This window comes from Streptomyces sp. NPDC046939, from assembly GCF_040644575.1.
GTDB lineage: Bacteria > Actinomycetota > Actinomycetes > Streptomycetales > Streptomycetaceae > Streptomyces.
This window is the reverse complement of sequence record NZ_JBEYWV010000027.1, coordinates 1-110,328: the sequence shown is the minus strand read 5'-3', so window position 1 is coordinate 110,328 and position 110,328 is coordinate 1. Positions and strand designations below refer to the sequence as shown.

The following is a 110,328-nucleotide window of genomic DNA, read 5'->3' as shown; positions in this document are numbered from 1 at the left end:
GGCTCGGGGCGCTCCCCCGCCTGACACGGTGCCTGCCCTGGCGGGAGTCTTTGGAGGCGTTCCACGCGTCACGCGGAGCCGTCAGCGAGCGACAGTTCGCCCTGCTCGCCCTGGAACACACCTACGAGAGCAGCGACATCTGGGAGCGCACGCACCTCTCCCCCGGCCCGGCCGCACACATCCAGCTGGCCGGTACGGGCTTGTGACGCCCGTGTCCGGCGCGGCCATGGGGATCACCTATTCCCAGCACGCGAGTCAAGTCGGGGTGCATCCGCCCGGGGGTGATGGTCGTGATGGTGTATTCCGCGACGTCATTGAGGACAAAGGGGTCCTGCGCCGCAATCCGTTCGATGGTCGGACGGTCGACGTCACGTGCGATGATCACGCCACCCAGCGAAGTGGGTACGGTCTGGCCGGAGATGAGGAAGGTGCCGTCCTCGTGGTGTCGCTCCAGATAGGCGACGTGGTCGCGGACGAAAGGTTCGGCCTGCTGTTCAGAGGCCGTGTAGTGCAGAGACAGCAGATGCAGCATGCTCTTCTCCCGTTGTGCGACGATCGCGGGTGATCATGCCACCACGTACTCCCCTCCAGAAATGCGCGTCAGCGGGAGGGGCGAAGGCTTGGTGGGTGGTCGCGTGTAGCCCCGAGGGTCAGGTTCTCTGATTAAGAGTCCGGGTGAGTTCCCGGTTCGTGGCTGGACCCCTGAACCGCTGAACCCGGGCCGGGGCGTCACCGGAAGCGAGGGAGCCGTCTCCAAAGGCCGAGCGCGGCTCTGCCGCCCCGCGCAACAGGTGGCTTGGACTTCACTCTTGTCGCACCGAACGTCGTCGCCGAGTTCAGCGGTGACAGCGCTGCTGATGATGGCCATGCTCTGGCGGGGTTCTTGGCTCCTGCGGTGACGCCACGGGTGAAGGAGCGACCCTCATCTCGGGGAGTCCTGGCCCGGCGCCGGATTACGTAGCCACACCCTGTGATGTAACCGCGCTGGCGGTTACATCACCGAGAGTGGCGGCGACATCAACACGATGCACCACGAGACCGACGTCGCAGCATTCGGTGACCTGGTCCTGCACTGACCCATCGGCCGAAGCGTCCAAGGGGGCTCTCGTCCCGACGACTGTGTCGAGGGGCTGCGGCGGGTGCGAGGTTGGAGCGGACCTGAGACCTGGTGGCCTTGTCGGGCAGGGCGGCCGGGGGCAGTGGTGGCGCTCACGAGCCGGTCGGGGCCCGGCGCCTGACCGGGAACGGCCCCGCCGCACCCGGCTCCTGGACCCCGGTGACCCTGACCTTCCGCGACGGCTCGATGGGGGTGCGCGAATACGCCTCGCGGGCTCAGGCGCCTCGGGTGGGGCGGATGGCCGGCACGAACGGCAGGCGGGCCGCGTCCAGCGTGGTGCGGAAGTTGTCGATGTCGCCGTGAGCGCGTGGATGATCGGCCGCGGCAAGGGCCACGTGGTCGTCCACGCCTACCACTGACCCACCAGCTCCCCGACCGCCCGGCGCAGCTACGCGCCGGGCGGATGCGTGCCGCTGGGAAGGGGTTGGCGTCCAGGCTGGGCAAGCTGGGCAGGCAATGTTCCCGTTGCGGTGAACGCCTCGGTGAGCGGGGTGATCAGCGAGGCGAAGCGGCGGGCGCCCGCGGTGCCGATCGGCGCCCAGAGTGCGGCGCAGTGTTCGTCCGTCTCCTCCTCGATGCGCTCGCGTGCCGCACGGCCGGCGTCGGTGATCGTGCAGGTGGAGTCGATCCAGCCGCGGGCGACCAGGCGTGACGTCGCGGCGCTCCACTCCTCGTCGTTCCACTGCCGGGTCGCTCGCGCGAGAGGTGCCGGCAGGCGGCCGGTCGCGGTGTGCAGGACGAGGCAGTCGCACGGGCCGAGTCCGTTGTCGGCGAGTACGACGAGGTGAGCGTCGCCGCGCCATTCGCGCGCCACGGTGATCTGCTGCCAGAGTGCGACGAGGGGGTCCGCGGGGAGCGCGATCGAGGCGTTCGCGGCGGCCAGCACCTTGCCGGCGTAGTCGGCGCCGGCGACGACCGGGTCGATCAGCGAGCGCGCCTCGGCGAGATGGGTGTGTGTGAGGTGTACGCCGACGCGCCGCATCGCCCGGCCCGCGGCCAGGAAGCGGGCAGCCTGCCATCGCTCGGGGGGCGCGGCCTCCCAGACGCCCTCCATGGCCCGTACGGCACGTGGGCTGAAGTTGTAGAAGGCCGCGAGGGTGACCTGCCAGGGAACGGCGCCCAGCGCGGCCGACCGGAAGGCCAGGTAGGCCGGTCCGGACTCCGTCACGCCGAGCCCGGCCGCTTCCTCGGCGGTCTCGGGGACGAGGTAGATGAACAGGTGGGCGGCGCTGACGGCGTGGCTGACTTCGCGGACGGCGGTCAGGTCGATCGAGTCGTCGCCGGTACCGGCGCGGTGGGCCAGGGCGTCGGGGTGCATGGTCGTAGTGTCTTCTCCAGGGGTGCGGATCGGTCGGCGATGTCAGGCGGCTGTCTCGGCGGCGGGCGTCTCTGCGGTGGCGGTCAGCACCGCGCGCCCGAGGGTGTGACCGGCCATGGTGAAGCCGAGGACGGCCGGTGTCGCGTCGGCGGGGACGCCTATGGAGGGGACGTCGAGGGCGTGCACCACGACGAAGTAGCGGTGCGGTCCGTGTCCGGCCGGCGGTGCGGCGCCGATGTAGCGGGCCGCGCGGGCGTCGTTGGGCAACTGGTAGGCGCCTGCGGGCAGTTGCGCGCCGGCGTCCTCACCGGCGCCCTCGGCGAGTTCGGTGACGGTGGCGGGGATGTCGGCGACCGCCCAGTGCCAGAACCCTGACCCGGTGGGGGCGTCAGGGTCGTAGACGGTGACGGCATAGCTCTTGGTGCCCTCCGGCGCGCCGCTCCAGGAGAGCTGCGGAGACATGTCCTTCCCGCCGGGCAGGCCGGAGGAGAGCTGCTCGGGCGGCCAGGGCGCGCCGTCGCTGACGGTGGTGCTGGTGACGGTGAACGAAGCCGCCTGCGGGAGGCGGGCGAAGGGGTCGTTGGCAGACACAGCGGTCGCTCCTTCCGGATGAGTGGATGAGGGGCCCTCATCCACTGTGAATCGACCGTAACACGGATAATCGATTATTGGCGGAATCCTTCACGTGACCGTCTAGGATGGCCCCATGGCTCAGACGGTGGCTCAGACGGCTCCCTCATCGGCTCGGCCGGGCAAGCAGATGCTCTCCGAGCAGGTCTACGCACACCTGCGGGACGCGATCATGCGCGGGGACCGTCTCCCCGGGGCCGCCCTCAAGCCGCAGGAGCTGGCACGGGAGCAGGGCGTGAGCCTGGCCGTCGTGCGCGAAGCGCTCGTACGCCTGGTCGGCGACGGACTCGCCGACCGGCTGCCCAACCGCGGTTTCGCCGTACCGTCCTTCTCCGACCAGCGGTGGCAGGAGATCGCGGAAGCGCGTCGGACCATCGAACCGGTCGTCCTGCGCATGGCGATCGAGCGCGGCGACGTCGACTGGGAGGTTCGCGTGCGGGCCGCCCATCACCGCCTGGCGCGTACTCCGCCGTACGAGGCGCAGGAAGGCGAGTTCTACACCGCCGCCTGGGCCGAGGCGCACAGGGTCTTCCACCGCAGCCTGCTGGAGGGGTGCGGCAACCGCGCGCTGCTTGAGACCTTCGACCGGTTGTGGACCGCGAGCGAGCTGGCCCGCCGGTGGTCGGCGTACCGCAACCCCCACCGGGACGGCGCCGAGGAACACCGCAGGCTGGAAGAGGCGGCACTGGCCCGCGACGCCGAGACCGCGGCCGCGCTCCTCGTCCGGCATCTCACCCTGACCGCGTCGGCCCTGAGCGACGACAGGACCGAGCAGGCCGACTAGCGGTTGTCCGATGGGGTGTGTGGCTCCGTCCCTCATCTGTTCAGTGGGCTGTTTGCCCGGGAAGAACCGATTCGGCTGATCCCGATCGGGGGAGTGTGCGTGCGGCGGCGGAAGGCGAGGGGCATCTGTGGCTGCGACCACATGAACGTCCAGAAAGGACACCCCGTCATGTTCCTGCGTTCCCTCAGCGTCGCGGCCGGCGCCGCCCTGCTCATGATCGCCGTGCCCGGCTCGGCCACCGCCGCGGGCGGCCAGTTCCGCTACTCCTACACCACCGCTGACGGGTACGAGGCCACCGGATTCCTGACCAACCCCGCCAGCGAACAGTGCATCAACCTCGCCCCCGCCGCCTCCGAGCCCGGCGCCGCCGCGCGGGCCCCCAAGAACCACACGGACGCCACCGCCACCGTCTTCCTGGGCACCGACTGCGAGGGCGACACCTACTACACCCTGCCGCCCGGCAAGGGCGCCTCCGACCGCCTCCTCGTACGCTCCGTCGTCTTCTCCTGATCCCTCGTAGAGCTGCGGCTGTGCTGTGCCCTGGCGGGTGAGGGCGCAGGCCACCGCACAGCCTCGCGCGGGGCGGCTCCGTCAACAGTCACGGGCTCTCGCAGGTTCGGCGGTACGGCATGTCCCCGACGTAGGTGTTCCAGTGGGCGGGAGACAGGGCCCCTGCCGTGCGGCGGCACAGTGTGGTCACCGCGTGGTCCGGGTCGATGTCGAAGGTCTGGAGGAGTACGTGGGTGCCCGCCGCGCGTAGCTTGCCGCCGTCCTGGGAGAAGGCCAGGGAGACGATTCCGTCGCCGGCTGTGGGGAGGCCGGAGCCCAGTTGCTGGCGGGAGTTGACGTCCCACAGCCGGAGTGTGCCGTGCGATCCGACGGCGGCCAGGGTGGCCGCGTCGGGGGAGAACGCCAGGGCGGTGGTCTCCTCGCGTTCCCCTGGTGCGCCGTCGGTCAGGCCGCCGGAGAGCAGGCCGAGTGAGGTGTGCCGTCGGGCGTCCCACAGCGTGATGCGGCCGGAGGGGTCCGTCATGGCGATCAGTGCGCCGTCGCTGCTGAGCGCGGATACGCAGGCGCAGTCCCCTACCGGCAGGTGCCGGGTCCTGCCGGTGGCTGTGGTGATCAAGACGCCGTCGCTCGTCAGCAGGGTGCGGCCGTCGGCGGCGGCTGTTCCCACGTCGGTACTCGTCCCGGAGTCGTCCCCTTCGTCCTGCACGCGGATGGTGCGCAGTTTCTTGCCGCTGGAGGCGTTCCACACGGTGATGCCCGCCTCGTCGCCTGCCGTGCGCAGCTCGTGTCCGTCGGGCGAGAGCGCGAAGGTCATGAAGGAGCCGGGCTCAGTGGTGCGCAGCTCGGTGAGCCGGTGGTGGCGTCGGGTGTCCCAGACCGTGATGCGCTCAGAAGTGCTGAAGTCGTCCAGGCGGCCGGAGCCGTAGGCGAGACGGCTTCCGTCCGCGCTCAGCGACAGGATCGGTTCGTACAGGTCGGCGTCGTCGGCGGGTGGTGGGGTCGGAGACGGGGCGTCCGAGAGATGGCGGCCCGTGCGTGCGTCGAAGAGGCTGAGGCGGTGGATCTTCTTGTCCTGGCGCAGGACGGCCAACGTGCTGCCGTCCTGGCTGAGGACGGTCTGCCGTAGGGGGTGAGCGCGCCAGTCCGGTGTGAGTGCCGCACTCACGTCGAGCGCGTGGACGGTCTTTTTGCCGCCGGGCGCCTGCTCGACGTAGCGCAGGACGCGGGTGTGCGCATCGATCCGTAGATCCGTGGGATCGCCGCCGTCGGTCAGGAGGTGGCGGAAGACGGGAGCCTCTGGGCGGTCCAGGCGCCAGAGGAGGATGTCGGTGGAGCCACGGCTCACCGCGTACCGCCCGTCCGGCGTGAACAGGGCTTCCTGCGGCTCCACTTGTTGGAGTCGGGGCAGCTCCTTGCCGGTGGAGACGGTCAGTCTCCGCAGCCCGTAAGCGTCTTCCACGGCCAGGTAGCGACCGTCCGGGGTGAATTGCAGTCTGTCGTCCGGTGCGCAGGTGCGTCGGCCATGCCAGGCCGTGTCGGCGCGGCGGTTCGAGCGCATGTCCCACAGGACCACACCGCGTGTCGTGCACAGGGCCAGCAGTCGGTTGTCCAGGCTGACGTCGCTGCCGGCCATCGTGCTGATGTCGGGGAACGTACGGGAGAACAGTTGCCGTCCGGAGCGCAGGTCCCAGACGTCCATACGGTCGTCGGTCTGGGTGAGGAGGGCATTCCTGCTGAAGCTCTGCATGGTGGCCCCTGTGCTCACGGCACCACCGACGCTGCCTGTCGGCGTCCCGGGTCCGACCGCCCCGATGACGACTTCGTCGGTTTCGGTGAGCGGCTCGGAGGGGCCGACGGGGCGCCCCTGGTAGTGGGCGGCCCGGATGTTCCACAGGCGCTGTTGGTAGCCCGTGTCGGTGGACACGAGCAGGTAGCGTCCGTCCGCGCTGATGTCGATGTCCTCGGCTGGGGCACCGTCGGTGTGCGGCGCCTTGTAGGTGCCCGTGCGTCGGTGGGTCCGGAGATCCCAGAGCGTGACCTGTTTCTTGCCTACGTCGATCAGCGTGCGGCCGTCGGGGCTGAGTCGCAGGGTGCTCTCGGACTCCGTGGGTGGTGTGAAGGGCGGCAGTTCGTCCTGGCCCAGTGCTCCGAGCAGCGCCGAGCGGGTTTCCGGTGTGGGGCTGAGCCGCCAGGCGGCGATGCTGAGCTGGAGTGCGGTGCGCGGTTCGGAGGTGCGCAGGTCGACGGCCGCGGTGGCCGCGCGGCGGGCGGCGGCGTCGACGCGCCGGTGTTCGCTCGTCCGGTTCTGCTGCCAGGCCACGACGCCCGCGATCAGGGTGAGTACAAGGAGCAGACACGCGACGCCGGTCACGGTGCGCCGTCGTCGGCGGTCGCGGGTGCGGGCCGCCACGGCCGCGTCCAGGAACTCGCGTTCATCGGGGGTCAGGCCCATGTGGTCCGGGTCACCGAGCGCCTCCTCCGCTTCGGCCAGCCGTGCTCCGCGGTACAGCGAGCCCGCGTCCCGGTCCAGTTCGACCCAGAGGGCCGCGGCCTCGGTGAGGCGGCGCAGGACGCGCAGCCGGTGGCGGTCCTCCTCGATCCAGCCGCGCAACCGGGGCCATGCGGTGATCAGCGCCTCGTGGGCGAGGTGGACCGTGCTTCCGTCGAGGGTGATCAGGCGGGCGCGGGCGAGGCGGTCGAGTACGGCGTCGAGTTCGGGGGCGATTTCGGGGGCGAGTCCGGGGTCGGCGGGCGGGCGGTCGTCCCGCGCCGGTCCGCGTCGAGCGCCCGCGTCCGTCCGGAGCTCCGAACGGTCCACGGGGCGGCATGTGTCGGCGGTGCCGTCGCCGGGGGCGATCAGGCGGAGCATGATCCGGCGTGCCAGGGTCGCCTCGGCGTCGGTGAGCGTGGCGTACACGTCCTCCGCGGTCTGGGCGATGGCGCCGCGCACGCCGCCCGCGGCCTCGTACGCCCGCAGGGTCAGTGCTCTGCCCGAGCGCCGACGCCAGGTCTCGAGGAGTGCGTGCGAGAGCAGGGGCAGGCCGCCCGGTTCGCCGGCCACCTCGTCGAGCAACTGGGCGGTCAGGGCGCGCTCCACGGTCAGTCCCCGTACCCCGGCCGGACCGACGATGGCCCGGCGCAGGTCGTCGCGGCTCATGGGGCCGACGGGCACGCTCGCGTCGCCGATCACCCGTACCAGCTCCGGGTGTTCGAGGCAGCGGCCGTAGAAGTCGGCGCGTACGCCGAGCACCAGCCGCAGGCGGCTGCCTCGTTGTCCGGCCGTGAGCAACATGTCGATGAAGCGGGCGCGTTCGGCCGGATCCGAGCAGAGGGTGAAGACCTCCTCGAACTGGTCCACCACCACCAGCGTGTCGCCCGCGCCCTCGGCGGGGCGCAGTCGGTCCGCGTGGGTGCGGGCCGGGTGTGCGCCGGGCGTCAGGATCCGTATCGCGGCGAGGCGCAGGGCGGGTTCGGTGCGCGGAGCGGACTCGCCGCGCAAAGCGGACTCGCCGCGCAAAGCGGGCTCGCCGCGCAGAGTGGGTTCGCTCGCCTGTCTGAGGCGGGGGACCAGGCCGGCCCGCAGCAGGGACGACTTACCGCTGCCGGACGAGCCAAGGACGACCGCGCAACGGTGTTCCCGGGCCAGTTCCACAAGATCGTCGATCAGTTGGTCCCGGCCGAAGAACACGTCGGCGTCGCCCGGTTCGAATCGGGTCAGGCCCCGGTAGGGCGAGTCGGCGGAGGGCTCCTCCTCCCGTGGTACGGCCGCGACTTCGTTCGCCGCCTCCTGCCACCGTTTCTCCCATTCGGCGGGGTCCCCTCCGCATGCGGTCGCGTAGGCCAGGGTCACCGCCAAGGTGGGCAGCCGTTCTCCCGCCGCCGCCTGGGACAGCGCGGGTGGTGAGTACGACGATCTCTGTGCCATCGCTCGGTACGTCGGCCCGCCCGCCTCGGCGCGCAGCGCCCGTAACTCCGCGGCGAAACGCTGCACCGGCCCCGCGTCCGCGTCGAGCGGCTTCTCAGGACGCCCCATGTTCCTGTCCCCCTGCCAGTCACCCGGGTTGTCGTTCCCCGTTGTCGTTCCCCGTTGTCGATCGGCGCCCACGGTAGGGCGCCCCTTGGTGGGCGGCCAGACCGTTTCCGGCGCCTGCCGCCGTTGATTACCTGCACGAACGAGGGCTGCTAATCAATCCGGCGCGCGGTGAAGTCGTTGTCGAGCGGCACCGCCCGGCGCCGTTCACCGCCCGCCGTCCGTACGACGGACCGGCCGGCACACACGTGCACCACGAGACAAGACAGCGACAGGAAGGAACTCCCATGACCGAGCCCGCACAGACGCCGCCCGAGATGCCGCCCTACCCCGTGGGCGGTGCGGGGATCTTCGACGTGGACCCCGACCAGAGCGGTGTCAGCCAGAGCCCCGACGCGGTCGTGACCGGCGATGTCCAGGTGCTGACGGAAGACGTGGAGGTCTGACATGGGCAACGTACAGGGCATGCTGGCCGCCGCACGCAAGCTCCTTGGCACCGCGGAGCACCCGCCCGGCTCGAACCGCAACCTCGTCACCAAGTGGTACGGGTTCTCCGGCCCCTGGTGCGACATGGCCGTCAGTTACGCGGCCGCCCACTCCGACAACCTGTCCGCGATAGGCGGGAAGTTCGCCTACACCGTCGCCCACGCCCGCGCCTTCCAGAGCAAGGGCCGCTGGCACTACGGGATCGGTGGGATCCGCCCGGGTGACGTCGTGTTCTTCGACTGGTCGGGGTCCCGCTCCATCGGCGCCATCGACCACGTCGGCATCGTCGAGGCGGTGCACTCCAACCGTACGATCACCACGCTGGAGGGCAACACGTCCGACGCCTTCCGGCGCCGGCGGCGCAACGCGGCCTGCATCGTCGGCTACGGGCGTCCCGCCTACAAGGGCGGCAGCGCTCCGATGCCGAGCACCGACGGCATCCTGCGCAAGGGCTCCAAGGGGCAGGCCGTCAAGACGCTCCAGAAGAACCTGAACACGGTGCAGAACGCCAAGCTCACCGTGGACGGTGACTTCGGGGCCGCCACCGACAAGGCAGTGCGCGTCTTCCAGGCGGCGCACCACCTGACGGTCGACGGTGAGTACGGGCCAAAGTCGGCGGCGATGATGAAGGCGGCCCTCGCCGGTCGCAGCAAGCCGATCCGGCCGACCGCCCTCGTCGCCACCGGCGCGCTCGAGGTCGACGGCGAGTTCGGGCCGGCCACCTGCGCCGCGCTCCAGCGGACGCTGAACAGCCGGATCCAGGCCGGGCTCGATGTCGACGGGGCGTTCGGGCCGCTCACCATCAGCGCGCTCCAGCGCTATCTGAAGGTGACGCAGGACGGTGTCGTCGGCCCGAAGACGGTCACGGCTCTCCAGGCGCACCTGGGCGCGGCCACCGATGGCGAGTGGGGGCCGGACACCACCCGCCTGTTGCAGAAGGCACTGAACGGCGGCGCCTTCTAGCGCTTGCCCGGGGCGTTCGCCCAGGCACTCGCCCGGGCCGGGAGGCCGCCGCGGTCATCGCTGGCGCGGTCTTCCGGCCCGGGCACAGGTCAGTCCTGCGGCCCTCGACATCCAAGCCTCCCGACGCTCCAGGCCAGTATGGGGTTTCAGTACGGGGAACGCGCCGGGTGGGGACCAGCCCTTCGAGATCCGGTTCCGTGCCCCGGGCCGATCTGTTGTGGTCGGCCCGGATCACCAGCTATCCGCACTCCATCGAGCGCGTCCCGGGACCGGCTGCACGTGTTCGGTCCCTCCAGCAGCCACCAGCGACCTGGCCAATTGACGGGGTGCAATATCGCGTAGCCAATGGGTTGCTGTGCTGGCAGTCTTGGAGCGTGCCAGGGGGTGTAGCTCAGAGGCCAGAGCGCCGGTCTCCAAAACCGGATGCCGCAGGTTCGACTCCTGCCGCCCCTGCAACAAGCCACGATTCGCGCGGCGTAGCCGTCCGTGTCTACGCTTCACCGCGCCATGGTGCTGAAGCGCCGGAAGCAGCCGGAAGCATCGGCAGGCCTGCCGCCACGTCGGATGCCAGGCCCCCTCCTCCGGCAGCGGACCGCGGGCAGCTCCGCCCAGCCGCCCTGCGGGATCCGGGTCGCCCACCGGGGCACAGGGCCGGAGACCAAGAGGCCATGATCCGTGAAGTGGCCGCGGCGAACCTGCGATTCGCCGGGTCCCAGGCCAAAACCACGCGCTTGTAGTTGCCGTGGAGGCGGCGCTCGAACTCGGCGTAGGTGCACGGCACGCCGGAGATGCCCATCATCTCGCTCACCCGCCGCCGCCCCACCAGGGTCAAGCTCTCGGTCTCGTGTAGGTGGCGGCGCTGACGGCCGTACAGATCGATCCAGTCTCGGCCCGACAACCGTGGTTGCCAGGACGTAGGGCAAGCCCTCGCCAGCTATCCGATGGTGGCCGTGGACCGTGTCGTCGTACCGCCTCTGCCTGGCGCGTCCTCACCCCTGGTTGTTGTCGAGCAACCAGGAGATGCGCGGAACGCCGTAATCCGCAGGAACGCGATCGACGTCCCGTGGAGGTAGTCACGGGGGAACTCGTAGTGCGCGATCCACGGGTAGATCTGCTCGAAGCCCCGCTACGGATCCATGTGCCAGATGCGGCACGACCGGCTGTGACGGCCGCGGCCGGTCCCTTCCGTGGGAAGCCGTGCTGTGGAAGGGGCCCGAGTGATGGCCCGTCACGCCATCGCGGTGGTCGCTGCCTCCTGGAGCAGAAAGGCCGCGAGGGCGGCGAAGGTCACTCCGGCGATCGTGTTCACCGTGACGGCCGTGCGGCGGCCCCGGACCAGGCCCTGGCCGAGTCGGCCCGCGCACAGGCCGATGGTGCTGTCCCAGAGGAGCCCCATCACCAGGAAGATCAGTCCGAGGATGAGCAACTGGAGCCAGAGCGGGCCGTGGCCGGGGCTGGTGAAGCGGGGGAGGAACGCGGCGAAGAACAGGACGGTCTTCGGATTGAGCAGATTTGTCAGGACGGCCCGGCGCAGCACCTGGTGCTCGGGCGGCGTCCGGGGAGCGGCATCCGGCACCTCGCGGGCCGAACGGATCGTGGTCACCGCCAGCCGGCCGAGATAGAGACCGCCTGCCAGTTCCACGAGGACCAGCGCGGCCGGGGTCGAGCGCAGCAGGACGGCGAGGCCGAGTGCGGCTGCGGTGACGTGCACGACCATGCCCAGGGCCATGCCGGTGGCGGAGACCAGACCGGCCCGGGGTCCGCGCTCCAGGGCCACGGCCACGATGTACGCGGCATCGGGCCCTGGAGCGACGGTGATGACCGCAACCGCCGCCAAGTAGGCCGGCAGGAGAGTGAGGTCCAGCATGACAACCTCCGAGCCCTGAGCGACGTAACGCTTGCATGGCTTTCATCACGTTACCTACTCGGGTGGCCCGATGCAACGTGATGACGACCCTTAGCGCGTTACGATGGGGCATGGCACTCACTCTCACGGACATCCCCCTTGAGACGCTGACGCGGCTCGTCAACGGCTGGGGCACGTTGCCGCGCCAGGAGGACGGCCGGGGGCAGGACCCGCACCTGCCGGTCGCCGATGTCGCGCCCGGCCTCGGCCTGCCCGAGCACGTGAGCGCCGCGCTGACCCCTGAGTCGCTCGCCGACGCGGCGGACCGTCTGCACCCCGTCTTCGCCGCGCCGGACGCCGGGACGTGCGCGCGGGAACTGACCGGCCTGCTGTCCGCCGCCGGGGTGCGCCCCGTCGTGGAGAGCGACGACGCCGGGGCGCTCCGCGCGCTCTGGTGCGTCGACGACGCCGGGCAGGCGCTGCTCGCGGCGGCGGCGACCACCCTGCGCCGGTACCTCGCCGAGCACGGGTTCACGCGTATCGGGATCTGCACCGCCGGCCACTGTGCCGATGTCTACATCGACCAGTCGCCGGGCGGCCGTCGCCGGTTCTGCTCGGTGACCTGCCAGAACCGGACGCGCGTCGCGGCGTTCCGCAGTCGCAGAGCGGCTGCCGCCGAGGGCGCGTCCGGTTCTGGGGGCCGGGTCAGGGGCGGGTGAGCGAGGGGGCGCCGCTCCTCACCCAGCGGCGTCTCCCGCATGCGCTCTTCCCGGAAGATCTGACTCCTGCCGAACGCCTGACGGGCTGACCCGACGGACAGGCCGAGGCGTTTCGTCAGCCACCACCCATGTCGAACTGCTCCGCGTGTTCGGAATCCGCGGTCGGCCTTCTTCTACCGTTCCGGAAGAGCTTCAGGCGCGGGAGGTCGAAGCTCGGCGTTATGTCGGGGAATTCAGGTGGAGGCAGTGGAGTCGGTTGTGCGGTTGGAGAAGGCACCGGAGGATTGGTTAGGGCTGGAGATCACCCGGGAGGGTCTGCCGGGTGTGCTGCCGGTCCGAGCAAGGGGCGGCGGTCCGGGGGGAATGGGTGCCCGGACCGTTCGTGGTGTCTGTCACCTCGTCAGTTGGGCCGGATCGTCCAGGCGTGTCAGCTTGTGTGGGTTGCGTACCACGTAGATGCGTGTGATGCGGGCGTTCTCGATCTCCAGGCTCACCGCGGCCGGCTCGCCGTCGAAGTCGATGCGGCCGGCGGGGGCGCCGTTGAGCCACACGGGTGTCGTGTCGAGCGCCTCGACGAGCTGTTTCGCCCTGGCGAGCACCGGCGCCACTTCGGTGGCGCCGCGGATCGGTGCCAGCGCGGCCGCGACGATCCCGCCTCCGTCGGCGATCATGACCACGTCGGGGGACATGACGTCGAGCAGGTCCTGCAGTTTGCCGGTGCGCATCGCGGTCAGGAAAGGGTCCACGACGGCCTGTTGCTCGGTGCGGCTGACCTGCATGCGCGGTCGGCGGGCCGCCACGTGCTCGCGGGCGCGCCGCGCGATCTGCCGTACCGCGGATGCTGTCTTGCCGACGGCCGTGGCGATCTCCCCGTACGGCATGTCGAAGACCTCGCGGAGTACGAACACGGCGCGTTCGGTCGGTGCGAGCGTTTCCAGGACGGTCAGCATCGCGATGGAGACGCTTTCCGCGAGTTCGACGTCCTCCGCCACGTCGGGGCTGGTCAGCAGCGGCTCCGGGAGCCACTCCCCCACGTAGTCCTCGCGGCTGCGGGACAGTGAGCGCAGCCGGTTGAGGGACTGCCGGGTGACGGCCCGCACGAGGTAGGCCCGTGGTTCGCGCACCTCGGAGCGGTCGACGCCGGCCCAGCGCAGCCAGGTCTCCTGGAGCACGTCCTCGGCGTCGGCAGCCGAGCCGAGCATCTCGTAGGCGACCGTGAACAGCAGGTTGCGGTGGAGGACGAACGGGTCGTCGGTCATAGCGTCATGAGTCACAACTGTCACCGTGTCAGACTGCGTCGGTTGTCTGGGGGCGCTTGACGAGCGGGAGTTGGCAGGCCTCGGAGTAGCCCTGCGAGGTGATGCCGTGTGCGGTGTTGACCCGGGTGGAGAGGTTGGCGAAGCCGATGAAGACGGTCAGTTCCACCAAGCCCGCCGGGCCGAGCTGCTTGAGCAGGCTCGCCGACAGCTCGTCGGTGACGGTCGGCGGGGTGGTCGTCATCGCCTCGGCGTACTCCATGACCTCCCGCTCCAGTGGGGTGAACGCCTCGGAGTCCCGCCAGTTCGGGACCTGGCTGGCCTTGTTCAGGTCCAGGTTCTGGTTCAGCGCGGCGAAGTAGTTGATGTCCAGGCACCAACTGCATCCGACCTGCGCCGCCACCGTCATGTGCGCGAACGTCTTCAGTCCTTCGTCGACCGTGTTCCACTGGGCGGCCTTCGCCGAGAACTCCAGGTTGGAGGTGGCCACGGCCGGGTTGTTGAAGACCACCTCGACGGGCTCGGGCAGCGAACCGAACTGCGCGAGCAGCGCCTTCTTCATCTCGGCGGGGAGCTCGGCCTTGGGGATACGCGGTGTCATGGTGTTCTCCTTGTTTCAGCGGCCTCGCGGCCTGGTTGCCATGAAGACACCGTCCGGCGGGCGAGTGTGACAACCGCTTGTGCGTGGCGACGGACGTGGCCCGCCGTGGCGGCGGACGTCGCGGATGTTGTCGGTGTCGGCCGTATGACGTTGCACCGGTAGTTCTCCGACCGTTTCGGGCTGGTCAGTGCAGCTCTCGAGGAGTCGGTCGCGGCCGTCGACCAGGGCTCCCCTCGCGGGGCGATGCGGCGGACATCGCAGAGCCGCTCGGCGGCCCGGTACTCACTCTCATCGAGCGTCCTGGTGCCCCTGCGGCCTGGAGCCGCGAAGCGGTGCCCGATGAGCGCCGGCCATCCAGCTCTGTCCGTCCATGGGAGCGGCCTGAGTCTTGGGCGCGCCCGCGCGGGATGCCGTCGTGCGGGGAGATACTCGGGGCATGGCGCGGGACGAGGGAGAGGATCGGTGTGCGAACAGGAACCGGCCCGGTACTGGTGACCGACGCGGGGTCGTCGAGTCTGCGTCTGACCGTGTTCGGGGACGACGGTGAGGTCCTGAGCGAACATCACAGCGACTCTCCTCCCGGCGACAGCGCACCCGGATCGTTGAGGCAATTGCTGAGGGAAGGGCCGGCTCCCGTAGCCGTGGGGCACCGCATCGTGCATGGCGGTCCCGGGGCGGCAGGTCACGCCCTGATCGATGATGAAGAGCGGGCCCGTCTGGACCGGGTGGCAGAGCTTGCGCCCTTGCACGTTCCGCAAGCGTTGAGCGTTGTGGACGCGGCCCGGGATCTGCTGCCCGACGTTCCGCACGTGGCTTGCTTCGACACGGTGTTCCACTCCGGTCTGCCGGACGCCGCACGGGAGTACGCCGTGCCCGCCCGCTGGCGCGAGGCGTACGGACTGCGCCGCTACGGCTTCCATGGCCTGTCCTACGCCTGGGCGCTGGCCCGCACTGCCGAACTCCTCGGGCGCCGCCCGGAGCATTTGCAGATGGTGATGGTGCACCTTGGCGGCGGTTGCTCCGCCTGCGCCGTGCGCGAGGGGCGCAGTGTCGACACGACGATGGGCTTCACACCGTTGGAGGGCCTGGTGATGAGCCGTCGCAGCGGCAGCGTCGACCCGGGAGCACTGACCTGGCTGCTGCGACGGAGGGGTGTGTCGGCGGACGAGATCGAGGACGCTCTGAACCACGAGTCCGGTCTCCTCGCCCTCTCCGGCACGTCGGGCGACACGCGTGACCTGGTCCGCGGCCGGGCGGCGGGCGACCAGCGTGCCGCGCTCGCCCTCGATGTCTTCACCCATCATTGCCGTCGCGGTATCGCCGGGATGGCCGCGTCCTTGAGCCGTCTGGACGCCCTCGTCTTCACCGGTGAGATCGGTGAGGACCAGCCGGAGGTACGGGATGAGGTGTGCGCCCGGCTGTCCGTGCTCGGCCTCACGGGAGGTCTGCGGCCCGTGGTCGCGGAGCGGCCTGAGATCGTCAGCGCGCCCGACGCACGTATTCCCGTCGTGGTCGTCCCTACCGGAGAGGCTCAGCAGATCGACCTCGAGACCCGGGCTCTTCTGGCTCGGACGGTGTGAGGGGCGTCAGCCGGATCCGCGGAAGATCGTGCCGGGAGTTGTAGTCGATGAGCCGCCCGATTCACTCGTGGACGAACGTCTCCCGTTCCCGGTGGTCCGTGCCGGGCTCCAGGATGCCGTAGAGGGCGAGTTCATCGAGAAAGGTCGTGCCGTACCCGCTCGGGGGGAGGCGCACTTCGAGGGCGCGCCGCGCTTGCGGGTGGCGGCGGGGATGTCGGGCACGGAGCCGGAGGGGGCGCTCCCCCGGATCGTCCCGGGCCGTGTTCCGGTCTCCCGGGCGAGCGCCTCGTGCAGCGTGTGGGCGGGCGGCCCGTCGTCGTCGGCCTCTGGGCCACGTGGTGCGGGCCCTGCCGCATGGTCAGCCCCGCCCTCGAGCAGGTCACCCGTGACCTCCCTAGACAGATCAAGCTCGTCAAGGTCGACATCGACAAGGACCCGCGGCTCAGCCGTCGTTTCGACGTGCAGGCTGTGCCGACCCTCCTCGTCTTGGACAAGGGCGGGACGAGGTCGGTCGGCAGGCCGGAGCGGCGCCCGCGCACGCCCTGCGCTGGTGGGTCGAGAAGGCGCTGGAGACCGGGGAACCACCGCGGGAGAGTGGAGACGGAACACCGCCACGGACGGCGGGCGCTCAGCCCGTTTCCGGAAGGAGGACCCCTATGGCCGCGATTCCCGACCCCCACCTGGCGATGGTGCGCCCAGTGACCCCGCGCACCCCCGAGGGCTGCGAGGAGTGCCTCAAGGAGGGTTCCCCCTGGGTACATCTGCGTCTCTGCCTGACCTGCGGACACGTCGGCTGCTGCGACTCCTCCTTCAACAAGCACGCCCGACGGCACGCGGGGGCCGACGGTCACCCCGTCGTGCGGTCCTTTGAGCCGGGAGAGGACTGGCGCTGGTGCTTCGTCCACGAGGCCCTAGTCTGATGGACTCGACCGAGCACTAAGGGGCAGCCGGTCCCTGAGTTCCTCGTGAGCCTCAGCGGGACCGTCGAGGTCGTCGGCGATCGGGCGGGCCCGGCGAGCGGAGGGTGGCCGTGCATGGACCCGGTCGGTTCCTCGGGGAACTCGGTCTCCTCGAAGGACAGGCGGCGTTCGACACCGGCGTCTTGCGCCGGGCGGGCGAGATCCTCGCCGTACCGGTGGGGCGGCCACGCGCTCATGGCGATCCGCCTCGTGCATGAGCACCGGGGACCGGGGACCGGGGAAGGAGGCGAGACCTTGCCACCGTGGGCTCCGAGGGACAACAGCCCGTCGCCAGCGGACTCGTGTCCTCCCATCGCGCGGCGCACGGGCCGGATGCCTTCTGATTGACTCCCCTGCCCGTCCGCCCGTTGGCGTGCATGACGCGCTTGCCGTCAGTCCATCAGTCCGTCTGCCCACGTCGGCCGAGGACAAGGCGACCGACTGGCGTGGGCACCACCTCCACGTCGGTGAAGCCGCCGGCCCGCAGTTCCGCGGGCAGGTCGTCCGCGCGTACGACGGCAGGACCCCACGGCAGTCGGCGACGAGTGCGTCGAGGGCCGAGCCCAGGTCGTCCGCCGGGGCGGCGAGTAAAATGGCGTCAGTCACCGCGCCGGCAGCCTGCGTCGGTTGACGTGTCCTCGGTGCTCAGACCCACTGCTGGAGGCCCACCGTGGCCGCCAGGTCCAGTTTGCTGCGGGCGTCCGTGTCGGGGCGGGGCAGGAAGACGACGAGGCGCAGGTCCGCGGGCTGGATCGTCAGGACGCTGGTCTCGAGGGCGATCTCGCCGACCAGCGGATGCTCGACGATCTTGCGCGCGCCCTGGTGGTCGCCCACGGTCGGCTGGGCCCACAGTGACAGGAAGCGCGGGAGCCGACGCAGCTTCCTGACGAGCGCCGCCAGGGCGGGGTCCGACGGGTAACGGCTGGTGGTCGCCCGTAGATCGGAGACGAGCGAGCCCTCGAACGCGTCCCGTTCCTCCTTGGTCAGCCGCATGCGCCCGGTCCCCGTCCCGAACTGGGACAGGACGAGGTTGCGGCCGTCGTCGTCGGTGGAGGTCGGGTCGCCGAAGGTCGCCGCGAACAGCGGGTTCCAGTGCAGCAACTGCCAGGCGGCGCTGTAGACGGCCAGGGGGTTGACGGCGAGTTGCTCCATCAGCCGGTGCAGGTTCGCCGGGATCAGCAGAGGGATCCGGTCCGGTCCCCCGGCGTGGCCGGCCAGGCGCATGAGGTGCGCTTGTTCGTCGTCGGACAGTTGGAGCACGCGGGCGAGGGCCGTGCAGACCTGGGGGGAGGGGGTGAGGGAGCGGCCCTGTTCCAGGCGTTCCACGTACTCGGGGGAGATTCCGGCCAGCATCGCCAACTCGCCGCGGCGCAGGCCCGCGACGCGGCGGGGAGAGTTGTGCGGGATCCCGACGGCCTCCGGGGTCAGGCGTTCACGCCACGCCCGCAGGACTTGTCCGAGTTCGTTCATGTGCCCATGTTCCCTCACCTTCCGGCGTCTCAGGGGCTCTGAAGGTCGTACTGGTTGTACGACGAAGATCTGTGCCTTCCCGCGCGTTCCGGGCGGTCACAGGATCGACGTCATGAACACCATCGCGCAGCACTGGATCAACGGACAGTGGACCGGCTCCGGCTCGGTCCTGGAATCGATCAACCCCGCCGACGGCGCCGTCGTCGGTTCGTTCTACGACGGTGGCGAGGCGGAGGCCTCGGCCGCCGTGGACGCCGCCGCCACCGCGTTCGCGACCACCGGCTGGGCGCGGACCCCGTCGCTCCGGGCGACCGCGCTCAGCCGGCTGGCCGACGCCCTGGAGGCCCGGGTGCCCGAGGTCGCGGCCATGCTGTCCCGGGAGAACGGCAAGCTGCTGGGTGAGACCACGTGGGAGGTCAGCGGTGCGGTCGGGTGGTTGCGGTACGCGGCGGCGTCCGCGCGCACCCAGACCGCCGGGCGCGCCGCCGAGACGGGCCCCGGCCAGTACACCCACTCGGTGCCCGAGCCGCTCGGTGTCGTCGGGATCATCTCTCCCTGGAACTCCCCCGTCATGCTGACCGTACGGGCACTGGGCCCGGCGCTGGCCGCCGGCTGCACGGTCGTGGTCAAGCTCCCGGCCCAGACGGCGCTGACCAATGAGCTGTTCGCCCAAGTCCTGGCCTCGGTCCCGGAGATTCCGGCGGGCGTGGTCAGTGTCTTCACCGAGTCCGGCAACACCGGGGCCCCGTTCCTGGTCTCCTCGGACAAGGTCGACGTGATCAACTACACCGGCAGTACGCCGGTCGGGCGCCAGATCGCGGCCGCGGCCGCCCCCACCCTCAAGCGGCTCGGCCTGGAACTGGGCGGCAAGGCGCCGATGGTGGTCTTCCCCGACGCCGATCTCGACATGGTGATCCCGACCCTGGTGCAGTCGCTGGTGCTGATGAACGGTCAGTTCTGCTGCACCGGCTCCCGCGTACTGGTCCACCGGGACATCGCCGACCAGGTGCGCACGCGCCTCACCGACGCGCTCGCGCAGGTGCGGCTCGGCTCGGGCGACGACGAGAAGGCCCAGCTCGGCCCGGTGATCGACCGGGCGTCGGCCCAGCGCGTGGACGCGATCGTCGAGGAGGCCGCCTCCTACGGCACGGTGCTGCTGCGCGGCGGGGCCGTCACCGACGGTCCCCTGGCCGGCGGCGCGTTCTACCGGCCGAGCCTGATCGAGGTGGACCGCACCGACGTCCGGATCGTGCAGGAGGAAGTCTTCGGCCCTGTGCAGACCTTCGAGATCTTCGACGACGAGGACGACGCCGTGACCAAGGCCAACGCCACCATCTACGGTCTGGCCGCCTCGGTGTTCAGCTGGGACTCCATGAAGGCCCGCCGGGTCGCCCGGCGCATCCGCACCGGCACCGTGTGGATCAACACCTGGGGAGCCATCAGCGAGGACTTCGAGGAGGGCGGCGTCAAGGGCAGCGGGTACGGCTACCTGTGCGGGCCGCGAGCGATCGAGGAGTTCCAGGCGCTCAAGGTGTACGTGGAACAGGACCACACGCAGTCGCCCACTCACTGACCAGACGCCGACCTGACCCGGTGCCCGCTTGGACGACTCACCTTGGCCCGCTGACGGCACACTGGCTGCCGGGACGTCGTCCAACTGGGTTGTCGCTTAACCAACTTGGCACCACTGAACAACAGCCAGGACCAATGGGACCGGGCAGGCCAGTGCCCCCAGCAGGAGGCGGCGCGAGTCGGCGGGCATGCGCCGCACTCCCGGCGCCAGCTACCCTCCGCCGCTTCCCACAGCGCCGCCATCGCGACCAGTGTGCTGCGGTGCGGGGGCAGGTCGGGCCGGTCCATAGAGCGCGTTGTACGTGCGGGGTTGGTGTACGCGAGCTGAGTGGGTCGCTGGGAAGCAGCGTCTACTGAGCCAGCACCGTAGGCGTGCTCAGCTACCGCGGCGACCCGTACCGGATGGCCACCTCGCAATGCTGAAACCGAAATTGCGCAGTTCCCGTCTCGTCAGGCGGGGCCCAGCCGGGCGCCTCGCTCGCCTCGCCTGGACCACGCAAGGAACCGCGCCGTGTTCTCCGCCATCTTTCAACACCATGTCGGCTATCTGGCCGCCTGTGTCGTGCTCGGCCTCATGGTCGCAGCCGCAGCATGGGCCGTAGCCAATAAATGCGGAAACCCTCGTGGGCCGTGGTGGTCCGGGCTCGCCTTCACTCTCACCGGCGTGCTCGGCGTCACCTTCATGGGCGGTGGACGGGCGAGCGGCGTATGCGTTCTCAACCACCAGTTCAGCGAGCCCTTCCATACGACGCAGGGGTTATGGAACCTCGCCATGATGGTTCCCGTCGGCGCCTTTGCGCTGTTGGCCGTTCGAAGGCCGCTGCCTGTCCTCTTGGGTGTCATCGCGCTGCCCTTGGCCATCGAGATCACACAGGCCACCGTCAACGGCCTGGGACGTGTGTGTGACAGCTCCGATGCCGAGATGAACATTCTGGGCGGTCTGCTCGGCTTGGCCGTCGTCGCTGTTCTCCTCGACCGTCGCCGCCCGCTCGCCTGGCAGGCAGGCGCGAGGGGGACTCTGATCTCCTCAGTGGCCTTCCTTGTTCTCATCTCGGGTGTCGCCCGCTCGATGCTCGACTTCACAAACGTCGACGGCAGCAGTCTCAGGGCCGCGAATTCGGAGCAGGAGCGGGCTGTTGAGGCAGCCGTGGCCGAGGCGTTCGGAGATCGCTACGAGATCGGGCAACTGAATGAGCAGCCGTGCGTGGACGCTCCATGCACCAACATCATCTTCATTCTGCACAGTCGTGAGGCCGGGCACACGGACGACTTCGGCTCCGGCAGCCTGTCCTGGCCGGACAAGAAGCACCTGAACGTGCAGGTGGAGGACAGCGACCGTCCCGGTGTCATGGGATACCCGGTCGAAGGGGCGAGAGCACCCTCCAGTGAGCAGGCGGCTTCTGCTGTCGCGAAGCAGTACGCCCGAGCGAAATATCCCTGGGTATCAGGGGCCTCCACGACGGAAACCTCACCGGTGGGCGAGAAGGCCGAGCGCGGGTGGATGACGAGCTGGAGATGGACTTACAACGACATCCTCATGCCCAGGACGCTGGATGTTCAGGTGGACAGGGCGGGACGCGTGTCTCAGGTGGATGTCACCCTGGGGCCCACGCGTGCGGAGGTACGGGACGCCAAGCTGGAGTCGAGGCAGGCCGAAAAGGCTGTCACGGAGGTGGTTACAGAGCAACTCCGAGCCAACGGAACCATCGGCGCAGAATTCACCACCAAGGCCATCACCCTCAAAGCGTTCGAACGGGACGGCAAGTGGGAGCCGCATTGGCTCGTGAATGTTATGGAGTCCCCGAACGGCAAGAGTGAGGAGGCGTCGGAGCCCGCACCGGTGGAGACGTATCGCGTGAATGCTCTGACAGGGCAGGTATATGACAGTGGCGGCAAGCTGCTCAGAAGTTGACTTGTCGGCTACGAGCCGTCACCTCAGCACGAAATCCATGCCAGTGGGTGGGTGCCAAGTCGCGGGTCACCAGTCGGTCAGGTCGAGCAAGCGGGAACAGTGCGGGTCGCTGGTGTCGCCTGGCACGGTGCGTTCCACCTCCTCGATCAGGGAGGGGAGCGCCGCGAGCAGGGCAGTCGGGGCATCGGACAGTCGTACGTCGGCGGCGACCACGTCGGTGTCTCCCCCGTGGTCGACATACAGACGCATCCGGTCGGGGCTTTGAAGGAGGAAGCCGCGCAACCGCGGGTCCGGCTGTTCTTCCGTCCAGGGGTAGGTGAGGGTGCGCAGGATGGTGAAGGCGTTGTCGCTCCCTCCCGGTTCGACGGGGGGTACTTGCGCCGGATCCGCTTGGATGAGGGTCATGCCCATCACCGCACCGACACGGCTGCTGGAGAAGATCTGCGTGCCGGTGTTCAAGGCACGCACAATGCCGAGCACGTCGTTCGGGTCCACCAGTTCCTCGGATTCGTCGTCGGCGGTGGTGCTGGTGGCGGCGGGGTCCAGAGGGATTTCCCAGGCGATCAAGTCGTCCGAAGCGCTCACGTTTCTGGGGCCCGTGACGATCCGGACCGCCGCGGCAGGGCGTGGCGAGGGCAGAACGCCCCGGATGTAAGCGCCGTTGGGCAAGGGGGCGTGGATGTGGTGGAGCAGCAGGCGTGAGAGGTCCGATTGCTGCTCCGCTATGGCGTCGTATGTGGGAGTCACGCGTCAGACGATGTCACTGAGTGAGCCGGCTCGGGGACGCATTCGTCGTTGCGCCGGTCAGGTTCGGGTGCGGCGGGGTGTGCCCGTGCCGCGGCCGTTCAGGGGGAGCAGGGTCTCCAGGTGGGCGCCCTTGGTCCAGGCTCCGAGCAGGTCGCGGTGGAGGGCCACGATGTTCTGGCGCAGTGCCAGGCCCTGGGCGGCCCGGGTGAAGGTGCGGCAGGTGGTGACGAAGAGGGCGACGTCGGCGCCGTGTTCGGGGCGGGCGGTGCCGATGAATTTCTGCATGTCCTGCGAGGACACGCTGCGTTGCGGCGCGTACTTCTTGCACTGCACGACCAGCTTGCGGCCGTCGGCCAGGTAGCCGACGACGTCGGCGCCCAGGTCGCCGCTCTTGCCACTCACGACCACCCGCGTGCAGCCGTCACGCCGGCACAGGTCAGCGACGTACGTCTCGAACTCCTGCCAAGACAGTCCGTCGACCTCGGCCATCGTCAGCTCCCGTGCCCGGGCTTCTTCCTCCTGGCGCCACTTCCGGTCCGCGCCGACCGCACGCCGGTGCGCCCGCCACAGTCGCCAGCCGGCCCCGCCCAGGACGGCCGCGACCAGGACCGCGACCAAGACCGGCCATACGCTCGCCCAGTTCGCGGCTGCCCACACCATGACGGCCGCCGTCGCCGCCACGCCCCACCACAGCATCCGTTGACGTGTCCGTTGATGTGTCCGTTGACGTGTCCGCTTCCGCGGTCGCCCGCTCCGGCGTCGTGCCATCGCTCCCCCACCCCCTGTGCCCGTGCTGTGCCTGCCTTCAGGATGGCGGCTGCTCGGCGTCCAGTCTCTCGGCGGGCACTTGTTCGATGCGGGTCCAGCCCTTCCAGCCGCGCTCCTCCAGGATCTCCAGCAGCCGTGCGCCGTGCGGCGAGGACTCGACCATGGTGGAGTCCAGCAGGTCGACGAAGTGATCGTCGATGCCGTCGTCGGCGCCCACCTCGCCGGCCCGCACCGCGCGCACCAGCAAGCGTTCCATGATGTCGGCGACCTCGTTGATCCGCGGGTCGTCGGGCGGCCAGTCGAGCGCCCCGCTGAGAAGGCCGTAGAGCCGGACCATGTCGGGGTCGTCCAGCTCGTCGTGCTTCTTGGCGATCACGGAGTCGATCCAGTGCGGCACCTGGGCGGCGATCATGATCCAGGCGTCCCGCTCCATCTCGATGTACCGCTCGTCGACGCCGAGTCCGCGCAGCCGGTCGAGGTAGTCCACGACGCTCTGCGGAAGCGCCAGATGCTCTCCGGCGGCAAGCCTGGCGAGGCGGCTACGTGTGTCCTGCAGTCGTCGGATCTCGGTGCGCAGGGCCTTGTCGATCTCCTGGACGCTGCGGGCGAACTCCTCCGGGCCCGCGTCGAGGAGTTCCTGCACCCGGGCCAGTGGCACGCCGGCGTCCGCGAGGGTGCGGATCCGGATCAGTCGTACGACCGCGGCAGCGTCGTAGGTCCGGTATCCCGACCGGTCGCGCTCGGGCTCCGGCAGCAACCCGATCCGGTGGTAGTGGCGTACCGCCCGCACCGTCACCCCGGCGTGGGCCGCGAGCCGGCTGATGGTGAGCATGGTTCCAGCCTGCCTCAGGCGATCTTCCGGCGGTAGGCGGCCATCGCGAAGCCGTACGCCACGACGAGGATGCCGGCGCACCAGGCGAGGGCGGTCCAGATGTCGTCGCCGACCGGCCGCTCGGCGAACAGGGCGCGGATGGTGTTGACGATCGACGTCACCGGCTGGTGTTCGGCGAACCAGCGCACCGGGCCGGGCATCGTATCGGTGGGCACGAACGCCGAACTGACGAACGGCAGGAAGATGAGCGGGTAGGCGAACGCGCCCGCTCCCTCGACCGACGACGCGGAGAGTCCGGGGATCACGGCGAGCCAGGTCAGCGCCAGGGTGAACAGGAGCAGGATGCCCGCGACCGCCAGCCATGCGGACACTCCCGCTCCGGAGCGGAAGCCCATGAGCAGGGCGACGCCCACGACGAGCACGAGCGCGATCAGGTTGGCGACCAGGGAGGTGACGACGTGCGCCCACAGCACGCCCGAGCGGGCGATCGGCATGGACTGGAACCGCTCGAAGATCCCGCTCTTCACATCGGTGAACAGCCGGTACGCGGTGTAGGAGATGCCCGAGGCGATGGTCATGAGCAGGATGCCGGGCAGCATGTAGTTCACGTACGGGACCGGGCCGGTGTCGATGGCGCCGCCGAAGACGTAGACGAACATCAGCATCATGGCGACCGGCGTGATCGCGGTCGTGATGATGGTGTCCATGCTGCGGGTGACATGGCGCAGCGTCCGCCCGGTGAGCGCGGCGGTCTCGTCGATGAAGTACGCGGTCATCCTCGTCCCCCGGTTGTCGTCGTGCTGGTGGCCTCGCTCTTGTCGCCGCTGCCGATGACGGCGAGGTAGATCCCCTCCAGGGTCGGCTGCTTCTCCACGTACTCCACCTTGGCGGGTGGGAAGAGTCGCTTCAGCTCGGCGAGGGTGCCGTTCACGATGATCCGGCCCTGGTGGAGGATCGCGATCCGGTCGGCGAGTTGCTCGGCCTCCTCCAGGTACTGCGTGGTGAGCAGCACCGTCGTGCCGTGGCCGGTGAGTTCCCTGACCGCGTCCCACACCTCGATGCGCGCCTCGGGGTCGAGACCGGCCGTCGGCTCGTCCAGGAAGATCACGGGCGAATCGCCGATGAGGCTCATCGCGATGTCCAGCCGTCGGCGCATCCCGCCCGAGTACGTGGACACGCGCCGCGCGCCCGCCTCGCTCAGCGAGAAACGCCTGAGCAACTCGTCCGCGACGGCGCCGGGGTCCTTGACGTGGCGCAGCCGGGCGACGAGCGCGAGGTTCTCCCGGCCGCTGAGGATCTCGTCGACAGCGGCGAACTGTCCGGTGAGGCTGATGGATGCGCGCACGTTCGCGGGGTGCGTGGTGACGTCGAAGCCTCGGACGTTCGCCGTCCCCGCGTCGGCTTTCAGGAGCGTGGCGAGGATCCGTACGGTCGTGGTCTTGCCCGCTCCGTTGGAACCGAGCAGGGCGAAGATGCTGCCCGGCGCCACGTCGAAGTCCACACCGCGCAGGACGTCGAGCTTTCCGTACGACTTCTGGAGTCCTCGCACATGGATCGCCGGACCGGCGACCGATCGGGCTGTCATGGTCATCTGCCTCCTTCGCGGAGCCGTTCCGGGCGGCTGCGCGGAAGCTCCTGTCAGGAGCATGGAGGGTTGACCCGGCGTCAAGGTCAAGGGCCGTCCGACCATGGCTTCCCGATCGCCGGCCGGCCGACCGACCGTGTTCGGGGCCTCGGCACCGCAGCAGCCTCCCGAGAACCTTCCGCGTCCCTGCGGCCCCGTACTATGTGCACCGCCACAGGCACCCGTCCGACATCGAAATGTGTCCCGATACCCATAGGCACCTTCAGCTCAGTTGGTCACACTGCCAGTGGCACATGCCGGTCGAGGAGCGTCTCCCGGTGTGCGATGCCGCGAGACGTGGAGGGGCGTCCTACCCGCATGACCAAGAAGAGAATCTGGACGACGGCTGCCGCCGTCGTGGCCGGAGTCACCGGCGCGATCGTCCTGCAAGGCATCGCGGAGAGCCCGCGGGACTCCCAGGGGCCGCGCACCGGCGCCGCGCAAACCGTGTCCGGCCCGGTGCGCGCCGATGTCCGTACGACAGCGCTGACCGTCTCCGGTGACCGCGCGGATCTGCCCCGGCGCGACACCGAGCCGTTCAGCCTGGTCGGCCTGTCCTGGAGCAAGCCGGACGCCGGCCTGCCCGGCACCGTCGAGGTCCGTACCCGTACCAAGGGCGGCGCGTGGACCGGATGGAAGCCGCTGCTGACCGATGACCACGGCGCCGGCGAACCCGAGAGCCGGCGCGGCGCCACCGAGCCCGTCTGGGTCGGTCCGTCCGACGGCGTGCAGGTCCGCGTCGACGGCCACGGCTCCGCCCTGCCCGCGGGGCTGCGCCTGGAGATGGTGGACCCCGGCAACGAGACGGCGCTCCGCGCCGACCCCGTCGCCTACACCGCCGACCTGCCCGACGACGAGACCACTCCCCCGGCCGACACCACATCGGCGCCGCAGCCGGACCCCACCCTCACCACGCAGCCGGACCCCACGGTCACGACGCAGCCGTCACCCACCGACCCGCCGTCCAGCCCGGAAGCGACCACCACACCCCCTTTGCCCACCGCACCCGCCACACCCACCACACCCGCCACCCCTACGTCGCCCACAGCGCCGCCCTCGACCGCTCCCAAGCCCGCCATCGTCACCCGCGCCCAGTGGGGCGCCGACGAGTCGCTCAACAACGAGGAACCGGGCTACGGCACCGAGATCAAGGCCGTGTTCGTGCACCACACGGTCGACGCCAACGCCTACACGTGCGCCCAGTCCGCCGCGATGGTCCGAGCCATCCGCGCCTACCACATGCAGTCCAACGGCTGGAAGGACATCGGCTACAACTTCCTCGTCGACAAGTGCGGCACGATCTTCGAAGGCCGTAAGGGAGGCGTCGACCTGCCCGTCGTCGGCGCCCACAACGTCGGCTTCAACACCAACACCACCGGCATCGCCGTCCTCGGCGAATACTCCTCCGTCGACGCCTCCAGCGCCGCGAAGACCGCCGTCGCCCGCATCGCCGCCTGGAAACTGGGCCAGTACGGTCACGACCCGGCCGGCAAGGTCGACCTCGCCGCCGGCCTGGACAACGGCAAGTTCAAGCTCGGGCAGACCGCGTCCTTCTACCGGATCTCCGGCCACCGCGACGGCTACGCCACCGAGTGCCCCGGCACCAAGCTGTACGCCTCACTGCCCGCCATCCGCGCGCTGGCCGGGGGGCCGGTCGCGGGGCTCACGCTCAAGCCGTACACCGGGGCAGGCACCTCCGGCTCCACCGCCTACACGCGCGGCACCGTGACGGTGAACTGGGCCATCACCTCACCCTCGGCGTTCGTGCGCCGCTTCGAGGTCCTCGTCGACGGAAAGGTCGCCGCGACCGGCGCGCCCACGGCGACCTCCGCCCCGCTCAGCCTCACCGCCGGGACCCACACCGTCGCCGTCCGGGCCGTCCACATCTCCGGCAAGACCTCGACCACCCCGAACTCCAAGGTCGTCGCGGAGACCACGCCGCCGTCCTTCACCACCAAGCCCGCCGCCGGACTGCGCACCGGCACCGTCAGCACCACCTCCGTACCCGTGACCCTCACGTGGAAGGCCATCGACGCGGCGGCCCTGAAGGAGGTCCGCCTGACCAAGCCGTCCGCGCGGACCTACGGACCGGCGACGGCCTCCGCGCCGCTCACCGCCAAACCCGCCACCGCCACCACGTGGTCCCTGACCGCCTACGACCAGGCCGGGAACAGCGCCGCCGCGTCCACCACCGCCACCCCGGTGATCCTCCAGGAGACCGGCGCGACCCGCACCGGCACCTGGACCACCAAGAGCTCCAGCAGCTACCTCGGCGGGAAGTCCTACAGCAGCGGCACCAAGAACGCCTCCCTGTCCTGGACGTTCACCGGCCGGTCCGCGGCCTGGGTCGTCTCCCGTGCCTCCGGATCCGGTCAGGCCTACGTGTACGTCGACGGCGTCAAGGCGGCCACCGTGGACCTGAGGTCCACCGCCACCAAGTACCGCGACGTGCAATGGACCAAGACCTGGGCCGCCAGCGGCAAGCACACCGTGAAGATCGTCGTCGCGGGCACCTCCGGGCGTCCGACGGTGACCACGGACGGCCTGGTGTATCTCAAGTAGCCGCTCGGGTGGGCGGGCGCGACAGGCGTGACCGGTCAGACGTTGCCGAGGTCCGAGGAGACCCAGTGCTCCGGGCGGAGCGTGATGACGACTGCTTCACCGTGGTTGGCCTCGGCGAACTTCACGTAGCCCTCGACCTTCTCCGACGGCAGATAGCGCGAGGCCAACTCGACCAGGTGCCCGCGGGTGGCGGGGGCCGTGGAGGTCACCGGGCCCTCCACGGACACGTAGCGGACGGTCGGTTCGAGGCGGTCGACCATCAGCGTGAACCGGCCCGCCCGCGCGATCAGTTCGTGCTTGCGTGAGCCCTTGCCGGTGTGGATCCAGAGGTCGCCGCCGGGCGCGTACTGGTACCAGATCGGCACCGTCAGTGGCGCCCTTCCCTCGCCTGCGTCGACGGCCAGGGCCGCGATGTGCGGCTCGGCGAGGAATTGCTCACGCTCTTCTCGGGTGAGGGCCATGGAACTGCTCCTTCGGGGCGGATGCCACTGCGGTCGCGTCGTCAGGCACTTCGGTACAGCATTCTGCCCGAGCCGCGTTCCATCGGCTGGTCGTCGTCGAGCGTGGCACCGTTATGGGGGTCAGCAGTGCAGGAGCTCGGTTCCGCAGTCGTTCTCGTCACGGGTGTCATGGCATCCGGGAAGTCGACCGTCGCGCAACTGCTGGCCGAGCGGCTTGCGCGCTCCGTGCACCTGCGCGGCGACAGCTTTCGGCGGATGATCGTGTCCGGTCGCGAGGAGTTCACGCCGGAGCCGACCGCTGAGGCGACAGCGCAGTTGCGACTGCGCTACCAGGCATCCGCAGCGGTCGCGGACCTGTACGCACAGGCGGGGTGGACCGTCGTTCTCCAGGACGTCGTTCTCGGCGAGCACCTCGACCCCTACCTCCAGGCCGTGACGTCCCGGCCCCTCTATCTGGTCGTCCTCGCGCCCGAGCCCGAAGCGATCGCGGCACGGGAGGCCGACCGCTCCAAGAACGGCTACGGCGGTCCCTGGACCGTCGGCCTTCTCGACGACGCCCTGCGCCACGGGACTCCGCGTCGGGGGCTCTGGCTGGACACGACCCACCAGACACCCGGCCAGACCGTGGACCAGATCCTTGCCGACCTCGTCACGGCCCGAGTCGAGGACTGACCCAGCCCCTTCCCCTGAGCACGGCCGTCAACTTTCCTCGGTGGATGTCCGGCGTACTCGATCGCTTGCTTCCCTCAGCACATTCAGCCTGGCCTGGTCAGCGTTCTCCCGCACCGCCAAGGACATGCGCATGGTCACAGGATTCCCTTCGAGCGGCAGCAGAGTGACGCGGCGGGAGGACACCGTCCTGGCTGCCATCGGGTAGAGCAGGGTCCAGCCGGGCGTGCCCGCGCCGATTTCGGCGAGCGTGTCCTGGAGGTGGGTGAGGGGCGGTCCGAAGGCCGGTTCGAAGCCCGCCGCGCGGCACGCGGTGACGACGGTGTCGAAGAGCACCGCGTTCTCCTCGCGGGAGGTGAGACGCAGGGGAAGATCGGCCAGATCGGCCAGGTCGAGACGGTTGTGTGCGGCCAGCGCGTGCGAGGCGGGAAGTGCGACCATCAGCGGGTCGTCCCAGAGCGGGAGAAGTCGCAGGCCGGGTGCGTGTTCGACACCGCGTACGAACGCTGCGTCCAGGTGTCCGGCGCGCACCTGCTCCATGCGGGTACGGGCGTCGAGGGTCTGGAACTCGAAGCGGGCACCGGCGTCGTGCGTGGGCAGCGCGTCCAGGAAGTCGTCCAGTCGTGGTCCCAGCGCGGAGCTGATGCCGACGCGCAGGGTGGCCGCGCCCCGGCCGGCGAGCTGGTCGGCCTTGGAGGCGAAGGAGCCCGATGCCCGCAGCACTTCTCGGGCTTCCGGCAGCAAGGCAGCGCCCGTCTCGGTGAGGGTCACGGTGCGGCCGGAGCGGTCGAAGAGCTGAGTGCGCAGTTCCCGCTCCAGCCGTCGCACTTGCTGGCTGACGGCGGGCTGACCTATGTGGAGCCGTTCGGCCGCCCTGCCGAAGTGCAGTTCCTCGGCGACGGCGACGAAGTAGCGGATCTGTCGTAGCTCCATGAAGTCCCCCAGTGCTCTGAGCCGGCCATCCCGTCCATGATCGAACAGGCTTGGTGCGGTGGGGATCGCCGCTGGGGGTCCTCGTACGCCGGTACGCGCCGCCGGTGGGTCCTGCGGCGCGTGCCGACGTGCGACGGGGTCAGCGCTTGGCGGCCCGGGCCGTGAGCGTTTCGCCGCCGATCGACCAACTGTCGGCGCCGATCTCCTGCACGGTCACCCATACGCTCTCCGGCTTGCCACCCGTGGCCTGCGCGTACGCGTCGGTCAGGGCACGGACCAGTTCGGCCTTCTGCTCGGCAGTCTTGCCGGGGGTCTGCTGTACGTGGATGAGAGGCATGGTGTTCTCCGGTGTCCGGTGGATCTGGGTTGCATGCGCGGTGCCGCATGGGTGTCGCACGGGCCGCGCCTCTTGGCCCGGGCCGTCGTGGATCCAGTCCAGCACCGGGCCCGGCACCGTCCAAGGCGCAGTTCGAGCTGGCAACGATCACGAATCGTGATGGCGTGACGAGGTCGTGAGGCGGGGGTGAGTGGGGGCGCCCAGGGTGGGGGCGGTAGATCGTCTGCCTCGCGTCCGCGCGGGTGGGGCGGCGGCGCGCCGAGGACGTCGCGGCCATCGTCGAGGCGGGGCGGCGGCGCGGGGGCATCGCCGTGGACATCGGCCCGCTGCGCGTCGGCAACATCCTGCGCGACTCCTACCTGGGCCTGCTCCACGCCGCCCGTTGAGGGGCGGCTCCGGCTGGGCGGGGTGTCACCAGGGGACCTCTCCCTCGTCGTCGAAGAAGCGGCCCGTCGGGCCGTCGTCGCCCACGGTGGCCAGCCGGATCGCGGCGGTCGCGCCCTGCTCGGGGGTGCGTACGCCGCGGAACCCGTTGAGGTCGGTCGCCGTGAAACCGGGGCAGACCGCGTTGATCAGGATGGGGGTGTCGGCCAGCTCCTTCGCGTACTGCACGGTGACGGCGTTGAGGAACGTCTTAGACGGCGCGTAGGCGACGGCGATGGGGCCCGTCTCGGCGCCGGGCGTGGTCTGCAGCGTGAGGGAGCCGACGCTGCTGGAGACGTTCACGATCCGGGGCGACGGCGAGCGGCGCAGCAGCGGGAGAAGGGCGTTGGTGGTGCGGATGACGCCGATCACGTTGGTCTCCACGGCCGCCCGCACCCGGTCCACGTCGACCGTGCTCGGCTCCTGGGGGCCGCCGCCGGTGATCCCCGCGTTGTTGACGAGCGCGTCGAGCCGCCCGGTCCGCTCCTCCAGCGCTCGGGCCGCCGCTGTCACGCTCGCGTCGTCGGTCACGTCCAGCGGCACGCCGAACGCGTCGGCCCCGGCCGCGCGCAGCTTGGCCACGGCTGCCTCGCGCCGTTCGTCGTTCCGCGCGCCGACGCCGACCGACCAGCCGAGGGCGCCGAGCCCGGCGGCGATCTCGTAGCCGATGCCCTTGTTGGCGCCGGTCACCAGCGCGACTTTGTGGTGGGTGTTGGTGTTCGTCTCACTCATGACACCGATCCTTCTCCGCCGCCCGGCGGGGCGTCCAAGACCGTCTGGGTGGCCGCCGATACCGGCCGGGTATCGGTCCTGGCCGGCCCGGTTAGGCTGGCGGGGTGGAGACACGTGAGCTGCGGTACTTCGTCGCGGTCGCCGAGGAACTGCACTTCGGACGGGCCGCGCAGCGGCTCGGGATCGCCCAGCCCCCGCTGTCGCGGGCCATCGGCGGGCTCGAACGGCGCCTCGGCGCGCGCCTATTGGAACGCGGCAGCCGGGGTGTCTCCCTGACCGGGGCGGGAGCGGTGCTGCTGCGGGAGGCGCGGGCGGCGCTGGACGCCGTCGAGGCCGCCGAGCGGCGCACCCGCCGGGCCGCACTCGCCGCGACCGGGCGGCCCGCCGTCGTCCTCGCCGCGAAGGCGGGGGCCTCCGGTGAACTCCTGGCGAAACTCCTCGACGCCTACGCCGCCGAACCCGGCGCCGTCACCGTCGATGTCGTCCTGTGCGGGCCGGGCGAGCAGACGCGGCTGCTGCGCGACGGCCGCGCCGACGTGGCCCTGCTGCACCGGCCGTTCGACGACACGGCCGGCTTCGACACCGAGACCCTGCACACCGAGGGGCAGGTCGCGGTCCTCCCGGCGGGCCACGCCCTCGGCACCCGCCCCCACGTGCGGCTCGACGAGGTCACCGCCCTCACCGACCTGCCCCTGCCGCGCTGGCCCCGGCCCGACGGCACCTTCCCCGACGGCCCAGGGCCGCAGGTGCGCGACCACACCCAGCTCACCCAGCTCATCGCCCTCGGCCGCGCCTGCGCGATCGTCCCCGAGTCGGGCCGCACGGGCCTGCACGAGAACCTCACCGCCGTACCGGTCTCCGACGCGCCTCAGGTCACCACGGTGATCGCCTGGCCCGCCCACAGTCGCTCCACGGCGGTGGCGGGGTTGGTGCGGGCCGCCACTGTGCTGTGACGGGGAGCCTTCGGGCTACTCCGGCCGCGGACGCGGCATCCGGCACGCCCGGCCCCTGTTCAGGCCGCCCCCACCAACGGCACCACGCTCCGGCCCGTTTCGTGGGCGTAGAGCGGGGCCCTGTCGCGTAGTGAGGCGTGGACGGCCATCTGGGCGTCTCGGCGGCGTTGGGCGGGGCCGTCGGGGAGGTGGAGGACGCCTGCGTTGCCTCGGGAGCCGCGTTGGATCTCGGCTGTGCGGGGCATGCGCAGGGATTCGTAGCGGGAGAGTTGGTCGGCGATCGCCCCGTGCGAGGCCCCGGTGAGGCAGGCTGCCAGGTCCATCGCGTCCTCTATCGCCTGGTTGGCTCCCTGGGCCATGAAGGGGAGCATCGGGTGGGCCGCGTCGCCGACCAGGGTGATGCGCCGCGTCGACCAGGCTTTGAGGGGGGCGCGGTCGTGCAGGGCCCATTGGTGGGTCGTCTCGACCGCGTGCACTATGTCGGCCACCAGGCCCGTCCATGTGCCGAAGGCGGCGCGCAGGGCCTCGGGGTCGCCCTCCCGTGACCAGGACTCGGGCGGCGGCGGGCCGTCGAGGGGGACCGTCGCGGCGTAGCTGAGGAGCTTGCCGGAGGCCACGGGGTAGCAGACGAAGTGGCCGCCGGGGCCCAGCCAGAGGCGGACGAGGCGTTCGCGGGCCGTGGGCGGGAGCGCGTCGACGGGGACGAGGCCGCGGTAGATGCCGAGGCCGGAGAAGACCGGGTCGTCCCGGCGCAGCACCTCGCGGACGGTGGAGTGGATGCCGTCCGCGCCGATCACGACGTCGGCCGTGGAGGACGTGCCGTCGTCGAAGGTGAGGCGGACGTCGCCGGTGCCGGGGTGCTCCTCCAGCGTGCGCAGGCGGCGGCCGAGGTTCAGGCTGTCGCGGTCGGTCGAGGAGAGCAGGGCCTCGTGCAGGTGGGCGCGGTGGATCGTCAGGTACGGGGCCGAGAACATGCGCTCGCACTCGTGGCCGAGCGGGGTGCGGGCGATGGGGCGGCCGTTCCAGCCGCGTACCTCCATCGCCTCGATCCGCACCGCGTGCTCCTCCAGGGCCGGGCCGAGGCCGAGGCGGAGCAGGGGCCTGATGGCGTTGGGGGAGAGCTGGACGCCCGCGCCGACCTCGGCCAGTTCGCGGGTCTGCTCGTGGATCACGTACGGCGTTCCGGTCGCGGTGAGCGCGCCGGCGAGGGTCAGGCCGCCGATGCCCGCGCCGATGACGGCGATGCGCGGCCGCTCCGTCCCCGGCGCGCGCCGCTTCGTTCCGTCCGCTGTCCTCACATCGCCCGTCTGCACGTCCGGGACCGCCTTCCGCGTCGTCGCACTGTCAGTCGTCCTGTCATCGGTCGGGAGGACTTGAGCATGGGCGGCGGGTGCGGGCGCGGCAACGTCCCCCAGGGCGGGGGCTGACAACTGTCGTCGCTTGCGTGACGGACGTCATCGGTTGCCGTCCCCGTACTGCTGGAACCGGCCCGACCAGCCATAACTTCCTCGTACAGATCAGCAGTTCGCCATCCGCCGCTCGGAGGAGACCAGTGACAGTGACAGTGACACGGCAGCCAGGCGAGGGGTGGCCGCGGTGACCGCGGTGGCCGTTGAGGGCCTGCTCAAGAAGTACGGGGACCACGAGGCCGTACGCGGTGTGGACTTCACCGTCGAGGAGGGCGAGATCTTCGCTCTGCTCGGGCCGAACGGGGCCGGCAAGACGACCACGATGGAGATCCTGGAGGGGTTCAGGGAGCGGGACGGCGGCGATGTCCGCGTCCTCGGCAGGGACCCCGGTGACAAGGCGGACGGGCGGTGGCTGCGCGGGCAGATCGGGCTCGTGCTCCAGGACATCGCGGTCGAGCCGTACCTGTCGGTGCGGGAGACCGTCGCCCGCAATGCCGGGTACTACCCGGCTCCGCGCGATGTGGACGAGGTCATCGATCTCGTCGGGCTCGACGAGAAGCGCGGCGCCAAGGTGAAGGACCTGTCCGGCGGGCAGAAGCGGCGGCTCGACCTCGCGCTCGGCGTGATCGGTGACCCGCAACTGCTGTTCCTGGACGAGCCGACCACCGGGTTCGACCCGGGGGCGCGGCGCGGCGCCTGGGAGGCCGTGCGGAATCTGCGGGACGCCGGGACGACCATCATGCTGACCACGCACTACATGGACGAGGCGCAGGCGCTCGCCGACAACGTCGCCGTCATCGCCGCCGGGCGCATCGTCGCCGCGGGGACGCCCGACACGCTCGGCGGCCGGGACAGCGCGCTCACGAAGATCCGGTTCGCGTTGCCGGCCGGTGCCGCCATCGGCGAGGTGCCGCTCACGGTCGCCGACGCCGAGGACGGTCTCGTCACCGTCGAGGCGAAGGAGGCGACGTCCGCCCTGCACCGGCTCACCTCGTGGGCGCTCGACCGCGGTACGACGCTGGAGCGGCTGACCGTCGAGCAGCCGACCCTGGAGGACGTCTACCTGGGTCTGACCAGGGCCTACGCCGAGCAGGACGCCTCGATTCCCGCCACCGGGCGAAAGCCGCGGGGCCGCCGACCCGGACGGAGCCGACGATGACCAGCACCCTTCCCCCCACCACGACCACCACCACCGCCGCCGGCCGGCGCGAGCGCGCGCGGGCCGGACGGCCGGACGAGCGCGGCTCGCTGGCGCTGCTCGTGCACCAGATCCGGTACGAGCAGCTGTCGTTCTGGCGCAACCCGCAGTCGATGGTCTTCACCTTCGTCCTGCCGATCGTGATCATCTCGATCTTCGGTGCCGTGTTCGGCGGCGGCGAGAGCGAGGAGTTCTTCTTCGGTCTCAACGGCATGGAGTACTACACGCCGACCATCGCGGCGGTCTCCGTCCTCGGCGCCTGCTACGGGCAGTTGGCGATCGTGCTCGCCATGCGCAGGCAGACCGGGGTCCTCAAGCGGCTGCACGCCACTCCCCTGCCCGCCTGGGTGTACTTCGCGGGTCTGCTGGTGCACTGCGTGTTCGTGAGCGTCGTCGACGTCGCGCTGGTCATCGGCATCGGCAACCTGTACGGGGTCGACCTCCCCCGGGGCTGGGCCGCGCTCGCGCTCACCCTGGTCCTCGGCGCGGCGAGCTTCTGCGCGCTGGGTGTCGGGGTCGCCTCGCTCATCAAGAACTCGGAGGCGGCGCCCGCGGTGGTGCAGTTCATCCAGTTCCCGCTGGTGTTCATCTCGGGCAGCTACTTCCCCGTCCACGCGGAGCTGTTGAACAACGTCGCGGGGCTGCTGCCGGTGAAGCCGTTCAATGACGCGATCATGGCGGCGTTCACGCAGGGCTCGGAGTTCCAGTGGAAGGAGCTCGGGGTGCTCGCGGCGTGGGGTGTGATCGGTGCGCTCATCGCGGTGCGCAGCTTCCGGTGGGACCCGCGTCCCGAGTGATCCCGGCCCGTCGCCCAGGTTGGTGAGCCACTCCATCGAGGGGCCTCTTCGGAGGCCCCTCGGCGTCGTGCGGCAGGGCGAGGGAAGGGATGACGGGAAGGCCCGGCCGGAGGGGGAATCCGGCCGGGCCTTCGTGGCGGGCACCCGTCGTGACGGGGGCGGTGTCAGCCGGCGGGTGCCAGGTGCGGGGCCGGGGTCGTCACCGGGAAGACGTGGGAGAGCCACGCGTACGTGCGCAGCTCCTCCAGGAGGCTCAGGCCCAGGCGGTTGTGGAGCATGTGGGCGTGGGAGAAGAGGATCATGCCCGGGTGGACGGGCGAGGTGCGGCGGATGTCGTCCGCGTGGGCGGCCAGCGCCGAGTGCCAGGCGGCGAACGGGCCATGGGCGTCCGGCGAGACGCGGGCCGTGGCCGGGTCCTGCTCGACGCGGGTGATCCGGTCCAGGAGGCCGGCCGGGTGCCCCGCGTCGGTGGCCCAGGCCCGCCAGGCGTCGCGGCCGCGCGCGAAGTAGTGGGCGCGTTCGACGGGGTCGCCGAGGGCCACGGCGGCGGAGAGCGTGCCGCGCAGGGCGAGCCGGGCCCGTTGGGACTCGGTGGTCACCGACGGGGTCAGGCGCAGGACGAGTGCGCTGGAGAGGTGGAACAGCGACTCCGCGGCGGGCATGAGGGCGCGGCCCCCGTACCGCTCGAACTCGGGGTCGTACGCGGCCCGGTGCACGCCGGGCGGGAGCAGCGTCCGCACGGTGGCGTTGAGCCCCGTCTCCCCCGCTGCCGCGAGCCGGGACGCGCCTTCCTCGTACGCCTCGGGGGCCAGCGGTTCCTCGCCGTCGCGCAGTTGTCCCGCGTCCGTGAGCCGTACGCGCAGGGCTTCCTCCACGCGCGCGTACGCGTCCGGGGTCAGGTCGGCGACACGGAAGCGCAGGTGGGGTCCTGACTGCCAGTAGCGCAGGAAGAACCACTCGGTGCCGGACGGCAGTCCGGCGACGGTGGGGCCGATGACGTCCGTCAGGACGCGGTCGTGCGCGCCGCGCGCGGTGGTGCCGAGGTGCAGGTGCCAGGCGCTCCAGCGCCGGGGGGTCGTCACGGTCGTGGTGTCGGGCATGCGGGTTCCCTTGTCCGGGTGGTGAGGGTGCGGCTCAGAGACGCAGGTCGAGTACGGGGCCGCCGGTAGCCCGGGGGACTCCCACGACGGCGGAGAGGACGATCGTCTCGTCCTCGTCCAGCGCGATGACCTCTTTGGTGGGGATCTCCTTGAAGGCCCGTACGGGGCGGGCGAACAGGCCGGTCGCGGCGGCGGCCAGGCACAGTCCTTGCACCGCCCAGCCGCACGCGTGCTGCGCGGCGCCCCAGCCGGTGGGTCCGAGGCGGGCGAGGAGTGCGCGGGGGCGTACGGAGAAGAAGACGGTGAGGGGTGCCTTGGCGACGCCACAGCCGTTGACCGGCGACAGGCCGTAGCCGTAGTGCGCTTCCAGGCCCGCCGGTGCGGTGGGGTCGGCGCGCACCAGGTGGGCGGCCCCGTCGCGCAGGCGGTGGACGCCGGTTGCGTACCCGTCGATGTGCTGGGTGACGGCGGTCACCGTGATCGCGTCGAACGCGGCGGCGAGCGCGGGGTGCGGGGGCGGCACGCCGAGCCAGGCGAGCGCGGTGCGCAGGGTGGACGCGGGCAGCGGGGCGTGGCGCGCGAGCGAGTCCATGCCGTGCAGGCCGCGTGGCATCCGCCCGGAGTGGCGCCGGAAGAGGAGTTCCGCCCAGTCGGGGGCGAGCGCGGACGGCGGCAGGCCGGCCGGGACCGCCGTGGTCAGGGGCGCCGCGGGTGAACTCCCGTACGTCTGCTCCCTGTTGACGCGGACCACGTCCGCCAGGGAGGCGTCGGTGTCCGGGGGCGGGGGCTCCGTGAGGGCCGGGACGGGGCGGTTCGGCGGCGTGCCGGGGGCCGTCTCGATCAGCCAGGGCAGCGACCATTCCCAGGTGCGGTCAAGCCCCGCCGCCGTCAGCAGGGCGTGGGCGTTCTCGTCGGGCAGGGTGAGGGTCGCCGGTACTCCGGACAGCTCCAGGCCGAGGCTCAGCGCGCGCAGCGCCATGCCGAGTTCGAGGGCGACGAGCGAGCCACGGAACCACTGGTAGGCGGGCGGGATCGCGGTGTACCTGCCGGTGAGGACAATGCGCGAGGCGGCGGCGGAGGGCGGGCCGGTCAGGGCGTGCCGGTCCGGTTCGAGGAGGCGCCAACCGTCGCCGTCACCGCCGCCCACGAAGGCGTGGACGGGAAAGAGGCAGCGGGGCGAGGCGTAGGGGCGGTGTTCGTTGTAGGGGTTCTCCGGTTCACGGCGGAGCGGGGCGAACGTCGTGGTCAGGGCGTGCAGCAGCGCGTCGTCCGGCGTGGAGCGCGGTGCCGGGAGCGCCGGGTAGGGCAGGGCGGACAGGCGGTGCCACGTCCCCAGGGGCAGCGTCGCCGACGGGCCCGCCGGGCGTGGCGGCGGCGGGGGTACGTGGGCGTCCGGGGGCGGCGTCGGCTCGTAGGTCCAGCTCGGCGGCGCCGGGCGGTCCTCGCCCCTGCCGTACGCGTACCAGAGGGGTTCGCGCGCGATGCTGTTGTCGCCCTCGGGCCCCGGCAGGTCGACCGGGGCCCTGCGGGTCCACTCGGGCGCGGGCGCGCTCACGGGAACGGGTGGGGGTCGTAGGGGATCGCCCGGTGTTCCTGCGCGGTGCCGCGCAGCGCCGCCCGGAGCCGGGGCAGGCCGTCGAGGCGCTGCTGGGCGTGGCCGAAGCACATCGGGACGATGCCGGGGACGACGGCGCGGGTGACGGCGATCCCGGCGTCGGCGTGCTCGCGGCTGGTCTGGTCGACGACGACGACGCGGTCGAGCCCGGCGTCGGCGAAGAGGGAGGCGACGTAGGAGAGGGTGGCGCGTACGTCGCCGTTCGCGGCGCGTTCGAGCCGGCCCGGCCAGTCGGGGAACGCCTCGTCCAGGGTGACGGCCCGGCCGCCGAGCCCGGCGAGGGCGCGGTCGCGGGTCTCGGGCAGCGAGGAGAACCGGACATGGTCCTCCAGCTCCTCGACCAGCCACGGGTTCTCGACCATGGGCTCGACCTGTTCGCGGGTCCAGTCGACCGGGTTGGTGACGAGCTGGGCGACCTCGCGCAGGGCCCCGCGGATCGCGGACTGCGGGTCGGCGCCGGAACCGGCGGAGGAGAACGTCGCCGGGAACGGGTTCTTCTCGTTCACGGCGATGACCCACACCACCGGCAGCGCGATGTCCTGGGTGGCGACGAGCAGATGGACGTCGAAGCCGCGCGAGCGGATCAGCTCGATCATGGCCCGGCTGGTGGGGTCGGTGAGGGTGGAGACGGGGATGTGCGGCAGCGGCTCGGCCCGGTACCAGGAGGTCAGGAACGCGTCCCGCTCGGCCACCTCGAAGAGGGAGTGCAGGGCGGCCTCCTCGTAGTTGGCGCCGACCGCGCAGCCGCTGGAGCAGTCGAAGAAGTAGTGCTTTCGGTTCGCGGCGCCCGCGATCCGGGCCGCGCGGCGGTCCCTGCGGAACGCGTACTCGTACTGGTAGAAGGCGTGGTCGGCGGGGACGAGCAGTGGGCGGCCGTCGGCGAGGTCGTGACCCCACGCCCAGTCCATCGGGGTGTCGGCGGTGAACGGCGTGGCCCGGCTGGTGGGGTGGGCGAGCTGTTCGGCGGTGTAGCGGCCGAGGGTGTCGGGGTCGACGGCGTGCTCGGCGACGTCGCGGTAGGAGCGGCCGGTCAGCAGGGGGATGTCGTACGGGTATCCGCCCAGGCGCTCGTACGCCTCCAGGACGGCGACCGGTTCGGTCTCCTCGAACGTACGGGCCCTGCCGTGGCCCATCGCCGGGGCGTCCGCGACGACGGCCATGCTCATCGCGAACGGGGTGTGCGACTCGCGCAGGATGGCGCGGACCGGCCCGAACCGCTCGTCGACGAGGCGTTCGCGCAGGTGGCCGGGGGTGACGAGGCGGCTGTCGGCGGTGCGCGTGGCGTCGCCGGGGACCGCCGGGCGGGGGCGCAGGACCTTCGGCGGCGGAGGCGTGTCCGTGCTGACCAGGTCCTCGGGCGACGGGCCGCACACCGGGCACCAGAAACTCCGCGCGATGCGGTGGCGGCGGGCGCCGCGCAGCGTCACCGCGTACGCCTCGCCCGGCGCGAGCGGCTCGTCCGCCAGGTGGGCCAGGGCGGCGCGCAGCAGCTCGGGCAGGAGGGGCGCGGGGGCGGCCGCGATCCGGGTGGCCTGGGTGAGGTCGCCGACCAGGGGGTGGTCGAGGACGGTGCGTTCGCGGACCTCGGCGCAGGCGGCGCAGCCGGAGTCGGTGCCGGGCACCCACAGGGGGCCGATCATGACCTCGTCGTCGTGGACGCGGACCGAGAGGTGCGGTGTGCCGGGCGCGGCGTCGAGGGGGCCGCGCTCCCAGTCGAGGTCCCAGCCGAGGTTCACGGAGACGGTGGCGCCCGTCGTGCGCGCGAGCGCCTCCAGGGGCGCCAGCCAGTCGTCGTGCGTGGCGGCGGGCAGCGCGGGGCCGGGGAGCACCGGCTGTGCGGTGCGGCGCTGGTCAGTCGTCGGCATCGGTGGGCTCCTGGACGGGAGAGGCGGTCACCGGGCCGTACCAGAAGGGGACTTCACCGAGGACGGGGTCCGTGCGGTGGGCATGTCCTCGGTACGTGGCGCCCCGGGCGGTGAGCTGTGCGCGCAGTGCGGCGCGGGTGGCGGCGTCGGTGGTCGAGAGGGCGTCGGTGGACAGCGGGGGGACGGCCGCGCCCTCCGTCTGGGCGAGTGCCAGGGCCGTGCCGAGCGCGTGGTGCGCCGCTTCGGCCGCCGTGGGGCCCCAGCCCGCGCCGAGGCGACGGCCGGCGACGGTGACCTCGGCCAGGCGCCAGTCGACTCCGTCGGCCCCGGAGAGGGTGATCTCCGGTTCGGCCGGGGTGAGGTGGGTACGCAGGGCGGCGAGGATGCGGTCCGTCTCCGAATCGAGAGCGGCCTTCTCCGTCAACTCCCGCACCTGGTCAGCTAGTTGACGTAGTGCGCCGTCCAGTAGCCAGTGTTCGCGGGTGAGTCCCGCCGCCGGGGTGCCGGGCCGGTCGGAGACGCGGTCTCTGAGCGCGGCCAGGGCGGCGGCCACGGTCGCGGCCTCCTGGTGGCCCGCCCAGGCGAGGACGCCACCGGTGCGGTCGGCCCGGTGCTCGGCGCCGCGCAGGGCGAGCGGCATCTGGGGCAGTCGCTCCCCCTGCGGGAGGGCGAAGAGGCCGGTCCAGCGGGCGGTCACGGACCGGGCCGGTCCGAGCATGTCCTCGGGGTCGGGGAGCGGTTCGGCGGGAGCGTCGTCGAGGGCGACGACGGTGACCGCTTCGTGCGCGGGGGCGCCCGCGACGGTGATGCGGTCGGCCGTCAGGCCGGGGCCGTGGACGACGTGGGCCTCGCCGGGCTCCGCGACACCCGTGAGGGTGTCGGCCAGGAGCTGCGCGGCGAGGGCCCCCGCCAGGGAGTGCGCCACCGGGCCCGCCGCGGGGCCGATCCCCTCGGCCGCGGCCCAGGCGAGGGCGCGGTCGCGCAGGACGCGCCAGGCGGCGGGGCGCGCGCCGACGGGTCCGACGAGGCCGATGCCGGGGCCGAGCAGGACGGGGACGTGGACCGTGCCCGGCTGTTCGGCCCAGGTCGCCTCGCCCTCGCCCTCGATGAACTCGATGACCGCTCGGGGGGCGGCTGCCCCGCCCTGCACCGTCGGGTCGCCGACGGGGAGCAGGGCGGGGTCGGCGTACATCGCCGGGTCGCAGACGGGGACGAGGTGCGCGGGCAGCGGCGAGGGCGCCGGCGCGGTCACGGTGGTGCGGGCGACCCCGGCCCGGTGCAGGCCCCGGCGGGCCGGGTCCACCGCCGTCGCCGGGCCGCGCAGCTCCACCGTGGTGCGGCGCAGCCGGGCGAACGCGGCGTAGGGGTCGTCGAGGTGGGCGGCGAGCCGGGCCAGGCTCTCGGCGTGCGCGGCGCGTTGAGCGGCCGGGGGTTCCGGCGCGCTGAAGGTCGCCGCGTCGAGCAGGAGCCCGTTCTCGCGGAGCTTGGTGACGAGGTGGCGTACGGCGGGCCGGGCGCGTTCGGTGCCGAACTCCGCGACCAGCGCGTCCTCGCTCGTGCCCGCCTCCAGGAGCGGCAGGCAGACGTCGGCGACGGCGTAGAGGATGTCGGAGCCGCGGAGGACGAACTGGCCGCGTGTTCCGCTGAAGTAGACGCCGCCCGTGACCGGGGCGTAGTGCAGTCCCGGGCGGGTCCTGAGCAGCGGGGCCGGTGTCGCGGGGGCCTCGGGCGCCTCGGAGGTGCGTGTGCCCCGCGCCGCCTCCGACTCCGTCTCGGTCAGTGTCATGAACGCTTCCCTTCCGGTGCCGGGTTCTGCGGGGCGTACGTGAACGGGCCGCCGGCCGCGCGGCCGACCTCGAGCACCCACTCGGTGGCGTGGGTGCCGTCGGTGACGCCGGGCAGCGCCTCCTCCAGGTAGTCGGCGCCGCCGCCGCGCCGCTCCAGCATCCGGGGCAGGACGCGGGCGGCGAGGGCGCTGGAGAGGTCCACGTACTGCGGCTTCTGCTGGAGGCGCTTGGACTGGACGTCGGGCGCGCCGACCGACAGGGGTCCTTCGTCGTCGGGGACCGATTTGACGACGACCTCCTCGGGGACGCCGTGCCGGGCCCGCCAGGCGGTGAGGGCGAGGAGCCGTTCGTGCTCGTCGGGGCCCGCGGCGATCGCCGTGTCCAGCTCGGTCCCGCCGTACCAACGGCGGCGTCCGATGACGACGTCGCCGACCGTCATTCGAGGTGCGGTGCGGGTGGCCGTGCCGTCCCAGGGGGTCGACGCGTGCCAGGAGTTGGGGAGGCTGTTGAAGAGGCGGCCGCTGATGACGAGGCCGGAGGCGACCGACAGGGGCGGCGGGAACAGGCCGGGGTGGCCGGTGCCGAGGGGCAGGACGCGCAGGGGGCGGCCGTCGGCGTCCTCGACGGTGAGGGTGTCCGTCGCCGCGTCGTGCGCGAGGCGCAGGGTGAACCAGTCCTCCGCGGTGAGGCCGCCGGGCAGGATCGGGGTGTGCGCGTTGACGTTGAGCCGGTGCAGGCCCAGGTCCTCGGTGACGCGCGCGCCGTCGTGCCCGTAGAACCGGTCGAGGCGTTCGGCGAGGCGGGGCAGGGCGCGGCCGCCCTGGCGGCGGTCGGCCTCCAGGAAGCGGGCGTAGAGCATGCCGTGGCCCGGGAGGCCGTCGTTGAGGACGAGCCGGTCGCCCGCCTGCTGGAGGAGGACGCCGTAGATGAGCGGGTCCTGGCGGAAGCGGTCGGGCAGGGCGCGGGTCAGCTCGGCCACGTCCGCCGCCGTGAGGGCGAGGGTGTCGGCGCCCTCCTGGGCGACCTTGGTGAGCTGGGCGTGGACCGCGTCGGAGAGTTCGCGGCGCAGCAGGTACATGCGCTCCAGGCTGCCGTCGGCCGGGCCGAGGCCGGTCAGCGCGGTGGCCTCGCCGGTGCCCTGGGGTCCGTAGACGGCGGCCATGGCGGCGGCGCGGCGGGACACCTCGGCGACGATGTGCGGGGCGTGCTCGGCGAGCGGCACGTTCGCCCCGGCGCCGAAGCGCTCGACGAACGCGGCGGTCATCAGGACCCGTACGTCGTGCAGCCAGTCGAAGACCGAGAGGAGTTCCACCGCCGGGCCCACGTCGGCGAGGTGCGGGTGCCAGTCGGCGGAGGCCACCTTCAGCGGTGGCATGACGTAGTCCTCCTCGACTGTGATGTGCGCGGGGCGGCCCGCGGCCTGGCTGAACCGGCCGAGGTCCGCGCGCAGAGCGGCGAGGGCCGCGCCGCGCTCCTGCGCGGGGGTATCGGCCAGGCGGGGCAGGGCGGTGCGCACCTTGTCCGCCAGCTCGGCCGCTTCTGTTCCGGCCGGGAGCGTGAGCAGTTCGTCGTAGTCGGCGCTCGCGACGTGCTCCTCGGCGCGGGCGAAGGTGCACAGCACGCCCTGGCGCAACGCCTGCCGCACCCGGCGGTCGGCCTCCTCGGCGGAGCAGCCCGCGCGTCCGGCGACGTGGGCGACGACGGCCGGGAAGCGGCGCGGGCCCATCGACAGGGCGTCGAGCAGGTCGCCGACGGGGCCGTCGAGGGGCAGGGCGAGGCGCCGGATGCCCTGGTCGGTGACGTTGAGGAAGAACAGCTTGCCCGCCGCCGGGTCGGGTGCGGAGGTCGGCGGGACGCCCACCCACAGCTCGGACGGGTCCGTCTCCTGGTTGTCGTCGCCGAGTACGTAGCCGAGCATGACGCGGTCCAGGCCGGGGACGGCCTCGGCGCCGGTGAAGGCGACCTCGCCGGGGCGTACGGCCGTCTCGTCGCCGGCCGGGGCCGGTTCGGCGATGCCGACGGCGGTGAACCGGGAGAGCGGGCTGGTGCGCACCATGGCCCGGGTCACGTACTGGATGAGACCGCGCTCCGACTTGCGGGTGCGGGCGGAGACCTTGCCGGGGCCCTGGACGGCGGCCCGGTAGCGCTCGGCCTCCTGGTGCACCTCGGGGGCGACCAGGGCGAGCGAGCGCAGCAGGTCGTCGTCGCTCAGCAGGCGGGCCAGGGTCTCGCGTTCGCGGTCGGAGGCGGCCGCGTAGCCCTCGACGACAGCGGCGCGCAACCGCTCGCGCTCCTCGTGGGCGGCGAGCCAGCGGGCCACGGCCGGGGTGCGCGTCGCGGGGCTGTCGGCCTCCTTGCGGGGGGCGCGGCCGTTGTGGATGGCGCGGCGCAGCGCGATCAGCTCCCGGCGCTCGGCGTCCGACCCGGCGGCGCCGATCCGCTCGTAGAGCACCTGCGAGCAGGGCTCGGCGGCCTCCGCCAACTCGGCCTCCACCGCAGCGAGTTGGTGCAGCAGGCGGCGCTGCCCGGGGTCGGCGAGGCGGCTGCGGCGCAGCGGGTTGACGCGCAGGAACCACTGGGGTTCGGGGATGGTCATCGTGCTGCTCCCGTCGGTTCGGCGGTGCCCGGTGCGGCAGGGGTGGTCCGGTCCAGGCGGTCCCGCCAGCTCGTGCCGAGCACCTCGTCGACCGTCTCGGCGAGGGCGAAGCACATGTAGTAGCGCTGCATCGGCGGGACGGTCAGGAGGGGCAACTGCTGGTAGAAGAGGTTGGTCAGGAGGCGGTACGCGGCGAAGAACGGGGACGGCGTGTCGATCGCGCCCGAGCCGTGCACGGTGCGGTGGAAGTCGGTGTCGGGCTGCGCGCCGCGCGGGACCACGGTCGGCGCTCCGGGCGGGCCCATCTCGCTGCGGTCGACGGCGTCACCGACGGAGTCGAGGAGGTCACCGGTGAGGGTGCCGGCGGCGACGGCGCTGTCCAGGACCCCGGCCGCGTAGGCGAACGCGGTGCGCCACTGCGCGGCGGCGGGCGACACCTCGCCGCTCAGCCGCTGTCCGACGACGGCGCGGAGCTCGGGCGCGTCCTTGGCGAGGCGCTCGCGGAAGGCGGGCCGCATGTCCTTGGTGGGCGCCGCCCAGGCGAGGAACGCCTCGACGTGGGAGCGCGGCGAGAAGACGCCGTAGGCCGGGCCGAGCGCGTGGGTGTCGATGAGCGCGGCGAACGCCTCCGCGAGGCGGACCGTGGCGCTGCGGGGCCGGTCCGCGATGCCCTCGATCGTCGTCAGGACCGGGGTGGTGAGGGCGCCGAGGACGACGGTGCGCAGCGTGTCCAGGCGCGGGTCGCGGGAGCGCAGGGCGGGGTCGTCGGCGGCGACGTGCTCCACGGCGCCGTGCTCGCGCAGCGGCAGGTAGGGCGGCTGCACCCCTTCGAGGCGGCCCAGCTCCCGCGCCTGGGCGAGGTACTTCTCCTCGGTGAGGGCCTTGCTCGGGTCGAGGGGGCCCGCGTCGAGTCCGGCGAGGACGGCGGCCCAGTCGACGTCCCCGGCGGGCCCCGCGCCGCCGGCCGGGGCGAGGAGGTCGATGTGCGGTCCGTGCCGCCAGCCCCGGCGCACCTGCACCCCGGGCACCCCGCGCCCGGTCAGCTCCCGGGCGGCCGGGACGACGTGCCGGGCCAGCCAGGCCGGTGTCACCGGCATCCGTGTGTGGAGCCGTACCCCCGTCAGGTCGGTGGAACCCGGCCTCACGGCTATGCGCTCCGGAGCGTCAACCCCCATGTCCTGGCACCTTCCGCAATGAAATCGAAAACGTCGGAAACGTCGAAAACTCAGCATCATTTTTGATGCCGTGAATTGGCGGCGGAAGGAAAGAGGGCCCGGCGCCTTACATACGTCACGCTTTCCGTGACGTATGTGGAGGACCGATGTATCCTCCACCAATGACGCCCACGACGACGCCATCCCCCACAGCCTCGGCGGACGCCGAATGCCTCGCGCTCACCCGCACATTGCGCCGCAGGGGCGCCCTTGTCCTGTCCGTTTTCGGCCTGTTGTGGGCCTTCGCCGGGGCCTCCGGCACCGGTTCCGGCACGGATCCCGTACCGGTCGCGATCGAGGTCGCGGCCGTCCTGGTGACCGCCGACGCCCTCTACCTGGGATACCGGCGCAGCGCCGCCCCCTCGCCCCGGACCGTGAACCTGCCCGAGAAGTGGGCGCGCGGGGTGGGCATCGTCAACTCGGTCGAACTGGTGGCCATCTTCGCGGTGATCGCGGCGTCCAACGCCGCCGGCCGTCCGGGGCTCATCCCCGTGGGCATCGCGCTCGTCGTGGGCCTGCACTTCTTCCCGCTGTCGCGCCTGTACGACCAGTGGCAGTACAGGTGGACGGCCGCGCTGCTCACCGTGGCGGCCGTCGTCGGCCTGGTCCTCTACGCGGCCGGCGTCACGGACGAGACCGTGCGCGTCGTGGTGGGCCTGGTCTCCGCCGTCGTCCTGTGGGCCTCCGCCTACCACCTGGCCCTGCGCGGCTGACACCGCCGCCGCCTGAACCGACCCCGTACGCACGCAAGGATGTGCCCGACCGGCCGACCGGCCGGACAGGCGCATCCTTGATCGCGTTTCTCACGCGGTACCGCGCATCACGCCACTTCAGCAGGCCGAGCAGGTGCTGGAGGACGAGGACGAGGTGCCGATCGAACCGCTGGAGGCGCCCATCTCGGGCAGCGCGACGCCGTCGGCGACCTCAAGGGTCTCCAGCTCGTCCGCGTCGAAGCCGTCGAAGGCCTGCTCGTCAGCGTTCTTGATGTCCTTGGCGGTCATGTCTGTGGTCCTTTCCGGGATCCGTGGAGGGGGTGGGTCAGCAGGCCGAGCAGGTGCTGGAGGACGAGGACGAGGTGCCGATCGAGCCGCTGGAGGCGCCCATCTCGGGCAGCGCGACGCCGTCGGCGACCTCGAGGGTCTCCAGCTCGTCCGCGTCGAAGCCGTCGAAGGCCTGCTCGTCGGCGTTCTTGATGTCCTTGGCGGTCATGTGACTTCTCCTTGGGTCGCAATGGTGCGTGGAATACTGCGTGGAAATACTGCGTGGAATGCAGACCGGAATTCGGGAGCCCCGCGCCGGGAGTTTCAGCGGGTTTTCGCTTTTCCCGTCCGGCTCTGAATTCATCTTGCTCGAACCGTCACCGCCGCACCAGACCCCCCGGCTTCCGGCTGACATTTATCACGCGCCGGGTGACGTATTACCTGCGGCCGGCACCGCCCATTCGGGGCTGTTCACCATGTGCCATTCGCTGCCGGGCCGCGCGGGTATGCCGGCGTCCGGCCCGGGGGTGCCGAGCAGGAAGTCGCCGACCGACGACTCCTGGAGGTAGTCCAGGCCGAGGACGCGGGCGGAGAGGTCGGCGTCCCCGTTGCCGAGGCCGCAGGGCGCGAGGCCCATCGCCGTCGCCACCAGGTACATGGTCTGGTAGAGCACACCGGTGTGGCGCAGCGTCGTCGCGTAGGCCATCGCCCGGTACTTCCACGCCATGCGCTGGAACCGGGAGGTCACCGTGAACAGCACGTCGGGGTGGACGTCGAAGCCGACCGAGCGCGAGGCCACGCCGAGCAGGTCGCGGCGGTCCTCCGCGGACTCGTTGACGAGGACGAGGCGGTGCCCGTAGGAGTCGTAGTGGTAGACGCCGGGCGTGAGGCCCTCGCAGCGCAGCACCGTGACGTACAGCTCCAGTTCGTACAGGGAGCCGCCGCTCGGGTAGGGGCGGGAGACGACCTCGTCGCGGTCGGTCGCGTCGGGCGGCGTGTGGTGCACGCGGATGCGCTGCACCCGGTACAGGAACTCCCCCAACTCCTTTGCTGTCAGCGGGCGTTGCCCGAACGTGCGGTGGGATCTGCGGGTCTCCAGGGCGGCGGTCAGGGACGGGTCGCGGGCGTCCAGGTCGGCGCGGTGCGGCCGGTGCAGATCGACCGCGGGGCCCGCGGGCGGCGGCTTCACGGCGGGCTGTGGCTCGATCTCGCCGCGGTAGGGGTACAGGGCGCCGAACGCCTCGTCGAAGCGGCCGGAGCGGATGCGGGAGTGGAAGAGCAGGTCGTGGAAGTCCCACTGGCGCAGCACCGGCTCGGTGTCGGAGGGGAACGCCCCGTCGGCGCCCGCGACCTCGACCAGCTCCGCGCCGACGAGATGCGCCAGGACGTCCAGCGTCTCCGCCGCGCTCAGCCCCGTACCGTCTCCGGACCGGGCGGCGGTGCCGGGCAGGCCGAGGGCGGCCACGAGTTGCCGTGCGGCGGGGTCGGCGAGGACGGCGCGGAACTTCGCCAGCGGTGACTCCAGGACGAGGACGTCCTCGCGGGTGCGGCACAGGGCGAACCGGGACAGGCGCACCCGCGCGTCGGCCGTGACGGGCGCAACCCGTCGGCGGGCGTCCCGCGCCGTCGGCTCCAGACGAAGCAACTCCCTTCTCTGTGCGGGCGGTTCGTGGGTGAGGACGCTGTGGGCGAGGAGGTGCCCGGCTCGCTTGAGGAGTGCGGCGGCCCGCTCGCGGCCGGCGGCGTCGAGCCCTTCGCAGAGCTCCTCGTGCGGCAGCGGCCTTCCCTCGGCGAGCCGGTCGAGGACCGTGCGCACGGCGCCGCGCACCGGGCGCAGCACGAGGGAGCTGACGGGTGCGCGCAGGACGGCGGTGTCCGTGGTCTCGTCGAAGACGACCTGTACGTCGGTGCGCAGCGCCCGGGCGGTCCCGCCGGGCGCATTTCTCACGGGTGGGGAAACAGGTACGGAATTCATGAAGCCACTCTGACGTCCGCTACACCGGCGGCCCCGGCCCCGTACGCACGGAATGACAGTCACCATTCCCGCACATGACCCGGGTCATGAGTGCACGTGACACATGCAAGGGGCGGGGGGTTTTCGCTCGGAGATCCGGCGTGCGCGGCGCAAGCTCGGAACACGAATTCACCCGGCCCGACCACGGGCCGGATCATCCCCACTCCATCCTCAAGGGACAAGGAAGACAGCCGTGTTCACTCGTCGTCACGCGATACGCCTCGGTCTGACCACCGGTGCCGTCGGGGCGGTCGGCGCCGCGGGCGGCGTCTTCCAGTCCCTCGCCTCGGGGCAGCCGGCCGCGGCGGCAGCGGCCTCCGGCACGGCGCCCGCCGCTCCTACGGCCGTCGCGCCGTTCTCGGTGCCGCTGACGGTGCCGCCGGTCCTCGCCCCGTACCGCAGGACCGCCCGCGCCGACCACTACCGGGTCACGATGCGGCGCGCGAGCAAGGAGATCCTGCCGGGCACCCGCACCGACGTCCTCACCTACAACGGTTCGTTCCCGGGCCCGACGATCCGCGCCCGGCGCGGCAGGACAGCCGTCGTCGAGCAGGTCAACGCGCTCGACATGCCGACGTCGGTGCACCTGCACGGCGGCAACAACCCGGTGGAGCACGACGGCGGGATGATGGACACCATCGCGCCGGGCCGCAGGCGCACGTACGTCTACGAGAACAAGCAGCCGGCCGCCACCCTGTGGACGCACGACCACGCCCACCACATGGAGTCCGAGCACGTCTACCGGGGCCTTTCCGGTCTCTACCTGCTCAGTGACGCCGCGGAGGACCGGCTGGGCCTGCCGTCGGGCAAGTACGACGTCCCGCTGGTCCTGCGCGACGCGCAGTTCGATGAGAACGCGGCCATGGTCTACACGATGGACGACGCCGAGAACCGTACGACGATCCTCGTCAACGGCAGGCCGTGGCCGTATCTGAAGGTCGAGGGCCGCAAGTACCGCTTCCGGCTCGTCAACTCCTGCAACCTGCGGATCTTCGTCCTCGCCCTGTCCGACGGCAGCACCACCCAGCACCCGGTGCAGCAGATCGGCTCCGACGGCGGTCTCCTGGCGGCTCCCGCCGAGACGCCCGTCCTGGTGCTCTCCCCCGGGGAACGCATCGACTTCGTCGTCGACTTCGCGCAGTACGCGCCCGGCACGCAGCTCGTCCTCGCCAACATGCTGGGGCCGGGCCCGACCGACCTCGTCGGCCAGGTCATGCGGTTCGACGTCGGGGAACGCACCCCCGACACCAGCCGCGTCCCGGCCCAGCTCGCCACGCTGCCCGCGCTGCCCACGCCGACCGTGGAGCGCTCCTTCGACCTCACGATGGACGAGCCGGGCACCGGCCACCAGGCGTACATCAACGGTAGGACCTTCGACCCCGACCGCATCGACACCCACGTCCAGTGGGGCGCCACCGAGGTGTGGACGGTCACCAACAAGAGCGCCACCATCCCGCACAACTTCCATATGCACCTGGTGCAGTTCCGCATCATCGAGCGCGACGGACAGCCGCCCTACCCCGCCGAGGCGGGCCTGAAGGACACCGTCCTGCTGTTCCCCGGGCAGACCGCGAAGCTCCAGCTCACCTTCGATTCGCACCGCGGTGTCTACCCGTACCACTGCCACATGATCGACCACAGCGCCATGGGAATGATGGCGCAGCTCAAGATCGCCTGACCACCGGCGGTCCGAAAGAAGAAAGGAGGACCATGGACTCCCCGCCCCTCTCCCGCCCGTACACCCGGCGCGTGCTCGCCGCGCTCGGCCGCGACCCCGAGCGGATCGTCCTGCGCCGCCCCGGCACGGCCGTGACCGCCGCCGAGCTGCGCGCGTCGGTCCTGGGCTGCGCCGCCCTGCTGCGCTCCCACGGTGTCGGGCCCGGCACCACCGTCGCCATCCTGACCGGCCCCAACCACCCGTCGATGCTCAGCTCCCGCTACGCCGCCCATCTGCTCGGCGCGACCTCGGTCTACATCCGCTCGATGAACCCGCGCACGGACACGGAGACCTTCACCCTGTCCACGCAGGCCGAGCTCCTCGCCGACCTGGACGTGCCGCTGCTGCTCGTGGACGACACCGACGAGGACAGCGCGGCGCGCGGCAGATGGCTCACCCTGCGCCGCCCCGGGCTCACCGTCCTGGCGATCCCCCGTACGGCGGCCGGTTCCTCCGGCACCGTGCCCGACACCCCGCCGCCGCGCCCCGACGACCTCGCGGTCGTCGACTTCACCAGTGGCAGCACCGGCCGGCCCAAGATGGTCGGGCAGCGCTACCGGACCCGTGAACACCTCGTCGGCCGCCTCGCCGACGGGCTCGACGCGGCGGGACCGGCGACACTCCTGTCCGTCACCCCCATCAGCCACACCACGGCGCCGATGGCCGACGCGGTGCTGTGCGGCGGCGGCAGCGTCGTCCTGCACGACGAGTTCGACGCCGACGCCACCCTCGAAGCGATGGCCGAACACGGCGTGACGGACGTGTACTTGGCCGTCCCGCACCTGTACCGGCTCCTCGACCACCCACTGATCACCTCCTACGACCTGTCGTCCCTGCGCCGCATCACCTACAGCGGAACCCCGGCCGCCCCCGACCGGGTCCGGCAGGCTGTCGAGGTCTTCGGTGACGTACTGATCCAGGTGTACGGGACCACGGAGGCGGGCGGCATCAGCAGCCTCAACCCGCTGGACCACCGCGAACCCGAACTGCTCGGCTCGGCGGGGCGCCCCTTCCCCTGGGTGCGCGTCGAGATCCGGGCACCGGGCACCGGCACCCCGCTCGGGCGCGGGCAGAGCGGCGAGATCTGGGTCGACTCCCCCACCGTCTCGGCCGGCTATCTGAACGACCCGGAGCTGACCGGGTCCACGTACCAGGACGGCTGGCTGCGCACCGGCGACCTCGGCCACTGGGACCGCTACGGCTACCTCCGCCTGGACGGCCGCGTCGGCGACGTCATCAAGCACGGCGGTCTGAAGCTCGACCCGGCGGCCATCGAGGCGGCGCTGATGAAGCACCCGCAGGTGCGGCAGGCGACGGTGTTCGGGGTGCGGGACGAGCAGTTCGTCGAGCAGGTGCACGCCGCCGTCGAACTGCACTCCGGCGCCGACCGCACCTCCTGCGACCTGCGGGACTACGTCGCGGCGACGCTGACGCCCGAACACGCCCCGGTCGCCGTGTCCGTGTGGCCGCGGCTGCCGCTCACCCCGTCCGGCAAACCGGACCGCGCGCGGCTGCGCTCCATGGCCGTCCCCGTACGGGCCCGGCCCGCGGCCCCGCGCGACGGTTCACCGGGACGCGGTGCGCCGACCGGCGCACCGACCCGCGCAACAGAAAGGGCGCTCCATGACCGGATACGGCCACTTCGCCCGGTCCCTGCGGCTGCGGCGGCTCTACCGCCACAGCACGGCCGGCCTGATGATCACCCCGCTCGACCACTCGATCAGTGACGGACCCGTGGTGCCCAAGGGCACGACCCTCGACGAACTCGCCGGGCAGCTCGCCGCCGGCGGCGCCGACGCGGTCGTCGTGCACAAGGGCAGCGTCCGCCACATCAGCCCGGAGCGGTTCGCCGCGATGTCGCTGATCATCCACCTCAACGCCTCCACCAGCCAGGCCCTGGACCCCGACGCCAAGTACATGGTCACGCAGGTGGAGGAGGCCCTGCGGCTCGGCGCGGACGCGGTCAGCGTCCACGTCAACGTGGGCTCGGACGACGAACGGCAGCAGATCGGCGACCTCGGACGGATCGCCGACGCCTGCGACCGGTGGAACCTGCCGCTGCTCGCCATGGTCTACGCCCGCGGCCCGCGCGTCACCGACCCGCGCGACCCCGGCATGGTGGCGCACGCCGTCACCGTCGCCGCCGACCTCGGCGCGGACCTGGTCAAGACCGTCTTCCTCGGCTCCACCGCGGAGATGCTCGACCTCACCGCGGCCTGCCCGGTGCCGGTACTCGTCGCGGGCGGCCCCGCGATGGCCACCGAGCGGGACGTCCTCACCTACGTCCAGGGCGCCCTCGCGGGCGGCGCGGGCGGGGTGGCGATGGGCCGCAACATCTTCCAGGCCGCGGACCCGAGGCGGCTCGCCGCCCAGGTGGCCCGGCTGATCCACCACTTCCCCGAACAGCACTTCGGCACCGTCGGCTTCCCGGCCGCCGACGCCGACCCGACCGTGCGCCTGACCCCCGACCACCTGACCGACCTGCCCGACCTGACAGGAGACCCGCATCATGACGGACGCCAAACTGTGCTGGCTTGACATCCGCGACGCCGGCGACGCCACCGCCGCCGTCCTCGAAGAGGCCATGCACCAGCGGATCGACGGCATCGTCGCCGCCGACCCGGCCGCCTTCGCCGACCTGCCGCCCACCGTCCGCAAGGTCCTGCTGTACGAGGCCGGGCCCGACGCCGTCCCCGCCGACCTCGGCGCCACCGACCTGGTCGTCGTCAAGGGCGGCAAGGACGAGCGGGCCGCGCTGGAGAAGGCCCACCCGGACGTCCAGTTCGGGCGGTACGTCGAGATCGTCGACGCCGACACCCTGGAGGACGCCTGCCTCGCCGCCCGCCTGGAGCCGTGGGCCGTCCTCGACTTCCGCGACCCCACCAAGATCCCGCTGGAGATCGTCATCGCGGCGGCCTCGGGCGCCCCGGGCTCGATCATCACCACGGCGGCCGACACCGACGAGGCCGAGATCGTCTACGGCGTCCTCGAACTCGGCTCCGACGGTGTGCTGATGCGGGGCACCAAGGTCGGCGACGCCACCGCGCTGCGCCGGGCGGCGACCGCCCGCGCCGGCAAGGTCGACCTGGTCGAGCTGACCGTCACCGCCACCACCCACATCGGCATGGGCGAGCGGGCCTGCGTCGACACCACGACGCACTTCCGCAAGGACGAGGGCATCCTCGTCGGCTCGCACTCCAAGGGCATGGTCCTGTGCGTCAGCGAGACCCACCCGCTGCCGTACATGCCGACCCGCCCGTTCCGGGTCAACGCCGGGGCGCTGCACTCGTACACCGTCTCCGAGGAGGGGCGGACGAACTACCTCAGCGAGCTGCACGCGGGCAGCAAGGTCCTCGCCGTCGACGTCGAGGGCCGCACCCGGCCCGTCTCCGTCGGCCGCGTCAAGATCGAGACCCGCCCGCTGATCTCCATCGACGCCGTCGCCCCCAGCGGCCAGACCGTCAACCTGATCCTCCAGGACGACTGGCACGTGCGGGTCCTCGGCCCCGGCTCGGCGGTGCTCAACTCCACCGAGCTGAAGCCGGGCGACCGCATCCTCGGCCACCTGCCGACCGCGGACCGCCATGTCGGCTACCCGATCCAGGAGTTCTGCCTGGAGAAGTAGTCCTGCCCGAAGAAGCAGGGTCAGCGTTCGCAGTGTTCCGCCCAGCCCCGGCACGCCTCGTGCCGGGGCCGGCGCATGTGCGGTCCGGGTCGGTGTCACAGCAGTCCGTGCTCCCCGGCGATCCGTGCCGCGTCGAACCGGTTGCGTCCCCCGAGCTTCTTGATCGCGGCCGAGGTGAGGTTGCGTACGGTGCCCGCCGCGAGGAACAGCTCCCCCGCGATCTCCTTCACCGTCGCCCCGCTCGCGGTCAGGCGCAGGACGTCCGTCTCCCGCGTGCTCAGGGACGACTCCCCGGCGTCGGCGGGCCGCAGCAGCGACGGATCGACGGTCAGACAGCCGCCCGCGACGCCCATCAGCGTCGTGACGAGCTGCGGCAGGCGGGCGTTCTTCGGTACGACGCCCAGCGCGCCCGCGGCGACCGCCCGGTCCACCACCGACGGGGTCGCCGCCCCCACCATCAGCGCGACCCCGCACTGCGGGTGGAGACTGCGCACCTCCATGGCGACCTGCAGCGCCCTGCCGCCCAGCGTGGGCTCGCCGAGCAGCAGCACGGTGGGCCGGTGCCGTTCGACCGCCGGCAGGACCGCGTCGCAGGACGTGGCGAGACCGACCACCGTCAGGCCGTCGATGCCGTTGAGCGTCTCGGCGAAGGCTTCCAGAACGAGTTGGTGGTCGCCGGCGACGACCAGACGTATGGACATAGCGTTTCCCCCATGACGACGCGTCAACAGCGCGGACGCGAACTGTTCCGGGCGGCCAGCCGCCCCATGACCTCCTGGACCAGCCTCTCCTGGCCCTCCATGTCCTCGACCGCCTCGACCTCCACGTACGTGGCGGAGGGCGGGAGCGCCGCCGCGACCGCACCGGCCACGACACGCATGGCCGCCGGTAACGACTCGGCCGCGTCACCCGCCGGGATCACCACCACGCAGGCGGTGGCCGTGCCGAGGTCCGCCGCGATCTGCCCGGGCAGCGCCCGGAAGGTCTCCGCCCGCTCGGTGTCGACCTGGTAGGGCAGCGCGACCAGGCCGATGTCCGCCAGCTCCTTGCAGAGGAACGCCGCGTTCGTGGCGGCGTCGTCCGCGCGCCCCGGGTGCCCCGCGCCGACGACCGCCACCGCCGCGCCCGCCGCGCACAACTGCGTGGCGATGCGCCGGCCCACGCCCGCGGTCGCGTCGACGACGAGGACGACGGCGTCCGCGAGGGGCGGAAGCGGGTAGGTCGTTGAATGGGACACCGATACTCCCGAACGGGTAGTGTGACGAATATGTGAACGATCACGGGGGCGTCGATCGCGACGATCCCCCGCGTCTGCCGTTCGTGCCGCATGAGACGGCGGGTGCGAACGGCCGGCACCATACGTGCGGTTCAGGGGGACACCACGTGGCCGAGTCATCAGCGCTGGACCAAGAGACGCTCGGCGTGTACCGGGCCATCCTGTTCCACAAGGAACACGATCCCGACAGGCTCGCCCAGCTCCTCGACATCGATCTCAGTTGCGTGAAATCGGCCCTCGACCGGTTGTCCGACCTGTCGCTCCTGGCCCCCTCACGGGACTCACCCGGAGCACTCCGCGCCGTCAACCCCTCGCTCGGCCTGAAGGTCCTCCTCCAGCGCGAGCAGGACGAACTGGCCTGGCGCCAGCAGCGCATCGAACAGAACCGGGCCGCGCTCGCCGCACTCGCCGCCGAGTACGCCACCTCCAGCCGGCCCGGAACGGACGGCACCGAGGAGCTCGACAACGTCGACGACATCCGCATCCGCCTGGAGGCCCTGGCCGAGTCCTGCCGCCACGAGTCCCTCGCCTTCCACCCCGTGGGCGGACTGACCGAGGAGTCGATCGAGGCGGCCCGGCCGCTCAACGAACAGGCGCTCGCCCGCGGCGTCCGGTTCCGCTCCATCTACCTCGACAGCGTCACCAACGACCGCGTGACCAGGGCGCACGCGCAGTGGATGGCCGAGCGCCACAGCGAGATCCGTACGTCCCCGACGCTGCCCATGCGGCTGCTCATCGTCGACACGACCGCGGCCGTCGTCGCCGGACTGCCCGGCCAGACCGGGCCGTCGGCGCTCGTGTTCAGCAGCCGGCCCGTGGTGCTCGCCATGCGCGCCCTGTTCGAGGCGTACTGGGAGCACGCGTCGCCGTTCCACCAGGAGCTGTCCGCCGCCGACCAGGGGGCCGAACTCACGCCCCAGGAACGCAAACTGCTCCAGCTCCTCGCCACCGGCCTCACCGACGAGGCCGTCGCCCGCGCCCTCGGCATCGGCGTCCGCACCGAGCGGCGCATCGTCGCCGAACTCATGGAACGGCTCGGGGCGTCCAGCCGGTTCGAGGCGGGCGTCCAGGCGGCCCGCCGCCAGTGGATCTGACGGATCCGACGACGGACGCCCACTCCCCCCGGGTACGCGGATCACGGCCTGGCCGGGGGTGTGGGCCACGCGAAGTCGTTCGTGGAGTCCTTCGGGGCGTTCTTCGGGTCGACCGGCCAGACGAAGTCGCCGGGCGCGTTCCTCGGGTCGATGGGCCACACGAAGTCCGACGCGGAGTCGAGCCCGTCCCGCACACCGGAGAACACACCGGCGCCCGGGCGGCCCGAGGGCGGCGTCGGCCAGGCGAAGTCCTGGGTCGTGGCCTGCGGCGCCTGCCCCGCCACATCGGCGGCCTGAGCGGGCGCCGCCCAGGCCATGCCGGCCAGCACACCGGCGGCGACAGTGAGAACGGCGGAGATACAACGGTTGGTACGGGCCACGACAGGTCTCCATTCCATGCGGTCAGACTTGTTCACGACAGTGCGCATGGAGCCAGTGGTGCTTCAGCTCCCCCGGGCCGGTCCGCGTTCCCCGCGCTTTCCGGCCGCTGAGAAGAGAAAACCACCCCGCCCCCACCCCTGTCCGCATCACACGAGGTCAGGAAGCTGCCTGGCAGGGAACTGCCGCGCTGTGCCGCGACACCGCTTGGACGGACCGCGCCCTGTCGGCGAGGCGCTTCACGTCGAGATTGGCCGGTTCCTGACGCGCCGCTCTTGGACGTCACCGAGCGAGCACCCGCACGGCCAGAAATCCACTGCTCCTTTGCTTTCGGCGCAAAATCGCACCGGAACTCAAGCAGTACTGGACTCTCCGTGCCGCCTCGCACGCCCGCCCGTCACGTGACCGACGTGACCGGAGCGGAGAGGCCAGCCACAGAACGGCACCCCGGAGCAGAGCAGTTGACGACGAGAGGTGCGGAGGTAGTCGAGCTGATCGGCCCCCAGGGCCGGGCAGCGGAGCCACCCACCGTGCTCAGCCACGCTTCCTTGTTGCTTGTTCGTCACGGTCGCCACCACCCGAGACTCAGAGCCGCTGGTGCCGCCCACGACCGCTGCCTTGCCGACGGTGCCGCGCGCGAAGCCTGCTCAGCCATCGACGGGGCACGAAGTAAGTGTCGGCAGCGAACGGATGACGAAGAACAGCTCTTTGGTTAAGAGAGACACCGCAAATCAAGCCGATGACCTGCGGCTTTGCGAAACCGAATGTCGGCGGCGGCCGACATTCACTCGGGATGAATGTCGCTGGGGGCCGACGTTGGGCTCCGAAAGTTGCGCTCATCCGCAACTCCACTCCAAAAGTTGCGGCTAGGCGCAAGATTTACGCCCTCGCCAGCGTCCCCCGTCACCTAGTTGGAGCCTGCCGACGTCTGGAATGTCGCTCCTACTGGCTGAGCCCAGTGCGGGCGGGCGACCACGGCACGGACCTCGCCAAGCTGATCGCCGAACAGTTCGGTGCCGGGCCCGTCCATGAGGTCAAGGCCACCGTCTACCGCAGGCCACCCCACGACATGCTCGGGGCTGAGGGTTACTCCCTGGTCAGTGACTACTTCCTACGCCGCGTGCTCCCTTACTGCATGATGCACAACTCAGTCACTCGTACCGAGATCGCGGAGGAGGTAGGAGTGGCACGTACCAGCGTGGGCCATGCCCTGGACGCTCTGTGCTCGCAAAACCTGATCCGGAAGGTGAAGCGCGGCTCCTACGAGCTCAACCCCCGGGTGGCCTACAACGGCAACGGGGCAGAGCAGCGCGACTTTCTCGCGGAGCTGCGCGCCCTGGACCTCGACACGCGGTTCCCGGACGAACTCGGCCCCGAACTCACTCTGTTCGCCCGTTCCGACGTCGGCTGACCGGAAGGATCCAGCTGTGCTGTTCAGTACGACAGGCCTGTTGGCGATGCTGCACCGCCTCCAGTTGACGCCGACCGCCATCGACGTGCTGTCCGTGATGGTGGACAAGCAGCAGCCCGGCGGCAGTGTGGAGATGCGACAGGCCGACATCGACGCCGTCCTCGGTGTCGGCCAGGCATCGATGAGTCGGGCCATGGCCCTCCTGGTCGACCGCGGGATCGTCATTCGCTCAGGAGGCGGCCGCGGGCACCGCTACGCCCTCAATCCGGCGGTGGCGGGCTACGAGAGCCAGACGGAACTCACTTTGGAGATGAACAAGCAGCTCGCCGTCGGCGGGCCGCCGCCGATCAACGTCCCTGACTACGTTCGCCGTCCTCCGAAGGAAGGCCGAGGTGGACTCCACCCCGTGGCGTCCTGACCGTCGGCATTCACGTCGTCAGCGACGCTGCCCCTCCTCCAGGAGGCGCTGGGCCAAGTGGTGGAGGTCTTGCGCTTGGAGTGTCTGGCCGTCGGAGCCTGGGAGCGGGACGTGCAGGGGCTGGGTCCAACGGGTGGGGATGGCGGTCAGGCCGTAGTACGCCCCGGCCAGGCCTCCGGTGACCGCCGCGACGGTGTCCGTGTCGCCGCCGAGGTCGATCGCCGCGCGGAGTGCGTCCTCGAAGCCGGTGGTGGTGCGCAGGGCCCAGACGGCGGAGCCCAGGCAGGGCCAGACGGCGCCGTTGAACTCCGTTGCCTGGTCGGGGTGCCAGTCGGGGGCGAGGACCGTGGCGTAGCGGGCGCGGTGGTCGGGCCGCCTCCGCACATCTCGCCGCCAACGCCGGGCACCGGGAACCGCGCGCCGCCCGGTAACGCGGGCCGCTTCACCGGCGCCGACGTCGGCGGACCACGGTCACGGACGCAGGCCCAGCATGCGTCCGACCTCGTCGTGACCGATCGCTTCCCCCGGAACCCCCTGAGCGGCGCGTCGCTCACGCTCGGCGATTGCCAGCGCGTCCTCGAGATCCTCCCTCACCTGAGGTGAGAGGAGGCGTGCGGGCACGTGGCCGTCGGTGAGCGCGATGGTCTCCCGGGCGTGTGCGGCCCGGCGGACGAGAGCGGCGGGGTCGGGGCGCGCCTGGCTGGGCGTCACTTCGGTCATGTCCTCATGATGGCAAGGGGCCGATGCTGATCACCGGCCGTTCCGCGTGTCGGCCCCGGCACATACGTGTCGTGGGCAGTGTGTGCCAGCCCGTGTTTCTTCCGTGGGGCCGGGGCCGGTCGGCAGGCTCGGTGTGTCGTCCACCGTGGGTCGATTCCACGTAGCGCACCGGGAGAGAGCAATGGACATCCGTCAACTTCGCACGTTTCACCGTGTGGCCGTGCTGGGGAGTTTCACGCGTGCCGCGGCCGAACTGAATTACGCGCAGTCCAGTGTGACGGCCCAGATCAAGAACCTGGAGGTGTCGCTCGGCAGTGATCTGTTCGAGCGGGTCGGCGGGAAGGTGAAGCTGACGCCCGCCGGTACGCGGCTGCTGCCGTACGCGGGGCAGATGCTCTCGCTGGCCGACGAGGCGCGTGGCGCGGCCTCGCCCGACGCCCAGCCCGAGGGCGTGCTGACGATCGGGACGATGGAGAGCATCACCTCCTACCGGATGCCTGCGGTGCTGGAGTACTTCCACCACCGCTACCCGCGCCTGCAGATCGCGCTGCGGCCGAGCCTGTGCGCCGAGACGCTGCACTCCCTGCGCCAGGGCGTGTTCGACGCGGGCTTCCTGATGGAGGCGGAGACGCAGCACTCCGGTGTGCACAGCGAGGTGCTCGGCGCGGAGGAGATGGTCGTGGTGGCCGCGCCGGGGCACCGGCTGGCCGGGGAGGCGAAGGTGGCCACGGACGATCTGCGTCTGGAGTCGGTTCTCGCGCCGGAGGCCGGCTGCGCCTACCGGGAGCTGCTGGAGGCGGAGTTGAACGACGGCTCCGGTGAGCCGGTGCCGTTCCTGGAGTTCGGCAACATCGAGGCGATCAAGCGCGGGGTCGGCGCGGGTCTCGGTGTCAGTCTCCTGCCCCGTATGACCGTCCTGGACGAGCTGTCCTCGGGCGTGCTCGTGCCGCTGGCCTGGGAGGTGCCCTTCGTGCTCTACACGCAGCTCGCGTGGCGCAAGGGGGCGCAGCTCTCGCGGGAGCGGCAGGTGTTCGTGGAGAAGGTCATCGACTTCCTCAGCCGCGAATATCAGGAGGGCCGGGAGTCCTAGTCGGCTCGCACGCATCCGGCATCAGGCATCCATCAGCCCGCCGTCGCCTATTCATGAGGCTTTTTCATGTTGCGCATGAATGGATTAGCTTCATCGATCGGTTGAGGCGATCTGGGCCATCTGTTTCGCCGAAGTGGAATCCTGGATTTTCTGTCGGGCGCCGCAGAGACTTTTAGAGTCCCAGTTACACACCAGAGGGAATCGACATGTCCCAGGTCATGCTTCCGTCCAAGCGCTTTGTCGTGTCGAGCGTGTCCTCCGACGCCCACATGTGGAATCTCGTTTTTCTGCAGCTTCTGCTTGAGGAACAGGGAGCCCACGTGGTGAATCTGGGGGCTTGCGTCCCCGACGATCTCATCATCGAGGAGTGCCTGCGCTCCGCCCCGGACGTGCTGGTCATCAGTACGGTCAATGGGCATGGGCACCTCGACGGGCTGCGGCTGATCCGCCGGATAAGAAGCCATCCCGAACTCTCCGGACTGCGTGTGGTCATCGGTGGGAAACTCGGGGTGCGCGGCGCCGACAACATCGTGTTCGCCGAAGAACTCTCCCTCAGTGGCTATGACGCGGTGTTCGAGGCCGATGGCGGTATCGAGGGTTTTCAGGAATTCCTCGAAACGCTCGACAGCACCTCTTCGAGGCCCGCCCTCCTTTCCTCGGAGGCGGCGGCATGAGCGAGTTGACGCAGGCGTCCCACAGGGGGTCCGTCGCGGGCCCGCAGAAGAATGGCGGGCGCTTTTCCCGCTATGTGCACGCGATGCACGCGCAGGGCCGGCTCGTCGTGCAGCCCCGTATGGGGTTCGCCGATCTGGCCACGATGCGTGAGGGGCTGCTCGGCGTCCGGCGCGCCGACGCCTCGGCCATCGGCACGATCACCCTGGACAGCTACACGCGGGTCAACGACCACGACTCCGCGCGGCAGGCGCTGCGTACGGGCGCCGAGCTGAACGGGTTTCCGCTGGTCGCCCATGGGGCGGAGACGACGCGGGCGCTGCTGGACTCCGTGTCCGGACCTGAGTTCCCCGTTCAGGTGCGGCATGGTTCGGCGCTGCCGTATCCGTTGTTCCAGGCCATGGTCGAAGCGGGTGTGGACGCCACCGAGGGCGGCCCGGTCTCGTACTGCCTGCCCTACAGCCGCGCCCCGATCAGCCGGGCGGTCGAGGCGTGGGCCCGGTGCTGCGAGCTGATCGCCGAGCAGCCCGAGCCGATGCATCTGGAGAGCTTCGGCGGCTGCATGCTGGGGCAGTTGTGCCCGCCGAGCCTGCTGGTGGCGCTGAGCGTGCTCGAAGCCCTGTTCTTCCGGGAGCACGGGCTGAGCGACATCTCGTTGAGCTACGCGCAGCAGACGCATCCGGGGCAGGATCTGGAGGCGATCGCGGCGCTGCGCCGGTTCGCCGGTGAACGCCTCGGCGAGGCGACCTGGCATGTTGTGCTCTACACGTTCATGGGTGTCTTCCCCCGGACGCCCACCGGCTCGTACCGGATTCTCGAGGAGAGTGTGCGGCTCGCGGTCCGCAGCGGCAGCGAGCGGTTGATCGTGAAGACGCCCGCGGAGGCGCATCGCATCCCGACCATCGCCGAGAACGTCGACGCGCTCGAATTCGCCGAGTCCATCGCCCGTGACGAGGCGGGGCGTGCGGGGCAGGCCGTCGTCGCGACCGACTCGGGGATCTACGAGGAGGCGCGGCTGCTCATCGACGCCACGCTCGAACTGGCGCCGACGGTCGGCGAGGCGCTGGTCAAGGCGTTCGAGCGGGGTCTGCTCGACGTCCCGTACTGCCTGCACCAGGACAACGCCAACAAGTCGCGGGCCTATGTCGACGCGCGCGGCATGCTCCAGTGGGCCGAGCCGGGGCGGATGCCGTTGCGCGTGGAGCGGGGCAGCGCGCGGCCGGTGAGCGCCAAGGGGCTGCTGACCATGCTCGGCTTCAACGAGCGGCGCTTCGACGGCGAGCAGCTCACCCACGGCCATCTGCGCAGCGTGCAGTACGCGGCCCGCCCGCACCCCCGGGAGCTGGCATGACGCTCCCCGCGCTGGCCCGGCGCCGGGTCCGGGCGCTGCGGCTGCGGGCCCGCGGCCACCTTTTCCCCTCCGTACGTCCCTACCCGACCCACCCGAGGAGCCTGTCGTGAACACACGTACACCCACCCTCGACTCGGTACGCCGTCGCGGCGCTCTGCGCGCGGTGGTGAGCCGTGGCATCCGTGGCCTGTCGCTGCGCGGCGACGACGGCCGCTGGTCGGGGCTCGACGCCGATGTGGCGCGGGCGGTCGCCGCGGCGGCGGCCGGTGACGCGGACGCCGTCGAGTGGGTCTCGTCCGATCCGGCGGACCGGCTCTCCCACCTGGCGGACGGCGACGCCGAGCTGACCGTGGCCAACGTGAGCTGGACGCTCGGCCGCGAAGCGTCGCTGCCGGTGCTGTTCGCCGGGGTGACCTGCTACGACGGCGAAGGGTTCCTCGTCCGCGCCGACAGCGGCATCACCCGCCCCGAGGAGCTGAACGGGCGCAAGGTCGCCGTGCAGGCGGGCACGACCAGCGCCGCCAATCTGGCCTCCTGGTACGGCGGCCGGGGCCTCGCGGTGGAGCCGGTCGCCCATCCGACCCCGGCGGCGACGCTGGCCGGCTACGCGAGCGGCGACTGCGCGGCCTACGTCCTCGACCGGGTGGCGCTCGCCGGGGAGCGGGCGGCGCTGCCGGACCCGTCGGCGCACGTCATCCTCGATGCGGCCATCTCGCGCGAGCCGATGGCCGCCGCCGTCCGCGACGACGACGCCGCCTGGTTCCGGCTGTGCCGCTGGGTGCTGCAACTCCTCGTCTCCGCCGAGTTCCACGTCGACGAGGTCGGCGAGCGCGAGAAGGCCCTCGCGCAGGCGGCCGAGGCGGCGGGCGCGCACGGCCCGGCGGTCGGCCTCGACGAGGGCTGGGCGGCGCGGGTCCTCGACGCGGTCGGCACCTACGCGGACGTCTACGAACGCAACCTCGGCACGGCCTCGGGACTCGCCGTGCCGCGCGGTCTCAACGAGCTGTACACGCGCGGCGGCCTGCAGTACGCCGTGCCCCTCCACTGAGCCCGACCCCCGATTCCCACCTGCTGCGAAAGGCATTCTCATGAGTACCGACACCCGGGCCCCGGGCACGGAGAAGAAGGGAGCGACCGAGCTGACCCTCGCCATGGTGCTCTCGGGCACCCTCGGCGTCTTCGTCATCGAATCGGGCGCGTCCCCCTTCAACGTCGTCTTCTTCCGCTGCCTGTTCGGCACCGCCGCGCTCGGCCTGTACTGCCTGGTGCGCGGCTTCTTCAAGAACCACAACTTCACGCCGAAGAAGCTGGGCCTCGCCGCGCTCGGCGGCGTCTTCATCGTCTTCAACTGGGCGTTCCTCTTCGAGAGCTACGAGGGCACGTCCATCTCGGTGGCGACGGTCGTCTACCACACGCAGCCGTTCTACGTGATGCTGCTCGGCGCGCTGCTCTTCCGCGACAAGCTGACGGCCACCAAGTTCGGCTGGCTCGGCATCGCCTTCGTCGGCCTGATCCTCGTCGCGGGCGTCTCCGCGTCCGATCTGACGGGCAGCGGGGACAGCTCCTACCTGGCGGGTCTCGGCTACGCGCTGCTCGCCGCCGTCTTCTACGCCGTCTCCACGGTCATCACCAAGCGGGTCACCGGGGTGCGTCCGCACCTGGTCGCGCTGGTCCAGCTGGTGCTCGGCATCTTCCTGCTGCTGCCCTTCACGTCCCTGTCCGAGACGAAGGACCTCGGCGCCGACTGGGGCTGGCTGGTCGGCCTCGGCCTCATCCACACCTGCGTGATGTACGTCCTCATGTACTCGGCGTACCAGAAGCTGCCCACGCCGAAGATCGCCGTACTCGCCTTCGTCTACCCGGCCGTGGCGATGCTCATGGACTGGGCGGTGTACGGGCACAGCGTCAGCCTGCTCCAGGCGCTCGGCATCCCGCTGATCGTCGCCGCGAGCCTCGGCATCAACCTCGGCTGGTCCTTCAAGCGGCAGCCCAAGCCCGTGGCGGCACCGGCCACCCAGGACACCACCACCACCGACACCCAGGTCACGATCCCCTCCGGAGGCACCCGATGACGCTCGTCACCGATTCCAGCGCGCCGCGCATCGCCATCGTCGGGGCGACGGGAGCCGTCGGCAACACGCTCATCGACCTGATCGAGCAGCGCGGGCTCCGCTACCGCTCGGTGCAGCTGGTCGCCTCGGCCCGCTCGGCCGGCACCGAACTCACCGTCGACGGCGTCGCCTATCCCGTACACGCGGTGGACGAGTTCGACTTCTCCACCGTGGACCTGGCGTTCTTCTCGGCCGGTACGGAGGCCAGCCAGCAGTGGGTGCCGAAGGCGACGGCGGCCGGTGCCCTCGTCATCGACAACACCATCGCCTACCGCATGGACCCGGACACCCCGCTCGTCGTCCCGCAGGTCAACGCGCACGAGCTGGACCGGCGGCCGAAGTCCGGCGTCATCGCCAACCCGAACTGCTCCACGATCCCGCTCGTCCGGCTCCTGAAGGGCATCGAGCAGCGGTGGGGTGTGCGGCAGGCCGTCGTCAGCACCTACCAGGCCGCGTCGGGCCTGGGTCACCCGGGCGTCGACGAGTTGAAGGACGCGAGCCGCGCCGCGCTTGAGCGGCCCGACGAGCCCTACCCCAGCAAGGAGTTCACGCCCTCGCTGGCCTTCAACGTGATACCGAAGATCGACCGGTTCCTGGAGACCGGCTTCACGCTGGAGGAGCAGAAGATGCTCCAGGAGTCGCGGAAGATCCTCTCCATCCCGCACCTGGACGTCACCACCACCTGCGTCCGCGTCCCCGTGGTCACCGGGCACTCGGAGGCCGTCTGGATCGAGGCGCAGGGCGTCGTGGACCGCGCCGAGCTGGTCGAGGTCCTCGCCGCGCTGCCCGAGGTGACCGTGCACGACCTCGACGAGGTGCGGCAGTTCCCGACCCCGGCCACGATCGACGACCCGAACCGGGTCCATGTCGGGCGGGTCCGGGTCAACCCCAACAACCCGCGCGCCTTCTGGCTCTGGCTGGTCGCCGACAACCTCACCATCGGCGCCGCCCTGAACGCGATCCAGATCGCGGAGGAGCTCATCGCACGGGGGACGGTGTGACGGCCAACGCGCCCGCGGCGCACGTCAAGCCGCCCGTCGTGGTGAAGTTCGGCGGCTCCAGCTTCCGTACCCTCGCCGCGTACGGACAGCTCGCCGAGGCGCTGTCGCGCCGGGTGGAGCAGGAGAACACCCGCATGGTGGTCGTGGTGAGCGGCCAGCCGGGCGAGACCGAGCAGTTCCGGGAGCGGCTCAGCCAGGTCAACGCGCACCCGGAGGACGAGACGGTCGCCGGTCTGCTGACGCTCGCCGACACCGTGGGCGCCCAGCTCCTCGCGACCGCCCTGCACCGCACGGGCCGCAGCGCGACCGTCCTCGCCGGGCACCAGCTCGGCCTGACCACCGACTCGGCGTTCATGTGGGCCCGCCTGGAACACACCGACCCCGGACCGCTGCGCGCCGCGCTCGCCGAGAACGAGATCGTGGTGGTGCCCGGCGGCCAGGCCGCCGACAAGGAGGGCCGGCCGACCTGGCTCGGCAAGAACAGCTCGGACCTGTCCGCGGTGGCGGTGGCGGCGGCCGTCGGCGCCCCGCGCTGTGAGGTCCACTCCGACGTCGACGGCATCTACAGCAGCGACCCGCACCTGATCACGGGCGCGCAGTTGCTGCGCCAGGTGTCGTACAACACGGCGGCGCTGATGTCCCTGTACGGCGCGAAGGTGCTGCACCGCCGGTCGGTGCGGCTCGCCCAGCGCCACGGCATCGAGATCGTGTGCCGGTACAACCGGGACCCGTTCACCATCGGGACGGTGATCGGCGCCGCCGGTTCCACGGTGGCCGCCGTCGTCCTGAACCAGCGCTCCGCCGCCCTGCGCTACGCGAGCCACGAGTTCGCCGACCAGGCGTACGCGGCCTTCCACGGCGCCAACATCGACGTGGTGCGGCTGGCGTCGGGCCCGCTCGTGGCGGTCACCGGCGGCTTCGTGGACCTTCCCGAGTTCCAGCGGCGCAACGGCATCACCCCCGGCGAGTTCGCGGGTGTCCCGGTCTCCGCGATCCGCGGCAGCGAGGTGGTGACCCAGCTGGCCCGGGACGAGGAGGACGCCCTGCACCTGTCGCAACGCCTGCACGACCACGTGAACCGCCCGAGCGCGGACCCCCACGCACCCCTGCTAGAGATGCAAGGAGTCTGAACATGACCGCGACCACCGACCACGGCGTCCCGGCCACCGCCACCGCCCCCCGCACCGTCGCGACCTTCGCCGAGATAGCACTCCCCGACGCCGTGCGCGACGCCCTGTCCGAACAGTTGGCCGCGCTGCCTGATCCGAACATCGACATCGACCGGTCGACGGCCAGGCTGCTGCAGATCTTCGCGACGCTGCCGACCGACATCTTCCAGCAGGTCCTGGACTTCGGGCGGCACGTCGACACCCCGGGCGTCGCCCTCGTCAGCAACCTCCCCGTGGACGCCGAGCTGCCGGGCACCCCCACGGACGGCGGCCCCAGCACCGACAAGACCTCGTTCGTCGCCGAGGGCGTACTGCTCGGCCTCAGCGGACTGCTGGGCGAGCCGATGGGCGTGCTGACGGAGAAGGCCGGGCAGCTGATCCACGACGTGGTGCCGGTGCCGGGCGGTTCGAAGACCCAGACGAACCAGGGCTCGGAGGTCTTCCTGAACTTCCACAGCGACATCATGCACGACGTGATCGGCCGCTACGACGTCGCCAACCCGGACTTCCTCGTGCTGAGCTGCCTGCGCGCCGACCACGACGGGGTCGCCGGCACCTTCTACGCCGACGCCCGCGACATCTCCGCCGCGCTGCCCCCGACGGTCCTGGAGACGCTGCGCTCCCCGCTGTTCCGGCTCAACGCGCCGGGCAGCTATGTGCGCGACGTCGCCGACGGCCAGGAGGTCCTCTCCGACCCGGTGCCGATGATCAGCGGCCACACCGCGTACCCGGAGATCGCGATCTCCGCCAACGGGGTGCACCCGCTCACCAGCGGCGCCCGGGAAGCCCTCGACATCCTCCAGGAGGTGTGCCGGGAGGTCGCGCACAGCGTCCACCTCCGCCCCGGACAGGCCCTGCTGATCAACAACCGCAAGGGGGTGCACGCCCGCTCGACGTTCACCGCCCGCTACGACGGACAGGACCGCTGGCTGCAGCGCACCTACGTACGCCGCAGCCTGTGGAACGTGCGCTACCGCGTCACGGACGACAACCGGCGGGTGCACTACTGATCCCCCGCCGCTCCCGCGCGGCCGCCCCGTGCCGGACCCGGAAACCCCGGGCCCCGCACGGGGCCTTCGTGCGTACGGGGCCGCCGTGGCCTCGACCGGTCACGCCCCTGGGGGCCAGGGCCGGGCCCGCCCGTTCGCCCGCACGGCGCCCCATGATCTACGTACCCGCAGTCACAGGGGAGCGACGTGAGGGAGACCATGGGCAGGACATTGGCGGACAAGACGTGGGACGCCCATGTGGTGCGGGGCGGGGGCGGCGGCGACGACCTGCTCTACGTGGACCTGCAACTGCTGCACGAGGTGAACACCCCGCAGGCGTTCGACCGGCTGCGCGCGGCCGGCCGTACGGTGCGCCGCCCCGACCTGACCGTCGGCACCGAGGACCACAACACCCCGACGCTCGCCCTGGACCGCGTCATCAAGGACCGCGAGGGGCGCAGGCAGGCCGAGCTGATGCGGGCCAACTGCGCCGAGTTCGGTATCCCGCTGCACCGCTTCGGCGACCCGGGCCAGGGCATCGTCCACGTCATCGCGCCCGAACTCGGCCTCGTACGGCCCGGGATGACCATCGTGTGCTGCGACTCGCACACCACGACGCTCGGCGCGTTCGGCGCGCTCGCCTTCGGCATCGGCGCCAGCCAGGTCGAGCACGTCCTTGCCACCCAGACCCTTCCCATGCGGCCGTTGAAGACCATGGCGGTGAACGTCGGCGGGACGCTGCCCGAGGGCGTCGGCGCCAAGGACCTCGTCCTCGCGCTGATCGCCCAGGTCGGTACGGCGGGCGGGCAGGGCCACATCATCGAGTACCGCGGCGAGGGCGTGCGGGCGCTGTCGATGGAGGCCCGGATGACGCTGTGCAACATGTCCGTGGAGGCCGGCTCACGGGCCGGAATGATCGCCCCGGACGAGACGACCTTCGCCTACCTCGCGGACTGCCCCGGCATGCCCGAGGGCGCCGCGTGGGACGCCGAGGTCGCGTACTGGCGCTCCCTGGCCACCGACGCGGACGCCCGCTTCGACAAGGAAGTCGCCCTCGACGCGTCCGCCTTGAGCCCGTACGTGTCCTGGGGCACCAACCCGGCGCAGAGCGTCCCGCTCGACGGCCACGTCCCGGCCGCCGCGGACTTCGCGAGCGCCGAGGAGCGCGCCGCCGCCGAACGGGCCCTTCAGTACATGGACCTGAAGCCGGGCACCGCGATGCGCGACATCACCGTCGACACCGTCTTCCTCGGCTCGTGCACCAACAGCCGCATCGAGGACCTGCGGGCCGCCGCCGACGTGCTGCGCGGCCGGAAGGTCGCCGACGGGCTGCACATGATGATCGTGCCGGGCTCGGCGCGGGTCCGCCTGCGCGCCGTCGAGGAGGGCCTTGACCGGGTGTTCGCCGAGGCGGGTGCCGACTTCCGCATCGGCGCGGGCTGCTCGATGTGCGCGGCGCTCAACGAGGACCGGCTCCTTCCCGGCCAGCGGGCCGCGTCCACCAACAACCGCAACTTCGAGGGCCGGCAGGGCCGCGGGTCGCGCACCCACATCGTCTCGCCCGCCGTGGCCGCCGCTACGGCGGTCACCGGCCGCCTGTCCTCGCCCGCCGACCTGTAGACGTCTTCGAGACGGAGCCCCACGCCATGGAGAAGTTCATCCGGCACACCGGCCGCGCGGTGCCGCTGCGCCGCACCGACGTCGACACCGACCAGATCATCCCGGTCCGGTTCTGCGCCAGCACCACCCGCGACGGACACGCCGACGCCCTGTTCGCCGACTGGCGCGCCGACCCCGATTTCGTCCTCAACCGGCCCGAGCGGCAGGGCGCCGACGTCCTGATCGCGGGCACCGACTTCGGCACAGGATCCTCCCGCGAGTACGCGGTCTGGGCGCTCCAGGACTACGGCTTCCGGGTCGTCATCGCACCCCGCTTCGGCGACATCTTCCGGGGCAACTCCCTGATGAACGGCCTGCTCACCGTCGTCGTACCGCTCGCGGTGGTGGAGCGCCTGTGGCGGCTCACGGAGGCCGACCCGTCGGTGGAGGTCACCGTCGACCTGGCGGAGCAGCAGGTGCGGTGCGGCTACCTCGTCCAGCCGTTCACGATCGACGAGGACGTGCGGCGCCGCCTCCTCGGCGGCCTCGACGCCATCGACGACACCCTGCGCTTCGCCGCCGACATCGCCCGCTACGAGGCAGGGAGGCGCCCGGCGCTGCCGGTGACGCGGACGCCGGTACCGGCGCTGGTGGACCGATGAAGCTGTCGCAGTGCGCCGCGTTCGTCGCCATCGCCGACACCGGGTCGTTCACCAACGCGGCCCGCGCCCTGGAGATCAGCCAGTCCGCGATCAGCCACGCGATCGCCGGTCTGGAGGCCGAGCTGGGCGTGACCCTGATGGAGCGGGACCGCTCCGGGGTCCGGCTGACCGACGCCGGGCAGCGCGCGCTGGAACCGGCGCGGCTGATGGTGGTGCAGGCCGAGCGGGTGCGGCGGGCCGTCCGCGCCACCGGGGCGGGGCCCGAGGGGCCGTTGCGGATCGGCACCAGTCAGAGCTTCGCGGCCCGCCTGCTGCCCGCTGTGATGTCCGAACTGTCGCTGCGCTGCCCCCGGTTGGAGATCGAGCTGCGCGAGGGCAGCGACACGCAGATCACCCAGTGGCTGCGCGGCAACGGAGTCGACGTCGGCATCGTCACCCTGCCCAAGCGGGGCCTGACCACGGTCCCGCTGCTCCAGGACGAGCTGGTCGCGGTGGTGCCGCCCGGCCACCCGGAGGGCGAGCGGCCGGAGCTGCGCATCGACCAGCTGGCGGGCGACCCGTTCCTGATGCCGGTGGGCGCGGTCGAGACGCTGGTGCGGGCCGCGTTCCGCACGGTCGGCCTCGAACCCCGGGTCGGCCATCATCTGCGGGACATCAACGCGCTGCTCGCCATGGTCGGCGCCGGTCTCGGCGTGACGGTCCTGCCGCGCCTCGCCCTGCCGCTCGTCCTGCCCGACGTGCGCCTGGTGCCGCTGTCGCCCGCCGTCGTACGGCACCTGGGGCTCGGGACGCGGCTCGGCTCGCACGGCTCCCCGGCGGTGGAGGCGTTCGTCGACGCGGCGCGGCCGCTGGCGCTCCGCAGCGACCAGGGGAGGCGGCCCGTTGCGGTGCACTGAGACGGCTCCCCCGGGCTCACGCCACCGGGCGCGTCGGGGCGTGGCGGATGCCGAGCACGGTGCAGCCGGTCTCGGTGCTGACCTGGTGGACGCTGCCGGGCTCCTCGATGACCAGGTCGCCGGGCCGGTAGCGGTCGCCGTTGCTGTTGAGCAGTTCCCCGTCCAGGACGACGATCAGCTCGTGGCCGAGGTGCTCGTGCAGGTCGCCGTGGGCGCCCGGCGCCATCCTGGTGATCATCGCCGCGCCGTTCGCCGCGTCGTCGGTGGTGTAGAGGCGGTGCACGTCGACCCCGGCCCGGCCGGGCTCGGACCAGCTCTCCCAGGACAGGGCGTCGAGCCCGAGGGGGTCGAAGATGTCGCGGACGACGGTGACGGGGCGCGGCCGGACCTCGGCGGCGGGGGCCGCGGCCTGAGCGGTGACGAGGGACATGGCGGGGCTCGCTTTCTCGGTGACTGGGCGAAGGGGTCGGCGGGGCGGGGCGGGCTAGCGGGCGAGGGCGGCGCCGGCCGGGGCGGGGACGGCGCCCCGCAAGGGGGTGAGGAGGTCGGCCGCGATGGCGTCGGCGTTCTGCACGAAGTCCGTCCAGAACCCCGGCCGGCTGCTGCCGCCCTGCATGAACCAGCGGGTGTGCTCGGTGGGGATGCCGAGGACGTACAGGCCCGTGTCGGCCCGGCCGTCCTTGTCCAGCGGGTGGAAGGGCGCCTCGGTGACGGCGACGCCGCCGGTGTCGAAGCGGTCGCCGTCGGCGCCCCGGTTGACGTACGAGGTCCAGATGCCCTGCGCGACGAGGCTCCGGGTGAGCGGGTGCGGGTCGGTGCGCACGTCGGGCGTCGGGACACGGGCGTCGAGAACGGTGTCGACGAGCACCTTGGACCCGGCGACGTACGGCGAGTGCACGGCGAACCGGCCGGACTCGGGGTCGGGCAGGAAGCGCGTGTCGGGCCCGGCGATCCGCAGCAGGCCGCAGCGCAGGAGCGCCATGACCTGGCGCAGCCGCACCCGGGGCGGGCCCGCCGCGAGGAAGGAGCTGCGCGGCACGTACCAGCCGAGGAAGTCCTCGCGGTGCGAGGTCGGGGTGAGCCCGGCGAAGTCGACGAGCGAGCGGATGACGGCGCGCGAGTCGCGGATGACGTCGAGGGCGGCCTTGAGCGGGTCGTCGACGTTGCCCGCCTCGGCGTGCGCGAGGTCGTCGGCGAGCGCGCGGGTCAGGGCGGCGGCGAACTGCTCCGGGCTGTCGAAGTGGCGGCCCGCGAACGGGCGGGCCTGCTCGTCGAGGTCGATGCGGGGTACGTCCCCGAGCCCGTACCCGGCGGCGATGGCGACGACGTCGGGCACCCCGTCCTCGGCTGCGGCGACCACCTCGGCGACGAACGCGGCGGACTTCCCCGGGCCGTGGCGCGCGTCAAGGGTCGTGGCGTAGTAGACGAGTTCGACCTCGGCGAGCAGCCACGGCACGGCGTCCTCCGCGAAGGAGATCTCGCCGTGGGGGCGCTGGGCGAGGATGCGCTCGGTGGTGAACAGCATGTGGTCGTAGCGGTGGTCGTGGTGCTTCTGGTTGCGGCCCCGGGCCGGGAGCGGCATGGCGCTGCGCGAACCGGCGACGAGGACCGGCTCGCTGCCGCTGGGCCGGTAGACGAGGCCGCCCGCGCCGTCCTCCTCGTAAGTTCCGCCGCGCCCCTCGGTGAGGGCGGCCATCACGTCGTAGAAGGAGAGGCCGAGGCCGAGGACGCCGACGGGGCTTCCGGCCGGGATGGCGTCGAGCGGCATGTCGGCGGCCGAGTCACCGGCGATGTAGCGCAGGGAGGGGCGGGCGGCGGCGTACTCGGCGAGGCGGCGCTGGTTGCCGGTGGGCTCGGGGACGGTGTGGCCCGTCGTGAGGACGACCCGGTCGACGGTGAGGTGCGCGCTTTCCCGGAACGTCAGCCGATAACTCCCGTCGACGCGTTCGAGCCGGTCGACGGTCGCCTTCACCGGAATGAGCCGCACATTCTCCGGAAGGTTCTCCTCGATTGTTCCGAGGATGAATTGCATGTACCGTCCGTGCAGGGCGCGCGGCGCATAACTGTTGGGCCCCGGGTAATCCGGGTCGACCGACTTCCACCACTGGGCGAGGGACGGCCCGGCGCCGGGTCTCGCGGGCCCGCCGTCCGGCTGCCCGGAGAACGCGGAGACCTCGTCGGCCACCGTGTTCATCAGAAACCATTTCGGCTGGTCGGTGCGCCATACGCGGCCGCTGCCGACCTGGTGCGCGTCGATGAGATAGATGTCGGTGGCCTCGTCGACCGGCCGCTCCGCGATACGGGCCGCCATGCGCTCCAGGACCGAGAGGCCGCGCGGGCCGCTCCCGACTATGGCCACCTTCATGTCCGACACCTTTCGACAGAAACGGTTTCAGCGGGCTGTGGGCAAAAAGATAGGAGCCGCTGTACCTACTGTTCAAGACGGCTTTATTGATGCTTCGCATGAGAGTTGTTCATAGATTTCCGCCGCATCAGCGGCGGAACGGAAAGGCGGAGAAATGAGCAGGGCGCTCCTCGTGCTCGACCTCATCAACGAGATCGTGCACCCGGACGGCAAGTACGCGGCCGAGGGCTACCACCGGCAGGCGGTCGAACGGCGCGTCATCGAGCACACGGCGGACGCGATCGCGCGGGCCCGTTCGGCGGGCATACCGGTGATCTACGTCGTGGTCGGCTTCACCGAGGGCTACCCGGAGTGGCCCGCGGGCTCACCGGTGTTCGCCAAGGCCAAGCCCGACGAGCGGCTGCTGCTCGGCAGTTGGGCCACCCAGGTGCACGACGCGCTCGCGCCGCTGCCCGGCGAGCCGGTGATCGCCAAGCACCGCATCAGCCCCTTCCACGGCACGAACCTGGAGGTGCTGCTGCGCACCCAGGGCATCGACACGCTGCTGCTCACCGGCGTCTCCACGGAGCTGGTCGTCCTCACCACCGCGCAGGCGGCGCACGACCGCGACTACCGCGTCGAGGTCCTGGAGGACGCGACGCTCGCCGGGGACAGCGAGGTGCACGAGGCGGCGCTGAAGGTGCTGTCCCGGATCTCCACCCTGACCACGGTCGCCGACGCCCTGCCCGCGCCGGCCGTGGCCCTCTGACGGCGGGGAGGCGACGACATGGGCAACCGGGCCGCGGCCCGCTTCGGCGGTGTGGGCAAGTCCGCGACGTACGCGGTGTTCGACATGGTGGCGCAGTTGCGCGCGCAGGGCGTCGACGTGCTCGACCTGGGCGGCGGCGAACCCGACTTCGACACCCCGGCGCACGTCGTCGAGGAGGCGGTCGGCGCGCTGCGGGAGGGCTTCACGCACTACACGCCGAGCCGCGGACTGCCGGCGCTGTGCGAGGCGGTCTCCGAGAAGCTGGCCAAGGACAACGGCATCACCGTCGACGCGGCCACCGACATCCTCGTCACGCCGTCGGCCAAGCACGCGCTGTTCGCGGCGCTGGTGACGGTCCTCGACCCCGGCGACGAACTGCTCGTACCGACCCCGAGCTGGGTCAGCTACACGGCGATGGCCCGGCTGATCGGGGCGCACCCGGTGCAGGTGGGCCTGGACGCGGCGAACGGCTTCCGGATCACCAGGGAACTGCTCGAGGCACACGTCTCACCCCGCACCAAGGCGCTCCTGGTCAACACGCCGAACAACCCGACGGGCCACTGCCTGACCCACGAGGAGGCCCGCGCGATCAGCCAGTTCGCCGACGAGCACGACGTCCTCCTCATCGCGGACGAGATCTACGAGAAGATCCTCTACGACGGCCGCGAACACGTCAGCCTCGGCGCCCTGCCGTGCTGCGCCGACCGCACGATCACCGTCAACGGCTTCTCCAAGGGCTACGCGATGACGGGCTGGCGCCTCGGCTACGCGGCCGGGCCGACGGACCTGATGGAGCAGATGCTGAAGGTGGCCCAGCACACCGTGGGCTGCACCGGCTCGTTCGTGCAGCGGGGCGGGATCGCCGCCCTGACCGGGCCGCAGGGACCGGTGCGGGAGATGCGCGAGGAGTACGCGCGCCGCCGCGAACTGACGGTCCGGGGCCTCAATGCGCTGCCGGGCGTGGTGTGTTCCCCGCCGGACGGGGCGTTCTACGCGTTCGCCGACATCCGCGACACGGGCTTCGCCGACGCGGCGTCCTTCGCGCAGTGGGTCCTTGAGCGGGCCGGGGTCGCGCTGATGCCTGGTTCGGCGTTCGGTCCGGGCGGCGAGGGTTTCGTCCGTCTGTCGTTCGCGACGTCGCCGGAGGTCCTGGAGACGGCGTTCGAGCGGATGGGCCGGGCGCTGGCCGAGCGAGGGTAGGGCGGTAGGTGTGGCGCGGGGCCCCGGGTCAGGTGCTCGGGGCCCTTACGCGTGCTGCGGGACGCGCAGGCCCAGCAGGGACAGGGCGCCCCGGGTGGCGGCGTCGAAGGGCTCCGCGCTCTCCGCCGAGCGGGCCATCACATAGCCGCCCTGCACGACGGCGGCGAGCATCGCGCCGACGGCCTGCGGGTCAAGGTCCGCCGCGAACTCCCCGCTCTCCTGACCCTCGGCCACGAGGTCCGCGAGGCGGCCCCGCAGCCAGGCGAACACCTCGTCCAGCGGGGCCCGCAGCGTGTCGTTGCCGACGACGTCGGCGTCCATCGTCAGCCGCCCGATCGGGCAGCCGCGCAGCACGTCGCGCTCGCGCCGCAGGTAGGAGGCGATACGGTCGCCCGCCGTGCCGGGGCCCGAGAAGTGGGCCTCGGCCGACTCCTTCAGCTCGTGCGCGCTGCGCCGCATCGCGGCGAGGGCGAGCCCCGCCTTGCCGTCGAAGTGGTGGTACATGCTGCCGACCCCGACACCGGAGCGGGCCTGGATGGCCTTGGGGCTGGTGCCCGCGTAACCGCGCTCCCACAGCAGTTCCCGGGTGGCTTCGATCAGGCGTTCCGCGCTCGACATGACGGCACTGTATCCGTGGGGCGGGGGCTGCTCGATCAGCATTTCCGATGGCGCCCATCAGGCGTTTCGCTGGGCCCGGCGCCGCACCGAGAGGGCGAGCAGGGTGCCGGTGGCGAAGGCGGCGGCGGCCAGGGCGGCCGACAGGCGCAGGCCCGAGGTGAAGGTGGCCGAGGCGGCGACGAAGGTGCCGAACAGGGCCACGCCGACGGCGCTGCCGACCTGCCGGGAGACGTTGAAGACGGCGGAGGCGATACCGGCGCCGGAGGCGGGCGCGGCCTCGATGATCGCGGCGGTCGCGGCGAGGGCGGTCATCGTCTGGCCGAGCCCGGTGGCGATCAGGGCGAAGAGAAGGACCGGGTAGGGGGTGTGGGGTCCGGCCATGACCCAGCCGACGAAGCCGGTGGTGCCGAGGGCGAGACCCGCGGCCATCGGCACGTAGGGGCCGGTACGGGCGGCAACGCGGCTGAAGAGGGGGGCGGCGATCAGGCCCATGCAGACCGAAGGGAGCAGGGCGAGGCCGGTGGCGAGGACGCTGTAGCCGCGTTCCTGCTGGAAGTAGAGCGTGGTCAGGAACAGCATGCCGTAGTAGCCGAGGCTGATCAGCAGGCCGATGGCGGCGGTCGAGGTGAAGGCGCCGGAGCGGAACAGGGACGGGGGAAGGAGCGGGGAGCGCTCGGTGAGGCCGGCGGCCTCACGCTGTTCGAGGCCGCGCTCGACGAGGGCGAAGGCGGTCAGGGCGGCGGCGCCCAGGGCGAAGGCGGACAGGACGAGCGGGGAGGTCCAGCCGTGTGAACCGGCCTCGTTGAGCCCGCCGGCCAGGGCGACGAGGCCGACGATGCCGAGGATCTGGCCCAGCGGGTCCATGCGGCGGGCGTTCGCCTTGCGGGCGGAGGCCGGGACGTGGCGCAGCGTGAGGAACACGGCGAGGGCGCCGACGGGCAGGTTCAGCCAGAACACCGAGCGCCAGTCGAACCCGGAGACGAGGAGTCCGCCGACGGCGGGGCCCGCGCCGAAGGCGACCGAGGCGACCGCACCCCAGATGGCGATGGCCCGGGCGCGCAGGGCCCGGTCGGGGTAGGTGACCTGGAGCAGTGCGAGGGACGCGGGCACGAGCAGCGCGGCGCCCGCGCCCTGGCCGAGCCGCCCGGCGATCAGCACCCCGGGGGTGGCGGCGAAGCCGCAGGCCAGCGAGGCGGCGGTGAAGACGCCGAGGCCGGTGAGGAACATCCGGCGGTGCCCGAGCCGGTCGGCGAGCCCGCCGCCGAGCAGCAGCAGCCCGGCGAAGACGGTGCTGTAGCCGTCGACGATCCACTGCATCGCGGAGGCGCCGGTGTCGAGGGAGGCGCGGATGTCGGGGATGGCGACGTTGACGACGGTGACGTCGAGCATGACGAGGAAGTAGCCGAGGCTGAGCGCGATGAGCGGGCCGAGGGCGAGGGCGGGCTTGGCGGCGGTGTTCTTCTGCGGGGCCGGGGCGGTGGCCGGAGCCGTGGTGCCGGGGCTCCCGGGGCTGGGGGTGATCTCCGTGGTGGTCATGGATCCAGCTTCAGGTCCCATTGTTTTGATGCGCGACGAAGTGTCGTTGTCCTAGGCTGGGACCATGCCGAACGCGAGCCGTGGACCGGCCCCCTCCCCCGCCGACCGGGAGGGCGAGCCGCTCAAGCACCAGACCGACATCGCGCGGGCCGCCGCGCTCATCGCCGACCCCTCGCGGGCCCGCATCCTCAAATGCCTGGCCGACGGCCGCGCCCTGCCCGCGGGCGCGCTCGCGGGCGAGGCCGGAATCAGCGCCGCCACCGCCAGTGTGCACCTGGCCAAGCTCGTGCAGGGCGAGTTCGTCACCGTCGAACAGCAGGGCCGCCACCGCTACTACCGGCTCGCCGGGCCCGAGATCAGCGCCGCCCTTGAGTCCCTCGCCCTGATCGCCCCGCCGCTGCCCATCACCTCCCTGAAGCAGAGCAGCCGCACCAACGCCCTGCACCGCTCACGCACCTGCTACGACCATCTGGCCGGCCAGCTCGGCGTCGCCGTCATGCGGGCCCTCCTCGAACGCGGCGTCCTCGCCGGGCACGACGGCATCCACCGCCCCCAGGAGGCGGTCCGCGACCGCCCCTCGTCCTACGGCCGCGACCTCCAGTACCGCATCACCGACGACGGCCACCGCCAACTTGCCGAACTCGGCGTCGACACGATGCGCCTGCCCCCGCGCCGCCCCGCCGTCCTGTACTGCGTCGACTGGAGCGAACAACAACACCACCTGGCCGGCGGCCTCGGCGCGGCCCTCACGGACCGCCTCTTCACCCTCGGCTGGGTCCGCTGGGGCACGGCCCCGAGGGTCGTCCACCTGACGGACGAGGGCGCGACGGGCCTGCGCGACGCGCTGGGCCTGGAACTGGCGGTCTAGTCACGGCCGCCTCCACTTTGGCGGAGGCGGAGTGCGTCGATGGCGTACGGGGGACCGGGCGGTTCCTCCGACAGCCGATGTGTGGGGGCCGGGGCGTCGTGAGGATCGGGGTATGGAACCCGTCTACGTATTCTCCGATGCCGAGCGCGCGCAACTGAGCGCCGTGCTCGGCTCCGTGGCCAAGAACCCGTACGAGGACTACGAGGACTTCTCGCGGGCCGTCGGCGACGTCATCGCCCGCGGTGAGGTGCCCGCCTTCTTCACCGACCTCTGCGGCCGCATCCACGCGGACCGCTCCAGCGGCGCGTGCGACGCGCACGTGGTGCGCAACTGCCCGCTGGACGACGAGATCCCGCTGCTCGACCTCGACGACCCGGTCGCGGACAAGCACGCGAGGAAGAAGACCTTCGTCGGCGAGGCGTTCCTCGAACTGTTCGCGCAGCTGGTGCGGACGCCGCTGCTGTCCTACGCGACCCGGTTCAACGGGGACTTCTTCACCGATGTCGTCGCCATCAACCGCTACAGCGGCATGCAGACCGGCTTCAGCGACAGCGAGCTGGTCTACCACAACGACCGCACCGCCCACCCGGTCCGCGCCGACTTCATCTCGCTGCTCGGCATGCACTGCCCGGAGCGCGAGTTCATCTACACCGGGTTCGTGGACGGGCGCGACCTGCTCGCGCACCTCAGCGCCGAGGAGCAGGCCGAGTTGCGGACGGCGCAGTTCATCACGCCGTTCGACGTCTTCTCTCGGGACAACAACAAGGACCTGACGGTCTCCGAGGTCCACCCGATCCTGGAGAACCACCATAGCTTCCGCTACCTGGACACCTGCACGACGGCGGCGCCGGACGCCCCGGTCGCGGCGAAGGACGCCCTGCTCGCGCTGAAGAACGCCATCGTCCGCGCGGACAAGACCCGCCATCGCATCCGCACCGGCGACCTGTTCACCTTCGCCAACCAGGACGGCCTGCACAGCCGCGACAAGATGGAGATCAACGACGCGGCCGCGGCCCGCCAGCGCTGGCTGCTGAAGACGTACGCCTTCCGCGACGAGGCGGCGGCCGAGCGCCACGCGGACCGCTGGCTCGACGGGGTCCGCGGCCGCGTCGGCGACTAGCGGACCCGCACCGAGGAGAAGACCTCCGGCCGGCGGCAGCACCTCCCCCGACCGCCGCCGGCCGGAACGCATCACCCAGACCCCCTTCTACAGCCACGGCGGCAGGTCCTCGTCCAGCGCCCGGCGCATCAGGAGGACCGCCTCCAGGCGGTTGCGGACGCCGAGCTTGGCCAGCGCGTGCGACACATGGCTCTTGACCGTGGCCGCCGTGACCTTGAGGCGCTCGGCCGTCTCCTTCGTCGACAGGCCCTCGGCGAGACAGGTCAGGACCGACCGTTCGCGTTCGGTCAGTTCGCGCAGGCGCAGCCCGGCGGAGCGGTCGGCGCGCGGCGGGCGCGCGGGCCGTTCCGGCGGCCGGTGCGCGCCCGGCCACAGGCCGATCAACTGCGGGGAGACGACCGTGTGCCCGGCCGCCACCGCGCGGACCGCCGCGGCGAGCCGGCCGACCTCGTGGTCCTTGATCAGGGCGCCCGCGCAGCCCGCCGCGAGCGTGGCCGCGAGCGCCGGCCCCGTCCACCGGGTGTCGAGCAGCACGACGCGCGCCCCCTTGTGCAGCAGCTCGGTGACGACCGGCGCCGTTCGGGGTCCGGCGAGGCCCGCGAGCACGACGACGTCGGCCTCGCTCAGCGGCCAGCGGTGCAGCGGCTGCGCGCTGTCGGCCGTGCCCACCACCGTGATCCGCTCGGCGCCCGCGAGGCCCCCGGCCAGGACGTGCCGGGACACCGGGTCGGCGTCCGCGAGCAGCACGGACACCTCGGCCGGTTCGGGCGCGCACAGCAGGATCCGCCCGTCGTCGGGGTTGCGTACGGTCCACTCCATTGCGGCTCTCCTGTTGTTCCTCGCACATGGGTGCCACGCGGCGGCCGGTCCCGTACGTGTCCGGGTCCGGCCGCCGGCGGGGTCAGGCGGCGGCGAGCGGCTGGGCCACGAGCTCCCGGGCCAGCCGCTCCTTGAGCACGGAGATGTCCTCGCAGTCGCCACCGGTGCGTTCGGCGATGTGCGTGCGGTACAGCTCGCCGAGCTCCGCGTCGCTCACCTCGACGCGCAGTTCGTCGAGGATGTGGCGCAGCACGGCACGGCCCGAGTGCCGGCCGATGAGCAGGGAGCGCTCGCGGCCGAACCGGGCGGGCTCCACGTACTCGTAGGTGGCCGGGTTGCGCAGCATGCCCTGCTGGTGGATGCCGGCGGCGGTGCCGAAGGCGTACGTGCCGAAGATCGCCTTGTTGCGGGGCTCCTCCAGGCCGATGTGGCCGCGCAGCGCGGTGTACGCCTCGTACATGGCGGAGACGTCGATGTCGGTGTGCATGCCGAGGACGTCGCCCTTGTACGACAGGAGCGCGGCCAGCTCCTCTAGCGGGGTGTTGCCCGCGCGTTCGCCGATGCCGCCGAGGGTCGCCTGCACCTCGTCGGCGCCCGCCTGGAGCCCGGCGACGGCGTTGGCGAGGGAGAGGCCGAAGTCGTCGTGGCAGTGGGTGGCGATGCGGACCGTCTCCGGCAGCCAGGAGCGGAACGCGGTGATGAGCGCGGCGTACTCCTGGGGCAGGTTGCAGCCGGAGGTGTCGGCGACCGCGAAGCAGGTGGCGCCCGCCTCGACGGCGCCGTCCACGATGGCGTGCAGCAGCTCCTCCTCGCCGCGGCTGGCGTCCTCGATGCCGACGGAGACCTCCTCGACGCCGAGGGAGCGGGCGTGGGCGACGGTGTCGGCGACCTCCTCGACGGCCTGCGCGCGGCTGATCCCCCGCTTGTGCCGCAGGTGCATGTCGCTGCCGGTGGCCATGATCTGCACCTGGTGGCGTTCGGTGCCGCCGGCGGCCACGGCGGTGTCCACGTCGGCGCGCACCGCCCGGCAGAAGGTGGTGAACCTCGCCGACGTCAGCTTCTTCGAAATCAGTTCGGTGGCTTCGAACTCGCTGGGTGAGGAGGCGGGAAATCCGGCCTCGATGTAATCCGCGCCGAGGGCTTCGACGCGCAGCGCCATGTCGAGTTTCTGGTACGGGTTCATCGCGTTTCCGGGCGCTTGTTCGCCGTCCCGGAGCGTGGTGTCGAATATCGAGATGCGGCGTGATTCCGCTGTGCCTGACATCGTGTCCCTTTCCTGTACGGCGCCGCTCGCGCAGCCCCAACTGCGGCGAGAGTAGGCAGGGTTGAGCAGTCAGGGGGCGGTGTCGAGGTGGCCGAGAAGGGCCATGTCCGTGATGGGTCCCGAAGCGGGCGGGGCGGGCGGGGACGGATTCGGTGGCATGTCGCGGCCACGGCACCGTTGGGTCAGATCAACCCATTGCCCGAAGGTGGAGGTGGAATGCGAAAGTTTTCTCGTCGGGCGCCGGAAGGTGCCGCCCCTCATTCCCTTTCCCCGTACCGGAAGAAGGAATCTCCCCATGCGTACGTCCCTGCGTGTGTCCCCGCGTATGTCCCGTCCGAACACCGTCGGCGCCACCGCGAAGCTGGTTCGTCTCGTCTCCGTGTGCGCCGTCGCCGCCGCGCTGTCGGCGGGCGTCGCCTCCGCCGCGCAGGCCGCCCCCGCCGGGCAGGCGCCCACGACCGCGGCGGCGAACGCCCCCGGTGACCTGATCTGGGGCTGACGCGTCGCGAAGCCCGTAAGGCGTGGAGGGCTTCAGCCCCACAGCGGTGCGGGCAGCGGGGCCAGCGCCCCGTCCGTCGGCCGCACCGGTTCCGTGCCGCCGGGCAGGGTGAGGCCGGGCGTGTAGTTCACGTAGTGCGCGCCCGGCGCCGCCTGCAGCGCGGCGGCCCAGGAGCGTGGTGTCGCCGGGGGCGAGCCGAGCAGCACCAGCAGGCCGAGTTGGTCGGCCCGTTCCATCAGGCGCAGGGCGGTGGTGAGCCCGCCGACGGCGTCGAGGCTGAGGCGTATCCCGTCGTAGCGCGAGACCAGGCGGTCCACGTCGCGGTCGTCCCCGTACGCCGTCCTGGTGATGATCGGGAAGGGGCGGCGCAAGGTGCTGAGCACACCCGACTCGGTCTCCGGCAGCGGCTGTTCGAGCAGCCGTACGCCGTGGTCGTGCAGGGCGGGCAGCATGACGCGCAGCCGGTCCACGTCCCAGGCCCCGTCGGCGGCGGCCATCAGCCAGGCGTCGGGGCGGCGTTCGCGCACCGCGCTGAGCCGGGCGAGGTCGTCCTCGACGGCCGGGGCGCCGAGCTTGACCCGCAGCCCGTCGAAGTCGGCGCTCTGCTCCAGCTCCCCGGCCAGCGTCTCCGGTTCACCGCGCTCGACGGTGTGGACCAGGGGGACGGGTCCGGGGCGCGGCGCGCCCATGAGGTCCCACACCGGCTGCCCCGTGCGCTTGGCCAGCAGGTCCCACAGCGCGGTGTCCATCGCGCTGCGCAACGGTCCCGCCGGGAGCAGGGCGGGCAGATCGGTGGGGGTGATCATGCGGTGCAGCGCGGGGCGCGCCCGGTCGAGCTGGGAGCGCAGGGCGGTGGGACAGTGGGCGGCGACACCGGGGCGCAAGGTGGCCTCGCCCCGGCCGGTGCTGCCCGCGTTGCGCGCGGTGATGCGCACGACGGACCAGGCGCCGGGCCATGTCGCGGGACACAGCGGCCGGGCGGGCAGGATGTCGCACTCGACGCGCAGCGGTGTCCCGGTGAGGGAGCGAAGCAATGCGGGGTCGAACACGTGGGCTCCTGAGGCTGCCGGAGTGGCGGAGCCCCATCATGGCCACCGGCCCGTCGTGGTCGCCAGGCCGATGGCACGGCACCCTGCTGCGTGTCCGCTTGCGGACAAAGCCGGGTTCCCAGAGCCGCGCCGTCCGCTCAACCAGGGCCGGCGGACGTGTCCTGGTCGAGCAGGCCCATGCGTGCCGCGGTGATGCCCGCCTGGAAGCGGCTCTCCACGCCGAGCCGCGCCATGAGGTCGGCCATGACGCGGCGCAGCGTCCGTACGGAGACGCCCAGTTCGCGGGCTATCGCCTCGTCCTTGCGGCCGGTCGACATCAGGCGCAGGACCCACAACTGCTGGGAGGTGAGCCCGGCCTCGGGGGTGGACTCGGCGGTGCTCAGCGGGGCGGCGGAGGCCCAGCACATCTCGAACACCTTGACCAGCAGGGCGGTGACGGCCTCGCCGCGCAGCACCATCATCGCGTTCCTGGAGTTGGTGTGCAGGGCGGGCACGAGCGCCTGGACCCGGTCGACGAGGATGAACCGGAACGGGACGACGTGGGCGATGCGCACCCGCGCGCCCGCCGCCTGCAACTCCTGAAGGTGATTCATCGAGTGGATGATCCGGGTCATGGGCCGCAGATGGATGGAGCGCATGGTCACGCCGCGCTCCAGCACCCGCAGGTCCCGTCGCAACCCCTCGGCCAGCGCCTCCGGCGCCATCACGGGCCCCGGGTGCATGGACAGGATCTCGGAGGTCGCGATGTCGGCGGTGTCGCCGAGGACGCGGGCGATCCGGTCGGGGTCGGTGACGACCTCGCTGTCGAGGCCGCTGCTGCGCGCGGCGTGCAGGGGCAGGAACGCCTCGCGCATCGCGTCGATCCGCTCGCGGGTGGTACGGATCTCCTCGGTCAGCCGGGCCGCGGCGGTCTCCTGCGAGGTGAGCAGGCGGAGGAGGGCGGCCTCGGGCGCGGTGGCCCGCGCGGTCGGCTCGCCGTCGGCGGTGTCGCCCGCGGCCTCGATGAGCAGGCCGAGGCGGATGAGTTCCTGCCGTGCCGGCTCCAGCTCGTCCGCGGTGGCGTCGAGCTGTTCGCAGGCACTGCGCAGGGACCAGTCGCTGCGTGTCGAGGCGTACTCGAACAGCCGCAGGGCCTGGGGTCCCAGGGTCGGCACGCTCATAGCGTCCGCTGCCTTTCCGCGCCGGTGGGGCCGGGCACGTCGATACCGGATGTGGGGAGGCCGTCCTGGCTCATCGGGCGGGGGCGTGGGTGCGGTCGTGGGTGTGGTCCAGGAGGTCCCAGAGCCCGTTGAGCCGGGTGCGCCGGTCGGAGCCCGACCGGTCGCCCGCGAAGACGGTGGTGATGAGCAGGTCGGTGAAGGTACGGGCGGGCAGGGCCGCGGTGAGGCGCCCCTCGTCCTCCGCCTGCTGTGCCAGGGCGGCGACGTGGGCGGTGACGGCGGTGATCAGGTCCCGCTCCCCCGGCTCCGGCTGCCGGTCGGCGGCGAACCGGGCGGCGGCGCGGACGTGCGGGTCGCGTTCCATGCACCGCATGAGCCGTTCGGCCAGTGCCCGCAGTTGTCCGAGCGGGTCGGTCCGGGTCGCGGCCACGTCGCTCCTGAGCTTCTCCCAACGGCGTACGGCCTCGTCGCGGACGGCGGCGGCCAGGTCCTGCTTGGAGGTGAAGTGCCCGTACAGAGCGCCCTTGGTCATGCCGATCCGGTCGACGACGTCGGAGAGCCGGGCCCCGGAGTAGCCGAGTCGGGCGAACTCCTGGGCGGCGGCGCGCAGGAGCCGACGGCGCGTGCGCTGGGCGCGGGGCTGGCTCATCGCGGACGTCCCGCTGCCGTGTCCGCTGTGCCGCACCGGCACGGTGATTGCTGCATGAGAACAAAATACCCTCCCGAAGGTATTTTTTCTGCGGCCAGTTCTGGCCCACAGCGGCCACGGGGGCCGTGCGGGCCGGAACCGGTCAGCCGACGGGCATCACCTCGACGGCCGCACCGCGCGGACCTGCGACGTTCTCCAGGAACTCCCAGCCGCGCGCCCGCCCGTGGCCGGTGAGCACCGGGTCGTCGCCGACCACGACGGGGTGGCCGACCGCGCCCAGCATCGCCAGATCGGTGCTGTGGTCGCCGTAGGCGTGACAGTCCTCGGCCCGGACGCCGAGCCGCTCCAGCAGCGCGGTCACCGCCTCCCGCTTGGCGTCGCCGATCAGGGAGCGGCGCACCTCGCCGGTGAGGGTGCCGCCCGCGTCGGTCATCTGCTCGGTGGCCAGGACGTGATGGGCGCCGAGGTCGTCGGCGACCGGCCGGACGAGCAGCTGGCCCGAGCCGGTGACCAGGGCGATCTCATCCCCGTACGCGCGATGTTCGGACAGGCGCCGGAGCGTGGCGGGCAGGAAGGCGCGGGGGCCGCGCCGGTAATCGGCGTACCAGCGGCGGGCGGACTCCTCGAGGACCGTGCGGTGGACACCCTCGAAGTGCGCGAAGTAGGCGCGGTTGAGCGCCGCCCGGTCGGCCCCGGAGGTGCGCAGTTCGCCCGGCGACCGGCCTTCCCCGGCGAGCTGGGCGCTCCAGTGGCGCCAGAAGCTGACCATGCTCTTGCCGGCGAGGAGCGTCTCGTCCACGTCGAAGAACGCGACGCGCCGCATCACCGGGCTCCTTCGAGGTCCGCCGGCTGGGCGGCGAGCCGGGCCCGCGCGTAGGCGGCCGCGGCCTTCTCGGGGTCGAGGGTGCCGTGCGCGCGCGCCGCCGTGATGTCGCGCCAGGCGCGCTGCAAGGGGTTGGTGTCGTCCAGGGCCCGCGCACCGGCCGCGTGCAGCATCTCGTCGGCGGCGGTGCCGCACAGCTCCACCGCCGCGGCGACGTCGCGCTGGTTCTCGGCGACGAGGAGCGGCGTGATCGGCGCGGTGTCGGCGCGCTGCGCGGCCCGCTCCAGGAGCAGCCGGGCCGACTGGATGTGCGCCGACGCGCGGGCGAGGACCCGTTGCTGGAACGGCTGTTGGGCGGCGGTGCCGCCGTCCGGCCGGGTCCGCAGGCACTGCTGGTTCCACCAGTGGCGCAGGATGCCCTCGGCGGCGCCGAGCACGGGCGCGGCGAAGATCAGTCCGGCGACCAGCGGGAAGGGCACCGTGTGGCAGCGTGCCGCGTGGGGCTGGGCGCGGGCGAGATCGCTGACGGTGAAGGACAGATGCTCAGGGACGAACACCTCGGCCTCGACCGTATTGCTGCCGGTGCCCCGCATGCCGATGGGGTGCCAGGTGTCGCGCACCTTGACGTCCGGGCGCGGGACGGCGAAGACACGGTTCTCCCGCGCCGGGCCCGCCGCGCCCGCGGGCCCCTCGGCCAGGGAGGCCAGCAGCACCCAGTCCGCCTGGTCGACGCCGCTGGCCATCGTCCATTCGCCGGTGAGGCGCCAGCCGCCGTCGACGCGTTCGGCCCTGCCCTGCGGCGGCACCACGGAGGCGGCCACACAGACGTCCGGGGTGCGGCCCCACAGAGCGCGCTGGCCCTCTTCGGGCAGGTAGGAGGCGAGGCGGCCGTGGGCGGCGTACAGGGCGGCGCACCAGGCGGTGGACGCGCAAGTCTCCGCCACGCTGGAGACCGCGTCGAGCAACGCGGTGAACGTCCCGGCGCAGCCGTCCCAGCGCTCGGGCACGAAGTGCCGGGCGAAGCCGTCGGCGACCAGCGCGTCGGCGACCCGGTCGGTCAGCCTGCGCCCCTCCTCCAGGAGGTCCTGGTCCTCGCGGGCGGCGTGCAGCGTACGGTGCAGATCGCTCAGCATCCGGCCGCACCCGCCAGGACCGGTACGACACCGGGCTCGTCGGCGCCGCCGACCACCCGGGCCGAGGCGAGCGGCCGGGTGCCCTGACGGGCGACGACCTGGAACGCGTCCGGTCCCGTGGACTCGGCGGCGATACTGACCGCCGGGCCGAGCTCACCGAACGCGTGGAAGGAGACGTCCAGGTGACGGATCGTCCAGTCGGCGGGCCGCTCGGGCGTCCGGGCGAGGACGGCCTGCCGGAACGCCTCGACCATGACCATGCCGGGGACGTGGTCGCTGCCGTGGTCGAACAGGGCGGGGTGCCCGGTGTCCATGCGCAGCCACCAGCCCCGTGCCGCCGCCGGGCCCTCGGCGAGCAGGACGGCGTCGGGTCGGTCCCGGCCGACCAGTGCGGCGGGGAGCGCGCGCAGCGCGGACTGGGCCGGCCCGGCGTACTGGCCGGGGTCGGGGGCGCCGCCCCGGTGGCGGATCATGGCGTACTGGCGGGGAGCGAAGGCGTCCCACTCCATCGTCGCCCGGCCGACGCGGCGGCCGCCGATCACGAGCCACGCCGCGGACGCCATCCGGAAGCGTCGGGGGTTGCCGGGCTCGCGGCGGATCTGGATGTCGAGGACGGCGTCGGTGCCCGCCCCCCGGTCCCGGACCGGCTCGGTCAGCCGGAAGTCGAAGCGGTGCAGGACGAAGGCGTAGTCGGCGGGGACGTCGTGGAAGCGGTGCGAGAGGTAGATGCCGGCCTGCCGCATCGTTTCCGCGACGATGAGCGAGTCCCGGGTGCCGTCGGCGCCACGGTGGTGCAGCAGGTGAGTGTCGGGCCAGCGCAGCCGTACGGCGTAACGGTCCGCGGCGATACGGGCGGCGGAGGCCAGCAGCACCTCGTGGTCCGCGGTCTTGTGCACCATCGTGCGCGGGACGTGAACCCCGGCGGCAGCCTCGGTGCGCGGTGCGGAACCGGGTCGTATGGCAAGGTCGTGCACGTCGTTCCCCTCCCTGAAAAGAAGCTGGTGACCTGGAATCCCCCCGGGTCACCGACCACTTGGCGGGTCGAAAATATACCTACGGGAAGGTATATTGCAATGGCGGTTCGGAGCTGGGCAGCACTGACCCGCCCAGTCCACGAGAGCTGCGAGGAGGCTCAACAGTGAATGCAGCGAGCAACAAGGAGCGCAGGACCAGCCGGGCGGTGTTCCCGGAACCCGAAGGCGCCAAGGAGACGGCGCGCGGCGGGCGCAGCCCCGAACTGCACCAGGAGCGGGCCGTCCAGACCCGGCTTCAGGTCCTGGAGGCGGCGGCGCTCCTGTTCGACCAGCGCGGTTACGCGGGCACGTCCATCAAGGACGTCGCGGACGAGGTCGGCATGACCAAGGGCGCGGTCTACTTCCACTACCCCACCAAGGAAGCGCTGACCATCGCGGTCGTCGAGGCGCACTACGCCCGCTGGCCCGTCCTCCTCGAAGCCTCGCAGAGCAAGGGGCTCGGCCCGATGGACACCCTCGTCGACCTGCTCGACCGGACGGCGACCCAGTTCAGGGACGACCCGATCGTACGAGGAGGGGCGCGGCTCCAGATGGAACAGCCGCTGCCCGAGGGCACCCTGCCCACGCCCTACGTCGGCTGGATCGACCTGCTCCGCCAACTCCTCACCGAGGCACGGGAAGCCGGAGAACTCCGCGAGGGCATCACCCCCGACGCCGCCGCACACACCCTGATCTCCGCCTTCTTCGGCACCCAGCACATCGCCTCCCGCCTCGACCGCAGGGAAGAACTGGTCCGCCGCTGGGCCGAGACGCGGGATCTTCTGTTCTACGCACTGAGGGCCTGACGGCGACCGGATCGGTAAATCGCCGGGCCACAAGTCGCCGGGCTGCGGGCGGAGTTCCCGGTCGTCGGACACTCGCTCGGCGGGAGTTCGCGCGGCGCCGCCCGGACCGGCTGCGCGGGCTGTTCCCCCCTCACCTGCCCGCCCTCACCTGAGACCGGCTGCCCGACCTGGGTAGCCGTGGGAGGGAGAACCGGCAGGAGCGGTGGCCGGCCGTGCCATGGGGTCGCGGCGGGGCAGGAGGGCATCGCCCCGCGCTTCCTCACCGTCCGGGCGGGCGAGGGGCTCGCGGACGTCGCCGCCCGCGCCTACAGCACCCCGGACGCCGTCCGCCGCCTCCTGGCCGCCAACCGCCCCGCCGTGTCCGGCCCCGAGGACGTGCACGCGGGTGTCGTCGTACGGGCGCCGTCGGCCTGAGGTGCGTTCACCCTCCCCCATTGCAACGACTTCCCGCAAGGTCGTTGCGTTGCGCTTCCCGTCGTTGCAACGAAAAACGCGCTTCTAGCTGCTGCTTAAGCTCGTTGGGCTCATAAATGAGTTGCCCGCCCCCTGAACGCAACGTAGCGTTTCCCTTATCGGAAACCAGGGAGGGGGTGCCGCAATGGAATCGGCGACAGCGCAGACGCCCGGGGCCCTCGCCTCCTTCGTGCGATTCGTGGGGCTCGGGGGCGGCGTCGGCGTGGCGGCGAGCCTCTCCGTGCCGGTGGTGGCCGGGGCCGGGGCGCTGCCCTGGGCCGTCGCCAACGCCCTGGTGACCGTCGCCTCGACCCTGCTCTGCACCGAGCTGCACGCCCGCTTCACCTTCGCCAAGGGCCGCCGGGCGAACCTGCGGGAGCACTGGCAGTCCGCCGGGTCGGCGAGCGCGGCCTATCTGGCCACCAGCCTCGCCGTGCTCGTCCTGCACCTCGTGTGGTCCTCCCCCGGCGCGCTGACCGAGCAGGCCGTCTACCTCGGCGCCTCCGGTCTCGCCGGTGCCGGGCGGTTCCTGGCGCTGCGGCTCTACGTCTTCGCGGCCCGCGCCCGTACCCGTACCCGTACTCCCTCTCGAATGGGGACAAGCGGTTCGCCAGAAAATACGCAACCTGGTGGCTCGAAAGGGTTCCGGGAGTGCGTGGGCGTTGCCTGACGCGTGGACGGCAGTTAGTCAGGAGCCTTTGCAGCGCCGAGTAGGGAGCAGCAGTTGCTGGAGACGACCGCCGACCATGTCATCGACCTGCTGGTGCGGATGTTCCGGCTCGCACCGGGGGACGTACGTCCGGACGTGCCGCTGTACCGGCTGCACATCGATTCGCTGGAACTGGAGGAGCTGCGGCTCATCCTGGAGGATGAGCTGGGCTGCGACCTGGAGGACGTGCACCTGACGTCCCGCAGCACCGTGCAGCAGCTCCTCGACGTCGTGTGCGAGAAGGCGGCGGTCGCGTGAGGCCGGGAACGCGGGGCCCGTCCGCCGTCGCGGTCACCGGCATCGGCCTCGTGACCGCCGCCGGGCGCAACACCAAGGAGACCTGGAACGAGGTCACCACCGCGCGCGTGCCGTCGGGTGTGCGCAGGCCGGAGTCGCTGCGGGACCTGCCGTGCGACTTCATGTACGTGGTCGAGGGCGTGGAGCCGGAGACGGAGCTGGGCCGGGAGATCCGGCTGATGGACCGCTTCGCGCAACTCGCCGTGCTGGCGGCGCGCGAGGCCGTCGCCGACGCCGGGCTCACCCCGCAGACCTGGGACGGCGCCCGTGTCGGCGTGGTCATCGGCTCGGCCCACGGCGGGCTGCGGTTCTACGACGAGCAGCAGGCCGTGCTCGACGGGCGCGGGCCGCGCCGGGTCTCCCCCAAGGTCGCCCCGGTCACCGTCCCCAACAGCGCGGCGGGCAGCGTGTGCCGGGACCTCGGCGCGCGCGGCCCGAGCCTCGCGGTGTGCACGGCCTGCGCCTCGGGCACCGACGCGATCGGCACCGCCCTGGACTGGCTGCGCGCCGGGCGCTGCGACATCGCCGTGGCCGGCGGGGCCGAATCCCTGGCCTCGCGCCTGGTGTTCGCCGGTACGTGCCGGATGAAGGCCCTCTCCACGCGCGTGGACGACCCGGCCGCCGCCTGCCGCCCCTTCGACGTCGACCGGGACGGCTTCGTGGTCGGCGAGGGCGCCGGGCTCCTGGTTCTTGAGGACCCCGAGCACGCGCGGGCGCGCGGCGCCACCGTACGGGCGACCGTCGCCGGGTACGGGGCCTCCAACGACGCCTGCTCGGCCGTCGCCCCCGACGAGGACGGGCGGGGCATCGAGCGGGCGCTGCGCGACGCGCTCGCGGACGCCGACGTCGCCGCCCGCGACATCGGGCACGTCAACGCGCACGGCACCTCGACCGTCATGAACGACCTCGTCGAGAGCGCCGCCCTGCACCGCGTCCTCGGCGACCGCCCGCTCGTCACGTCCACCAAGGCCATGACCGGGCACGTCCTCGGCGCCTCCGGCGGCATCGAGGCGGCCCTGACCGCGCTCGCCCTGGAGGCGCAGCTCGTGCCGCCCACGGTCAACCTGGACGTGCAGGACCCGGCCGTGCCCGTAGAGGTCGTGGCCAAGACCGCCCGCCCCGCGCGCCTGGAGTGCGCGGTGTCCACATCGCTCGGTTTCGGGGGCCACAACGCCGCCCTCGTGCTCGCCCGTGCCTGAGGTGAAGGAACGCATGCTCACGGAATCCGTCCGCTCCCTGACCGTGGACGGGCTGTCCTACGCCTACCGGACCGTACGCGCGGGCACCGCGACGACCGAGCCCCTGGTCGCGCTGGGAGGCGCGTTCCAGGGCATGTACGACTGGGCGCAGATGGAGGACGCCCTCACCGGCGTCGCGGACCTGGTCACCACCGATCTGCCCGGCGCGGGCGACTCCGACATGCTGCGGCCCGAGCACGGCGTCGAACTCCTCGACGCGGCGCTGGAGGCCGTCATCGACGACCTGGGCGTGCCGCGCGTCAACCTCTACGGCTACTCCTACGGTTCGGTGATCGCCTACCGGTACGCGCAGCACCACCCCGAGCGCTGCGCCCGGCTCGTGCTCGGTGGTGTCCCCGCGCGCGTGAGCGCCGCGGCGATCGCCCGTGGCAGGGACGCGGGGCGGCTCGTCACCGCCGGGGACCTGGAGGGGTTCGCGGACGGGATCGCAGCGGAGATGTTCTGCCTGGACGAGGAGCGTTACGTGCACCGCCGCGACCTGGCCCTGCGCTTCTTCCGGCGCTCCCTGCTGCGTGTCGCCCGGCGCCCGCACGGCGGCTACCTCCTCGGCCAGGCCCTGGGCACCCACAAGGACCCCGTCGGCGGCCTCGCGGGCGTGCCCACGCTGGTCTTCAGCGGCGAGCACGACACCATCACCACCCTGGAGCAGCAGCGCGTCTTCGCCTCGGCGATCGAGGGCAGTCACTTCCTGACGGTCCCCGACTGCGACCACATGATGATGCTGGAACGCCCGGACGCCGCCATCGCCCTGGTCACCTCCTTCGCCACCGACACCCCGCCCCCCTTGCACGCCCTGCGCCCCGTGACACGCCTCGCGCAACGCGACCGCCGGAGCCGGGGCGCCGCCCTCCGCACGCCCTGACGCCCCGTAAATGGGCTGCGATGCGGGGCGGGCGCCCGGGAGCATGGGGGCATGGCCGGAACAGGGGAAGGCAGAGGTGAGTGGGTGCTCACCGGTGAGCCGCGGGTGTTCGAGCGGCTGGCCGGGGAGTATCTGCGGGCCGAACCCGCGCTGCACACGGTGCCGTTGGGCCTGCTCGCGGGGCTGCTCGCCGGGGAGGCACGGTTCGAGGGCGCCGTGGTGCGGTTCGGGGTGTGGCGCGACGACGGCGGGAAGGTGACGGACGCGTTCATCTGGACGCCGCCCGCGCCGCCGTACGTGAGCCCGCTCGGCCGCAGCGCCGCCGAGGCGCTCGTCGAGGCGGTCGACGCGGACGGGCCCGTGGGCGTCAACGGCACCGTCGAGGGGGCCCGCGCCTTCGCCGACGCCTGGCTGGCCCGGCATCCGGGCGGCTCGGTCAGCGAGAGCATGGCGAAGCGGCTGTACCGGCTCGACCGCCTCACACCGCCGGAGCCCGCGCCACCGGGCCGGGCCCGCGTCGCGACGGCGGACGACCGGGAACTGCTGGCCCGCTGGCACGGGGAGTTCATGGGGGCGGCCGAGCCGGGCGGGGCGCGGGACCTCGCCTGGGCCGACTCCCGTGTCCCGTACGGCGGGGCGACCCTGTGGGAGACGCCGGACGGCACCCCCGTCTCGATGGCCGGGGTGACCCGGCTCGTCGCGGGCACCGTGCGCGTCGCCCCCGTCTACACGCCGCGCGAGCTGCGCGGCCGGGGCTACGCGGGCGCGGTGACCGCCGAGGTCACCCGGGCCGCCCTGGCCGCGGGCGCGGAGCAGGTGGTGCTCTTCACCGACCTCGCCAACCGCACGAGCAACGCCCTCTACCAGCGGCTCGGCTACCGCCCGGTGCGGGACTTCACCTCACTCGGCCTGCGGCCCTGACCACGTGAAAAAGCTCAACGTCGCACACGGGGGGATGCGACGTTGAGCAGGGTCCACGCTAGCCGGGAACGGGGGCCTCCCCGACCGGTCCCGCGCACAGACGGCGGGAAATGATCCACGGGAAGCCCGTGTACGCGGGCAGTCTCGGCTGCGGCGTTCACCGCATATGGCCGAAATCGGGGGTTCAGGAGCCCGCGGGCACTATGTCCGCGGTGCCCTGCGAGCGGGCCGTCTTCTCGCCGACCTTGCCCGGCTCGATCGTGCTCGGGTCGACCGCCTCCAGGGGCGCGCCGACGATGTACGGGCAGTCGGGGTCCTCGGGGCAGTTCGGCCGGTCGTGCGGCAGCAGGTAGAACGTGCGGCGGGCGAACAGGCCGCTGTCGGAGCTGCGCGGGGCGCGCGGAGTGAGGTTGGTGTAGCCGATGAGGCGGCCGTCGCGCTCGTAGCGCGGCTTGCCCTTGCGGGTCCTGACCTTGTCGAGGGCCTGGCGTACGTAGTCGAGATCTTCCGGGTCCTCGAGCCAGACGACCTCGGCCTCCTGGGCGAGATCGCCTTCCTGCGGCATCGCGCTCATCGGGCCTCCTGTGTCCGGGCGGCCGTGCGGCGGCCTGTCCTTGTGGTGTGCGAGCGGCTCTGACCTGCGCGGGCGGTGCGCGCCTGGTCACGGCCGCGCTCTCCATCGTACGGTCGGCCGGCGGGCGCTCCCAGTGCGCCGGGGATGCTCACGGTGCCTTTCCTGCCTCAATGTCGCTTTCGTCGGGAAGCTCGGGGAGCAGGGCGAGGCCGGGGTAGAGCTTGGCCGCGTTGCTTTTGATCATCTCGGCGGGCGAGGCGAGGCCGAGCTCCTGGCGGATGCGGCTGGCGAAGGCGCGCGGTGTGGAGGCGCGGATGGACTCCTCGAAGCACCAGCGGCCGTAGGTCTCGTAGAGGAGCTTCTGCTCCACGCGCAGGTCGGCGTCGGCGCCCTTCATGCAGCGTTCGCTGATGAAGCGGCCGATGTGGTCCTCGGTCGTCTCGTAGGCGGCGGTGGCGATGCGTACGGAGGCGGGCCCGGTGAGCGGGTCGCGGGTGGCGAGGTACTGCTTGGCGCCCTCGATGAGCCACTGGAGGATGCCAGGCCCTTCGTCGGCGACGAGTTCGGCGGCGAGGTTGTCGATCTTGCGTTCGTTGGGTACGCGGCGTTCGAACGGGATGATCCGCATGCGGCGCCAGAAGGCGTGGCCACCGGTGCCGACCTCGGGGCGGTGGTTGCCGAGCAGCCAGAGCTTGTGGGTCGGGGTGAAGGTGAAGAAGTTCTGCCGCATACGACGGGCGGTGATGGTGTCGCCGCCGGTGAGGAGCTTGACGCGGGCCTCGTTGAACTTGTCGTTGGGCTTCAGCTCGCTGCACACGACGATGCGGCGGCCGTGCAGCTCGGTCAGTTCGGTGGAGTGCTCGGTGAACTTGCCCTTCTCCATGAGGAAGCCGAGCGGGGCGGCGTTGGCGTAGTCGCCGAGAATCTGCATGGCCACTTCGAGCAGCACGGACTTGCCGTTGGCGCCGGACCCGTACAGGAACGGCATGACCTGCGCGCCCACGTCCCCGGTGATCGAGTAGCCGAGCAGCAGGTGCAGGAAGCGGATGACCTCCTGGCCCTTCTCGTCGTCGCCGAAGGTGTCGCGCAGGAAGCGGTCCCAGCGCGGGATCGGCATCTTCTGCGGGGCGACGGCGGTGGCCCGGGAGTGCATGTCGGTGAGCGGGTCGGGCTTGCGCAGTGCGCCGGTCTTCAGGTCGACGACACCGGCCGGGGTGCACAGGGCGTAGATGTCGCCGTCCAGGACATCGGGGTCCAGGCGCAGACCGGGGGCGGCCTGCGCCTGGAACAGCAGCGCCTTGAGGCCGGCGGTCGACTCGGAGTGGCGGCGGTGGGCGGCCAGTCTGCTCGTGGTGAAGCGGCCGCTCGGGTCGTGCTCCGCGAGCTGTTCGGCCATGTCACCGGCGGCCCAGACGGCGGCCTCGTCGCCGCCGGTGAGCTTCCAGCGGTAGGTGTCCCAGGAGTGCCAGCCCATGCCGATGACGTAGCGGAACTGGTCTCTGTAGAGGCGGGCGAAGAGCTTGGCGTTGCCCCGGTCGGACAGGGAGTCGGGGAGGAGGCCGTCGGGTGCGGGGGCGGGCGCCTGGGCCACTTCGAGAGTGGCGGTGGCGGTCGCGGCGGCGGGCCTGGCCTCCGTCTGCTGGGCGGGCAGGCTCGGCCCGCCGGCGGGCTCGGGCGCGACCGGCGTGTCGAAGTCGAACGCCTGCTGGCGGATCTGTTCGGCGGCCGTTTCGGCGTCGAAGCGGATGTGCTGCTCGGCGCTCATGAGCGTCCTCTGGGGTGGAACGGGCGCTGGGCGCCTGCGGACAGAGCGGACTCGATGACGAACTCGGTGACGGGTGCGGTGCGGGTCGCTTGCAGCGGGGATTCGGGGGTGTGGCTCGGGGTGCCGCTCCGCCCGGCGAAGGCAGCACGGACCGCCCTTCCCCGACGGCCGACAGGACGGTGCGGGCATTCTGCCGGAACCTCGGACACGCGCTGACCACGCCCCGGGGCGCCCGGCAGGGGGCGCCCGCACAGGGAGATCGGCCCGTCGCGCGGGGGGTCCGGGACCGTCGCCGGTGTCGCGGACTCGCGGGCCAATGGATCGTCCTTGTTCGGGCTGTTCGAGGCGTGCGGGAGGCAAGCGTCCCGAGGGGGAAGTCCTGGTCGGGGCGGGTGCCGGCGGGGTCGGCGGGGCTGAAGGGGCTCAGCTTTCAAGTTGACGGCCCGAGCGTAGCCCACGGTGACGGGTCGCCACGTGAGGGGGCTTTGCGTGTCGGAACCTTCAGCCCCTTCAGCCCCACACCCGCCTCCGCACCTACGGGGCTGAAGCGCGTCCAGACCCGCGGGCGGGGCTCAGCCCCTTCAGCCCCGCTCGGAAAAATACCAGGTCAGACGGGGTGGCCCAAAGAGCTGCGGGGCTGACGGGGCTGAAGGTCGTAGTTATCAGCTAGCGAGAGCATCGCAGTACTACAAGCATTCATATACAAGCCTTCTCACAGCCTCCTACGGGTCCTCCTATGCGCGCGCGCATATGCCAATGCTCTGAGTAGCTGATAACTAGAGGTCTCAGCCCCGTCAGCCCCGCACTTTTCGGGCGCACCTCTCTGACCTGCGGTTTTACGACGGGGCTGAAGCGGGGCCAAACCGTGCCGGGCCCTTCGGCCCCGCTTCAGCCCCGTTCAGCCCCGCCCGGTCCGGTGCGGGCGTCGGGTTACCACGTACGCATGACATGGGCGCGGGTGCGCGTCCACGGGGGCTGACTGTCGGGTCCGCGTCAGGGACAACCGCAACCTTCAGCCCCGTCAGCCCCGTAACTCCTCCTGGTGCCCGGTCTGACCTGCGCGTATGGCAGCGGGACCGACTTTGCGGGGCGTAGGCATCGAACGCCTGACCTGCCCGCTGACCCGACCGGGGCTCGTCCACGCCGGGTGGCCGCCGGGCGCGGGACAACGGGAGGGGCTAGCCCCGTCCCCGATGATGAGGACCGCCCGCGCAACTGATCATTTCGACGCTCGGAGTACGTACATGGCGATCGACGCCACTACGCAGCAAGACCGCGACCGCGGCGACGACGACGGCCGCGATCAGGACCGTGAGCACGACCGCGCCACCGGGCGGGTGTGGGTCCTTCGCCTGGACCCCGACGGCCGCCCCTCCGCCGGGACGGTGCGACTCTCCTGCTCGCGCCCGGCCTGCCCCGACCGGCGCCTGCCCAACGCCTCGGCGGGCCGCAAGGCCGCCGTCGACCACGTCAACCAGCACCTCTCCCGCATCCGCGGTGAAGGCGGCCCGCGCGGCGACGCGCTGTGCGGCTGCCGCGCCGCCGACTGCGCGTGGCACACCCCCGACCCCGGACCGCTGCCGGGACGCCGGGACGGAGCGCGTCCGGCCCCGCTGCCGCCGTGCGGCGGCCCCATGGTCCTGTCGGTCTACGCGGACCGGGCCGGGCGGCTGTGGCGGATCGCGGAGACCTGCGCCCGCTGCGCCGCCTCCACCGGCGGCCGGGTCCTGGACACGGCCCCCTCAGCGCCCCGCTGCGGGCAGAACGGCCCCGCCCCGGCCCGGGAGAGCGCCGGGAGCCCTGAGGCGGCGCTGGAGGCCGTGGCGGCCCTCTTCTCCGACCAGCGGCCCTCCCCCGCGCCCCGGGTCCCCGCCGCCCCGGTGTTCAGCTCGCCGTCCCCCGACACCGCCGACGGGGCCGGGGGCGTGCCCCACGCGCGGGGCACCACACCGGCGGGCATGCCCCGGCGGGCCCGGCGCGGCGGAAAGATCGCCCAGCGCACCGTGCCGCACGACCTCCGGCCCGACACACTGCGCGTCGAACTCATCGAGCTCGGAGACGCCTTCCGCGCCTATCAGAAGTGCGCCGAACCCGACCTCGCCCGCCTCGCGCACCTGCACGAGCGCAAGGCCCGCGCGTTCGCCTCGTGGGCCGACGTCACCGGCGACCGGTCGCTGCGCGCCGAGGCCCGCCGCGCCGAGAGCGCCGCGCGCACCACGCGCGAGATGTACGAGAACCGGGTCGGACGCCCCCTCGACGACGCGGGCGGCGACGACGCGCCCGTGGTGGAGCGCCTGCTGACCCGGGGCCAGGCCGTCCAGGCACGGGCCGTCATCGACCACGTACGGGAGAACGCGCCGCTCCCGGACGCCGAGGCGCGCCTGGCGGTGCTTCTGCTGACGCTGCGGGCCGCGCGCGCGGGGGCCGGGAACGTCACCGGGCAGGACGTCACCGGCTGGCTCCAGGGCGAGGCGGAGCAGGTGTGCGAGCGGCTGGTGGAGGCGGGGTGGCTGCGGCTGCCCGGAACCGTGGAGGAGCTGCTCCGGTCGCGGCCTGAGGACCCGACGTCCTTCACCGTTCCGGCGCTGCTGCCCTCGGAGCCGCGCCCGTTCACCTTCGGCAAGTCGACCCGCTCCCGGCTGTCGGGGTGGGCGCAGCGGACGGTGGGCGACCGCAAGATCCGCAAGAGGAAGCTGGGCGCCGCCTGCCGGCTGCTCGCCCTGTACACGGTCGCCCACAGCTCGTTCGACGGGACCCTCGGCCGCCCCGGCCCCACCGGCGAGGACAAGGGCGACCGGGACGGCGGGCTGCCCGTGGACCAGGCCGCCGTGTTCTGCGCCCTGGCCCCCGAACAGGTCGCGGAACACGCCGAACTGCTGATCACCGCCGACTGGCTCGCCGAGGCCGAGGTCGACACGGTGGCGGGCCGGCTGCGCGGCAGACTCTCCACGAGGGTGCTGCCGCTGGGCGCGCTGCTGTAGCCGCCCCTCCCGGCCACCGCCCCGGACGCCGCCCCGGATGCCGCCGCCGGGTCAGGCGTCCCGGCGGCCCGGCAGGTACTGGTCCAGGACGACCGCCAGGAACTTGGTGTGGTCCGGCAGCCCGGACTCGGCGACCAGCTGGTCGATGATCGCCTTCTGCGCCCTGGTCGGCTTGTACTGCAGTTGCACCGGACCGAGGCCGCGCAGGTCGGAGTCGTCGGGCTTCACCGTCACCGCGAACAGCTTCGACTGGAACTTCGGTTCCCGGCGCGCGTCCTGCACCACCTGCGCGATGCCCTTCTCGGCGGCCGCCTCGACGGCGAGCAGCACGATCTGGGTGTGCGTGATGTCGTTCTGCTTGCGGTACTTGCGGAAGCGCGCGGCGACGTTCTGCGAGACGTAGAAGCCGACCGGCTTCGCCGTGTCCGCGTCGCTCAGCGGCTCCGGCGCGGGCTCCGGGGCGCTCTGCCGGGCGGGCTGCGGAATGACGGTCGCGGGCGCGGCCACGGTCTGCGGGACCGGCGCCACGGCGGGTGCGGGCGCGGCGGCAGGCGCCGGGGTGGCCCAGCCGGCCAGGGCAGAGGACGGCGCCCCTCCCCCGCTGAACAGGTTGCCGACGCCCTCGTCCGACATGCTCTGCTCGTCGTCCTCGTCGGTGCGCTTCTTGCCCTTGGGCGGGGTCATGCGGCAGCTTCCTTCCTCAGCTCGAGAGCCCGAGCGAACATCTCTTCGGTGAATCCTTCATAGTCGGCCGTCAGGCCCTCGACGGTCTCCGGCACGGACCGGTCCCCGTCCCTGCGCCGTTCGGCCAGCTCCTGCACGAGCAGACCCCGCTTGCGGACGAGCCGGGCCACCGACTCCGTGTGTCCGATGAGGTGCTTGAACATGTGCGCGTCCTCGCCGAGCACCTTGCGCACCTGCTGCCGTACGTCGGCGTGGATGCCGGTGTACGTGCGGCCCGTGTCGAACAGCAGCACGCCCAGCAGCTCCAGGTGCGGGTTGAGCTGGCTGACGAACCGTACGTAGGAGAACTCCAGGCCGATCTGGGCCAGGCCGTCCTCCGCTCCCCCATCACTCTTGACCGGGATGACCAGCCAGCGCGCCGTCGACAGGGCGAGCCGCTGCAGGGACGGGTTCTCCGGCGGGGTGTCGAGGATGATGATCTGGTACTGGTGCGCGATCGGCAGCAGGCAGTACAGCAACCGCAGGTAGGCGTGCGGGCCTTCCTTCGCCAGCAGCGTGTGGAAGAAGATCCCGAACTCGTCGCCCAGGGCGGGGCCGCCCATGACGACGTCGAGGTTCTCCCGCACGTTCTCCCGGGGCTTGAGCGGCGTCCCCGTCCTCAGCGACTCCAGCAGGCCCGTGCCGCCGTCGTTCCACTCGGCGCGCTTGTAGCCGAGCTCGCGGGCGATGTTGCCCTGCGCGTTGCAGTCGATGATGAGCGTGCGCAGACCGCTGCGCGCCGCCTTGCCCGCCGCGTTGGCCGAGACCGACGACTTCCCGACGCCGCCCTTGCCGTTGCCGAACATGAAGATGTGCGACAGCGACGCCCAGGGGATCGGGGGCAGCTGCATGTGGCTGCCAGGTGCTGCGAAGGGACTGGACATGGGTCCTCTCAGTCTGTTCAGGCCCGAACACGGGTGAGGCGCGGTGAAGCGCGGGTAAAGGTATGTCGCTTTTGAGGTTGTTCGTACGGCCGAAATTTCTCTCAGAACGATCCTGCGCTCAAAAACGCTCCGACACGGTGCCGAGTACCCCCTGGAACCCCTCCGTGGGGCCTCCTGAACGCCGCCGAACCACCGAAACAGCAGGCCAGTAGGGGTCCGGTCGATAACGGCCGAGCATGCCCGCCCATACCGCCCACCACCTGCTTCCTGGCTGTTCCGCTTACGTGGCCCCGCACCGCTGCCCAAGTGGCCTGACCTGCTTGGACCACATCTGACGCACCCGCAGAACTGTTCATGTCCAGCAGAGTTGCGGCGCAAGGAGATCGTCAGACTACCAGGGCCACTTCCGCCCTCACAGGGGGACACGCGGGCTTGCCGCCTTGTGGGTAAGGGGGGAGGTGTGTTGGCGGGTGGAGGGGTGCGCCTGGTGCTGGGTCAGCGGGTGTGTGGGCGGGCTGACTCGCGGTGGGATGGGTCTGCTGGGCTGTGCGCCTGTGGGGGTGCCTAGGGATGGGCGGGTCGGGGGGTGGGGGTGTGCGCTGAGGGGTGGTGCGGCTGATGTGGGGGCGGGCCTGCAAAGGGATTGGGCGAGCTGCTTGCTCCCTTGTGGGCGGGGCTGTTTGCGGGGTCCGTGGCGCTTGTGTGTGTGTACGGAGTTGGGAGTCTGCCGGGTATTGGGTGGGGGTGCCTGTGGCTGCACTGGTGAGCTGAGTTGCTGACAGGTAGGTCTTGTAGTGCGCTGGTGGGCCCGTGAGGACGCTGGTGGGTAGGCAGGCTTGCGGATTGGTCTACCCGTAGGTCACTCAATAGGCGGAGGGTCCGGTGCGCGTGCCTACCGACCCGCTTGTCCGTCAGCCTGTTTCTATTTGCGTCTGGGTGCAGATGTCCAGTGTGACTGGCCTTCTGATAGGCAGGCTGATAGGTGCGCCGATCCTCTCCCCTGCTTGGCCATGGATGCTTGTGCGGATCAGCGGAGCTGCTTGGAAGGTCATCGCCCTGTTGACCTGCTGGCCAGTTGAGAGGCCGGTCAGCAAGCTGGCAAGTCGGCTGGCTCCCTCGCCTGCTTGTCCTTCCACTGGCGGCTTGGGGAGCAGGTGGGCTCACACGCTGGTAGCCAAATTCGTGCGCGGGTAGGTGAGTACCCCTACCCGCCTTGTCGTTGTCCCTCGTGCAGAGCAATCGACTAGCAGACCAGCCCGCAAACAGATGGAATCTCTGGCTGTTTGAACTGTGGATATAGAAACCTTGATTATCGCAAGCAGGTCCACTTGCCCCTAGGTGGACAGTTCTGTCTGGAAGCCAGTGAAGGTACAAGCGAGCGCGACCGTTACGTGCGAGGCGTTGTTCACCGCCTGCTCCGAGGTTTGCACGCAAGCTTGTTCCGATGTTTGCGACGTTGTTTGTTTTGGCTGGTCAGAGGCCGTTTTACTGGTCTGGCTCGATCGCCATCCTATGGGCAACCAGTGCGCAGGCCAAGCACTCTGTACCGCCTCATCAAGGATCATCGACGTGGTGCCGGTTGCTGTGACAGCCGGACGTTGCCGGTCAGGAACTTGCATAGTGAGTAAGCGATCCAGGCTGGAGTGCCCCGGACCGAGTGCGCGCGGAACTTGCTCCGCCGGTGAGTACATCCCGCAGTCGAGGTAACCGCTAGGTTCGGCCACCATGCCTTCGGCTGCTGAAGCAGGGCTTATCGATCTCGAGAGTGAACGGCACGGGGCTACTCCGAGATCGAGGGGTGAGCGCGCAGTCCAGCCCGCGCGGACGATGGCCGAGCGCGAGGTGCATAGGTGGACTGCATACGTCAGCGGGTGAGCCGACAGTCCCCGCCAGTCGGGCGCCTGCACCGCAGCAATCCCAGCCCGCCTCGGAGCCGTGAGTCAGCCATCCGTAAACGTCCCCGTGGTCGAGGCGAGCGGGCAGCTTCCAGATGTCGAGCGGCTCCGAGGCCGGCCGAAGACTGCGTAGTCATGCGCGCTGTCAGCGACGTGCCGCGCACAACGGTGAGGCATTGCCAACGCGCGGTGACCTGTAGCTTCGTCGCGGCTCTCAACCGCCTCCGTCGCGAGTAGCAGCAGATCGTTGGCGGGCCCGCGCCCTGATCTTCGTAGCGCCATGAGCGGCTGGCCATGTACGCGCACCGTCAGGTCCACGACCTCTGCTCTGTCGTCGGCAAGCTGTCTGCGCGCCCCAACCTGACCTGTCCTGCTGCGCCTCAAAGGCCCCGCACGCGAGCAGCCCTGACGACGAAACGGAAGGCCGCCCCCCTTCTCCGTCGCCTCACCACTGGTACACGTTGGCACCCGGGCACGGCGCCCGTACCGAGCGGATGAGTGCACGCGCCCGCGTCCGGCCACACGCATCCCGGGCGGCCGTGCCCGCAGTGCTCAGCGGGCGGGGACGTGACGCCAGGCCGCCCCGTCGCAAGTCATGCCTCAGCCACCAGCTCCACGCCCAGCAGCAGCCTCCCGCAGCCGCACGAGGCGACGCGACACACAGCGCCCCCACCGACCTCCCCGCCCGCCAAGCCCAAGCACTCTTCGCCGCGCGCAGCACTGTCCCTCAGCAGCACACGGCGGGGGAGAGGCACAACACCCGCACCCAGAACACGTCACCCTGACCACCTCCCAGACCCGCCCGACACCCTGAGCACCCAGCCACACGCCCATCCCGCGCCCTCGCCGCCCAACGGGCCACCGGCCCACACCAAAACGCTCCTCGCTCGCGGCCTCTGACGTCCGAGGCCGCCCCGCAAGCCCCTCCCAGCGAAACCGCCCGAACCGCAGCGCCCCGCCCACCCAGCTCCGACGAAAGACCCCGCCCAGCCCCCACCGCCACCACCCGAACCCCCCACCCCGGCAGCCGGCATACCTGCACAGCGCAACCGGCTCCTCGCACTCGCTCACGAGTTCGGAGGCCCGGCAGAGGCGTTCCGAGGGCTTCTCCCGCGTTTTCGGGTGGCGCTCAGAATGGCTCTCAGAGAATTCATTGAGGGTTCAAGTAATTTGGGCGCGGCGGGGGAGTGGGAAGCGGATTCCCCGGTCCTGGCTCCCCGCTGTAGTCCCTCGGTGACCCTCAGCGGCCCTCAGCGCCGTTCTGCGGGCCGCTGAGCCCTCCCGGACGCTCCACGGCCCTCCAGGGGCCCGCAGGGCGTCTCCGGCGGCTCAGGGGGCTTCTGAGGCGGACGTGGCTTCTAGGTGCGCTCGGTGCGGTTCCCCCCGGCCAGCCGTCGACCGGGCCTCCGAGCCGCCCCCGACCTCCCCGGGGGACAAAACCTCCCAAACCACGGGCCCGGGACCAACGCCGTCGTTCGGTCCCGCTTCAGTCCCGTTTCAGTCCCGTTCACAAAAGCCCAGGTCACAGCCTTGCGCGCGCTTCCTTCGCCTCGTTTACGGGACTGACGGGACTGAACCCCCTTGTTCCTAATCATGTGTGTGTGCGTATATGCGCGCGTACGTAAGGAACACATAAAGAGTCGTACGTAGCTTATAAGGGGAAGGCTCAGTCCCGTCAGTCCCGTGATTTTTTGGGTGAACGGCTCTGACCTGCGGTTATGACCACGGGACTGAAACGGGACTGAAGCCCGCGCGGGACCGAAGGTGTTCTGGGAGGGGCTTCAGTCCCGTGGACCGGTGCCCGGAATGAGGCGGTAAGGGGCCAACGCGCGGTATGCCCGTGCGCGGGACTGACGGGACTGTAATTTCGACGACGCGCGGGGGCATACTGGGCGGGCCCTCAGGTGCGCTAGTCTCGGCAGCGCATTGTCGGAAACTCAGTCCCTTCAGTCCCGTTGGTCGTCGGGAGACCCCCGCTGGCCATAGGTTTTGTCAGGAACTGGGCGGCGACGAGCCAACCTCTGACCAAGGATTTCCGAGGACTAGTAGTGCCGCGTCAGCTTGCGCCGGGTTCGCAGGCCCCGGAGGGGGCCACGGAGCAGCCCCACGCTGTCGCCCGGTGGTGTGCCCGGGCGGGGTGGCCCGTGCATCCGCTGGCGCCCCGGCAGAAGACGCCCGCCGCCAACTGCGAGGCCTGCAAGGAGAGCCGGCACGCGCCCGCGCAGTGCCCGTGCATCCAGGCCGGTCGCTGGTGCCACGGCTTCCACGCGGCCACGACCTCCCTGGAACGGATCGACGCCTGGTGGGGCGCGCAGCCCAGGTTCGGGGTCGGCGTCTCCTGCGGGCCCGCCGACCTCGTCGTCATCGACGTGGACGCGCACGCGGCTCAAGTCCCGGACCGCTCGCGACTGTTGCCTGGCATCCCGATCGGGCCGAAAGTGGATCTAGCCGGTCTGGCCACCGGTTTCGACACGCTGGCACTGCTGGCCGCGCTGCGGGGGGTGCCCTCTCCCGCCGAGGACGAGGGCACACTGCGCATCCGTACACCATCCGGGGGGCTGCACATCTGGTACCGAAATCCGCATCCGGGGACGCGTTACAGGTCGTCGACCGGATCGAGCCCGAGAACAGCCCTCGCCTGGCAGGTCGACGTCCGTTCGGACAACGGTTACATCGTCGCGCCCGCGACCCGTACGACCGCGGGGCGCTACACGCGCGTGGGGGAGGCCCGGACGCCCGCCGCGCTGCCGCGGTGGCTCGCCGACGAACTCGCCCGCACCGGGCACGTCCCAGGGGCGCGGGAGACGCCCCAGGCCCGTGCCGTGGCCCCCGTCGCCGTCCGCGCGTCGGGGCGGCGCGCCCCGGCGGCCGCGAACCGCATCCTGGAGCCGCTGCTCGCGGAGGTCGCTGCCTGTGCGGCGACGCCGGAGGGGGCCAGCTTCACCGAGAAGCTGAACCGGGCCGCGTACGCCGCGGGCGGTCTGGTCCACGGCGGTCATCTGGCGGAGGCGGAGGTGCGCGACCTGCTTGAGGCGGTGGCGCGTCAGGCCAGGCCGCACCAGGAGCGACGCAGCCTCGCCGTCATCGAGTCCGCTCTGTCCGCAGGCGCCCAGCGCCCGTTCCACCCCCGAGGACGCTCATGAGCAGCGACGAGCAGCCGCCCCGCTTCGACGCCGTCGCCGCCGCCGAGCAGATCCAGCGGGAGATCCGGCAGGAGAGCCTCGACCTGGACCTGCCCGACCCCGACGCGGGGCGCGGCCGGTCCGGCGTTCCGGCGCAGCAGGCCAGGCCCCGCGCGGCCGGTGCCGGTGCTGACACCGGTGAGGTCCCCGTTCAGCACGCCGCCGTCGTCGACGAACCCCCGCCCCGGGGCCTGTTCCCCGACGAGCTGACCGACCGCGGCAACGCCAAGCTGTTCGCACGCCTCTTCAGCGACCGCTTCCGGCACGTGGAGGGCCTGGGCTGGTACTGCTGGGAGCAGTACCGGTGGAAGCGCACGGGCGGCGAGAAGGCGGCGCTGTGGGCGGCCGGTGACATGGCCGAGCAGATCCCGGCCAGCGATCCGCGCGGCCTGTTCAGCAACCGCGACCTGCTCATGCACCGCAGGCGCTCGCAGTCCACCGCCGGCATGAAGGCGCTCCTGCACCAGGCGCAGGCCGCGCCAAGCCTGAGCCTGGACCCGGACGTCCTGGACGGGGACATCTACGCCCTGTGCACCCCGGCCGGTGTCGTCGACCTGAAGACGGGCGCCCTGCGCAAGCCGGATCCGCTGACCGACATGCACTCGCGCGCCACGACGGTCGCCCCGCAGGAGATGCCGATCCCGCGCTGGGACCGGTTCCTGCGCGACACCTTCGGCGACGACGAGAAGGGCCTGGAGACCACGCGCTTCCTGCACGTGCTCCTCGGCTACTCGATCACCGGTGACGTGGGCGGGCAGGTGCTGCCGTTCCTGTACGGGTCGGGCGCCAACGGCAAGTCCGTGCTGCTGGACGTCATGACGCAGGTCCTCGGCGACTACGCCAACGCCGCGCCGCCCGGGTTCCTCATGGAGAAGGGCAAGTTCGCCGAGCACTCCACCGAGCTGACGGAGCTGCACGGGCGGCGGATAGTCGTGTGCAGCGAGCTGAAGCCGAACGACAAGTTCAACGAGGCCCGCGTCAAGCTTCTCACCGGCGGTGACAAGATCACCGCCCGGCGGATGCGGCAGGACTTCTTCTCGTTCACGCCGACCCACAAACTGTGGCTCCTGGGCAACCACCGCCCCGAGGTCGGCACCGGCGGACACGCCTTCTGGCGCCGCATGCGGCTGATTCCGTTCGAACGTGTTGTGCCCAACGAGCGGAAGATCGACAACCTTGCCGTGGAGCTGGTGCGCGACGAGGGGCCCGGCATCCTGCACTGGCTGATCGAGGGGGCCAAGCGCTACCTCGACACCCGCGACCCGCTGCACGGCCCCGTCTCGGTGCGCCTGGCGACGGCCGCGTACGAGACGACCGAGGACCACATCGGGCGCTTCATCGGCGAGTGCTGCACCAAGGGCGAGGACGGCCGTCCCAACCCCGAGCTGCGCGTCGAACAGAAGCTGCTCTACGAGACCTACTGCCGCTGGTGCGCCGAGGAGTCCATCAGGCCCTCCTCCAGCCGCGCCTTCGCCAGCCGCATCCGCCAGGAGCTCGGCCTCGCCTCCCCGGCCGAGATGATCAAGAACAACGACCGCAAGCTGTACCCGGGGCTCGCCCTGCTGCCCGAGGGCGCGCACGCCGAGTCGAACACGCACGGTGGGGGCGGGGGCCGGTGAGACGGGTGAGGCCTGACATCGCCCTGGGCGGGCAGGGGTGCTGCCCGTACCATGGCGGTGGCGACCTTAACGCGAGCCAATCGGGGGGGAAGAGAACACATGGCGTGACCGCCACACGCGCGGACCGGTGCCCGGTCCAGGAAAATCAGGAGGGTCTGCGGTCATGAGCTCGATGCTGCAGGACAGCCAGCTCGCCGACGAAGAAGCCGTGGTGTGGCTCGAGAGCACGGAGAACCTCGACTACGTACGCCAGGCCCTCGACAAATCGACCCGGCGCCGGGGCAAGCCGCGCTACGAGCGCGACGGCCGCATCATCGGCTACGCCAACCTGCTGCCCGGCGCCGACAAGGACCCCGACAGCGGTCTGTTCGAGCGCCGCACGTTCTTCCTCCTCCCGCACGACCGCCCCAACGCGCCGACCGGCCCCTACGAGGTCGGCGCCCCCGGCGAGGCCGTCGACCCACGCACCATCGCGCCGGGCCGGGTCGGCCTGAAGACGCCCCGCTCCCAGCGCGGACAGCTCACGGCCGCTTCCTCCTAGGGGGCGGCCGGGGCCGTCGCCGACACGCCCCTGGATACGTTTCACCCCACCGCTCTGCGCACCAGATCGGCGACGCGCTCCTCGTCGGCGGCGGAGAGCTTGGTCAGGGCGAAGGCAGTGGGCCACATCGTTCCGTCGTCGAGTGCTGCCTGGTCACTGAAGCCGAGGGTGGCGTACTTCGTCCTGAACTTCGCGGCGCACTGGAAGTGGCAGACGATCTTGCCGTTCCTGGCATAGGCGGGCATCCCGTACCAGAGTTTCGGCTGGAGATCGGGGGCGACGGCGCGGATGATCCGGTGGATCTTCTCGGCGAGGATCCGGTCGGCGTCGTCCATCTCCGCGATCTTCGCGAGGACCTCGGGCTCGGTGTTCGCCTTGGCGCCGCTTCTGGCGCGGCGTGCCGACTTCACCTCCTTGGCGCGGTCCTTCATCGCTTCGCGCTCCTCGGCGGTGAAACCCTCGTGCTTCTCGGAGACGGCCATGGAAGTTCCTCTCGTGATGTCTGTTGGACAGCCAGGCAGGTACGGGGTGGCGGGCGGGTGGTCAGGCGGACGGTGACGCGACTGGGGCCGGTTCCCAGGTGAAGCCGTCCGGGTCGGTGAAGGGCGTGGCGGTCGTGCCGTTGAGGACGATGCGGTGCGAGCCGCTGCCCTCGGCGTCCACACCCACGTCCTTGGCGAGGCCGCGGCGCTTGTAGAGCGCGAGCTTGACGGCGCTCTCCTCGGAGGTGAACTCGACGTACTTGCCGCCGAAGCTCTTGCCGACGGTCAGGCCCTGCTCGACGTAGAACTGCTTGCTGGCCTTGACGTCCTCGGCGCCGAGCAGCAACACGATCTGGTTGAACTCCTTCTTGGCGGGGCCGGAGTCCTTCTTCGCGGAGGTCGCGGCCTTCCAGATGGTGCCGTCGGGGGCCTGGACGACACCGCCGTAGCCCCACAGGGACTTGGAGGCGGGCTTCAGGGCCTTGGCGCCGAGCCTGAGGGCCGCGCCGAGGTAGGCGTCGACGTCGGCCGGCTGGGCGACGGTGAGCGAGAGGCTGAAGCCGCGGAAGCCGGACGTGGGCGCCTCACCGGCGCGCAGCCGCAGCCGCGGGCCGAGCCCGAAGGCGGCGGCGTAGAAGCGTTCGGCGGCCGCGACATCGGCCACTTCGAGGGTCACGGAGGCGAGTGAGGTCGTCATGCGGATCACGCTAGTTGCGGCTCGGTGGCGGTGGCTTCTTCATTCCTGCTCGATACCGGATCCGGCCGGGTCACGCGCCAGGGCAGCCCGTCCGGGGCGGTGACGGCGCGCTGCAGGTACGTGTCAGGGTCCATGCCGACCAGCTCGGTGAAACGTTCTCTGAAAACGCCCGGCGACGCGGCCCAGCCGACGGCGCGGCACACCTCGGCGACCTCGAGGTCACCGAGGCGCAGCAGCGCCATCGCCCGCTCCACGCGACGCGTCGTCAGATACGCGTACGGGGACGCGGAGTAGGCGAGCCGGAACTGCCCGCTGAGCCGGCCGGGGGCCATGCCGGCGGCGCGCGCCAGCTCCTCGACGTCCAGCGGGCGGGCGTACTCCCGGTCGATGCGGTCGCGCACCCGGCGCAGCCGTGCCAGGTCGCGCAGGTGCTGGGCGGCGATCAGGGCGCGCCGTAACGCGGGGTGGCACATCACCCGGCGTCCCGGACTTCCTGGATGCGGACCAGATTCCCGGCGGGGTCGCGGAAAGCGCAGTCCCGGACCCCGTACGGCTGGAGCGTCGGTTCCTGGACCACCTCGGCGGTGCTGGACTGCAGCTTTTCGAACGCGGAGTCGAGATCGCCGGTGGCCAGAAGAATCCAGCCGTAGGTGCCCTTGGCCATCATCTCGGCGATGGTGCGGCGCTCGTCCTCGCTGATTCCGTGGTCGACGGCCGGCGGCGCGAGGAGCAGAGAGACGTCGGGCTGGCCCACCGGCCCGACGGTGATCCAGCGCATCTTTCCCTGACCGACGTCACCGCGTACCTCGAAGCCGAGGATGTCGCGGTAGAAGGCCAGGGAGGCGTCCGGGTCGTCGTGCGGGAGGACAGTGGTGTGAATGCGGAGATCCATGACGCCAAGCTAACCGCGCGCGGGGCCGCGGGCTTCTCTGTTCCTGATCGGTTGTCGAAATTCCTGGACTGTCACCGATTCCATGACATGCGTGGTTCGTGTACGTTCATGAATTGACCTTCGTCGCGGAATTGCCCACACTGCGGGGGTGGCGGTGAAGAAGACGGACCGGGACGGCGCGAGCGGCGCCGACGAGCGCGAACTCGCCGACGCCGTGACCGCCCTGCGCGCGGCCGAGGCCCGCGTCGTCGAGGCGCTGCGCACGTACCTGTCCCGGGACCCCGTGACCGGGCGCCCGCCGCACGGCCGTATCGGCCGCGCCGCCCAGCTCACCGGCTGGGGCGAACAGCGGGTGAAGGAGACGGTCACCCCGG

104 protein-coding genes, 1 tRNA gene and 2 pseudogenes (1 of these 107 only partly in view) are annotated in these 110,328 nt (G+C 71.6%); 54 read left to right on the top strand and 53 right to left on the bottom strand.

Annotated elements, in window-relative coordinates; translation table 11 throughout:
• Positions 1-206: the 3' end of an NAD-dependent epimerase/dehydratase family protein gene (locus ABZ877_RS27495; protein ID WP_361075911.1), read on the top strand. 721 nt of this gene lie to the left of the window's left edge; 206 of the gene's 927 nt are visible here — the last part of the coding sequence; the start codon falls outside the window, past its left edge; its stop codon occupies positions 204-206.
• Here the strand turns inward: ABZ877_RS27495 and ABZ877_RS27490 are convergent.
• The 4 genes from ABZ877_RS27490 to ABZ877_RS27475 form a co-directional block, all read right to left on the bottom strand.
• Positions 122-532 (bottom strand): YciI family protein, encoded by a 411-nt coding sequence (locus ABZ877_RS27490; protein WP_361075909.1) that lies wholly within the window; start codon positions 530-532, stop codon positions 122-124. The two genes, ABZ877_RS27495 and ABZ877_RS27490, sit on opposite strands and share 85 nt — an antisense overlap.
• 800 nt (positions 533-1,332) lie before the next feature.
• Positions 1,333-1,464, bottom strand: coding sequence for a hypothetical protein (locus ABZ877_RS27485; protein WP_361075906.1), 132 nt, complete (start codon positions 1,462-1,464; stop codon positions 1,333-1,335).
• A 41-nt stretch (positions 1,465-1,505) separates the two neighbouring features.
• Positions 1,506-2,435, bottom strand: a complete 930-nt coding sequence (locus ABZ877_RS27480) for a hypothetical protein (RefSeq protein ID WP_361075904.1) — start codon at positions 2,433-2,435, stop codon at positions 1,506-1,508.
• Between the two features lie 42 nt (positions 2,436-2,477).
• The gene (locus ABZ877_RS27475) at positions 2,478-3,026 is read right to left on the bottom strand and encodes a YbhB/YbcL family Raf kinase inhibitor-like protein (protein WP_361075901.1); all 549 of its coding nucleotides are present in this window, start codon (positions 3,024-3,026) and stop codon (positions 2,478-2,480) included.
• 115 nt (positions 3,027-3,141) lie between these two features.
• Between ABZ877_RS27475 and ABZ877_RS27470 the strand changes: the two genes are divergently transcribed.
• Positions 3,142-3,849 carry a GntR family transcriptional regulator gene (locus ABZ877_RS27470; RefSeq protein ID WP_361075898.1) on the top strand — a complete coding sequence of 236 codons (708 nt, stop codon included), beginning with the start codon at positions 3,142-3,144 and terminating at the stop codon, positions 3,847-3,849.
• Positions 3,850-4,017: 168 nt separating this feature from the next.
• Positions 4,018-4,359, top strand: a complete 342-nt coding sequence (locus ABZ877_RS27465; RefSeq protein ID WP_361075895.1) for a hypothetical protein — start codon at positions 4,018-4,020, stop codon at positions 4,357-4,359.
• A gap of 88 nt (positions 4,360-4,447) precedes the next feature.
• Here the strand turns inward: ABZ877_RS27465 and ABZ877_RS27460 are convergent, their stop codons facing one another.
• A complete protein-coding gene (locus ABZ877_RS27460; RefSeq protein WP_361075892.1) occupies positions 4,448-8,392 on the bottom strand; it encodes a hypothetical protein in 3,945 nt (1,314 codons plus the stop codon).
• A 284-nt stretch (positions 8,393-8,676) separates the two neighbouring features.
• Here ABZ877_RS27460 and ABZ877_RS27455 point away from each other — a divergent pair, with 284 nt between their 5' ends.
• The 3 genes from ABZ877_RS27455 (at position 8,677) to ABZ877_RS27445 (ending at position 10,291) form a co-directional block, all read left to right on the top strand.
• Positions 8,677-8,835 carry a hypothetical protein gene (locus ABZ877_RS27455; protein ID WP_361075890.1) on the top strand — a complete coding sequence of 53 codons (159 nt, stop codon included), beginning with the start codon at positions 8,677-8,679 and terminating at the stop codon, positions 8,833-8,835.
• A gap of 1 nt (position 8,836) precedes the next feature.
• Positions 8,837-9,838 carry a peptidoglycan-binding protein gene (locus ABZ877_RS27450; protein ID WP_361075887.1) on the top strand — a complete coding sequence of 334 codons (1,002 nt, stop codon included), beginning with the start codon at positions 8,837-8,839 and terminating at the stop codon, positions 9,836-9,838.
• A 380-nt stretch (positions 9,839-10,218) separates the two neighbouring features.
• Positions 10,219-10,291 (top strand) — tRNA-Trp (locus tag ABZ877_RS27445).
• Positions 10,292-11,066: 775 nt separating this feature from the next.
• On the opposite strand, the gene ABZ877_RS27440 is transcribed toward ABZ877_RS27445, so the two are convergent.
• A complete protein-coding gene (locus ABZ877_RS27440) occupies positions 11,067-11,705 on the bottom strand; it encodes a LysE family translocator (RefSeq protein ID WP_361075884.1) in 639 nt (212 codons plus the stop codon).
• A 110-nt stretch (positions 11,706-11,815) separates the two neighbouring features.
• Between ABZ877_RS27440 and ABZ877_RS27435 the strand changes: the two genes are divergently transcribed.
• On the top strand, positions 11,816-12,403 hold the full coding sequence (locus ABZ877_RS27435) for a CGNR zinc finger domain-containing protein (protein WP_361075881.1): 588 nt from the start codon (positions 11,816-11,818) through the stop codon (positions 12,401-12,403).
• A 392-nt stretch (positions 12,404-12,795) separates the two neighbouring features.
• Here the strand turns inward: ABZ877_RS27435 and ABZ877_RS27430 are convergent, their stop codons facing one another.
• Both ABZ877_RS27430 and ABZ877_RS27425 read right to left on the bottom strand, forming a co-directional pair.
• On the bottom strand, positions 12,796-13,662 hold the full coding sequence (locus ABZ877_RS27430; protein WP_361075984.1) for an RNA polymerase sigma-70 factor: 867 nt from the start codon (positions 13,660-13,662) through the stop codon (positions 12,796-12,798).
• Positions 13,663-13,690: 28 nt separating this feature from the next.
• Complete coding sequence (locus tag ABZ877_RS27425; RefSeq protein ID WP_361075878.1) at positions 13,691-14,260, bottom strand: carboxymuconolactone decarboxylase family protein; 570 nt, start codon at positions 14,258-14,260, stop codon at positions 13,691-13,693.
• 407 nt (positions 14,261-14,667) lie between these two features.
• Between ABZ877_RS27425 and ABZ877_RS27420 the strand changes: the two genes are divergently transcribed.
• The 3 genes and pseudogenes from ABZ877_RS27420 to ABZ877_RS27410 all read left to right on the top strand — a co-directional run bounded on the left by ABZ877_RS27420 (position 14,668) and on the right by ABZ877_RS27410 (position 16,760).
• Positions 14,668-15,840, top strand: a complete 1,173-nt coding sequence (locus ABZ877_RS27420; RefSeq protein WP_361075875.1) for an acetate/propionate family kinase — start codon at positions 14,668-14,670, stop codon at positions 15,838-15,840.
• Positions 15,841-16,149: 309 nt separating this feature from the next.
• Positions 16,150-16,409 (top strand): annotated as a pseudogene (locus ABZ877_RS27415) (thioredoxin domain-containing protein); the annotation flags it as partial.
• Positions 16,410-16,496: 87 nt separating this feature from the next.
• Positions 16,497-16,760 (top strand): UBP-type zinc finger domain-containing protein, encoded by a 264-nt coding sequence (locus ABZ877_RS27410; RefSeq protein WP_361075982.1) that lies wholly within the window; start codon positions 16,497-16,499, stop codon positions 16,758-16,760.
• 684 nt (positions 16,761-17,444) lie between these two features.
• Here ABZ877_RS27410 and ABZ877_RS27405 read toward each other — a convergent pair.
• On the bottom strand, positions 17,445-18,269 hold the full coding sequence (locus ABZ877_RS27405; protein ID WP_361075872.1) for a helix-turn-helix transcriptional regulator: 825 nt from the start codon (positions 18,267-18,269) through the stop codon (positions 17,445-17,447).
• 112 nt (positions 18,270-18,381) lie between these two features.
• Between ABZ877_RS27405 and ABZ877_RS27400 the strand changes: the two genes are divergently transcribed.
• Together ABZ877_RS27400 and ABZ877_RS27395 are read left to right on the top strand one after the other, a co-directional pair.
• On the top strand, positions 18,382-19,842 hold the full coding sequence (locus ABZ877_RS27400; RefSeq protein WP_361075869.1) for an aldehyde dehydrogenase family protein: 1,461 nt from the start codon (positions 18,382-18,384) through the stop codon (positions 19,840-19,842).
• Between the two features lie 510 nt (positions 19,843-20,352).
• Positions 20,353-21,753 (top strand): VanZ family protein, encoded by a 1,401-nt coding sequence (locus ABZ877_RS27395; RefSeq protein WP_361075866.1) that lies wholly within the window; start codon positions 20,353-20,355, stop codon positions 21,751-21,753.
• A gap of 66 nt (positions 21,754-21,819) precedes the next feature.
• Here ABZ877_RS27395 and ABZ877_RS27390 read toward each other — a convergent pair whose 3' ends face one another.
• The 5 genes from ABZ877_RS27390 to ABZ877_RS27370 form a co-directional block, all read right to left on the bottom strand.
• Positions 21,820-22,422, bottom strand: coding sequence for a hypothetical protein (locus ABZ877_RS27390; RefSeq protein WP_361075863.1), 603 nt, complete (start codon positions 22,420-22,422; stop codon positions 21,820-21,822).
• Positions 22,423-22,557: 135 nt separating this feature from the next.
• The gene (locus tag ABZ877_RS27385; RefSeq protein WP_361075859.1) at positions 22,558-23,196 is read right to left on the bottom strand and encodes a restriction endonuclease; all 639 of its coding nucleotides are present in this window, start codon (positions 23,194-23,196) and stop codon (positions 22,558-22,560) included.
• Positions 23,197-23,305: 109 nt separating this feature from the next.
• On the bottom strand, positions 23,306-24,100 hold the full coding sequence (locus ABZ877_RS27380) for a MerR family transcriptional regulator (protein ID WP_361075856.1): 795 nt from the start codon (positions 24,098-24,100) through the stop codon (positions 23,306-23,308).
• A 14-nt stretch (positions 24,101-24,114) separates the two neighbouring features.
• Positions 24,115-24,876, bottom strand: coding sequence for an ABC transporter permease (locus ABZ877_RS27375; RefSeq protein WP_361075853.1), 762 nt, complete (start codon positions 24,874-24,876; stop codon positions 24,115-24,117).
• Positions 24,873-25,685: an ATP-binding cassette domain-containing protein gene (locus ABZ877_RS27370; RefSeq protein WP_361075850.1), complete on the bottom strand. Its 813-nt coding sequence runs from the start codon at positions 25,683-25,685 to the stop codon at positions 24,873-24,875. Before ABZ877_RS27370 ends, ABZ877_RS27375 begins: the two co-directional genes overlap by 4 nt.
• Before the next feature lie 357 nt (positions 25,686-26,042).
• Between ABZ877_RS27370 and ABZ877_RS27365 the strand changes: the two genes are divergently transcribed.
• Entirely contained in the window at positions 26,043-28,286 is a 2,244-nt protein-coding gene (locus tag ABZ877_RS27365) for an N-acetylmuramoyl-L-alanine amidase (protein ID WP_361075847.1), read from the top strand.
• Positions 28,287-28,321: 35 nt separating this feature from the next.
• On the opposite strand, the gene ABZ877_RS27360 is transcribed toward ABZ877_RS27365, so the two are convergent.
• A complete protein-coding gene (locus ABZ877_RS27360) occupies positions 28,322-28,747 on the bottom strand; it encodes a pyridoxamine 5'-phosphate oxidase family protein (protein ID WP_361075843.1) in 426 nt (141 codons plus the stop codon).
• A 126-nt stretch (positions 28,748-28,873) separates the two neighbouring features.
• On the opposite strand from ABZ877_RS27360, the gene ABZ877_RS27355 reads away from it, so the two are divergent.
• Positions 28,874-29,419 carry an AAA family ATPase gene (locus ABZ877_RS27355; RefSeq protein WP_361075840.1) on the top strand — a complete coding sequence of 182 codons (546 nt, stop codon included), beginning with the start codon at positions 28,874-28,876 and terminating at the stop codon, positions 29,417-29,419.
• Between the two features lie 27 nt (positions 29,420-29,446).
• Here the strand turns inward: ABZ877_RS27355 and ABZ877_RS27350 are convergent, their stop codons facing one another.
• Positions 29,447-30,349, bottom strand: coding sequence for a LysR substrate-binding domain-containing protein (locus tag ABZ877_RS27350; protein ID WP_361075837.1), 903 nt, complete (start codon positions 30,347-30,349; stop codon positions 29,447-29,449).
• A 139-nt stretch (positions 30,350-30,488) separates the two neighbouring features.
• Positions 30,489-30,686 carry a tautomerase family protein gene (locus ABZ877_RS27345; RefSeq protein ID WP_361075834.1) on the bottom strand — a complete coding sequence of 66 codons (198 nt, stop codon included), beginning with the start codon at positions 30,684-30,686 and terminating at the stop codon, positions 30,489-30,491.
• A 242-nt stretch (positions 30,687-30,928) separates the two neighbouring features.
• On the opposite strand from ABZ877_RS27345, the gene ABZ877_RS27340 reads away from it, so the two are divergent.
• Positions 30,929-31,072 carry a hypothetical protein gene (locus ABZ877_RS27340; protein ID WP_361075831.1) on the top strand — a complete coding sequence of 48 codons (144 nt, stop codon included), beginning with the start codon at positions 30,929-30,931 and terminating at the stop codon, positions 31,070-31,072.
• A 25-nt stretch (positions 31,073-31,097) separates the two neighbouring features.
• Here the strand turns inward: ABZ877_RS27340 and ABZ877_RS27335 are convergent, their stop codons facing one another.
• Positions 31,098-31,841 carry an SDR family oxidoreductase gene (locus ABZ877_RS27335; RefSeq protein WP_361075828.1) on the bottom strand — a complete coding sequence of 248 codons (744 nt, stop codon included), beginning with the start codon at positions 31,839-31,841 and terminating at the stop codon, positions 31,098-31,100.
• Between the two features lie 104 nt (positions 31,842-31,945).
• Here ABZ877_RS27335 and ABZ877_RS27330 point away from each other — a divergent pair, with 104 nt between their 5' ends.
• The gene (locus tag ABZ877_RS27330) at positions 31,946-32,794 is read left to right on the top strand and encodes a LysR family transcriptional regulator (protein WP_361075825.1); all 849 of its coding nucleotides are present in this window, start codon (positions 31,946-31,948) and stop codon (positions 32,792-32,794) included.
• A gap of 59 nt (positions 32,795-32,853) precedes the next feature.
• Here the strand turns inward: ABZ877_RS27330 and ABZ877_RS27325 are convergent, their stop codons facing one another.
• On the bottom strand, positions 32,854-34,092 hold the full coding sequence (locus tag ABZ877_RS27325; protein WP_361075822.1) for an FAD-dependent monooxygenase: 1,239 nt from the start codon (positions 34,090-34,092) through the stop codon (positions 32,854-32,856).
• Between the two features lie 298 nt (positions 34,093-34,390).
• Between ABZ877_RS27325 and ABZ877_RS27320 the strand changes: the two genes are divergently transcribed.
• On the top strand, positions 34,391-35,362 hold the full coding sequence (locus ABZ877_RS27320) for an ABC transporter ATP-binding protein (RefSeq protein WP_361075819.1): 972 nt from the start codon (positions 34,391-34,393) through the stop codon (positions 35,360-35,362).
• Complete coding sequence (locus tag ABZ877_RS27315) at positions 35,359-36,198, top strand: ABC transporter permease (protein ID WP_361075816.1); 840 nt, start codon at positions 35,359-35,361, stop codon at positions 36,196-36,198. The genes ABZ877_RS27320 and ABZ877_RS27315 overlap by 4 nt, the downstream gene beginning before the upstream one ends.
• A gap of 164 nt (positions 36,199-36,362) precedes the next feature.
• Here ABZ877_RS27315 and ABZ877_RS27310 read toward each other — a convergent pair whose 3' ends face one another.
• The 6 genes from ABZ877_RS27310 to ABZ877_RS27285 are packed head-to-tail and all read right to left on the bottom strand — an operon-like array spanning position 36,363 to position 46,336.
• Complete coding sequence (locus tag ABZ877_RS27310; RefSeq protein ID WP_361075813.1) at positions 36,363-37,298, bottom strand: thiopeptide-type bacteriocin biosynthesis protein; 936 nt, start codon at positions 37,296-37,298, stop codon at positions 36,363-36,365.
• A 34-nt stretch (positions 37,299-37,332) separates the two neighbouring features.
• Positions 37,333-38,853, bottom strand: a complete 1,521-nt coding sequence (locus ABZ877_RS27305; RefSeq protein WP_361075811.1) for a nitroreductase family protein — start codon at positions 38,851-38,853, stop codon at positions 37,333-37,335.
• The gene (locus ABZ877_RS27300) at positions 38,850-40,778 is read right to left on the bottom strand and encodes a TOMM precursor leader peptide-binding protein (RefSeq protein WP_361075809.1); all 1,929 of its coding nucleotides are present in this window, start codon (positions 40,776-40,778) and stop codon (positions 38,850-38,852) included. The genes ABZ877_RS27305 and ABZ877_RS27300 overlap by 4 nt, the downstream gene beginning before the upstream one ends.
• Complete coding sequence (locus tag ABZ877_RS27295) at positions 40,765-42,564, bottom strand: hypothetical protein (protein ID WP_361075806.1); 1,800 nt, start codon at positions 42,562-42,564, stop codon at positions 40,765-40,767. Before ABZ877_RS27295 ends, ABZ877_RS27300 begins: the two co-directional genes overlap by 14 nt.
• Positions 42,561-45,161, bottom strand: a complete 2,601-nt coding sequence (locus tag ABZ877_RS27290) for a hypothetical protein (protein ID WP_361075803.1) — start codon at positions 45,159-45,161, stop codon at positions 42,561-42,563. Before ABZ877_RS27290 ends, ABZ877_RS27295 begins: the two co-directional genes overlap by 4 nt.
• Positions 45,158-46,336 carry a hypothetical protein gene (locus tag ABZ877_RS27285; RefSeq protein ID WP_361075800.1) on the bottom strand — a complete coding sequence of 393 codons (1,179 nt, stop codon included), beginning with the start codon at positions 46,334-46,336 and terminating at the stop codon, positions 45,158-45,160. The genes ABZ877_RS27290 and ABZ877_RS27285 overlap by 4 nt, the downstream gene beginning before the upstream one ends.
• A gap of 161 nt (positions 46,337-46,497) precedes the next feature.
• Here ABZ877_RS27285 and ABZ877_RS27280 point away from each other — a divergent pair, with 161 nt between their 5' ends.
• Positions 46,498-47,088, top strand: a complete 591-nt coding sequence (locus ABZ877_RS27280; RefSeq protein ID WP_361075797.1) for a hypothetical protein — start codon at positions 46,498-46,500, stop codon at positions 47,086-47,088.
• Between the two features lie 117 nt (positions 47,089-47,205).
• On the opposite strand, the gene ABZ877_RS27275 is transcribed toward ABZ877_RS27280, so the two are convergent.
• The 3 genes from ABZ877_RS27275 to ABZ877_RS27265 all read right to left on the bottom strand — a co-directional run bounded on the left by ABZ877_RS27275 (position 47,206) and on the right by ABZ877_RS27265 (position 49,303).
• Complete coding sequence (locus ABZ877_RS27275) at positions 47,206-47,376, bottom strand: thiazolylpeptide-type bacteriocin (RefSeq protein ID WP_361075795.1); 171 nt, start codon at positions 47,374-47,376, stop codon at positions 47,206-47,208.
• A gap of 37 nt (positions 47,377-47,413) precedes the next feature.
• Entirely contained in the window at positions 47,414-47,584 is a 171-nt protein-coding gene (locus ABZ877_RS27270; protein WP_361075795.1) for a thiazolylpeptide-type bacteriocin, read from the bottom strand.
• A gap of 189 nt (positions 47,585-47,773) precedes the next feature.
• A complete protein-coding gene (locus ABZ877_RS27265; protein WP_361075792.1) occupies positions 47,774-49,303 on the bottom strand; it encodes a SagB family peptide dehydrogenase in 1,530 nt (509 codons plus the stop codon).
• A 259-nt stretch (positions 49,304-49,562) separates the two neighbouring features.
• On the opposite strand from ABZ877_RS27265, the gene ABZ877_RS27260 reads away from it, so the two are divergent.
• The 4 genes from ABZ877_RS27260 to ABZ877_RS27245 are packed head-to-tail and all read left to right on the top strand — an operon-like array spanning position 49,563 to position 54,711.
• A complete protein-coding gene (locus ABZ877_RS27260) occupies positions 49,563-51,047 on the top strand; it encodes a multicopper oxidase domain-containing protein (protein ID WP_361075789.1) in 1,485 nt (494 codons plus the stop codon).
• Positions 51,048-51,079: 32 nt separating this feature from the next.
• Positions 51,080-52,813, top strand: coding sequence for a fatty acid--CoA ligase family protein (locus tag ABZ877_RS27255; protein ID WP_361075786.1), 1,734 nt, complete (start codon positions 51,080-51,082; stop codon positions 52,811-52,813).
• Entirely contained in the window at positions 52,710-53,624 is a 915-nt protein-coding gene (locus ABZ877_RS27250; RefSeq protein WP_361075783.1) for a 2-amino-3,7-dideoxy-D-threo-hept-6-ulosonate synthase, read from the top strand. Before ABZ877_RS27255 ends, ABZ877_RS27250 begins: the two co-directional genes overlap by 104 nt.
• On the top strand, positions 53,596-54,711 hold the full coding sequence (locus tag ABZ877_RS27245) for a 3-dehydroquinate synthase II (RefSeq protein WP_361075780.1): 1,116 nt from the start codon (positions 53,596-53,598) through the stop codon (positions 54,709-54,711). The genes ABZ877_RS27250 and ABZ877_RS27245 overlap by 29 nt, the downstream gene beginning before the upstream one ends.
• A 95-nt stretch (positions 54,712-54,806) precedes the next feature.
• Here the strand turns inward: ABZ877_RS27245 and ABZ877_RS27240 are convergent, their stop codons facing one another.
• The gene (locus tag ABZ877_RS27240; RefSeq protein ID WP_361075778.1) at positions 54,807-55,412 is read right to left on the bottom strand and encodes a response regulator transcription factor; all 606 of its coding nucleotides are present in this window, start codon (positions 55,410-55,412) and stop codon (positions 54,807-54,809) included.
• Positions 55,413-55,435: 23 nt separating this feature from the next.
• Positions 55,436-55,948, bottom strand: coding sequence for a hypothetical protein (locus ABZ877_RS27235; protein WP_361075775.1), 513 nt, complete (start codon positions 55,946-55,948; stop codon positions 55,436-55,438).
• 146 nt (positions 55,949-56,094) lie between these two features.
• Here ABZ877_RS27235 and ABZ877_RS27230 point away from each other — a divergent pair, with 146 nt between their 5' ends.
• Complete coding sequence (locus ABZ877_RS27230) at positions 56,095-57,081, top strand: helix-turn-helix transcriptional regulator (protein WP_361075772.1); 987 nt, start codon at positions 56,095-56,097, stop codon at positions 57,079-57,081.
• Positions 57,082-57,122: 41 nt separating this feature from the next.
• On the opposite strand, the gene ABZ877_RS27225 is transcribed toward ABZ877_RS27230, so the two are convergent.
• The gene (locus tag ABZ877_RS27225) at positions 57,123-57,479 is read right to left on the bottom strand and encodes a hypothetical protein (protein ID WP_361075769.1); all 357 of its coding nucleotides are present in this window, start codon (positions 57,477-57,479) and stop codon (positions 57,123-57,125) included.
• 938 nt (positions 57,480-58,417) lie between these two features.
• On the opposite strand from ABZ877_RS27225, the gene ABZ877_RS27220 reads away from it, so the two are divergent.
• Positions 58,418-58,870, top strand: coding sequence for a replication/maintenance protein RepL (locus ABZ877_RS27220; protein WP_361075766.1), 453 nt, complete (start codon positions 58,418-58,420; stop codon positions 58,868-58,870).
• A gap of 16 nt (positions 58,871-58,886) precedes the next feature.
• Positions 58,887-59,288, top strand: coding sequence for a helix-turn-helix domain-containing protein (locus ABZ877_RS27215; RefSeq protein ID WP_361075764.1), 402 nt, complete (start codon positions 58,887-58,889; stop codon positions 59,286-59,288).
• A gap of 18 nt (positions 59,289-59,306) precedes the next feature.
• On the opposite strand, the pseudogene ABZ877_RS27210 reads toward ABZ877_RS27215, so the two are convergent.
• Both ABZ877_RS27210 and ABZ877_RS27205 read right to left on the bottom strand, forming a co-directional pair.
• Positions 59,307-59,696 (bottom strand): annotated as a pseudogene (locus tag ABZ877_RS27210) (ADP-ribosylglycohydrolase family protein); the annotation flags it as partial.
• Between the two features lie 63 nt (positions 59,697-59,759).
• Entirely contained in the window at positions 59,760-60,008 is a 249-nt protein-coding gene (locus tag ABZ877_RS27205; RefSeq protein WP_361075761.1) for a type II toxin-antitoxin system prevent-host-death family antitoxin, read from the bottom strand.
• A 181-nt stretch (positions 60,009-60,189) separates the two neighbouring features.
• Between ABZ877_RS27205 and ABZ877_RS27200 the strand changes: the two genes are divergently transcribed.
• The 11 genes from ABZ877_RS27200 to ABZ877_RS27150 all read left to right on the top strand — a co-directional run bounded on the left by ABZ877_RS27200 (position 60,190) and on the right by ABZ877_RS27150 (position 71,548).
• Entirely contained in the window at positions 60,190-61,098 is a 909-nt protein-coding gene (locus ABZ877_RS27200) for a LysR family transcriptional regulator (protein ID WP_361075758.1), read from the top strand.
• A gap of 206 nt (positions 61,099-61,304) precedes the next feature.
• Positions 61,305-61,772 carry a cobalamin-dependent protein gene (locus ABZ877_RS27195; protein WP_361075755.1) on the top strand — a complete coding sequence of 156 codons (468 nt, stop codon included), beginning with the start codon at positions 61,305-61,307 and terminating at the stop codon, positions 61,770-61,772.
• Positions 61,769-63,121 (top strand): methylaspartate mutase, encoded by a 1,353-nt coding sequence (locus tag ABZ877_RS27190; RefSeq protein WP_361075752.1) that lies wholly within the window; start codon positions 61,769-61,771, stop codon positions 63,119-63,121. The genes ABZ877_RS27195 and ABZ877_RS27190 overlap by 4 nt, the downstream gene beginning before the upstream one ends.
• A 106-nt stretch (positions 63,122-63,227) precedes the next feature.
• Positions 63,228-64,169 (top strand): transporter substrate-binding domain-containing protein, encoded by a 942-nt coding sequence (locus tag ABZ877_RS27185; RefSeq protein WP_361075749.1) that lies wholly within the window; start codon positions 63,228-63,230, stop codon positions 64,167-64,169.
• A 40-nt stretch (positions 64,170-64,209) separates the two neighbouring features.
• Positions 64,210-65,193 (top strand): DMT family transporter, encoded by a 984-nt coding sequence (locus ABZ877_RS27180; protein WP_361075746.1) that lies wholly within the window; start codon positions 64,210-64,212, stop codon positions 65,191-65,193.
• Entirely contained in the window at positions 65,190-66,233 is a 1,044-nt protein-coding gene (locus tag ABZ877_RS27175; protein WP_361075743.1) for an aspartate-semialdehyde dehydrogenase, read from the top strand. Before ABZ877_RS27180 ends, ABZ877_RS27175 begins: the two co-directional genes overlap by 4 nt.
• Complete coding sequence (locus ABZ877_RS27170) at positions 66,230-67,363, top strand: aspartate kinase (RefSeq protein ID WP_361075740.1); 1,134 nt, start codon at positions 66,230-66,232, stop codon at positions 67,361-67,363. The genes ABZ877_RS27175 and ABZ877_RS27170 overlap by 4 nt, the downstream gene beginning before the upstream one ends.
• A 2-nt stretch (positions 67,364-67,365) precedes the next feature.
• Positions 67,366-68,412 (top strand): TauD/TfdA family dioxygenase, encoded by a 1,047-nt coding sequence (locus ABZ877_RS27165; protein ID WP_361075736.1) that lies wholly within the window; start codon positions 67,366-67,368, stop codon positions 68,410-68,412.
• Between the two features lie 198 nt (positions 68,413-68,610).
• Complete coding sequence (gene leuC, locus ABZ877_RS27160) at positions 68,611-70,011, top strand: 3-isopropylmalate dehydratase large subunit (RefSeq protein ID WP_361075733.1); 1,401 nt, start codon at positions 68,611-68,613, stop codon at positions 70,009-70,011.
• Between the two features lie 26 nt (positions 70,012-70,037).
• Positions 70,038-70,652 (top strand): 3-isopropylmalate dehydratase small subunit, encoded by a 615-nt coding sequence (gene leuD, locus ABZ877_RS27155; RefSeq protein ID WP_361075730.1) that lies wholly within the window; start codon positions 70,038-70,040, stop codon positions 70,650-70,652.
• A complete protein-coding gene (locus ABZ877_RS27150) occupies positions 70,649-71,548 on the top strand; it encodes a LysR substrate-binding domain-containing protein (RefSeq protein ID WP_361075727.1) in 900 nt (299 codons plus the stop codon). Before leuD ends, ABZ877_RS27150 begins: the two co-directional genes overlap by 4 nt.
• 16 nt (positions 71,549-71,564) lie before the next feature.
• Here the strand turns inward: ABZ877_RS27150 and ABZ877_RS27145 are convergent, their stop codons facing one another.
• Both ABZ877_RS27145 and ABZ877_RS27140 read right to left on the bottom strand, forming a co-directional pair.
• A complete protein-coding gene (locus tag ABZ877_RS27145) occupies positions 71,565-71,978 on the bottom strand; it encodes a cupin domain-containing protein (protein ID WP_361075724.1) in 414 nt (137 codons plus the stop codon).
• A 54-nt stretch (positions 71,979-72,032) separates the two neighbouring features.
• Positions 72,033-73,913 (bottom strand): FAD/NAD(P)-binding protein, encoded by a 1,881-nt coding sequence (locus ABZ877_RS27140; RefSeq protein ID WP_361075721.1) that lies wholly within the window; start codon positions 73,911-73,913, stop codon positions 72,033-72,035.
• A 154-nt stretch (positions 73,914-74,067) separates the two neighbouring features.
• Here ABZ877_RS27140 and ABZ877_RS27135 point away from each other — a divergent pair, with 154 nt between their 5' ends.
• Both ABZ877_RS27135 and ABZ877_RS27130 read left to right on the top strand, forming a co-directional pair.
• The gene (locus ABZ877_RS27135) at positions 74,068-74,661 is read left to right on the top strand and encodes an isochorismatase family cysteine hydrolase (RefSeq protein ID WP_361075718.1); all 594 of its coding nucleotides are present in this window, start codon (positions 74,068-74,070) and stop codon (positions 74,659-74,661) included.
• Positions 74,662-74,679: 18 nt separating this feature from the next.
• Complete coding sequence (locus ABZ877_RS27130; RefSeq protein ID WP_361075716.1) at positions 74,680-75,861, top strand: pyridoxal phosphate-dependent aminotransferase; 1,182 nt, start codon at positions 74,680-74,682, stop codon at positions 75,859-75,861.
• A gap of 45 nt (positions 75,862-75,906) precedes the next feature.
• On the opposite strand, the gene ABZ877_RS27125 is transcribed toward ABZ877_RS27130, so the two are convergent.
• Together ABZ877_RS27125 and ABZ877_RS27120 are read right to left on the bottom strand one after the other, a co-directional pair.
• Positions 75,907-76,479, bottom strand: coding sequence for a TetR/AcrR family transcriptional regulator (locus ABZ877_RS27125; protein ID WP_361075713.1), 573 nt, complete (start codon positions 76,477-76,479; stop codon positions 75,907-75,909).
• Between the two features lie 57 nt (positions 76,480-76,536).
• Positions 76,537-78,015, bottom strand: a complete 1,479-nt coding sequence (locus ABZ877_RS27120) for a DHA2 family efflux MFS transporter permease subunit (protein ID WP_361075711.1) — start codon at positions 78,013-78,015, stop codon at positions 76,537-76,539.
• 64 nt (positions 78,016-78,079) lie between these two features.
• Here ABZ877_RS27120 and ABZ877_RS27115 point away from each other — a divergent pair, with 64 nt between their 5' ends.
• Both ABZ877_RS27115 and ABZ877_RS27110 read left to right on the top strand, forming a co-directional pair.
• The gene (locus ABZ877_RS27115; protein WP_361075708.1) at positions 78,080-78,883 is read left to right on the top strand and encodes a helix-turn-helix transcriptional regulator; all 804 of its coding nucleotides are present in this window, start codon (positions 78,080-78,082) and stop codon (positions 78,881-78,883) included.
• A 112-nt stretch (positions 78,884-78,995) separates the two neighbouring features.
• Positions 78,996-80,003 (top strand): TauD/TfdA family dioxygenase, encoded by a 1,008-nt coding sequence (locus tag ABZ877_RS27110; RefSeq protein WP_361075705.1) that lies wholly within the window; start codon positions 78,996-78,998, stop codon positions 80,001-80,003.
• Between the two features lie 87 nt (positions 80,004-80,090).
• On the opposite strand, the gene ABZ877_RS27105 is transcribed toward ABZ877_RS27110, so the two are convergent.
• Positions 80,091-80,822 carry a response regulator transcription factor gene (locus ABZ877_RS27105; RefSeq protein ID WP_361075702.1) on the bottom strand — a complete coding sequence of 244 codons (732 nt, stop codon included), beginning with the start codon at positions 80,820-80,822 and terminating at the stop codon, positions 80,091-80,093.
• A gap of 82 nt (positions 80,823-80,904) precedes the next feature.
• Positions 80,905-82,086, bottom strand: coding sequence for a pyruvate carboxyltransferase (locus ABZ877_RS27100; protein ID WP_361075699.1), 1,182 nt, complete (start codon positions 82,084-82,086; stop codon positions 80,905-80,907).
• 295 nt (positions 82,087-82,381) lie between these two features.
• Here ABZ877_RS27100 and ABZ877_RS27095 point away from each other — a divergent pair, with 295 nt between their 5' ends.
• Positions 82,382-82,585, top strand: a complete 204-nt coding sequence (locus ABZ877_RS27095; RefSeq protein ID WP_361075696.1) for a hypothetical protein — start codon at positions 82,382-82,384, stop codon at positions 82,583-82,585.
• Between the two features lie 32 nt (positions 82,586-82,617).
• Here the strand turns inward: ABZ877_RS27095 and ABZ877_RS27090 are convergent, their stop codons facing one another.
• From ABZ877_RS27090 to ABZ877_RS27065, 6 genes are all read right to left on the bottom strand, one after another.
• Positions 82,618-83,634 (bottom strand): enolase C-terminal domain-like protein, encoded by a 1,017-nt coding sequence (locus ABZ877_RS27090; RefSeq protein ID WP_361075693.1) that lies wholly within the window; start codon positions 83,632-83,634, stop codon positions 82,618-82,620.
• 137 nt (positions 83,635-83,771) lie between these two features.
• Positions 83,772-84,788, bottom strand: coding sequence for a LuxR C-terminal-related transcriptional regulator (locus tag ABZ877_RS27085; RefSeq protein WP_361075690.1), 1,017 nt, complete (start codon positions 84,786-84,788; stop codon positions 83,772-83,774).
• A 76-nt stretch (positions 84,789-84,864) separates the two neighbouring features.
• Entirely contained in the window at positions 84,865-85,443 is a 579-nt protein-coding gene (locus ABZ877_RS27080; RefSeq protein ID WP_361075687.1) for a helix-turn-helix domain-containing protein, read from the bottom strand.
• Positions 85,444-85,585: 142 nt separating this feature from the next.
• Positions 85,586-86,266, bottom strand: a complete 681-nt coding sequence (locus tag ABZ877_RS27075; protein WP_361075684.1) for an HAD-IB family hydrolase — start codon at positions 86,264-86,266, stop codon at positions 85,586-85,588.
• Positions 86,266-87,399, bottom strand: coding sequence for an acyl-CoA dehydrogenase family protein (locus ABZ877_RS27070; RefSeq protein WP_361075681.1), 1,134 nt, complete (start codon positions 87,397-87,399; stop codon positions 86,266-86,268). The genes ABZ877_RS27075 and ABZ877_RS27070 overlap by 1 nt, the downstream gene beginning before the upstream one ends.
• Positions 87,393-88,373 (bottom strand): ScbA/BarX family gamma-butyrolactone biosynthesis protein, encoded by a 981-nt coding sequence (locus ABZ877_RS27065; protein ID WP_361075677.1) that lies wholly within the window; start codon positions 88,371-88,373, stop codon positions 87,393-87,395. The genes ABZ877_RS27070 and ABZ877_RS27065 overlap by 7 nt, the downstream gene beginning before the upstream one ends.
• A gap of 164 nt (positions 88,374-88,537) precedes the next feature.
• On the opposite strand from ABZ877_RS27065, the gene ABZ877_RS27060 reads away from it, so the two are divergent.
• The 7 genes from ABZ877_RS27060 to ABZ877_RS27030 all read left to right on the top strand — a co-directional run bounded on the left by ABZ877_RS27060 (position 88,538) and on the right by ABZ877_RS27030 (position 93,719).
• Positions 88,538-89,218 carry a ScbR family autoregulator-binding transcription factor gene (locus tag ABZ877_RS27060; RefSeq protein WP_361075674.1) on the top strand — a complete coding sequence of 227 codons (681 nt, stop codon included), beginning with the start codon at positions 88,538-88,540 and terminating at the stop codon, positions 89,216-89,218.
• A 177-nt stretch (positions 89,219-89,395) separates the two neighbouring features.
• Entirely contained in the window at positions 89,396-89,632 is a 237-nt protein-coding gene (locus ABZ877_RS27055; RefSeq protein WP_361075671.1) for a hypothetical protein, read from the top strand.
• 184 nt (positions 89,633-89,816) lie between these two features.
• Positions 89,817-90,341, top strand: a complete 525-nt coding sequence (locus ABZ877_RS27050) for a GtrA family protein (RefSeq protein WP_361075668.1) — start codon at positions 89,817-89,819, stop codon at positions 90,339-90,341.
• A gap of 54 nt (positions 90,342-90,395) precedes the next feature.
• Positions 90,396-90,638 (top strand): phosphopantetheine-binding protein, encoded by a 243-nt coding sequence (locus ABZ877_RS27045; RefSeq protein WP_361075665.1) that lies wholly within the window; start codon positions 90,396-90,398, stop codon positions 90,636-90,638.
• On the top strand, positions 90,635-91,876 hold the full coding sequence (locus ABZ877_RS27040; protein ID WP_361075662.1) for a beta-ketoacyl-[acyl-carrier-protein] synthase family protein: 1,242 nt from the start codon (positions 90,635-90,637) through the stop codon (positions 91,874-91,876). Before ABZ877_RS27045 ends, ABZ877_RS27040 begins: the two co-directional genes overlap by 4 nt.
• 13 nt (positions 91,877-91,889) lie before the next feature.
• Positions 91,890-92,798 carry an alpha/beta hydrolase gene (locus ABZ877_RS27035; RefSeq protein ID WP_361075659.1) on the top strand — a complete coding sequence of 303 codons (909 nt, stop codon included), beginning with the start codon at positions 91,890-91,892 and terminating at the stop codon, positions 92,796-92,798.
• 51 nt (positions 92,799-92,849) lie between these two features.
• A complete protein-coding gene (locus tag ABZ877_RS27030; RefSeq protein WP_361075656.1) occupies positions 92,850-93,719 on the top strand; it encodes a GNAT family N-acetyltransferase in 870 nt (289 codons plus the stop codon).
• Between the two features lie 184 nt (positions 93,720-93,903).
• On the opposite strand, the gene ABZ877_RS27025 is transcribed toward ABZ877_RS27030, so the two are convergent.
• Together ABZ877_RS27025 and ABZ877_RS27020 are read right to left on the bottom strand one after the other, a co-directional pair.
• Positions 93,904-94,293: a DUF6009 family protein gene (locus tag ABZ877_RS27025; protein WP_361075653.1), complete on the bottom strand. Its 390-nt coding sequence runs from the start codon at positions 94,291-94,293 to the stop codon at positions 93,904-93,906.
• 148 nt (positions 94,294-94,441) lie between these two features.
• The gene (locus ABZ877_RS27020; protein WP_361075650.1) at positions 94,442-96,058 is read right to left on the bottom strand and encodes a phage/plasmid primase, P4 family; all 1,617 of its coding nucleotides are present in this window, start codon (positions 96,056-96,058) and stop codon (positions 94,442-94,444) included.
• A 1,244-nt stretch (positions 96,059-97,302) separates the two neighbouring features.
• Between ABZ877_RS27020 and ABZ877_RS27015 the strand changes: the two genes are divergently transcribed.
• Positions 97,303-99,039: a hypothetical protein gene (locus tag ABZ877_RS27015; RefSeq protein WP_361075647.1), complete on the top strand. Its 1,737-nt coding sequence runs from the start codon at positions 97,303-97,305 to the stop codon at positions 99,037-99,039.
• 51 nt (positions 99,040-99,090) lie between these two features.
• On the opposite strand, the gene ABZ877_RS27010 is transcribed toward ABZ877_RS27015, so the two are convergent.
• Positions 99,091-99,723, bottom strand: a complete 633-nt coding sequence (locus ABZ877_RS27010) for a hypothetical protein (protein ID WP_361075644.1) — start codon at positions 99,721-99,723, stop codon at positions 99,091-99,093.
• On the bottom strand, positions 99,720-100,613 hold the full coding sequence (locus tag ABZ877_RS27005) for an AAA family ATPase (protein ID WP_361075641.1): 894 nt from the start codon (positions 100,611-100,613) through the stop codon (positions 99,720-99,722). Before ABZ877_RS27005 ends, ABZ877_RS27010 begins: the two co-directional genes overlap by 4 nt.
• A gap of 4,072 nt (positions 100,614-104,685) precedes the next feature.
• Between ABZ877_RS27005 and ABZ877_RS27000 the strand changes: the two genes are divergently transcribed.
• The 3 genes from ABZ877_RS27000 (at position 104,686) to ABZ877_RS26990 (ending at position 107,883) form a co-directional block, all read left to right on the top strand.
• Positions 104,686-105,684 (top strand): bifunctional DNA primase/polymerase, encoded by a 999-nt coding sequence (locus ABZ877_RS27000; RefSeq protein WP_361075639.1) that lies wholly within the window; start codon positions 104,686-104,688, stop codon positions 105,682-105,684.
• Positions 105,681-107,342 (top strand): phage/plasmid primase, P4 family, encoded by a 1,662-nt coding sequence (locus tag ABZ877_RS26995; RefSeq protein WP_361075636.1) that lies wholly within the window; start codon positions 105,681-105,683, stop codon positions 107,340-107,342. Before ABZ877_RS27000 ends, ABZ877_RS26995 begins: the two co-directional genes overlap by 4 nt.
• A 163-nt stretch (positions 107,343-107,505) precedes the next feature.
• A complete protein-coding gene (locus tag ABZ877_RS26990) occupies positions 107,506-107,883 on the top strand; it encodes a DUF6009 family protein (RefSeq protein ID WP_361075633.1) in 378 nt (125 codons plus the stop codon).
• 41 nt (positions 107,884-107,924) lie between these two features.
• Here the strand turns inward: ABZ877_RS26990 and ABZ877_RS26985 are convergent, their stop codons facing one another.
• The 4 genes from ABZ877_RS26985 to ABZ877_RS26970 form a co-directional block, all read right to left on the bottom strand.
• A complete protein-coding gene (locus ABZ877_RS26985) occupies positions 107,925-108,365 on the bottom strand; it encodes a DUF1801 domain-containing protein (RefSeq protein ID WP_361075630.1) in 441 nt (146 codons plus the stop codon).
• 61 nt (positions 108,366-108,426) lie between these two features.
• Entirely contained in the window at positions 108,427-109,062 is a 636-nt protein-coding gene (locus ABZ877_RS26980) for a glyoxalase (protein WP_361075628.1), read from the bottom strand.
• Between the two features lie 5 nt (positions 109,063-109,067).
• Positions 109,068-109,535, bottom strand: coding sequence for an AraC family transcriptional regulator (locus ABZ877_RS26975; protein WP_361075626.1), 468 nt, complete (start codon positions 109,533-109,535; stop codon positions 109,068-109,070).
• Positions 109,535-109,954, bottom strand: coding sequence for a VOC family protein (locus ABZ877_RS26970; protein ID WP_361075623.1), 420 nt, complete (start codon positions 109,952-109,954; stop codon positions 109,535-109,537). The genes ABZ877_RS26975 and ABZ877_RS26970 overlap by 1 nt, the downstream gene beginning before the upstream one ends.
• A 148-nt stretch (positions 109,955-110,102) precedes the next feature.
• On the opposite strand from ABZ877_RS26970, the gene ABZ877_RS26965 reads away from it, so the two are divergent.
• On the top strand, positions 110,103-110,328 hold a 226-nt coding region (locus tag ABZ877_RS26965), incomplete at its 3' end, for a hypothetical protein (RefSeq protein ID WP_361075620.1).

Bases quoted from the DNA above. Each gene is read 5' to 3' on its own strand.
- ABZ877_RS27490 (WP_361075909.1), bottom strand. From the start codon at position 532: ATGCTGCATCTGCTGTCTCTGCACTACACGGCCTCTGAACAGCAGGCC.
- ABZ877_RS27480 (WP_361075904.1), bottom strand. From the start codon at position 2,435: ATGCACCCCGACGCCCTGGCCCACCGCGCCGGTACCGGCGACGACTCG.
- ABZ877_RS27470 (WP_361075898.1), top strand. From the start codon at position 3,142: ATGGCTCAGACGGTGGCTCAGACGGCTCCCTCATCGGCTCGGCCGGGC.
- ABZ877_RS27465 (WP_361075895.1), top strand. From the start codon at position 4,018: ATGTTCCTGCGTTCCCTCAGCGTCGCGGCCGGCGCCGCCCTGCTCATG.
- ABZ877_RS27460 (WP_361075892.1), bottom strand. From the start codon at position 8,392: ATGGGGCGTCCTGAGAAGCCGCTCGACGCGGACGCGGGGCCGGTGCAG.
- ABZ877_RS27455 (WP_361075890.1), top strand. From the start codon at position 8,677: ATGACCGAGCCCGCACAGACGCCGCCCGAGATGCCGCCCTACCCCGTG.
- ABZ877_RS27450 (WP_361075887.1), top strand. From the start codon at position 8,837: ATGGGCAACGTACAGGGCATGCTGGCCGCCGCACGCAAGCTCCTTGGC.
- ABZ877_RS27440 (WP_361075884.1), bottom strand. From the start codon at position 11,705: ATGCTGGACCTCACTCTCCTGCCGGCCTACTTGGCGGCGGTTGCGGTC.
- ABZ877_RS27435 (WP_361075881.1), top strand. From the start codon at position 11,816: ATGGCACTCACTCTCACGGACATCCCCCTTGAGACGCTGACGCGGCTC.
- ABZ877_RS27430 (WP_361075984.1), bottom strand. From the start codon at position 13,662: ATGACCGACGACCCGTTCGTCCTCCACCGCAACCTGCTGTTCACGGTC.
- ABZ877_RS27425 (WP_361075878.1), bottom strand. From the start codon at position 14,260: ATGACACCGCGTATCCCCAAGGCCGAGCTCCCCGCCGAGATGAAGAAG.
- ABZ877_RS27420 (WP_361075875.1), top strand. From the start codon at position 14,668: ATGCCGTCGTGCGGGGAGATACTCGGGGCATGGCGCGGGACGAGGGAG.
- ABZ877_RS27410 (WP_361075982.1), top strand. From the start codon at position 16,497: ATGGCCGCGATTCCCGACCCCCACCTGGCGATGGTGCGCCCAGTGACC.
- ABZ877_RS27405 (WP_361075872.1), bottom strand. From the start codon at position 18,269: ATGAACGAACTCGGACAAGTCCTGCGGGCGTGGCGTGAACGCCTGACC.
- ABZ877_RS27400 (WP_361075869.1), top strand. From the start codon at position 18,382: ATGAACACCATCGCGCAGCACTGGATCAACGGACAGTGGACCGGCTCC.
- ABZ877_RS27385 (WP_361075859.1), bottom strand. From the start codon at position 23,196: ATGCTGTGGTGGGGCGTGGCGGCGACGGCGGCCGTCATGGTGTGGGCA.
- ABZ877_RS27380 (WP_361075856.1), bottom strand. From the start codon at position 24,100: ATGCTCACCATCAGCCGGCTCGCGGCCCACGCCGGGGTGACGGTGCGG.
- ABZ877_RS27375 (WP_361075853.1), bottom strand. From the start codon at position 24,876: ATGACCGCGTACTTCATCGACGAGACCGCCGCGCTCACCGGGCGGACG.
- ABZ877_RS27370 (WP_361075850.1), bottom strand. From the start codon at position 25,685: ATGACAGCCCGATCGGTCGCCGGTCCGGCGATCCATGTGCGAGGACTC.
- ABZ877_RS27365 (WP_361075847.1), top strand. From the start codon at position 26,043: ATGACCAAGAAGAGAATCTGGACGACGGCTGCCGCCGTCGTGGCCGGA.
- ABZ877_RS27360 (WP_361075843.1), bottom strand. From the start codon at position 28,747: ATGGCCCTCACCCGAGAAGAGCGTGAGCAATTCCTCGCCGAGCCGCAC.
- ABZ877_RS27350 (WP_361075837.1), bottom strand. From the start codon at position 30,349: ATGGAGCTACGACAGATCCGCTACTTCGTCGCCGTCGCCGAGGAACTG.
- ABZ877_RS27345 (WP_361075834.1), bottom strand. From the start codon at position 30,686: ATGCCTCTCATCCACGTACAGCAGACCCCCGGCAAGACTGCCGAGCAG.
- ABZ877_RS27335 (WP_361075828.1), bottom strand. From the start codon at position 31,841: ATGAGTGAGACGAACACCAACACCCACCACAAAGTCGCGCTGGTGACC.
- ABZ877_RS27315 (WP_361075816.1), top strand. From the start codon at position 35,359: ATGACCAGCACCCTTCCCCCCACCACGACCACCACCACCGCCGCCGGC.
- ABZ877_RS27310 (WP_361075813.1), bottom strand. From the start codon at position 37,298: ATGCCCGACACCACGACCGTGACGACCCCCCGGCGCTGGAGCGCCTGG.
- ABZ877_RS27300 (WP_361075809.1), bottom strand. From the start codon at position 40,778: ATGCCGACGACTGACCAGCGCCGCACCGCACAGCCGGTGCTCCCCGGC.
- ABZ877_RS27295 (WP_361075806.1), bottom strand. From the start codon at position 42,564: ATGACACTGACCGAGACGGAGTCGGAGGCGGCGCGGGGCACACGCACC.
- ABZ877_RS27290 (WP_361075803.1), bottom strand. From the start codon at position 45,161: ATGACCATCCCCGAACCCCAGTGGTTCCTGCGCGTCAACCCGCTGCGC.
- ABZ877_RS27285 (WP_361075800.1), bottom strand. From the start codon at position 46,336: ATGGGGGTTGACGCTCCGGAGCGCATAGCCGTGAGGCCGGGTTCCACC.
- ABZ877_RS27280 (WP_361075797.1), top strand. From the start codon at position 46,498: ATGACGCCCACGACGACGCCATCCCCCACAGCCTCGGCGGACGCCGAA.
- ABZ877_RS27275 (WP_361075795.1), bottom strand. From the start codon at position 47,376: ATGACCGCCAAGGACATCAAGAACGCTGACGAGCAGGCCTTCGACGGC.
- ABZ877_RS27270 (WP_361075795.1), bottom strand. From the start codon at position 47,584: ATGACCGCCAAGGACATCAAGAACGCCGACGAGCAGGCCTTCGACGGC.
- ABZ877_RS27255 (WP_361075786.1), top strand. From the start codon at position 51,080: ATGGACTCCCCGCCCCTCTCCCGCCCGTACACCCGGCGCGTGCTCGCC.
- ABZ877_RS27250 (WP_361075783.1), top strand. From the start codon at position 52,710: ATGACCGGATACGGCCACTTCGCCCGGTCCCTGCGGCTGCGGCGGCTC.
- ABZ877_RS27245 (WP_361075780.1), top strand. From the start codon at position 53,596: ATGACGGACGCCAAACTGTGCTGGCTTGACATCCGCGACGCCGGCGAC.
- ABZ877_RS27240 (WP_361075778.1), bottom strand. From the start codon at position 55,412: ATGTCCATACGTCTGGTCGTCGCCGGCGACCACCAACTCGTTCTGGAA.
- ABZ877_RS27225 (WP_361075769.1), bottom strand. From the start codon at position 57,479: ATGGAATGGAGACCTGTCGTGGCCCGTACCAACCGTTGTATCTCCGCC.
- ABZ877_RS27205 (WP_361075761.1), bottom strand. From the start codon at position 60,008: ATGACCGAAGTGACGCCCAGCCAGGCGCGCCCCGACCCCGCCGCTCTC.
- ABZ877_RS27200 (WP_361075758.1), top strand. From the start codon at position 60,190: ATGGACATCCGTCAACTTCGCACGTTTCACCGTGTGGCCGTGCTGGGG.
- ABZ877_RS27195 (WP_361075755.1), top strand. From the start codon at position 61,305: ATGTCCCAGGTCATGCTTCCGTCCAAGCGCTTTGTCGTGTCGAGCGTG.
- ABZ877_RS27190 (WP_361075752.1), top strand. From the start codon at position 61,769: ATGAGCGAGTTGACGCAGGCGTCCCACAGGGGGTCCGTCGCGGGCCCG.
- ABZ877_RS27180 (WP_361075746.1), top strand. From the start codon at position 64,210: ATGAGTACCGACACCCGGGCCCCGGGCACGGAGAAGAAGGGAGCGACC.
- ABZ877_RS27175 (WP_361075743.1), top strand. From the start codon at position 65,190: ATGACGCTCGTCACCGATTCCAGCGCGCCGCGCATCGCCATCGTCGGG.
- ABZ877_RS27165 (WP_361075736.1), top strand. From the start codon at position 67,366: ATGACCGCGACCACCGACCACGGCGTCCCGGCCACCGCCACCGCCCCC.
- leuC (WP_361075733.1), top strand. From the start codon at position 68,611: ATGGGCAGGACATTGGCGGACAAGACGTGGGACGCCCATGTGGTGCGG.
- leuD (WP_361075730.1), top strand. From the start codon at position 70,038: ATGGAGAAGTTCATCCGGCACACCGGCCGCGCGGTGCCGCTGCGCCGC.
- ABZ877_RS27150 (WP_361075727.1), top strand. From the start codon at position 70,649: ATGAAGCTGTCGCAGTGCGCCGCGTTCGTCGCCATCGCCGACACCGGG.
- ABZ877_RS27145 (WP_361075724.1), bottom strand. From the start codon at position 71,978: ATGTCCCTCGTCACCGCTCAGGCCGCGGCCCCCGCCGCCGAGGTCCGG.
- ABZ877_RS27140 (WP_361075721.1), bottom strand. From the start codon at position 73,913: ATGAAGGTGGCCATAGTCGGGAGCGGCCCGCGCGGCCTCTCGGTCCTG.
- ABZ877_RS27135 (WP_361075718.1), top strand. From the start codon at position 74,068: ATGAGCAGGGCGCTCCTCGTGCTCGACCTCATCAACGAGATCGTGCAC.
- ABZ877_RS27130 (WP_361075716.1), top strand. From the start codon at position 74,680: ATGGGCAACCGGGCCGCGGCCCGCTTCGGCGGTGTGGGCAAGTCCGCG.
- ABZ877_RS27125 (WP_361075713.1), bottom strand. From the start codon at position 76,479: ATGTCGAGCGCGGAACGCCTGATCGAAGCCACCCGGGAACTGCTGTGG.
- ABZ877_RS27120 (WP_361075711.1), bottom strand. From the start codon at position 78,015: ATGACCACCACGGAGATCACCCCCAGCCCCGGGAGCCCCGGCACCACG.
- ABZ877_RS27115 (WP_361075708.1), top strand. From the start codon at position 78,080: ATGCCGAACGCGAGCCGTGGACCGGCCCCCTCCCCCGCCGACCGGGAG.
- ABZ877_RS27110 (WP_361075705.1), top strand. From the start codon at position 78,996: ATGGAACCCGTCTACGTATTCTCCGATGCCGAGCGCGCGCAACTGAGC.
- ABZ877_RS27105 (WP_361075702.1), bottom strand. From the start codon at position 80,822: ATGGAGTGGACCGTACGCAACCCCGACGACGGGCGGATCCTGCTGTGC.
- ABZ877_RS27100 (WP_361075699.1), bottom strand. From the start codon at position 82,086: ATGTCAGGCACAGCGGAATCACGCCGCATCTCGATATTCGACACCACG.
- ABZ877_RS27095 (WP_361075696.1), top strand. From the start codon at position 82,382: ATGCGTACGTCCCTGCGTGTGTCCCCGCGTATGTCCCGTCCGAACACC.
- ABZ877_RS27080 (WP_361075687.1), bottom strand. From the start codon at position 85,443: ATGAGCCAGCCCCGCGCCCAGCGCACGCGCCGTCGGCTCCTGCGCGCC.
- ABZ877_RS27075 (WP_361075684.1), bottom strand. From the start codon at position 86,266: ATGCGGCGCGTCGCGTTCTTCGACGTGGACGAGACGCTCCTCGCCGGC.
- ABZ877_RS27070 (WP_361075681.1), bottom strand. From the start codon at position 87,399: ATGCTGAGCGATCTGCACCGTACGCTGCACGCCGCCCGCGAGGACCAG.
- ABZ877_RS27050 (WP_361075668.1), top strand. From the start codon at position 89,817: ATGGAATCGGCGACAGCGCAGACGCCCGGGGCCCTCGCCTCCTTCGTG.
- ABZ877_RS27035 (WP_361075659.1), top strand. From the start codon at position 91,890: ATGCTCACGGAATCCGTCCGCTCCCTGACCGTGGACGGGCTGTCCTAC.
- ABZ877_RS27030 (WP_361075656.1), top strand. From the start codon at position 92,850: ATGGCCGGAACAGGGGAAGGCAGAGGTGAGTGGGTGCTCACCGGTGAG.
- ABZ877_RS27025 (WP_361075653.1), bottom strand. From the start codon at position 94,293: ATGAGCGCGATGCCGCAGGAAGGCGATCTCGCCCAGGAGGCCGAGGTC.
- ABZ877_RS27020 (WP_361075650.1), bottom strand. From the start codon at position 96,058: ATGAGCGCCGAGCAGCACATCCGCTTCGACGCCGAAACGGCCGCCGAA.
- ABZ877_RS27015 (WP_361075647.1), top strand. From the start codon at position 97,303: ATGGCGATCGACGCCACTACGCAGCAAGACCGCGACCGCGGCGACGAC.
- ABZ877_RS27010 (WP_361075644.1), bottom strand. From the start codon at position 99,723: ATGACCCCGCCCAAGGGCAAGAAGCGCACCGACGAGGACGACGAGCAG.
- ABZ877_RS27005 (WP_361075641.1), bottom strand. From the start codon at position 100,613: ATGCAGCTGCCCCCGATCCCCTGGGCGTCGCTGTCGCACATCTTCATG.
- ABZ877_RS26995 (WP_361075636.1), top strand. From the start codon at position 105,681: ATGAGCAGCGACGAGCAGCCGCCCCGCTTCGACGCCGTCGCCGCCGCC.
- ABZ877_RS26990 (WP_361075633.1), top strand. From the start codon at position 107,506: ATGAGCTCGATGCTGCAGGACAGCCAGCTCGCCGACGAAGAAGCCGTG.
- ABZ877_RS26985 (WP_361075630.1), bottom strand. From the start codon at position 108,365: ATGGCCGTCTCCGAGAAGCACGAGGGTTTCACCGCCGAGGAGCGCGAA.
- ABZ877_RS26980 (WP_361075628.1), bottom strand. From the start codon at position 109,062: ATGACGACCTCACTCGCCTCCGTGACCCTCGAAGTGGCCGATGTCGCG.
- ABZ877_RS26975 (WP_361075626.1), bottom strand. From the start codon at position 109,535: ATGTGCCACCCCGCGTTACGGCGCGCCCTGATCGCCGCCCAGCACCTG.
- ABZ877_RS26970 (WP_361075623.1), bottom strand. From the start codon at position 109,954: ATGGATCTCCGCATTCACACCACTGTCCTCCCGCACGACGACCCGGAC.